Source organism: Methylosoma difficile, from assembly GCF_054657615.1.
In genome coordinates this window covers 115,343-230,685 of sequence record NZ_BAAHYJ010000003.1, presented here as the reverse complement: position 1 = coordinate 230,685, position 115,343 = coordinate 115,343, and the positions used below count along the sequence as shown (strand labels likewise).

93 protein-coding genes (2 of these 93 running past the window's edge) are annotated in these 115,343 nt (G+C 49.8%); 34 read left to right on the top strand and 59 right to left on the bottom strand.

Going from position 1 to position 115,343, the window contains the following annotated elements:
- Positions 1–184 carry the 5' end (the start) of an ATP-dependent chaperone ClpB gene (gene clpB / locus ACYQ1O_RS10580; protein ID WP_459991652.1) on the bottom strand. It extends 2,393 nt beyond the left edge of the window, so 184 of the gene's 2,577 nt are visible here — the first part of the coding sequence; its start codon is at positions 182–184; the stop codon falls past the left edge of the window.
- Between the two features lie 111 nt (positions 185–295).
- The gene (locus tag ACYQ1O_RS10575) at positions 296–1,633 is read right to left on the bottom strand and encodes a cyclic di-GMP phosphodiesterase (RefSeq protein ID WP_459991651.1); all 1,338 of its coding nucleotides are present in this window, start codon (positions 1,631–1,633) and stop codon (positions 296–298) included.
- Between the two features lie 201 nt (positions 1,634–1,834).
- Between ACYQ1O_RS10575 and ACYQ1O_RS10570 the strand changes: the two genes are divergently transcribed.
- Positions 1,835–3,472: an OFA family MFS transporter gene (locus ACYQ1O_RS10570; protein WP_459991650.1), complete on the top strand. Its 1,638-nt coding sequence runs from the start codon at positions 1,835–1,837 to the stop codon at positions 3,470–3,472.
- A 13-nt stretch (positions 3,473–3,485) separates the two neighbouring features.
- Here the strand turns inward: ACYQ1O_RS10570 and ACYQ1O_RS10565 are convergent, their stop codons facing one another.
- The 3 genes from ACYQ1O_RS10565 to ACYQ1O_RS10555 all read right to left on the bottom strand — a co-directional run bounded on the left by ACYQ1O_RS10565 (position 3,486) and on the right by ACYQ1O_RS10555 (position 7,475).
- Positions 3,486–4,175, bottom strand: coding sequence for a phosphatase PAP2 family protein (locus ACYQ1O_RS10565; protein WP_459991649.1), 690 nt, complete (start codon positions 4,173–4,175; stop codon positions 3,486–3,488).
- Between the two features lie 12 nt (positions 4,176–4,187).
- A complete protein-coding gene (locus ACYQ1O_RS10560) occupies positions 4,188–5,699 on the bottom strand; it encodes a glycosyltransferase family 39 protein (protein WP_459991648.1) in 1,512 nt (503 codons plus the stop codon).
- Between the two features lie 75 nt (positions 5,700–5,774).
- A complete protein-coding gene (locus tag ACYQ1O_RS10555) occupies positions 5,775–7,475 on the bottom strand; it encodes a glycoside hydrolase family 17 protein (protein WP_459991647.1) in 1,701 nt (566 codons plus the stop codon).
- A 320-nt stretch (positions 7,476–7,795) separates the two neighbouring features.
- Between ACYQ1O_RS10555 and ACYQ1O_RS10550 the strand changes: the two genes are divergently transcribed.
- Positions 7,796–8,812 carry an endonuclease/exonuclease/phosphatase family protein gene (locus tag ACYQ1O_RS10550; protein ID WP_459991646.1) on the top strand — a complete coding sequence of 339 codons (1,017 nt, stop codon included), beginning with the start codon at positions 7,796–7,798 and terminating at the stop codon, positions 8,810–8,812.
- Here the strand turns inward: ACYQ1O_RS10550 and ACYQ1O_RS10545 are convergent.
- Together ACYQ1O_RS10545 and pabB are read right to left on the bottom strand one after the other, a co-directional pair.
- Positions 8,790–9,344, bottom strand: coding sequence for an amino acid kinase family protein (locus tag ACYQ1O_RS10545; protein WP_459991645.1), 555 nt, complete (start codon positions 9,342–9,344; stop codon positions 8,790–8,792). The two genes, ACYQ1O_RS10550 and ACYQ1O_RS10545, sit on opposite strands and share 23 nt — an antisense overlap.
- A 2-nt stretch (positions 9,345–9,346) precedes the next feature.
- Complete coding sequence (gene pabB / locus ACYQ1O_RS10540; protein WP_459991644.1) at positions 9,347–10,735, bottom strand: aminodeoxychorismate synthase component I; 1,389 nt, start codon at positions 10,733–10,735, stop codon at positions 9,347–9,349.
- Between the two features lie 358 nt (positions 10,736–11,093).
- Between pabB and ACYQ1O_RS10535 the strand changes: the two genes are divergently transcribed.
- Positions 11,094–13,829, top strand: a complete 2,736-nt coding sequence (locus tag ACYQ1O_RS10535) for a beta strand repeat-containing protein (protein WP_459991643.1) — start codon at positions 11,094–11,096, stop codon at positions 13,827–13,829.
- 8 nt (positions 13,830–13,837) lie between these two features.
- Here ACYQ1O_RS10535 and ACYQ1O_RS10530 read toward each other — a convergent pair whose 3' ends face one another.
- Positions 13,838–14,359: an NUDIX hydrolase gene (locus tag ACYQ1O_RS10530; RefSeq protein ID WP_459991642.1), complete on the bottom strand. Its 522-nt coding sequence runs from the start codon at positions 14,357–14,359 to the stop codon at positions 13,838–13,840.
- Between the two features lie 105 nt (positions 14,360–14,464).
- Between ACYQ1O_RS10530 and ACYQ1O_RS10525 the strand changes: the two genes are divergently transcribed.
- Complete coding sequence (locus ACYQ1O_RS10525) at positions 14,465–15,031, top strand: c-type cytochrome (RefSeq protein WP_459991641.1); 567 nt, start codon at positions 14,465–14,467, stop codon at positions 15,029–15,031.
- 35 nt (positions 15,032–15,066) lie between these two features.
- Here the strand turns inward: ACYQ1O_RS10525 and ACYQ1O_RS10520 are convergent, their stop codons facing one another.
- Positions 15,067–16,422: a coiled-coil domain-containing protein gene (locus tag ACYQ1O_RS10520; protein WP_459991640.1), complete on the bottom strand. Its 1,356-nt coding sequence runs from the start codon at positions 16,420–16,422 to the stop codon at positions 15,067–15,069.
- Positions 16,423–16,432: 10 nt separating this feature from the next.
- Positions 16,433–17,677, bottom strand: a complete 1,245-nt coding sequence (locus ACYQ1O_RS10515) for a hypothetical protein (protein ID WP_459991852.1) — start codon at positions 17,675–17,677, stop codon at positions 16,433–16,435.
- Positions 17,678–17,941: 264 nt separating this feature from the next.
- On the opposite strand from ACYQ1O_RS10515, the gene ACYQ1O_RS10510 reads away from it, so the two are divergent.
- Positions 17,942–20,260 (top strand): DUF6600 domain-containing protein, encoded by a 2,319-nt coding sequence (locus ACYQ1O_RS10510; protein WP_459991639.1) that lies wholly within the window; start codon positions 17,942–17,944, stop codon positions 20,258–20,260.
- A gap of 105 nt (positions 20,261–20,365) precedes the next feature.
- Here the strand turns inward: ACYQ1O_RS10510 and ACYQ1O_RS10505 are convergent, their stop codons facing one another.
- The 4 genes from ACYQ1O_RS10505 to ygfZ form a co-directional block, all read right to left on the bottom strand.
- Entirely contained in the window at positions 20,366–20,677 is a 312-nt protein-coding gene (locus ACYQ1O_RS10505) for a hypothetical protein (protein ID WP_459991638.1), read from the bottom strand.
- A gap of 45 nt (positions 20,678–20,722) precedes the next feature.
- Entirely contained in the window at positions 20,723–26,962 is a 6,240-nt protein-coding gene (locus ACYQ1O_RS10500) for a cadherin-like domain-containing protein (RefSeq protein ID WP_459991637.1), read from the bottom strand.
- Positions 26,963–27,324: 362 nt separating this feature from the next.
- Positions 27,325–28,299, bottom strand: a complete 975-nt coding sequence (locus ACYQ1O_RS10495) for a COX15/CtaA family protein (RefSeq protein ID WP_459991636.1) — start codon at positions 28,297–28,299, stop codon at positions 27,325–27,327.
- A complete protein-coding gene (gene ygfZ, locus ACYQ1O_RS10490) occupies positions 28,292–29,251 on the bottom strand; it encodes a CAF17-like 4Fe-4S cluster assembly/insertion protein YgfZ (protein WP_459991635.1) in 960 nt (319 codons plus the stop codon). The genes ACYQ1O_RS10495 and ygfZ overlap by 8 nt, the downstream gene beginning before the upstream one ends.
- Positions 29,252–29,639: 388 nt before the next feature.
- Here ygfZ and ACYQ1O_RS10485 point away from each other — a divergent pair, with 388 nt between their 5' ends.
- From ACYQ1O_RS10485 to ACYQ1O_RS10470, 4 genes are read left to right on the top strand one after another with little or no spacing between them, the layout of a single operon-like run.
- Positions 29,640–30,101, top strand: a complete 462-nt coding sequence (locus ACYQ1O_RS10485; RefSeq protein ID WP_459991634.1) for a septal ring lytic transglycosylase RlpA family protein — start codon at positions 29,640–29,642, stop codon at positions 30,099–30,101.
- Positions 30,102–30,126: 25 nt separating this feature from the next.
- A complete protein-coding gene (acpA, locus tag ACYQ1O_RS10480) occupies positions 30,127–31,767 on the top strand; it encodes an acid phosphatase (protein WP_459991633.1) in 1,641 nt (546 codons plus the stop codon).
- Positions 31,768–31,792: 25 nt separating this feature from the next.
- Complete coding sequence (gene ggt / locus ACYQ1O_RS10475; protein ID WP_459991632.1) at positions 31,793–33,487, top strand: gamma-glutamyltransferase; 1,695 nt, start codon at positions 31,793–31,795, stop codon at positions 33,485–33,487.
- Entirely contained in the window at positions 33,474–34,163 is a 690-nt protein-coding gene (locus tag ACYQ1O_RS10470) for a 4'-phosphopantetheinyl transferase family protein (RefSeq protein ID WP_459991631.1), read from the top strand. The genes ggt and ACYQ1O_RS10470 overlap by 14 nt, the downstream gene beginning before the upstream one ends.
- Positions 34,164–34,225: 62 nt before the next feature.
- Here ACYQ1O_RS10470 and fbaA read toward each other — a convergent pair whose 3' ends face one another.
- The 7 genes from fbaA to hxlA form a co-directional block, all read right to left on the bottom strand.
- Positions 34,226–35,305, bottom strand: a complete 1,080-nt coding sequence (gene fbaA, locus ACYQ1O_RS10465; RefSeq protein WP_459991630.1) for a class II fructose-bisphosphate aldolase — start codon at positions 35,303–35,305, stop codon at positions 34,226–34,228.
- Positions 35,306–35,387: 82 nt separating this feature from the next.
- Positions 35,388–36,374: a transaldolase gene (locus ACYQ1O_RS10460; RefSeq protein WP_459991629.1), complete on the bottom strand. Its 987-nt coding sequence runs from the start codon at positions 36,372–36,374 to the stop codon at positions 35,388–35,390.
- A gap of 131 nt (positions 36,375–36,505) precedes the next feature.
- A complete protein-coding gene (locus ACYQ1O_RS10455) occupies positions 36,506–37,432 on the bottom strand; it encodes a hypothetical protein (protein WP_459991628.1) in 927 nt (308 codons plus the stop codon).
- A gap of 3 nt (positions 37,433–37,435) precedes the next feature.
- Positions 37,436–38,131, bottom strand: a complete 696-nt coding sequence (locus ACYQ1O_RS10450) for a hypothetical protein (protein ID WP_459991627.1) — start codon at positions 38,129–38,131, stop codon at positions 37,436–37,438.
- A gap of 101 nt (positions 38,132–38,232) precedes the next feature.
- Positions 38,233–40,227 carry a transketolase gene (gene tkt, locus ACYQ1O_RS10445; RefSeq protein ID WP_459991626.1) on the bottom strand — a complete coding sequence of 665 codons (1,995 nt, stop codon included), beginning with the start codon at positions 40,225–40,227 and terminating at the stop codon, positions 38,233–38,235.
- A gap of 148 nt (positions 40,228–40,375) precedes the next feature.
- Positions 40,376–40,909 (bottom strand): 6-phospho-3-hexuloisomerase, encoded by a 534-nt coding sequence (gene hxlB, locus ACYQ1O_RS10440; protein WP_459991625.1) that lies wholly within the window; start codon positions 40,907–40,909, stop codon positions 40,376–40,378.
- A 3-nt stretch (positions 40,910–40,912) separates the two neighbouring features.
- The gene (gene hxlA, locus ACYQ1O_RS10435; RefSeq protein WP_459991624.1) at positions 40,913–41,560 is read right to left on the bottom strand and encodes a 3-hexulose-6-phosphate synthase; all 648 of its coding nucleotides are present in this window, start codon (positions 41,558–41,560) and stop codon (positions 40,913–40,915) included.
- A gap of 361 nt (positions 41,561–41,921) precedes the next feature.
- On the opposite strand from hxlA, the gene ACYQ1O_RS10430 reads away from it, so the two are divergent.
- Both ACYQ1O_RS10430 and dhaK read left to right on the top strand, forming a co-directional pair.
- Positions 41,922–42,743 carry an HAD-IIA family hydrolase gene (locus ACYQ1O_RS10430; protein ID WP_459991623.1) on the top strand — a complete coding sequence of 274 codons (822 nt, stop codon included), beginning with the start codon at positions 41,922–41,924 and terminating at the stop codon, positions 42,741–42,743.
- A 16-nt stretch (positions 42,744–42,759) separates the two neighbouring features.
- Positions 42,760–43,749: a dihydroxyacetone kinase subunit DhaK gene (gene dhaK / locus ACYQ1O_RS10425; protein WP_459991622.1), complete on the top strand. Its 990-nt coding sequence runs from the start codon at positions 42,760–42,762 to the stop codon at positions 43,747–43,749.
- On the opposite strand, the gene dhaL is transcribed toward dhaK, so the two are convergent.
- Positions 43,732–44,379: a dihydroxyacetone kinase subunit DhaL gene (dhaL, locus tag ACYQ1O_RS10420; RefSeq protein ID WP_459991621.1), complete on the bottom strand. Its 648-nt coding sequence runs from the start codon at positions 44,377–44,379 to the stop codon at positions 43,732–43,734. The two genes, dhaK and dhaL, sit on opposite strands and share 18 nt — an antisense overlap.
- Before the next feature lie 164 nt (positions 44,380–44,543).
- On the opposite strand from dhaL, the gene rimO reads away from it, so the two are divergent.
- Positions 44,544–45,857, top strand: a complete 1,314-nt coding sequence (rimO, locus tag ACYQ1O_RS10415) for a 30S ribosomal protein S12 methylthiotransferase RimO (protein ID WP_459991620.1) — start codon at positions 44,544–44,546, stop codon at positions 45,855–45,857.
- Positions 45,858–46,152: 295 nt separating this feature from the next.
- Here rimO and ACYQ1O_RS10410 read toward each other — a convergent pair whose 3' ends face one another.
- Both ACYQ1O_RS10410 and ACYQ1O_RS10405 read right to left on the bottom strand, forming a co-directional pair.
- The gene (locus ACYQ1O_RS10410) at positions 46,153–48,060 is read right to left on the bottom strand and encodes a DCC1-like thiol-disulfide oxidoreductase family protein (protein WP_459991619.1); all 1,908 of its coding nucleotides are present in this window, start codon (positions 48,058–48,060) and stop codon (positions 46,153–46,155) included.
- 122 nt (positions 48,061–48,182) lie between these two features.
- Complete coding sequence (locus ACYQ1O_RS10405) at positions 48,183–48,314, bottom strand: hypothetical protein (RefSeq protein WP_459991618.1); 132 nt, start codon at positions 48,312–48,314, stop codon at positions 48,183–48,185.
- A 293-nt stretch (positions 48,315–48,607) separates the two neighbouring features.
- On the opposite strand from ACYQ1O_RS10405, the gene ACYQ1O_RS10400 reads away from it, so the two are divergent.
- Positions 48,608–48,994, top strand: a complete 387-nt coding sequence (locus ACYQ1O_RS10400) for a hypothetical protein (RefSeq protein ID WP_459991617.1) — start codon at positions 48,608–48,610, stop codon at positions 48,992–48,994.
- A 39-nt stretch (positions 48,995–49,033) separates the two neighbouring features.
- The gene (locus tag ACYQ1O_RS10395) at positions 49,034–49,459 is read left to right on the top strand and encodes a hypothetical protein (protein WP_459991616.1); all 426 of its coding nucleotides are present in this window, start codon (positions 49,034–49,036) and stop codon (positions 49,457–49,459) included.
- 81 nt (positions 49,460–49,540) lie between these two features.
- On the opposite strand, the gene ACYQ1O_RS10390 is transcribed toward ACYQ1O_RS10395, so the two are convergent.
- Positions 49,541–49,729, bottom strand: a complete 189-nt coding sequence (locus ACYQ1O_RS10390; RefSeq protein ID WP_459991615.1) for a DUF2970 domain-containing protein — start codon at positions 49,727–49,729, stop codon at positions 49,541–49,543.
- Positions 49,730–49,831: 102 nt separating this feature from the next.
- Here ACYQ1O_RS10390 and metH point away from each other — a divergent pair, with 102 nt between their 5' ends.
- Genes metH through ACYQ1O_RS10365 form a run of 5 tightly spaced genes read left to right on the top strand, consistent with a single transcriptional unit; the run spans position 49,832 to position 55,736 of the window.
- Positions 49,832–53,512, top strand: coding sequence for a methionine synthase (gene metH / locus ACYQ1O_RS10385; protein ID WP_459991614.1), 3,681 nt, complete (start codon positions 49,832–49,834; stop codon positions 53,510–53,512).
- A 24-nt stretch (positions 53,513–53,536) separates the two neighbouring features.
- Entirely contained in the window at positions 53,537–53,740 is a 204-nt protein-coding gene (locus tag ACYQ1O_RS10380; RefSeq protein ID WP_459991613.1) for a hypothetical protein, read from the top strand.
- Positions 53,727–54,137, top strand: coding sequence for a PIN domain-containing protein (locus ACYQ1O_RS10375; RefSeq protein ID WP_459991612.1), 411 nt, complete (start codon positions 53,727–53,729; stop codon positions 54,135–54,137). Before ACYQ1O_RS10380 ends, ACYQ1O_RS10375 begins: the two co-directional genes overlap by 14 nt.
- A gap of 47 nt (positions 54,138–54,184) precedes the next feature.
- Positions 54,185–55,426, top strand: coding sequence for a PD-(D/E)XK nuclease family protein (locus tag ACYQ1O_RS10370; protein ID WP_459991611.1), 1,242 nt, complete (start codon positions 54,185–54,187; stop codon positions 55,424–55,426).
- Entirely contained in the window at positions 55,386–55,736 is a 351-nt protein-coding gene (locus tag ACYQ1O_RS10365; protein WP_459991610.1) for a hypothetical protein, read from the top strand. Before ACYQ1O_RS10370 ends, ACYQ1O_RS10365 begins: the two co-directional genes overlap by 41 nt.
- A 155-nt stretch (positions 55,737–55,891) precedes the next feature.
- Here the strand turns inward: ACYQ1O_RS10365 and lolD are convergent, their stop codons facing one another.
- Genes lolD through fur form a run of 3 tightly spaced genes read right to left on the bottom strand, consistent with a single transcriptional unit; the run spans position 55,892 to position 58,252 of the window.
- Positions 55,892–56,572, bottom strand: a complete 681-nt coding sequence (gene lolD, locus ACYQ1O_RS10360) for a lipoprotein-releasing ABC transporter ATP-binding protein LolD (RefSeq protein WP_459991609.1) — start codon at positions 56,570–56,572, stop codon at positions 55,892–55,894.
- On the bottom strand, positions 56,565–57,812 hold the full coding sequence (locus ACYQ1O_RS10355; protein ID WP_459991608.1) for a lipoprotein-releasing ABC transporter permease subunit: 1,248 nt from the start codon (positions 57,810–57,812) through the stop codon (positions 56,565–56,567). The genes lolD and ACYQ1O_RS10355 overlap by 8 nt, the downstream gene beginning before the upstream one ends.
- Positions 57,813–57,835: 23 nt before the next feature.
- A complete protein-coding gene (gene fur / locus ACYQ1O_RS10350) occupies positions 57,836–58,252 on the bottom strand; it encodes a ferric iron uptake transcriptional regulator (protein WP_459991607.1) in 417 nt (138 codons plus the stop codon).
- A gap of 138 nt (positions 58,253–58,390) precedes the next feature.
- On the opposite strand from fur, the gene ACYQ1O_RS10345 reads away from it, so the two are divergent.
- On the top strand, positions 58,391–58,939 hold the full coding sequence (locus ACYQ1O_RS10345) for an outer membrane protein assembly factor BamE (RefSeq protein WP_459991606.1): 549 nt from the start codon (positions 58,391–58,393) through the stop codon (positions 58,937–58,939).
- Between the two features lie 79 nt (positions 58,940–59,018).
- Here the strand turns inward: ACYQ1O_RS10345 and ACYQ1O_RS10340 are convergent, their stop codons facing one another.
- The 3 genes from ACYQ1O_RS10340 to ACYQ1O_RS10330 are packed head-to-tail and all read right to left on the bottom strand — an operon-like array spanning position 59,019 to position 61,076.
- Complete coding sequence (locus ACYQ1O_RS10340) at positions 59,019–59,291, bottom strand: RnfH family protein (protein WP_459991605.1); 273 nt, start codon at positions 59,289–59,291, stop codon at positions 59,019–59,021.
- Positions 59,278–59,715, bottom strand: coding sequence for a type II toxin-antitoxin system RatA family toxin (locus ACYQ1O_RS10335; RefSeq protein ID WP_459991604.1), 438 nt, complete (start codon positions 59,713–59,715; stop codon positions 59,278–59,280). Before ACYQ1O_RS10335 ends, ACYQ1O_RS10340 begins: the two co-directional genes overlap by 14 nt.
- A 2-nt stretch (positions 59,716–59,717) precedes the next feature.
- Complete coding sequence (locus ACYQ1O_RS10330) at positions 59,718–61,076, bottom strand: sodium-dependent transporter (protein ID WP_459991603.1); 1,359 nt, start codon at positions 61,074–61,076, stop codon at positions 59,718–59,720.
- 170 nt (positions 61,077–61,246) lie between these two features.
- On the opposite strand from ACYQ1O_RS10330, the gene smpB reads away from it, so the two are divergent.
- Positions 61,247–61,732 (top strand): SsrA-binding protein SmpB, encoded by a 486-nt coding sequence (smpB, locus tag ACYQ1O_RS10325; RefSeq protein WP_459991602.1) that lies wholly within the window; start codon positions 61,247–61,249, stop codon positions 61,730–61,732.
- 54 nt (positions 61,733–61,786) lie between these two features.
- Positions 61,787–62,140, top strand: a complete 354-nt coding sequence (locus ACYQ1O_RS10320) for a HopJ type III effector protein (RefSeq protein ID WP_459991601.1) — start codon at positions 61,787–61,789, stop codon at positions 62,138–62,140.
- A 224-nt stretch (positions 62,141–62,364) separates the two neighbouring features.
- Here ACYQ1O_RS10320 and ACYQ1O_RS10315 read toward each other — a convergent pair whose 3' ends face one another.
- Both ACYQ1O_RS10315 and ACYQ1O_RS10310 read right to left on the bottom strand, forming a co-directional pair.
- Positions 62,365–63,069: a urate hydroxylase PuuD gene (locus ACYQ1O_RS10315; RefSeq protein WP_459991600.1), complete on the bottom strand. Its 705-nt coding sequence runs from the start codon at positions 63,067–63,069 to the stop codon at positions 62,365–62,367.
- A 255-nt stretch (positions 63,070–63,324) separates the two neighbouring features.
- The gene (locus tag ACYQ1O_RS10310; RefSeq protein ID WP_459991599.1) at positions 63,325–66,138 is read right to left on the bottom strand and encodes a hypothetical protein; all 2,814 of its coding nucleotides are present in this window, start codon (positions 66,136–66,138) and stop codon (positions 63,325–63,327) included.
- A gap of 207 nt (positions 66,139–66,345) precedes the next feature.
- Between ACYQ1O_RS10310 and ACYQ1O_RS10305 the strand changes: the two genes are divergently transcribed.
- A complete protein-coding gene (locus ACYQ1O_RS10305) occupies positions 66,346–67,758 on the top strand; it encodes a C13 family peptidase (RefSeq protein WP_459991598.1) in 1,413 nt (470 codons plus the stop codon).
- Between the two features lie 2 nt (positions 67,759–67,760).
- Here ACYQ1O_RS10305 and ACYQ1O_RS10300 read toward each other — a convergent pair whose 3' ends face one another.
- From ACYQ1O_RS10300 to ACYQ1O_RS10240, 13 genes are all read right to left on the bottom strand, one after another.
- Positions 67,761–68,726 (bottom strand): mitochondrial fission ELM1 family protein, encoded by a 966-nt coding sequence (locus ACYQ1O_RS10300; RefSeq protein ID WP_459991597.1) that lies wholly within the window; start codon positions 68,724–68,726, stop codon positions 67,761–67,763.
- 326 nt (positions 68,727–69,052) lie between these two features.
- The gene (locus tag ACYQ1O_RS10295) at positions 69,053–71,038 is read right to left on the bottom strand and encodes a hypothetical protein (protein WP_459991596.1); all 1,986 of its coding nucleotides are present in this window, start codon (positions 71,036–71,038) and stop codon (positions 69,053–69,055) included.
- Positions 71,039–71,179: 141 nt separating this feature from the next.
- Positions 71,180–71,698 carry a 2-amino-4-hydroxy-6-hydroxymethyldihydropteridine diphosphokinase gene (gene folK / locus ACYQ1O_RS10290; RefSeq protein ID WP_459991595.1) on the bottom strand — a complete coding sequence of 173 codons (519 nt, stop codon included), beginning with the start codon at positions 71,696–71,698 and terminating at the stop codon, positions 71,180–71,182.
- Positions 71,695–72,054 (bottom strand): dihydroneopterin aldolase, encoded by a 360-nt coding sequence (gene folB, locus ACYQ1O_RS10285; RefSeq protein ID WP_459991594.1) that lies wholly within the window; start codon positions 72,052–72,054, stop codon positions 71,695–71,697. The genes folK and folB overlap by 4 nt, the downstream gene beginning before the upstream one ends.
- A 152-nt stretch (positions 72,055–72,206) precedes the next feature.
- Positions 72,207–72,416, bottom strand: coding sequence for a cold-shock protein (locus ACYQ1O_RS10280; RefSeq protein WP_459991593.1), 210 nt, complete (start codon positions 72,414–72,416; stop codon positions 72,207–72,209).
- Between the two features lie 222 nt (positions 72,417–72,638).
- Entirely contained in the window at positions 72,639–73,421 is a 783-nt protein-coding gene (gene eutC / locus ACYQ1O_RS10275) for an ethanolamine ammonia-lyase subunit EutC (protein WP_459991592.1), read from the bottom strand.
- Between the two features lie 137 nt (positions 73,422–73,558).
- Positions 73,559–74,155, bottom strand: coding sequence for a VPLPA-CTERM sorting domain-containing protein (locus tag ACYQ1O_RS10270; RefSeq protein ID WP_459991591.1), 597 nt, complete (start codon positions 74,153–74,155; stop codon positions 73,559–73,561).
- A gap of 187 nt (positions 74,156–74,342) precedes the next feature.
- On the bottom strand, positions 74,343–75,731 hold the full coding sequence (locus ACYQ1O_RS10265; RefSeq protein WP_459991590.1) for an ethanolamine ammonia-lyase subunit EutB: 1,389 nt from the start codon (positions 75,729–75,731) through the stop codon (positions 74,343–74,345).
- A 103-nt stretch (positions 75,732–75,834) separates the two neighbouring features.
- The gene (locus ACYQ1O_RS10260; protein WP_459991589.1) at positions 75,835–79,071 is read right to left on the bottom strand and encodes a beta strand repeat-containing protein; all 3,237 of its coding nucleotides are present in this window, start codon (positions 79,069–79,071) and stop codon (positions 75,835–75,837) included.
- Positions 79,072–79,207: 136 nt separating this feature from the next.
- Positions 79,208–82,729 carry a beta strand repeat-containing protein gene (locus tag ACYQ1O_RS10255; protein ID WP_459991588.1) on the bottom strand — a complete coding sequence of 1,174 codons (3,522 nt, stop codon included), beginning with the start codon at positions 82,727–82,729 and terminating at the stop codon, positions 79,208–79,210.
- A gap of 98 nt (positions 82,730–82,827) precedes the next feature.
- The gene (locus ACYQ1O_RS10250; protein WP_459991587.1) at positions 82,828–83,889 is read right to left on the bottom strand and encodes a TIGR03032 family protein; all 1,062 of its coding nucleotides are present in this window, start codon (positions 83,887–83,889) and stop codon (positions 82,828–82,830) included.
- A gap of 342 nt (positions 83,890–84,231) precedes the next feature.
- Positions 84,232–86,406 carry an O-linked N-acetylglucosamine transferase, SPINDLY family protein gene (locus tag ACYQ1O_RS10245; RefSeq protein WP_459991586.1) on the bottom strand — a complete coding sequence of 725 codons (2,175 nt, stop codon included), beginning with the start codon at positions 86,404–86,406 and terminating at the stop codon, positions 84,232–84,234.
- A gap of 5 nt (positions 86,407–86,411) precedes the next feature.
- A complete protein-coding gene (locus ACYQ1O_RS10240) occupies positions 86,412–89,633 on the bottom strand; it encodes a beta strand repeat-containing protein (protein WP_459991585.1) in 3,222 nt (1,073 codons plus the stop codon).
- Positions 89,634–90,082: 449 nt separating this feature from the next.
- Between ACYQ1O_RS10240 and ACYQ1O_RS10235 the strand changes: the two genes are divergently transcribed.
- From ACYQ1O_RS10235 to queG, 5 genes are all read left to right on the top strand, one after another.
- Entirely contained in the window at positions 90,083–91,792 is a 1,710-nt protein-coding gene (locus ACYQ1O_RS10235; RefSeq protein ID WP_459991584.1) for a type I secretion system permease/ATPase, read from the top strand.
- A 2-nt stretch (positions 91,793–91,794) separates the two neighbouring features.
- Positions 91,795–93,135 (top strand): HlyD family type I secretion periplasmic adaptor subunit, encoded by a 1,341-nt coding sequence (locus ACYQ1O_RS10230; RefSeq protein ID WP_459991583.1) that lies wholly within the window; start codon positions 91,795–91,797, stop codon positions 93,133–93,135.
- Between the two features lie 2 nt (positions 93,136–93,137).
- Complete coding sequence (locus ACYQ1O_RS10225) at positions 93,138–94,481, top strand: TolC family outer membrane protein (protein WP_459991582.1); 1,344 nt, start codon at positions 93,138–93,140, stop codon at positions 94,479–94,481.
- A gap of 174 nt (positions 94,482–94,655) precedes the next feature.
- A complete protein-coding gene (locus tag ACYQ1O_RS10220) occupies positions 94,656–95,933 on the top strand; it encodes a DEAD/DEAH box helicase (protein WP_459991581.1) in 1,278 nt (425 codons plus the stop codon).
- Between the two features lie 43 nt (positions 95,934–95,976).
- A complete protein-coding gene (gene queG / locus ACYQ1O_RS10215) occupies positions 95,977–97,044 on the top strand; it encodes a tRNA epoxyqueuosine(34) reductase QueG (RefSeq protein ID WP_459991580.1) in 1,068 nt (355 codons plus the stop codon).
- A 13-nt stretch (positions 97,045–97,057) separates the two neighbouring features.
- Here the strand turns inward: queG and mtgA are convergent, their stop codons facing one another.
- From mtgA to ACYQ1O_RS10180, 7 genes are all read right to left on the bottom strand, one after another.
- Positions 97,058–97,780 (bottom strand): monofunctional biosynthetic peptidoglycan transglycosylase, encoded by a 723-nt coding sequence (mtgA, locus tag ACYQ1O_RS10210; RefSeq protein ID WP_459991579.1) that lies wholly within the window; start codon positions 97,778–97,780, stop codon positions 97,058–97,060.
- Positions 97,781–97,916: 136 nt separating this feature from the next.
- Entirely contained in the window at positions 97,917–98,744 is an 828-nt protein-coding gene (locus ACYQ1O_RS10205) for a DODA-type extradiol aromatic ring-opening family dioxygenase (RefSeq protein WP_459991578.1), read from the bottom strand.
- 28 nt (positions 98,745–98,772) lie between these two features.
- Complete coding sequence (locus tag ACYQ1O_RS10200; protein WP_459991577.1) at positions 98,773–100,200, bottom strand: efflux transporter outer membrane subunit; 1,428 nt, start codon at positions 100,198–100,200, stop codon at positions 98,773–98,775.
- The gene (locus tag ACYQ1O_RS10195) at positions 100,197–101,177 is read right to left on the bottom strand and encodes an efflux RND transporter periplasmic adaptor subunit (RefSeq protein WP_459991576.1); all 981 of its coding nucleotides are present in this window, start codon (positions 101,175–101,177) and stop codon (positions 100,197–100,199) included. Before ACYQ1O_RS10195 ends, ACYQ1O_RS10200 begins: the two co-directional genes overlap by 4 nt.
- Positions 101,178–101,195: 18 nt before the next feature.
- Entirely contained in the window at positions 101,196–101,570 is a 375-nt protein-coding gene (locus ACYQ1O_RS10190; protein WP_459991575.1) for a hypothetical protein, read from the bottom strand.
- Positions 101,571–101,599: 29 nt separating this feature from the next.
- Positions 101,600–102,292 (bottom strand): ABC transporter ATP-binding protein, encoded by a 693-nt coding sequence (locus ACYQ1O_RS10185; RefSeq protein WP_459991574.1) that lies wholly within the window; start codon positions 102,290–102,292, stop codon positions 101,600–101,602.
- Positions 102,292–103,452 (bottom strand): ABC transporter permease, encoded by a 1,161-nt coding sequence (locus ACYQ1O_RS10180; protein ID WP_459991573.1) that lies wholly within the window; start codon positions 103,450–103,452, stop codon positions 102,292–102,294. The genes ACYQ1O_RS10185 and ACYQ1O_RS10180 overlap by 1 nt, the downstream gene beginning before the upstream one ends.
- Positions 103,453–103,673: 221 nt before the next feature.
- Between ACYQ1O_RS10180 and ACYQ1O_RS10175 the strand changes: the two genes are divergently transcribed.
- On the top strand, positions 103,674–104,150 hold the full coding sequence (locus tag ACYQ1O_RS10175) for a hypothetical protein (RefSeq protein WP_459991572.1): 477 nt from the start codon (positions 103,674–103,676) through the stop codon (positions 104,148–104,150).
- Between the two features lie 39 nt (positions 104,151–104,189).
- On the opposite strand, the gene ACYQ1O_RS10170 is transcribed toward ACYQ1O_RS10175, so the two are convergent.
- Positions 104,190–104,636, bottom strand: coding sequence for a YchJ family protein (locus ACYQ1O_RS10170; protein WP_459991571.1), 447 nt, complete (start codon positions 104,634–104,636; stop codon positions 104,190–104,192).
- Between the two features lie 196 nt (positions 104,637–104,832).
- Between ACYQ1O_RS10170 and infA the strand changes: the two genes are divergently transcribed.
- Positions 104,833–105,051, top strand: coding sequence for a translation initiation factor IF-1 (infA, locus tag ACYQ1O_RS10165; protein WP_023494599.1), 219 nt, complete (start codon positions 104,833–104,835; stop codon positions 105,049–105,051).
- A 44-nt stretch (positions 105,052–105,095) separates the two neighbouring features.
- On the opposite strand, the gene clpA is transcribed toward infA, so the two are convergent.
- The 4 genes from clpA to ACYQ1O_RS10145 form a co-directional block, all read right to left on the bottom strand.
- Positions 105,096–107,366 carry an ATP-dependent Clp protease ATP-binding subunit ClpA gene (gene clpA / locus ACYQ1O_RS10160; protein WP_459991570.1) on the bottom strand — a complete coding sequence of 757 codons (2,271 nt, stop codon included), beginning with the start codon at positions 107,364–107,366 and terminating at the stop codon, positions 105,096–105,098.
- Between the two features lie 16 nt (positions 107,367–107,382).
- Entirely contained in the window at positions 107,383–107,706 is a 324-nt protein-coding gene (gene clpS / locus ACYQ1O_RS10155; protein WP_459991569.1) for an ATP-dependent Clp protease adapter ClpS, read from the bottom strand.
- 144 nt (positions 107,707–107,850) lie between these two features.
- Positions 107,851–108,870 (bottom strand): RNA 3'-terminal phosphate cyclase, encoded by a 1,020-nt coding sequence (gene rtcA / locus ACYQ1O_RS10150; RefSeq protein ID WP_459991568.1) that lies wholly within the window; start codon positions 108,868–108,870, stop codon positions 107,851–107,853.
- A 22-nt stretch (positions 108,871–108,892) separates the two neighbouring features.
- Positions 108,893–110,113 carry an RtcB family protein gene (locus tag ACYQ1O_RS10145; RefSeq protein WP_459991567.1) on the bottom strand — a complete coding sequence of 407 codons (1,221 nt, stop codon included), beginning with the start codon at positions 110,111–110,113 and terminating at the stop codon, positions 108,893–108,895.
- 208 nt (positions 110,114–110,321) lie between these two features.
- On the opposite strand from ACYQ1O_RS10145, the gene rtcR reads away from it, so the two are divergent.
- From rtcR to mnmA, 3 genes are all read left to right on the top strand, one after another.
- A complete protein-coding gene (gene rtcR / locus ACYQ1O_RS10140; protein ID WP_459991566.1) occupies positions 110,322–111,920 on the top strand; it encodes an RNA repair transcriptional activator RtcR in 1,599 nt (532 codons plus the stop codon).
- Positions 111,921–111,986: 66 nt separating this feature from the next.
- Positions 111,987–112,448 carry an NUDIX hydrolase gene (locus ACYQ1O_RS10135; protein WP_459991565.1) on the top strand — a complete coding sequence of 154 codons (462 nt, stop codon included), beginning with the start codon at positions 111,987–111,989 and terminating at the stop codon, positions 112,446–112,448.
- Positions 112,441–113,532: a tRNA 2-thiouridine(34) synthase MnmA gene (mnmA, locus tag ACYQ1O_RS10130; protein ID WP_459991564.1), complete on the top strand. Its 1,092-nt coding sequence runs from the start codon at positions 112,441–112,443 to the stop codon at positions 113,530–113,532. The genes ACYQ1O_RS10135 and mnmA overlap by 8 nt, the downstream gene beginning before the upstream one ends.
- 70 nt (positions 113,533–113,602) lie before the next feature.
- Here the strand turns inward: mnmA and ACYQ1O_RS10125 are convergent, their stop codons facing one another.
- Positions 113,603–114,955 (bottom strand): hypothetical protein, encoded by a 1,353-nt coding sequence (locus tag ACYQ1O_RS10125; RefSeq protein ID WP_459991563.1) that lies wholly within the window; start codon positions 114,953–114,955, stop codon positions 113,603–113,605.
- Positions 114,956–115,285: 330 nt separating this feature from the next.
- Here ACYQ1O_RS10125 and cas3 point away from each other — a divergent pair, with 330 nt between their 5' ends.
- Positions 115,286–115,343: the start of a CRISPR-associated helicase Cas3' gene (gene cas3 / locus ACYQ1O_RS10120; protein ID WP_459991562.1), read on the top strand. Its footprint extends 2,504 nt past the window's final position; the window shows 58 of its 2,562 coding nt (coding positions 1–58); its start codon is at positions 115,286–115,288; the stop codon falls past the right edge of the window.

Sequence of the window (115,343 nt, the reverse complement as noted above, 5' to 3'; positions counted from 1 at the left end):
AGCGCAGCACCGCGCTGTTGACATTTAACTGTGCCAATAAAGGTTTGATGCTACCGCCATCTTGGTCGAGCATCGCCACCAACAAGTGGACTGGCTCGATAAACTGGTGATCTTTGCCCAAGGCCAGGCTTTGTGCGTCTGCCAAAGCGGCTTGGAATTTACTGGTTAATTTATCCATACGCATAGTCGTTACCTTTAAAAAATTATTTTAGATAACGCTAATATTGGGAGCGGTTTGCCGATTTCAAGTGGACGGCAGAAAAAGCATGGGGGAGGTTAAGCAGGGGAGCTGGGATTATTTGTTCTTGCCAAGGTTAAAGCCTTTTTGTACCACACCGTCTTGATAGTATTTGCTGGTATCGACATTGCAATCTTCGCCACGGACAATTTTTTGGATCGTGTAGATTTTGCCTGCCCTATCGGTAACCATTTGCGACAAATCTAAGACCTTTTCTTCGACCGGATTTTTGTCTTCATCAAGAATGATGATGACTTTCGGCCTCAACCTTGCGCCTTCGTTGACTTCAACAACAATGCCAATCGCACTATTAGTCATTTCCACCAAACAACCGGGTGGATAAACGCCTAAGCTTTCGATAAATTTAACCACCAACACAGGATCAAGCACCAAGCCCGCCATATTCCATAAAATAGCGGTCGCCTCCAAATGAGTGCGGCCTTTTTGATAAACCCTATCGCTGGTAATTGCATCGTACATGTCGGCAATAGTGACGATTTTATTGAACAGCGACATATCGACCTTTTTTATGGCGCGCGGATAGCCCTTACCGTCTAAGCGTTCATGGTGGCTATAGGCGACATCAACCGCGCTAGGGTGCATACCATCACTGGATCTGAGCAAATCGCGCCCTAACAGGGTATGGGATTGCATAATCAACGCTTCATCGGGGGTTAGCGCACCTGGCTTGTTAAGCACATCCAAGGGCACCAACATTTTGCCCATATCATGCATCATGCCGCACAAACCCAATAAATTCAGATTAGGCTCTGAGAGGTTAATATGCCGACCCAGTACGATGGATAGAACGCAAACGTTAAGGCTGTGTTGCGCGGTATATTCATCTTTGTGCTTAAGTTGGGAAAGCCACAGAACGGCATCTGGGGAATGCAACACGCTATTGACACATTCGGCAACCGCTTTTTTTGCCATATTGGTATCAACACCGCCGCCGGAACTGATTTTTTCCATAAAACTGGCGACTAAGGCACCGGCACTGCTGTACACCTCTTCACTATTGGCAATTTCTTTTTCGAAAGTGCTAAGTTTTGGCGGCGGTTTGCCAAATTGCGCCATACCTGCCATGTAAGCCAAATTTTTATTGGGCTTGGCATTAACTGGCATTGGTGTGGGCTTGCTTTGCGGGCGGGTACGGACAAGATCAATATAGACAAAATCGCAGCAACGACGGACAGCGTTGACCATTGATTCATCTTTTAGCTCAAACCCCTGAAAAGGGAAATTGCTTTCTAACCAAGGTTTATCCAATTCTACGACGAACATGCCTACAGCCAATTCAGAAGCAGGGGTGTAAACCTTTTCCAAAGAAGCGTGTGTCTGGATCGCTGGTTGCTTTTTTTTCTTGCTTAAGGGCCACCAATCGAAAAAAGGCATTTTATGTTCCTAAATAAACCTAAAAAGTTGTTTGTTCACCAGAAAAGGATAATCTTTTTTTCAGTGATGTAAAGGTTTGGAATTCGTAACAATCTTTAATAAAACGCTTTAATTAGTACAACAAAAGCGCCACTATTGCCGAAAACCTTGTTAAGCAAGCAGTTATAATACTAGCTGCAATTTTATTTTTTGGAGTACACCATGCAAAATAGAGCCTCATTAGGCTTTTTAAGCAAAGAACAGACCATTGCCAAACAGGGCTTTAACCGCTGGCTAGTGCCGCCAGCGGCCTTGGCAGTCCATTTATGCATTGGTATGGCTTATGGCTTTTCGGTGTTTTGGCTGCCCTTGTCAAAAGCCATTGGTATTAAAGAAAGCTTGGCCTGCAGCCCTGATATTGGCTTCTGGCAAGAGCTGTTCATCACCCATTGCGACTGGAAAGTTTCCACCTTAGGTTGGATCTATATTCTATTTTTTGTCTTTCTGGGATCATCAGCCGCCATTTTTGGCGGCTGGCTGGAACATGCCGGCCCCCGGAAAGCGGGCGTGGTCAGCGCCTTATGCTGGTGCGGCGGCATGTTGCTATCGGCCTTAGGGATTTATCTGCACCAATTTTGGCTGATGTTGCTCGGCTCGGGCGTCATTGGCGGAATTGGTCTGGGGCTTGGCTATATTTCACCAGTATCAACGCTTATCAAATGGTTTCCGGACCGGCGCGGCATGGCAACCGGTATGGCGATTATGGGTTTTGGCGGCGGCGCAATGATCGGCTCGCCCTTGGCTGCACAACTGATGAAGCATTTTGCCACCGCCACGGATGTGGGTGTTATGCAAACGTTTATGGTGATGGCAGCAGGTTATTTCATTTTTATGATGTCCGGTGCTTTAGGCTACCGCATTCCAGCCAGCGACTGGCAACCCGAAGGCTGGACACCGCCCGCCCCTGGCACCCACAAAAAAATGATGACTTCCCACAACGTTCACGTTAAGAACGTCTTCAAAATCAAACAATTTTGGTTGTTGTGGTTGGTGTTATGCATGAACGTCAGCGCCGGTATTGGCGTGATCGGCATGTCATCACCGATGTTGCAGGAAGTGTTTGGCGGACAATTGTTAGGCATAGCCAAACCGTTTAACGAATTGGATAAAGGTGAACTGACAGCGATAGCAGCAGTCGCCGCTGGCTTTACCGCCATCCTCAGCCTTTTCAATATTGGCGGGCGCTTTTTTTGGGCCAGCTTGTCGGACAAGCTAGGCCGGAAGCTGACCTTTAGCGTGTTTTTTATCGTGGGCGGCCTGCTCTATTTCAGCATTCCGGCGATTGCCGCAACCGGCAACAAATTGGCTTTTGTCGCGGCGTTTTGCGCCATTTTAAGCATGTACGGCGGCGGCTTTGCAACCGTTCCGGCCTATTTGGCGGACTTGTTCGGCACACAAATGGTGGGCGCCATCCATGGACGCTTGCTGACGGCTTGGGCAACGGCAGGCATTTTGGGACCCGTTGTGGTCAATTATATGCGCGATTACCAACTCAGCCTGGGCACACCACGCGACCAAGTCTATAACCAAACGATGATGATTTTGGGCGGCTTATTGATGGTGGGCTTGCTCTGCAATTTGTTGATCCGTCCGGTAGCCGACAAATGGTTTATGAATGCCGAAGAAGCTGAGACAGAAAAACAACTGCTTGCCGACAAACCGCGTTCAGGCCAGCATGGCACCAATATTGGAAAAAGCAGCCCGATAGCGTGGGTTATCCTTGCGTGGACATGTGTACTCATCCCACTGGGCTGGGGCATTTACAACACGCTACTGACGGTCAGCAAACTGTTTGGCTAAACCTGCCAACAGGCTAGCTTGCGCTAGCCTGTTCCCCACGGGCATACCAGCCGTAATAGAGCAGCCAAGCCACTAAAAACACCAAATAACCCGACCACAATATATCCGAGACAAAATGCCCGCCAGCGGACATGCGCGTCAAACCCAACAGCAAACCCAATACCATCGTTAACGCTAAATACCAAACCTTACGTTTACGCGCCAAAAAATATAAGGCAAAAGCGATAAAACCAACCGAGCAATGCCCGCAAGTAAATGATTTATCTTTAGTATCACCTATTTTTAGCGGCGGCACATACTGATATTCTCCACCAAAATCCGTCATATGTACGGGTCTTGGCCGGCCCCAATGGTCTTTAAAGACCAAGTTGACCACCAAGCCAGGCCCTAAGGCCGTCACCAGCAAAATATACAGCGCGGGTTTGCGCCAAGGCTTAAAAATTGCCAAGCCATATCCCAAAGCCGCCACAAATAATGCACCTATCGCAACGGTATAAGCAAAACCATAGGCATAGCGGTAAAAAATCTGCCACAACCAAAATTGTTGGATAGGCCACGGCGATTCACCCGCTGCTGGGTAATAAAACCATCGGGCGGCACGCAAATCCAAATCGGTCAGCCAAAAAACCGGCGTGGTCAGCAAGGCCAAGACAAGCACAATCAACAATTCGCGCCAGCGGTGTTCTAATAGGTTTAGGGTCATTGGATTCCTGATTTAAGGTATTGGGGTCACAGACCAAGCCAACAAGTTTTCACCCCAATACAGATAATAGTGTTTGCTGTTATCGGGCAAAGCCACTTCGCCCACAAGCTTTACTTTTGCAAACGCGGACATGAGTACTGGCGACAATTGGCGGGTGTTTTGTTCGCTGACAATCAGCGCGTTTTTAGACAACTCCGCAATAGGCCCCGGCCAAACTTCGTACTGCGACACCACTTGCCCGCTGCCTTCAAAACGGTATACACGGGGCTGGTCTGGCAAATAAAACGCCAATTCACTGGCGAGATAACGATGCGCATCAACCAGCAAAAAAGACTTTCCCAGATCCGGACGCTGCCTGATAGCTTCCACACGGGTCGCCAATTCGCGCCAATTACGCATTCTGGCGGTTGGATCAAGTTGGGTGTTTTGCCAACCAAGGGCGGGTACAAGTTTTGGCATCAACACAGGCATCAGATACATCAACACCACCATCACCCCACCGACCAACAAACCCGCATCCAGTGTTTTACGCCAGCGGCCTGCCTGCCATTGCCCGCAGAGCAAAAGCAGTGTCGAAAAGTAAAACGGTATAGGCCAATTGCCCTGCACTTTCTGCAAGCCGTTCAATAACAGCACCGCCAACAGTAACACCGGCCCCATCAGCAATAAAAAGCGCGTTTCCGCAGATTGGCGGGAAAAACCCAACACTTTTTTTACACTGACAATACCCGCCAAAACAAAAATCACCGGTGTAGCCAGCAGGCATTGGTATAACAAAAATTCGAAGGCTTGTTTTATGCGTTGAATCAAGGTGATGGATTCCTTCACACCAAAATGGCCTTTGCTATGCCCCAACATCACCCAATCGTGTTGCTGGTTCCAAAGCCAAAGCGGTATCAGGCAAAGCACGACCGGCAATAGGTAAAGCCAAAACTCACGCGCCAAAAACCGCCGCCGCAACGGGTCTTGCACCAAAAAGACCAGCAACAGCAAAGGCAAGCACAAGGCGACCTGCTTGCTTAGCAAAGCCGCACCGGTTGCCAACCCAGCCCACAACCAAGCCTGCTGCTTGCCATCAAACAAAGCTTGGCGCAAATAGTACAACGCCATCATCCAAAAGGCATACAAGGGCGGGTCTATCGTCATCAGCAAGTTTGCCAACACATTAAACGGCATGACCAACATCAGCAGCAAGCCCACAGCAGCGGCTCTATCGCCATAAAAAGCGCGCGCGGTGGCGTAGAAATAGCCCAGAAAAACCGTGCTTAACAGCACGGCGGGCAGGCGCACCACTTCGGTAGTAGAACCGCCTATGCCGGTAAAAATGCCGATCAGCCAAGCCACCATCGGCGGTTTGCTGTAATAGCACCAATCCGGTCGTCGGCTCCAATCCCAGTAATAACTTTCATCGCCAATTAAGTCGAGGCCATTGGCAAACAAAAAGCCAATGCGCAAGCCACAAACCACCAGCAACACGGCTAACCAATGCCGATGGATGTGGCAGATGATTTTTTCCAAAATCATGGCAGGGAATGCTTAAGCCATTGTAAAGGGACGCAAAGTTTTATTTTTACGCCATGACAGGATAGGCTTTTAGCCTTAGGCGGCAACGTCGGGTTTAGCATTATTCACTAACGGCGACGCCAAAAAACCTAAACCCAACAACCACATCAGCAATTGCCCGTTGCCAAAAGTAAACGATAAGGACTTGCCCAATCTTTCGGCAAAATCGGGATATTCGACAATCAAATCATGTGCCACCACATAGCCGTAGGTTTCGCCAAAACATAAAGCCACGCCGGTAAACAGCAAAACCCAACCCAGCATACGGTCTTGCTTGCCGTTGCTTTCTTCATCGCTATTGCCGACCACATTATCCAACACCAAAACGGCTTTACCACGTAAGCCCTTGGCATAAGCGACGCCCACCAATGCCACACAAGCCGCTATCATGATCGACAGCTGCGGTGTAGGAAAGCTGATATAACGCCCATCAATTGACATCATAAAGGTTCTGAACACAGCAAATCCCACCAGCAACACATACAAGCTGTACAAATAACGGCCTCTATCACCCACTACCGAACGCCCCGCCAAAGCATCACCGGCTTGCTGCCAAGCCAACCAACCAAAGACAGCATTAGCCGCCAACACAACCAATGTCAGCAAATTTTGCCAAAAGGTATAACTCGTCACCCACAAAAACCAACCTTGTGTCACCAGCAAACCTGTCAAAACTTGCAGGAACAGCACCATCGCCAATGCTTTGGATGTCGCCAACCCTTCCAATTTAGACCTGCCAGCCAACAATCCTGCCACCAACAACAAACTGGCAGCCAGCCATTCGAAAGGCCAGCGTGCCTTTTCCTGCACAGGCCCGGTCAACGGGAACACCTCGGTGCGGTCTGCCGCAAACAAGCCCCAATTGGCACCCACCACGCCTTCCAAGGCGCTTTTCCAAGATTGGTTAATCGCTTCGACAATATTGACGTCAAAACCATTCTTATTCGCCACTTGTAGCAAGTTGCGGACAAATGTGGCTTCGTTAACCACACCCGGAACAGAACCACCCCGTTGGCGGCCTTGGCTAGGCCAGCCTGACTCGCCAATTAAAATAGGTTTGCCTGGGGCAATCGTATCCACGTATTCGCGGACTTGCTTATAAATACGCTCGATATGCGCAGGTGCTTGCTCGACGGAAATCGGCTCATCTTCCCAATACGGCAAAATGTGGATAGTGATGAAATCAACTTCGTTAATCAGTTCAGGATGCTGCAAATACATCGACCACACATCGGCATAAGACACCGGCTGCTTCACTTGCGCCTTCACCATGCGAATATATTTGACGACTTGGTCGGCTTTCAAATCCCGGCGCAACAACACCTCGTTACCCACCATGACACGTTTGACCACATCAGGATAAGCATTGGCAGCACGGATCAGCGCTTCAACCTCTTCTTTGTTTTTAGCGTCAAGCGGACCAAGCCAAGCGCCTTGCAACATCGCCACGCCGTATTTTTTCGCCAATTCAGGAATCGCCGGCATATTGCCTTCGGCACTGGCATAGGTGCGGATGGTATGGGTTTTCTCTGCCATCAACTGTATATCGGTGGCGATTTGTTCAACGCTAGGGTAAGTTTTGTCAAAAGGCGTCTGACCATCCCAATACGGCGCGAACGACAAACTGTTCAGCTTGCCATGTGGCACATCAGACCCCGCATCTTGCGGCCTGTTACCAAGCCACGCCAGCAAGCCACTGAGCAAAATAACCAATAGCGCAAAAGAGAAAATTCTCATAGCAAAGCCTTAATGAAATAAATTTTGAAGAAACGGGCAAACAGGGCGCCAACCCCTTAATACCCTAGCAAAAACAGAGACACCCGAATACCTGGCAAAGCTGCGGAAATTATCGGGCGCGGACACAAACCCGCTAGTATACAGACATTTAGCACATGCCTGTTAAGCAAGGACCGATCGACATTGAAGCAAGCAGGCGATTAACAAAGCCTGAATACCGGAAAAATAAGGTACAGCTTTTGCTTAGCAATGAATTCCCAAGACCCGCGCTTTAAGGCAATATAACCGGTAAAACATTGCCCCTATTTTGAGAAAACCCCATGCTCACTTGGTTAAAACGTATCGCCATCACCCTGCTCGCCTTATTGGCCTTGCTGTTTGTACTCTTGCGCCAACAGGGCTGGCAAACCGTTGCCGCTTATACAGGCGGTGGTTTTGCACGGCCTTTACCTGACGCCAGCAAAGTGCAGGCGCAAAATTGCCACGCCCAACCGTTGCGGGTGATGAGTTTTAACGTGATGTACGGATCGGCAGTGATTGAATCGTTGGCGGCGACATTTCGTGGCGGTTCGACCGGTAAAGATGAATTGCCTTGGTCGGTACGCTTGCCAGAAATCCGCGAACGTATCGCCAGTTACCAGCCCGACTTGTTGGGCTTGCAAGAAATGGGCGAAGACGATGCCATCCATGCCATTGTTGACGCGGGGCAATACAGCTTGGTCAGTTACCATTTAGGCGGATTCCAGTACGGCGATTCGGCCTTATTGTACAAAACCGCGCGTTTCGAACCATTGGATGCCGCACAACTGTGGTTGGGCAACTCGCCCGAATTGCCGATGTCGCTGGGTTTCCGCCGCCTGTCCATGATCCGCTACGCCAATTGGGCGTTACTGAGGGACAAAAGCAGCGGCTTTACGTTCCTTTTCGTCAACAGTCATTTCGATAACGCCAGCGTCAACAAAGAACCCAGCGCCACCTTGTTCCGCGAGCGCATCACGCAATTGGCAAAAGCCATGCCGGTTATTGTCACCGGCGATTTCAACACCACTGCCGACACTGAACGCTACCGCCGTTTTAGCGGCACCGATGTGCAACCGCCGTTATTGCAAAACGCCTACACGCTGGCGCATTCGCCCACGGTAGAACCCGCTTTGCATCCCGACAAACGCATCGACCATATTTTGGCAGGCGGTCCTTGCCCATTTTCTGCCGAACAATGGCTGTTGGACACCCGACCGCTGAAAAACGGCAAAATGATGTCCGACCATGATGCGCTGTTTACTATTTTGCAGGTTGGCGAACCCGCAACCCCGGCTACAAATCCGCCTCAGCCATAACGTTTATACGGTAAGCGGCCTGCCGGACAAACCCACAAAAGGCCGCATCGACCAAACCCAGCGCCGCCAATTGCCCGGCGCTTAAACTCGCATCGACCGGCGCGGCTTTTATCAGCAACAATTCTTGTGCCGACAATGCACCTGCCAGCCACGCCGCCAAACTATCGGACGTAATATCCCAACTGGCGGCAATGCCAGCCTGATCCAATTCAGCAATATCCGGCGACCAAACCAACCACTGCGTTGGCGAAACCAGCTGCCGGATTTCCTGTGCCGATTTGGCAATCGCCCAACACGGCTTCAAACCATGAATCAACAAAGCCATTTGCTGCATAGCCAACAAGGCCATCGCATGGGCGGTACGGTCATCAAACTGCCATTGCTGTTGAGCCAAGCGCACTTGCTCGGCAAACGCGCCGCCGCCAGGAACCAAAACCACCGCCCTGCCCTGATATTTTTCTTGCAAGCGTTCCAGACAATCCCGCAAACGTTTGGCATTGACCAAACTGCCGCCCAGCTTGACGACCAGCATGGTTACACGCTCAGCTGCCTTAACACCGCCAACATCGCAGCGGCCTTATCGAAACATTCCTGATATTCCTCATCCGCCACTGAATCGTTGACGATGCCGCCGCCTGCCCAAAAACGGACAGTACCCTCGGAATGCACTAAGGTGCGTATGGCAATATTAGTGTCCATATTGCCATTAAATCCCAGGTAACCAATCGCACCGCAATAAACGCCGCGCCGGTTAGGCTCCAGCTCCTCAATCACTTCCATGGCGCGGATTTTAGGCGCACCGGTAATGGAACCGCCTGGAAAACAACTTTTTAGCAAATCAACTGCATCTTGGTCGTCGGACAATTTGCCCGCTACCGTACTCACCAAATGGTGTACAGTGGCATAGCTTTCCACGGCAAACAGCTTGGGTACGCTGACCGAGCCTTTTTGGCAAGTTTTGCCCAAATCATTACGCAGCAGATCGACTATCATCAAATTTTCGGCGCGATCTTTAGGGCTGTTTTGCAGTTGTTCGATTTGTTGCTGATCTGCCGCCGCGTCGTTTTTACGCGGGCGCGTACCTTTGATGGGCTTAGTTTCAACCCAGCCTTGCGACAGCTTCAAAAACCGCTCCGGCGACGAACTTAACACCTGTACCCCGGGCAAATTAAGGTAGGCACTGAATGGCGCGGCATTCAGTTCGCGCAGCTTAAGATACGCCTGCCACGAGTCGCCTTGGCAACGGGCGGAAAAACGTTGGGCAAGGTTGACCTGATAACAATCGCCTTCTTTAAGGTAACGCTTGATGCGGGCAAAAGCATTTTTATAGGTTTCACGATCCATGTTGGCGGTAATATCGCCCAACACCTGGAAGTTTTCACCAGCGGCTTTTACCGGCAAAGCACTGAACAAGGCCAGCAGGCAGTCACGTTTAGTGGCTTCGCAAAAACCGGTCAGATAGCTTTTCTGTTGCTGATGGTCAACCACTACCGCCCAATCATAAATACCCACCGCCATATCAGGAATGTTCTCGGCATCCAACGCCAGTACCGGCAGCTTTTCAATACGGCGCGCCAAATCATAAGCAAAATAACCGATAGCACCGCCGCGAAACGGTAACTCATCGGCATCGGCAAGCAACCCGTGGACAGGCATGATCTGTTGAAGTTGTTGCTGCAAAAGCACAAAGGGATCGGCTGTTTCGGTACGGCTAACGCCTGCACAGGAAATTTCAGTGCTATCCCCGTGGCAGATTAAGGTGCAAACCGGTTCAGCGGCAAGAATATCGAAACGGCCTTGGCTGGATTTGGGATAACCGCTGTCTAAAAACACCGCCCACGTCTGTTGGGCAAGCCCTGAAAACAAGGAGGCACTGTCAGGAAAATAAGGCAGCGGTAAAGTAAATTGTGTGGCTAACGGCATTTAATCAATCAGGTGCGTGCAACTCCTGGCACGGCAAGTGTTCCGCCTAGTTATTGGAGTTGCAGGTTGAGAGGTTGTGCTGAGGCACATCAGCATCGCGGACAAATATCGATGCAGGTATTGTAACACTTCCGACAAGCTTGTTACTTGGCAGCCCGATTTTTCAGCACGGTAAAACCTAAACCCATCCCAAACAAGATTTACAAACATCGGCATTCGCTAGCTTAATTTATGCCTTAGCTTCATAACCAAAATCGGTATTGGTATTCTTTTGGTGCTATCATTAGCATATGCCGCATACATTTTTTGCATCCATGGAAAATCCTCACCCACCATAATTTTTAATTGGGAGACATTAATGGCAATTTACAATGGCACCAGTGGTAATGACACCGTCCGCGACGGCCCCGACAACGGCATCATCGTCGATGACGAATTATATGGTTTCGATGGTGATGACAACCTGTTCAGCCGCAACGGCAACGACAAACTTTATGGCGGCAATGGCTCCGATGTGATGGTGGCTGATGGCAACGGTGTTAGCTATTTTGAAGGCGGCGCAGGGCGTGACTCAATGGCTGCAGGCGGCGGCAATGATACCGTCTACGGTGGTGAAGATGGCGATACCCTAGACGGTGGCGATGGCGATGACATCCTGTATGGCGAGAACGGCATTGACTTTATTCAGGGCGGTAATAACAACGACAGCCTCTATGGCGGCAATGGCGATGACTATTCGGGGTTAGGCGGCGGATTGTACGGCGGCGAAGGCAATGACATGCTGGATGGTGGCGAAGGTATAGACTTACTGAACGGCGATAACGGCGACGACTTAATTGCTGGCGGCATCGGCAAAGATATTATGGACGGCGGCAACGGTAACGATACGGTCGACTACCGGTTTGCCTTAATAGGTGGCAGCATCAACCTACTTTTGCAAAAAGCATTGATAGACGGTGTTGAGGAGTTTTTTTTCTCATTCGAAAACGCCTATGGCTCTCAAGGCAATGACACCATCACAGGTTCGGACATCAACAACCTGTTATGGGGAGAAGGCGGCAATGACTTGCTGGACGGCGGCTTGGGTGCTGACAAAATGGCTGGAGGTACAGGTGACGACATTTATATCGTTGACAATACTGGCGATAGCGTTACCGAAGCCACCAACAGCGGTACGGACACTATCCAATCCAGTGTCAGCCTAACGCTCGGCGCCAACATTGAAAACCTTATATTAACAGGCGCGAGCAACCTTAACGGCACAGGCAACAGCTTAAACAACACCCTCACCGGTAACAGTGGCGCCAACGTCTTGTCTGGGGAAAATGGCAACGACACCCTAAATGGTGGTGACGGCGATGACCGCCTCAGCGGCGGACTGGGAAGCGACATAATGGACGGCGGCAGCGGCAATGACACCGCCGACTACCGTTACAGCCTTGTCGGCGGCACCATCAACCTAACCAACCAAAAAGCACAAATAGAGGGTGTGCAAGACACCTTAATCTCGATCGAAAACGTCTATGGCTCAGCAGGTGACGATATTATAACGGGGTCAGCCACAGCCAACCTGCTATGGGGGGAAGGCGGCAATGATTGGCTAAATGGCGGTCAAGATGCCGACCAAATGTCAGGTGGAACAGGTGACGACACTTATATTGTGGATAATACGGGCGATAACATTACAGAAGCAGCTAACAGTGGCACAGACACCATCCAATCGAATGTCAGCCTAACGCTCGGCGCAAACATTGAAAACCTCAGCTTAACGGGTACAAACAATCTTAACGGCACAGGCAACAGCCTAAACAATACCATTACTGGCAACAATGGAGCCAACATACTGTCAGGCGAAAACGGCAATGACACCCTGAATGGCGGTGACGGTGACGACCTTATATCAGGCGGACTGGGCAGTGACTCCATGGACGGCGGCAACGGCAATGATACCGTCGATTACCGATATGGCCTGATGGGCGGCAGCATCAATCTGACCGCTCAAGTCGCGCAAATCGATAACATACGGGAAACTTTTATATCTTTTGAAAATGCTTACGGATCAGCCGGCGATGATGCCATCACAGGATCGGCGGCGGCAAACCAGCTCTGGGGCGGTAACGGTAATGACACCATCAATAGCGGCGGCGATGACGATTGGGTATCAGGCGGCTCCGGCACTGATACCATGAATGGCGGCGAAGGCAATGACACCGTTGACTATCAGTTCAGCCTTGTGGGCGGTACGATTAACCTCACCAACCAAAAAGCCCTCATAGACGGTATCCAAGAAACCTTAACATCGTTCGAAAACGCCTATGGTTCAGCCGGTGACGACACCATCACTGGCACGGATGACAACAACAAGCTCTGGGGGCATAACGGCAACGACTCGCTAAACGGCGGGCTAGGCGCAGACACCCTGGAAGGCGGCCTGGGTGATGACACCTATCGCCTGGACAATCTGGGCGACATTGTCATTGAAGAGAGCGATAGCGGTATTGATTTGGTGACCTCTACCGTGACAACCACATTGGGCGATAACGTCGAAAACTTACGGCTACTCAATTACATTAGCATTGACAGCAATTACCCAAACGGCACGGGCAACAGCTTAAACAATACCTTGGAAGGCAATAACCACCGTAACGTTTTGTCTGGCTTAGGCGGCAACGATTACCTGTACGGCAATGTAGGGGCCGACACGCTGAATGGTGGCGGCGGAAACGACGCGCTTTTTGGCGGCACACATGCCGACATCCTTTCTGGCGGCACCGGTAACGACCAATTTGTTTTTAATAGCGCATTAGGTGCGGGCAATATCGATACGATCAAAGACTTTAGCATCAACACAGACACCATCCAATTGGATAACGCCATCTTTACAAAATTTGTCGTCATGGGTCCTGTTGCCGCCGGGCGGCTGGTATCCGGTGCTAGCGCAATGGCGCTCGATGCCAATGACAACCTAATCTACAACACAACAACGGGGAGCTTATCTTACGATGCCGATGGCAATGGTGCGGGGGCAGCCATCACATTCGTTATATTGACAGGCATTCCAACCCTAAGCGCAACAGATTTTTTAATTGTATAAACGGAAGCTTATCTGCCTGGACGGTCGCTTTCACTTGTAGGTAAGGGCAAAATATAATCACCAGCCAGAACATTGCTGGCCTGCAAACCCGCAACCCGACCCAGCGTATCCAGCTTACTGGCACGCAAGACAATGTCTTCAAGACCCGGCACCAATTGATAATTGGACAACAGGTTTGGGCTGACCCAAACCGATTCCGCCACATCCGTGGCGGCAATCAAAACAATATCACCTTTATCAACCGGATAGGCCAGATAATCAATAATCACATAATGAAAGCCTTCTGTACGACGTTCCACGACCGCAATAATGCTGGCCAAAGTGACCGCCACACCGGTTTCTTCCAAAACCTCGCGACAACAAGCCTCCGCCAACGATTCCCCCGCCTCCTGCTTGCCACCGGGTATTGACCAAAATCCGCAAGCAGGTGCTTGATTGCGCTTAATTAGCAATACTTGCCCATCGCGATTAAAAACCACCGCCCCTACGCCAATCGCAGGTACAGGCGGCAAAGCGTTCCCGTCATGCATTTTGATTCCTAGTAAATTAAAATAATGTTAACCAGATCACTTATTATTTTACGCAAAACAACTATAAGTCATAGGGAAAGCCATCAAATACGAGGAAGTACCACCATGAACAATCCAGCCATTTTTATAATAATAAGCATTTTTTCCGCCAGCTTACTGGTAAGCCATAACGCCAGTGCCGACAACAAAAGCATCGAGAAAAAAGCCACCACCTGCTCAGCCTGCCACGGTTTCCAAGGCATCAGCAATAATAGCCAACTCCCAAACTTAGCAGGCCAACAAGCCGCCTACTTGGGCGCACAGCTCAATGCCTTCCGCACCGGTCAGCGCGGCAACCCCATCATGAAAGCCATGGCGAACCAGCTCAACCCCGAAGAGATTGATGGCCTAGCCGCACACTTTGCCAAACTGGAACTCCAAAATACCGCAACCAAAACAGCTGTTGGTGAAGGCCAGGCCAAAGCAGGCATGTGTTTGGGCTGTCATGGCGCAGAAGGCAAAGGTAATGGGCAAATTCCAAGACTAGCCAGCCAAAACGCCGACTACCTGATTGCCCAGTTAAAAAACTTTAAATCTGGCTCCCGCAAAAACGGACAAATGCAAGGTGTGGCGGGCAGTTTATCCGAACAAGATATGAAAGAGATTTCCGCTTATTTTGCAACGCTGAAATAAACGCTGACCTTGCCTTTTTAAACTAAACGCGCCCTTTAAAGCATACGCTTGACATTGCCTTCATCCAGTTTTTGGATGTCTTGGTTAGCGGCTTTGATGGCGCGGGTCAACTCGGCGCGTTGCTTGTCCAACACCAGCCATTCGATTTCCCGTCGTAAAAACTTATCTTTGTTTTGCGTGGCTTCGGCGCGAATTTCCAAAGCTTGCATTTCCGCTGCCATTTGCATTTCCATAATTCGGGCTTGATGGTTGATTTTTTCGGCCTCCAAGCGTTCTTCCAGCTTTAGGCGTTCAATCTCTTGGATTTCTTCCTCTTTCAATTTGGCCTGAATTTCCAATTGTTTGATTTGCTCTTCCTGCTCCTTCGCTTGCAGCAATTGCAGGCGATTTTGCTCAAAGCATTGCAATTCGGCTTCGCGTTGCTTTTTCTTCAGTAACAAATCGTGTTCAAGCTGTTTGGCCTGCATATCCAACTCGGTTTGTTGCTGGATCAACTGCTGCCCTTTCAACAACTCGGCGGCTTTTTGCTGTTCGTAGGCTTTCAGTTCATTCTCATGGTCAACTTGGTCGCGGTGCAGCCCGTATTGGATGGCAAACTGTTCGATATTCAGGCTTTTTTGCTGCTCAAGCTCGCGTTGGCTGGCTTCGGCGGCGAGGATTTGTTTTTTGCGTTCCAGCTCAGCTTCCCAATTGATAACTTCCAATAAAGCTTGCTGATGTTCCACGCGGCGCTTTTCTGAGGCTTCTTGTTGCATAAACAGTTCAGCGTCTTTTTGCTGGCGGAACTCGAAGTTTTTTTTCATCACCTGCAGATAAACGGCTGAATGGCTGAACCGTTCATCAATGCCACTGGTTTCGGTCAATTCGGCAAACGTCGGTTTTAATAGGCAATGCGTCCGGCACTGGATGGCGCGGGTAATGAGGATTTCGTTGATGGCAGCGGCAATTTGTTTTTCGGTCGCCGCCAAGCCGTTTTCCAGCCATTGGCAGTCATTAATCTTAAGCAACTCGGCACGCACAATATCTTCAACCAAGCCCTGGAAATGCGCCTTGATGTGGGCGTTAAAATCGGGTGCCGCTTCAATGTTGCGCTTGGCGAAGGCAATCGTAGCTTGGAAGATGATATGCAGTTCGGCAGTCAAGGTGCAGAATCCACCATACAACGGCGTGTCGAAACTCAGTTGCCAGTTTTCGATTAGCAGCGGGTAAATGCGATGGAAAAACAAAGGCGTAAAATTTTGCGGCCTTGCAAACACGCGTTTGTAGACCCCAAGCGAACTGATCACAAGACGCCGTTCGCCATCAAAACCAGGATCCCAAATATCTTGGCTGTTTTCCGTGCTGCCAAACCCTGCCAGCCAATTATCTATTGAAGAGGTTGCGTGACTCATAATGTAACCTTTAGGAGTTGGCTTGTTCGGCAGCCGCTTGGGCTTTGAGTTCGCGGATTTTCGCGCTCATTTTTTCAGCAATCAGCGGGTAAAGATTAGGTGCAAACTCAACCGAACGTTGGTCAATTTTTCTAAGGAAACCACGGCTTAACAGAAAGCCGACGGCAAACATGCGCGACCAGTCGGAATAGCGGCGGGCGCGTTCCAGATCGGTTTTTTCGATGACAATTTCCAGTTCGTCGTTGTTGTTGATCCTAAAATCAGAAAACTGCCGCAAGCATTCAAAAGCCAATTCCTGCTCTTCTTCGCTTAACGGGCCAGGTGCGGTTGATTCCAACCGGTAAGACAGCAGAAAGGTGAAAAAATCGACCATTGCCGCACACACAAAAGCAAACAACGAGAAATTGTTCCACATGGCAAACGACGGTGTCACGCCTTGCGAGAATTGCCCATAAGTCATCAACACCAACGGTGGCGGCACACTGACACCGGCATTGGTCGCTAGCTGGTTAAATTTCATTTGCACGTCTTGCAAACCCGACAGTACTTTCCGGTAGTTATTTTCGGTGTCGAATTCCAATTGGTTTAGGCTGCCCTGCAAACCTTGGATGGCGGCATCCAGTTGTTTAAATTCTTTTTCCAGCTGGGTGAACTGGTCTTTTTTGCTTTGGTAGCGCTGGTTGTAATGCTTCCAAAACGGACCTTCGCCAACGATGTTTTTATACGCTTGCGGCACTTCGGCATGTGTGCCGAAATAGGCTTGGCTGACATCTTTCATGGCGGCATCCAAGTCGGCATTTTGGGCTTTTAAAATCTGGCTTTTGACCACCAACAGTTGCCCAAGATAGCCATTGACGCTGGTGCGGATGTCGTTAATCCGGCTAATCTGCAAGCTTTGGCTTTCGGACACTTCGTAAAACTTAAAATACGAAAAGGTAATCGACGCGGAAATGGCCACCAACAATGAAAGCAGCACGCTCAAATAGCGGAACGGATTGGCTTTCCAATGCATACCGGCAATTTCGAGCGAGCAGATGACGATAATGGATTGGATGGCAATGGTAATGACCAAAGCAATCCACGGGGTGATGAAATACGAGAGACCGTAATAAGTGGTAAAGCCCGATGCCACGCTAAGCATTAACACAATGGGGATGGACCACACCCGTAACGAGCCGACAAAAAGGGTTTGGATGCTATTTAAGAAGCCGCCTAATCCGCCGTTGCCGAATTTTAATTTGCCTAGTTTTTCCATAGCGGTGGGTATGAGGTATAAGCCGTGTTGTATTTGGGTGCACATTGCCGCTTTTGCACCGTTTCGTTAAATCCAGTCTATTGGAATCATTTTTAAATTGCAATCAATGGCAATATCTTAACATGACGTAAAATACTGTTTAATCAGAAAAAAGCAGTTATATTAAGTATTCAGGCTGCATTCAGTCGAATGTCTTTAGCATGGCTGCCAGGATAAAAAAGCAACGGATTGATCTCTCCCTTTACCTTTCTAGGAAGGTGCCCCATGAACTCACGCCCCCGAATACGTTTATTGCCGCTGTTAGTGCTAGCGGCCAGCTTAAGCTTACCTGTCGCACCCACCCAGCCCGTCCTCGCCGATGTACGCGTGGATGTCAACTTGGGTGTTTTTGTCGATGCGCTGTCACCTTACGGAAACTGGGTCAACCACCCCAGCTACGGACAAGTGTGGTATCCCAGCAATGTCGGCGCAAACTGGCGACCTTACACCGACGGACACTGGGCGCACACAGACGACTACGGCTGGCTATGGGTATCGGATTACAACTGGGGCTGGGCGCCTTTCCACTACGGACGTTGGGCGTGGGATGATTATTACGGCTGGGTTTGGGTACCCGGCACCACATGGGCACCGGCTTGGGTATTCTGGCGTTCGGGTGGCGGTTATGCCGCTTGGGCACCCATGCCGCCCAATGTGGTTTGGCAACCCCGCATCGGCCTCAACTTCAGCTATTTTAATTTCGACCGGGATTTGCACGACGATGCCTGGATTGCCGTGCGCGAACACGACTTTGACCGCCCGCACATCCACCACCATATCGTTGCGCAAACGTATAACCGCAACATTATTAACGTCACCCAGCACATCAACAACGTGACGGTAATTAACAACAACATCGTCAACCCCGGTATTCCTGTGCGTGACATTGAACACGTCACCGGCAGACCGGTCCGCCCTATTAAAGCCGTGATTACCGAACAATCGCCCGACCACCACGGTGGTGGACACCAGGAACATCACCACGAGCAAAGCGGCGGCGCTGGCGATACGGTGGAAATCGTCCGTCCGCACAACTTGGGTGGATTGGCAGCCCATGACACACAGCGTAATGAAGAAATCGCCCGAAATATCGACCGTGAACGCATTCAAGCAGGCCCTGAAGCGGGCAAGCCGCACCACAGCAACGTGCCAGGCCGAATGAACGGACAGCAATCGGCGGGCAATCTCCAGCCAGTCAACGCTGAAAACAACAAGCCTTCCGAACCACCTGCAAACGGTGCAACCCAACCGCTTGGCGGCGACCAAGGCAACAACCATCCACGTGCGGGAAGACAGCATGGTCAGGCGCACAATGTTGAACAGCCTACCACGATAGATGCAACTGCCAACCCAGCACCGCAAAATGTGCCTGGTATAGCCCCTGTTGCAGACAATGCCGACCCTCAAACGGTTGGGCAAAATGGTTTTCAGAACCCACAAGCCGGACATCAAGGCAGAAAACATCCGCGCCAAGGTAGCGGGCAAGCAAACCCAACCGTTGGCGGCACCATAACGCCGATTGAAAACCAACAGGGACAAAATGTACCGCAACCGCTAGAAGCCCAACCAGCACGCCAGCAGGAAATCCGGCAACAGCAGCTGGAAGCACAACGGGTGCGTCAGCAAGAACAGGAACTGCGTCGCCAACAGGCCATTGAACAGCGGCAAGTAGAAGCCCAGCAGGCGCGTCAGCCGGACATCCAGCAACGGCAAATGGAAGCCCAACAAGCGCGTCAACAAGAACAGGAATTGCGTCGCCAACAGGCTATTGAGCAGCGGCAATCGGAAGCCCAGCAGCCAAGTCAGCAAGCACGCCAGCAAGAAATACAACAACGGCAGATGGAAGCCCAACAGGCACGTCAGCAAGAACGGAAGCTGCGCCAACAACAGGCCATTGAACAACGGCAAGCGGAAGCACAACAACTCCGCCAGCCGGAAATCCAGCAACAGCAAATGGATGCCCAGCAAGCCCGTCAGCAGGAAATGCAACAACGGCAAATGGAAGCACAACAGGCGCGTCAGCAAGAACAAGAACTGCGCCGACAACAGACCATTGAGCAGCGGCAAGCAGAGACCCAGCAAGCCCGTCAGCAGGAAATGCAACAACGGCAACAGGAAGCCCAACAAGCGCGCCAACAAGAACAGGAATTGCGCCGCCAACAGGCCATTGAGCAGCGGCAAGCGGAAGCTCAGCAGGCTCGTCAGCAGGAAATACAGCAACGGCAAATGGAAACCCAACAAGCCCGCCAGCAAGAAATCCAGCAACGGCAAATGGAAGCCCAGCAAGCCCGCCAGCAGGAAATCCAGCAACGGCAAATGGAAGCCCAGCAAGCCCGCCAGCAGGAAATGCAGCAACGGCAAATGGAAGCCCAGCAAGCCCGCCAGCAGGAAATTCAGCAACGGCAAGCGGAAGCCCAACAAGCCCGCCAGCAAGAAATCCAGCAACGGCAAATGGAAGCCCAACAAGCACGCCAGCAGGAAATGCAAAACCAGCCAGCTGCGCCGCACCATGGCGGGCATCCTAGAAATGCTGACAATCCATAGGCAACCCTAACATTGGTTAAGCCCGCCCATTGGGCTTAACCACCCAACTTAATAAGTAGGTCAAAACCATGTACCGCTCAACACCGCTTTTTATTTTTGTTCTGGTCAGCAGTTTTTTAACAGGCTGCGCAACCTATGTTTCACCGCATCCGGTTTATACACGGGCTTATGGGCCGCCGGTGGTGATGACCCGCCCCATCGCCCCACCCAGCCTTTACATTTACCCAAACCGGCCTTCATGGGGATATGGGCATCATCACCATCACCACCACGGTCATGGCGGTTGGGATTAGTTAAGACTTCGTGGGTATCTAAACCACGATAAACATCAAAATGAGAAGACAAAAAAATGGCGGACGGTATCAAGCCAATCCGCCATTTTTGTTTGCTCAACTGTCTGGCATCGCCAAACAACATGGGTTTTCAGCATCCCAAATCTGTTTCGGATGCCACCGAAACCATTTAGACCACCCAAATATCCGCAGCAGACACGGTGGGTGCTGATGCCAAAACCTCAAGCACCACCGCCGCGCCGGCACCCGATCCATCGGCATCATAAGACAACTCGCCTGTGCCAATATTGTAAATAAGCCGTGCCGCCAAGCTTGAGGCCATACCGCTAGCATTGGCTTCAAAGCGGGCATCGCTGGCAGAAAAATGCCCAACAGCGCCAATATTGCTGAGTCCGGCAGCTGTTTTGCTAAATTTCAAGGTGTCATCTACGGCACTGAAGTTGATGACCGTATCTACGTTGCCAGCTCCCATCAGGCTATCAAACCAGAACACATCCACACCAGAGCCGCCGGTCAATTGGTCATTATCCAGGCCACCGATCAAAATATCATTGCCCGCACCGCCCGATAAGCTGTCGATACCCGCCAAGCCTTTTAAGGTGTTGTTGGCATTGTTGCCGGTCAAACTGTTAGCCAGCGCATTGCCCGTTACATTAATTAACGATGCGCCTGTACCGGCAATATCAAGGTTTTCGATGATACTGGCAGCAGTTAAGGCTTTTACGGTCAACCCCGTGTAAGCATTGCCGACCACTTGCAAAGTGTCGATGCCTGTACCGGCTGTGACCGTATCTTCCAAAGCCCCCAGCGCGGTGATGTTGACCACAAAAGTATCGTTACCACCATTGCCGACCAGCTTGTCGACACCCGCACCGCCGGTCAGGGTGTTATTGCCGGTGTTGCCGGTGACGGTATTGGCTAATTCGTTGCCGGTCGCGTTGATATTGCCAACACCGGTCAAGGTCATATTTTCGATGTTGGCTGACAAGGCAAAATCGACCGAAGCTTTAACCAAGTCCGTACCTTCGCCCACATTTTCAAATTGCACGCTCCTGCTATCACTGACGACATAAGTATCGTTACCCAAACAGCCTAGCAACATATCCACGCCTGCCACGCCATTCAAAGTGTCATTACCGGCACCACCCAATAAAATATCCATACCAGCCGTGCCGGTCATGGCATTCGCCAAATCAGTGCCTGTTTTTACGGTTACGGACAAATTTGTCGAAACAACGCCGCCTGCACCGTCATCGACCGTCATACTAAAGCTGTCAATTTTGCTTTGTACAGCCGCGCCGAAACTGGCTGGCACGGCGTGGCTATATGACCAACCGACATTACCAACTCCCGCCGCTTCGCTCACCAACGTTGCCAAGCTACCGCCCGCAACACCCGTTGCCGACACAGGGCTGCTGGTGTGAACATCGCTGCTGTCTGGATCGGTAAAGGCGATTGCGCCGCTAAAGTTGATAGTGGTTGCCGTGACCGATGGCGCATTGACGCTCGCCAAACCCAACACCGGAGCATCGTTCACCGCCGCCAAGCTGAATGTCTCGCAGGCTGCAGTCACGCCGCCAAGGCCATCGACCACGTTGTAACTAAGGGAGACTACGCCGTTATAATTGGCAGCAGGGGTGAAGCTCCAAGTGCCATCCAAGTTGTCGACCAAACTGCCGTGGTCGGCAGTCAAATTGGCAACCGACACCACATCGCCATTGATGTCCGTAAAGCCTTGCAACAAATCAGCCGCAGCAATCAGCAGGCTGGTATCTTCCGTGCCATTCACCAACACGGCAGGCGTGCCGGTTAATGCCGGTGGTGCATTGCTGAGTACCGCCATACCGGCAACATCGGCTTGCGTCCAAGTCACGCCATTGCTGAACTGGAATTGCGCAATGCTGCCGCTGGCGTTCACACCAAAGAAACCGTCCACTTTAATTTGGTCGCCTGTGCCGTAGACCAAAACCAAGTCGTCCGTGCCATACGTATGGATGATTGCCGTCACATCGGTGGAAGCCACATCAGTAAAGCTAACGGTGTCGGTGCTGGTGTTGCCCAAGCTGTCGTCGGTAATTTCATCGTGACCATCGCCTTTGCTGAAGACAAAACTGTCGCTGCCTGTGCCACCGGTCAAGGCATCATCGCCTGTGCCGCCGGTTAAGGTGTCGTCACCTGCCCCGCCATTGATATGATCGTTACCGACATGGCCTTTGAGTGCGTTGCCCAGCAAATTGCCTATTAAGGTGTCGTTGCCCGCACCGCCTTCGGCATCTTCAATTTGTGTGGTGGTGGCGGCGGTCAAACCGCCGGTAATGGCGGCAACCACGTTGGAGCTGTTGGCAGTCAGCGAGACCACTGCGCCACGACCCAAATCCGTCACCAAACCTTGGTAAGTGGATTCATAACCACCTGCAACCGCAAAGATGGGGATGATATTGGCGGCAGCCAAAGCCGCCTGCACTTGGGCAAGCAACGGATAGTCTTCGACAATGCCGCCGCCTTCCATAATATTGTTGCCATTATTCGCCACCAAACCAATCGCCGCGCCATCACCGGCAACATGGAAAGGCGCATCAGTAAACAACACCACAAAATGCGCCGAGTCGGCACGGAAACCGACATCGCTGCTGTGCAAAGCCAATTGCATCAACGCTTCGATTTGCGCTTCCGGACCGTCAGCGCCGTTGTTGGCAATCATGCTGGCATACGCAGTGGTTAACGCGCCAGCATCGGTGGTCAGTGTCAGCGGCATTTGGTAAACCCAATCGCCAGCCCCACCAAAGCTACCTATCGCTTTGTCGCGGAAGGTTGACACGCCAAACTCGCTATTGGCTTGTACCGCTTGTAAGGCGGTGATAATTTGCGGCACGACACCGCGCACGGTGGCAATATCGTCTGCAAACGAACCGGTCAAATCTTGCAGGAACTGCACATCCAAAGGCGAAGCAGTGGTGCCGCCCGTTCCGATGTGGCTGTCTTCGCCTTCGACATGGCAAAGGCCGCTGTCCAAATCAATGCTGCTGTCGCCGGTTGCAGTGCTGGCATCAATGGTATCGTGACCGAGGAAGTCTTCAATATAGGCTTGACCACCGGTCAAAACATACCGGTCATTGCCGCTGCCTCCCGCCAGTGTGTCAAGGTCTGCGGAGGAAACCAACACATCATCGCCGTCGCCGCCGGATTCCAAATCGTCGCCTTCGCCACCGTCCAATGTGTCGTTGCCGCTTGTACCTGCCAAGCTGTTGTCCATTGCGTTGCCGGTGACGGTATGCGCTGCGCCGGTCAGACGGATGTTTTCGATATTGGCACCCGCCACCCAGTTGTCAACACTGGTGTAAACGGTGTCTATGCCCTCACCTGCCGCTTCCAAGGTGCTGTCGCCCACGTTATCGACATAATAAGTATCATCGCCCGTGCCGCCTTGCAGCGTGTCTGCACCAGCGCCGCCGTCCAAGATGTCATTGCCACCACCGCCGTTTAGGCTGTCATTACCCAAACCGCCGGTGAGCGTGTTGTCCAGACCGTTACCGTTACCGGTATGTGCCGCACCTGCCAATTGCAGGTTTTCGCTATTGGCGGCTAAGGTGTAGTTGTCGATGCTGGCGATAACCGTATCCGTACCCGCACCTGCGGCTTCTTGTACATCGTCAGCCAGGTTATCGACCCGATAAGTGTCGTCGCCCAGACCACCGATTAAAGTATCTGCACCCAAGCCACCATCTAAAGTGTTATTGCCTGCGGTGCCCGTCAAAATGTTGGCGGCATCATTACCTGTGCCTATTAAAGCCGTGCCGCTTAATTGCAGGTTTTCAAGATGGGCAGCCAGCACATAGTTGTCCAAGCTAGCGACCACGGTATCAGTACCTTCACCGGCATTTTCTTGGATACTGTCGCCCAAATTGTCGACGATGTAAGTGTCGTCGCCCCATCCGCCGACCAGCGTATCCGCGCCAGCACCGCCATCCAGCGTATTGTTGCCGATTGTACCGGTCAGGGTGTTGTTTAAGCTGTTACCTGTGCCGGTTAAGGCGGTGCCGGTCAATTGCAGGTTTTCGACATTTGCCGACAAGCTGTAGTCAACGCTGGCGATCACGCTATCTGTGCCTGCCGAAACGGCTTCTTGAACACTGTCGCTGGCGTTATCGATGTAGTAAGTATCGTCTCCCAAGCCACCCATCAGCGTGTCAATGCCTGCGCCGCCGTCCAACGTGTCGTTACCGGCTGTGCCTGTCAGGCTGTTGGCAAGGCTGTTGCCTGTACCCAAGCGCGCTGCACCGGACAAAATCAAGTTTTCGATGTTGGCATCCAAAACCCAATTGATGCTGGCAGTGATGGTGTCCGTACCACCACCGGCGGCTTCCTGTACAACGTCGCCGGTATTGTCGACAACATAGCTGTCATTGCCCGCCAAGCCTATTAAGGTATCTGCGCCCAATCCGCCGTTGAGGGTGTTTGCACCCGCTGTACCGGTGATGATGTTGTTCAGTTCGTTACCGGTCGCCGAAGCGGCTGCGCCAGATAACTGCAAGTTTTCGATACTGGCACCTGCGGTGAGCGTATAGCTGTTGACACCGGCAATGACGGTATCCGTACCTTCACCGGCATTTTCTTGCACCACGTCGGACAAGCTGTCGACTTTAAAAGTGTCATCACCCAACCCGCCAATCAGGGTGTCATTGCCTAAACCGCCATCGAGCGTGTCATTGCCAGCATCGCCAGACAAGGTATCGCTGCCCGCACCGCCTTCAATGCTGTCGTTGCCGTCTCCGCCGTGAATGGTATCGTTGCCAGCCAAGCCTAAAATGGCATCGTTGCCATTGCTGATCTTATACAGACCACCATAGCCGACATCCATCACATCGTTGCCGCTGGTACCGTAAACGTTATTGTCTGGCTGCCAGCTGGCAGGTGCATAAACAATGCTGACCGACTCACCGGGACTGCCGGGGCTGCCAATGATTAAATCGGGGGTGCCATCGCCGTTCATATCGGCTTGCACGGCGACGCTGCTGCCAGTCAAGCTGCCCACTGCGCCAACAATTTTGGCGCCGCCAATGCCTTGGGCGACCAAGGCTAAATCTACCGGACGAGTATCGCCGCCCCAAACCACATAAACCGCACCGGCATTAGTGCCGCCTTCGCTGTTCGTTGGTGTGCCAATGACAATATCGGCGATACCGTCGCGGTTAAAATCGCCGCCTGAGGTAACGGATAATTTCGCCATATCGCTGCTGGCTTCAGGAGTGATGACAAAACCACCGATACCTGCGGCAACATTGCTGAGTAATACTTCCGACGTGCCGGTTTTGCCAAACACCACATAGGCTTTGCCTGAACCGGAAGCGCCAATCAGCATATCGCTGATGCCATCGCCATTGACATCGCCCAAGCCTGTCACCGCCGCACCGGCGTTTTCATTGGCGGCTGAGCCAGTAATTCGGAAACCGCCTGTACCTAATGCAACATTGTCCAAATCCACACCCGTTCCGGTCGATTTGCCAAACACCACGTAAGCGGCACCGGCATTGCTGCCGCCCGCATCATTGCCCATTGCACCGACGAGAATATCGGCCAAACCATCGCCATTGACATCACCCAATTTAGCCAAAGCTTGGCCTGCACCATCACCCGCGTTCTGACCCATAATGCGGAAACCGCCTGTGCCTGTGGCAACGTTGCTTAAGTTAACCGCGCCATCCGCCGCTTTGCCCCACACCACGTAAGCAGCACCGGCATCGACACCACCGGCATCGTTGCCTGCCGCGCCCACCAAAATATCGGCTTTGGCATCGCCGTTCAGGCTGTTTATTGAAGTGATGACTTGTCCGGCGTGATCGCCCGCCGCTTCACCCCTAATGACAAAACCTTTGCCGTTACCCGCCCCTGAAGCCGGATCACCAAGGTCTATACCACTGCCAGAGCCACCGGCTGATTCGCCCCAAACCACAAAGGCGGCGCCTGCATCAACCAACGCACCATTTTCTTTGGTGGGCGCGCCAATCAAAATTTCAGCCAAACCGTCGCCGTTCAAATCGGCAACGCTGCCTACCGATGCGCCTGACAAGTCATTGGCATTAATGCCGTCGATAATGATTTCGTTATTGCCCAGATCAACTGCCAATTGGCCTGTAGTTCCACCCGATGATTGCCCAAACACCACAAAAATCCGTCCGGCATTGCTCAGTTTGTCATCATCGCCGGGCGCGCCAATAATCAGATCGGGGATGAGGTCGCCGTTCAAATCGGCAATGCCCGACACCCATGCTGCTGCTGGCAAGCTGGAATAAGTCGGGTAAGCCGCCACAGTGGGGGCAAAATCGCCAGCCGCTTGTGGCAATAATTTGTAACCACCGGTGTTACTGGTGACAACGGATGACAAGATCAATTTGGTAAAGGGTGCGGGCATGGTTTGCTCCTAAGAAAAAATGAGTAGGTAACTCCGTGTTCGCCCTGTGAAATACCGCAGGGCGAACGACTATCACCACGCCTTACGGTTTAATACAGCACAACACAATCAACCTAGGCCTAACAGCAAAAACCAAGCCAATAGCAAAAAACCAAAAAACAACTTTTTATTAATTGTTTTTATTGAATTTTTTAATTTAAGAAACTGAATTGAAGCAAATGCGGACAGTAATGCTGCAAATTTGGTATGACCAAAATTGCAGGGTTACGATTTTTGCGGAGAAGGAAATAAACCGCTTTTTACGCCACTGATGGGCCAAAGCGGTCAGGATTATGGTGGTTTGCGTGAAGAGCCAAGAAGCCTTAGGCGTTGGCTTTTTTCTGCGCGTAAGCCAGGCAGATGAATAAGAAAAACTGCATGCCAAAAATTAAATTGGCCATCAGCAAATGGATGGGTTGCGCAACCGGCGGCATCCCCAAGCGGTCAAGGCTGACACCCGCCAAGATTGCCGACACCACCAAGCCTGCCAAGCCAAAACCGGCGCGCAGCAAGACGCTGGATTTGTCGACCGACTGGTAAAGTTTCCAAACCAGCCACAAGTTGGTGAATAAAATCAGCGACGAAAACGATCGGTGTACGTAAAAAATAACCGGAAAACTTTCGCGCCAATATTGGCGTTCAAGATCGGTGCTGTGGGCGATCACATCCACCGCTTCGCGCACTTGGGTTCCCATGGCGACTTGCAGCAAGGTCATGCCCATCGCCACAACCAACACGGTTTTAAATTTTGTCGGCAGTTGGCTGACATCCAGTTGCTGCAAAAAGTCGCGCTGCGAACGGGCGATGGTGTAAATCAATAACGCCACAATCAGCAAGGCCACTAGCATATGCGTGGTAATCATCAATGGCTTAAGATTGCTGGCCACCACGGTTGAGCCCAACCACCCTTGAAATCCCACCAGGAAAAAACAGGTCAGCGCCAAGTAAAAAATCGGCTTGTCGCCTTTTAAAAATATCCGCGACGACCAAGCCGTCAGAAAAATCAAAAAGCCAATGCTGACACCCACCAAGCGGTTGGTGTATTCGGTCCACGTTTTAACCGGATTGAATTGGGTGTTTTGGTAGCCACGCTGGGCGTAGATTTCGTGGTAATTTGGCGGTAATTGCGCTTCTTCGGTGGGAGGAACCCATTGCCCGAAACAAGTAGGCCAATCAGGGCAACCCATACCGGCTCCCGAAGCACGGACGATGCCGCCCACTAAAATGACAAAATACACGGCACAAATGGTCAGCATGCCTAAACGGCGAAAATTTATAACGGCTTGGTTATCAATCATAGTGAAGCGCCAAAAGGGTTAAGGGGGTTTGATCGGGCAACCGATATTGCCTGTCGCCAGCCTCGTCTTGCTGCAACACCAGCAACAATTTGCAAAGGCCTTGCTGATTTTGCGCCGCCAGTACCTGCCCGACCGCTTGACCGTTGCCATCCATAATCTCGCTATTGATTTCAGGGGCTTGTTGTCCGACACATTCAGCCAAAGCTAAACTGCGTTTTACTTTTCCCAAATAGTGGCTGCGGGCAATGATCTCTTGTCCGGTATAGCAGCCTTTGTTAAAACTGATGCCGCCTAAGCGGTCAAGATTGAACATTTGCGGCACATGCTCTTCCGCACTGGCAGGACATAACCAAGGTATGCCATCTTCAATATCGGCAATCTGCCAAGCAACCGATGCCTGGGCTTGAAAACCTTGCTCCCGTCGTGCCGACCACCAAGCGATGGCTTGGTCTGCGCGAACCAGCAACAGATTTCGATTGAAAAATGCAATGTTAATCGGATCGCGTTGGGTGACAAACAAAGTTTGCTTAAGCCCATGGCCCTTAAATTCGCCCATGACACAATAGTCTTGCGAAGCATCCACCAACTTTACATCGGCGCGCAGCACGTATTTTTGCAGATGGTTTTTAACCACTGCCAATTGCGTGGTAGGCAGCACCAGCAAAAATTGTCCACCGTCGCGCATCAGCAAAAACACGGCAATAGCGCGGCCTTTAGGGTTGCAGAGTGCGCCCAAGCTGCTCTGGCTTTCGCCAATATCGTTCACATTGCAGGTGATTTGCCCTTGCAACAGCTTGCCGGCATCGCTACCCATCACTTTTAAAACCGACAAATGCGCAATGGGGCAAATGGCGGCTTGTCCGGTAGATGGCAGTGTCGGGAATGTCACTCCATCTTCGCTAAAATCTGCTTGTTGTGTTGTTAAAAATTCTTGCCAGTCTGAGTTCATCATTAGTCTTGTATCAATGCCAAGTAACGTTTGATTATATCGCCCTTTAAGGCAATGCAAAATCAAGACAGCATCTGTAAGGTTATATTGATGGGCGAAAAAATGGTTTTTTAAGATAAAAAAAGCTTTATTAAAGCTAAGAAAAAACAGATTTTCTTATTTATCTTGGCCTTACAATTTTCCATTTAAGGTTGACTTAAGATTCAGCCAGCAAAATGAACCCGAAGTTGAAAATCTCAAACTATTAGCCTTTGTACGCCAAAGCAAAACATCTTGTTTTGGAACCTTAAGGTGAGGGTATGGCAAGGTCTTCCGATAATAATCCGGCGCGACTACCCATACATGGCTTTAGCAATTTAGCCAATTGAATTTAAACAGAATAGGTTTTTTTATGAATAAACTGACACTAGCACTCGCCGTAGTCGCCATAGGCAGTTACTTTACCAATCCCATTGGGGCTGCCGAAGCGTCTAAACGCCACCACAGCAAACATCACCATCATCGTTCTGCCCATAAAAGCAGCGACGATGCCTTAGAAACTACAGTTTCTTGGTATGGCAAAGAGTTTCACGGCAAACGCACCGCCAATGGTGAGCGCTTTGATATGTTTGCCATGACCGCCGCCAGCACTTCGTTGCCGTTATCTTCTTATGCCGAAGTGACCAACCTTAAAAACAACCGCAAGGTGATTGTACGCATTAATGACCGCGGCCCATTCCGTTGCCGACGTTCTATGGACTTGTCTTATTCCGCCGCAAAAGAACTGGGCATTAAAGGCACGGCTTCAGTCAAAATCACCCCGCTTGGCTTTAATTACAAACTATCGCAAGCCAATACCGACTTGCCAGGTTAACTGTCCGGCGTATTGGCAATAGCCGGTGCGCCCAGCAAGACCCCATTCGCCTTTAACTCATACCCATCGCGCCATTAGCTTGATATACTCAGGGCTTGAAGCCATTCAACCCTTACGGCAATTTTGCCTGTTTATCTTAGCGATGATTTTATTTGCCCGTATGAGCGACCGCCCAGCCCGTCCGATTGCCGCTATTAGTCTTGCCTTAAGCGCGCTCTGTCCGTTGTTATTATCTTGCAGCCATTTGACGGCCTCCCCGCCTGTCAGCGGCTTGGCGAAAATTGAGCATATTATTGTCATTTATGCTGAAAACCGCAGCTTTGATAACCTATACGGCTTATTTCCCAATGCCAATGGTGTAAATCAAGCTACGCCGGAGCAATACCTCCAGTTGGATCACGATGGCAAAGCCTTCACTTGGCTGCCGCCTATTGCGGGTAAAGGTGATATTCCAGCCATTACAGCACGACTACCCAATCGCCCTTTCCGTATCGACTTGCCGCCCGTCAATCTGCCTTTATCAGTAGAAACGCGTGATTTAGTGCATCGTTTTTACCAAAACCAAGAACAGATCAACGCGGGCAAAAACAATAAATTTGCCGCCCTATCCGACGCTGGCGGTCTAGTGATGGGTTATTACGACGGCTCGCAATTGCCGCTTTGGCAATTGGCTAAAGATTACGTTTTAGCGGACAATTTTTTTATGGGGGCATTCGGTGGCTCGTACCTTAACCATCAATGGCTAGTCTGCGCCTGTACGCCACGCGATACCAATGCCCCTGAAAGGGCGCGTGCGCAATTGGATGGCAGTGGCATGTTAAAACACAAAACCAGCTCTCCCCGCTCAGCCCTGCAAGGGCCGCCGCAATTGCTCGATGGCGCATTCACGCCAGATGGCTATTCGATCAACACCCGCCAACCACCCTTCCAGCCATCAGGTATCCCACCGGCAAGCAACGACGACCCACTGCTGGCTGATGTCAGCAAACATCCCTTGCCACCTCAACACCACAAAACCATTGGCGATTCCCTGAGCGAAAAAGGCATTAGCTGGGCTTGGTATGCCGACGGCTGGACAGCAGCCAATGCTGATGGGCAACAACCGCCAAGCGCCAAACGGCAAGTCATTTACAATGAAGCGGAAGGCGCCATTAACTTTCAGCCCCACCATCAGCCGTTTAACTATTACCAGCAATTTGCCCCCGGAACAGCGGCGCGCGCGCAACATCTGCTCGATGGGCAGGCTTTTATTGACGGCATCAGCAAAGGCCAGCTTCCGCAAGTAGCCTTCTACAAACCCGCCGGTAAACTAAACGAACACCCTGGCTACACCGATGTGTTATCAGGCGACCAGCATATTGAATCGCTCGTGCGGCAAATCCAACAAAGCTCGCTGTGGCCTAGCACCGCCATTATCATCACGTATGATGAAAACGGCGGCTTTTGGGATCATGTCGCACCGCCCAAAGGTGACCGTTGGGGGCCGGGTACGCGTATTCCAGCACTTATCGTATCGCCATTTGCCAAGCCCCATTTTGTTGATCACACCCCTTACGATACCACTTCGATCATCAAATTTATCAGCCGCCGTTTTGATCTGCAGCCCTTAGAAGGCGTCAGGCCGCAAGCCGGTGACTTAAGCAATGCCTTCAATCTTGCCGATTAAGCCCGCACAGATCCCAACAAGGAAAATGAACTTGTTACTTAAAAAAACCTTTGTTCTAATCATCTTCTGGTACGGATTCTCTTACGCGCATGCGGAAAGCCACTCCGTGGCGATTGCCACCGCCCACCCTTTAGCAACGGATGCGGGCTTGGAAATTATCAAACAGGGCGGAAATATCTTTGATGCGGCGGTGGCGGTAAGTGCCGCATTGGCAGTGGTTGAGCCCGCCGGATCGGGCTTGGGCGGAGGCGGATATTGGTTGCTGCGTGGAGCGGCTGACAATCAAAAACATACGCCCGCCTTTGAGGTGATGTTGGATGGACGTGAAACCGCCCCACTTGCCGCGCACGCAAAAATGTATCTTGATGGCAATGGCAAGGTCATCCCCAAGCTATCGACCGATGGCGCACTGGCTGCCGCCATACCGGGTATGCCCGCCGCTTTAGTGCATTTGTCAGAAAAATATGGGCGTCTAAGCTTGCAACAGAGCCTTGCCCCCGCAATTCGCTATGCCAAATTTGGCTTTGCCATTGGGCATCGCCACCATCGATTGCTAAAAGCCCGTTTCGATTTAATCAAGCAATATCCGAGCAGTTCACGCACCTTCCTTTTCAATGGTGAATTGCCCAATCCATTCAGTGTTTTAAAACAACCAGATTTGGCAGAAACCTTACAACGCTTGGCAGCAGCAGGACATAAAGGTTTTTACCAAGGTGAAACCGCACACAAATTGCTTCGAAACGTTAAGCAAGCGGGGGGCATTTGGTCGCAACAAGACTTGGATGCTTATAAAGTGATTGAACGCGAACCCATTCATGGCAACTATCGCGGCATTCGTATCACTAGCGCCGCACCGTCTTCATCCGGCGGAATCGTGTTGATGGAGGCACTCAACATCCTTTCAGGCTATGATTTATCGCAAACCGATCCAACCACCCGCAAACATTTTATCGTTGAAGCCATGCGCCGTGCCTATCACGACCGAGCCTTGTATTTGGGTGACCCCTCTTTTACCGATATTCCTGTTACCCGTCTATTATCTACCGATTACGCAGCGGGTTTGCGTGCCAGCATCAATACCGAAAAGGCGTTGCCCAGCCAGCTGTTGTCGGGTGAAAATCAGCCTCAAAGCGAAGGCACGAACACCACGCACTTTTCCATTATCGATAGCCAGGGCAATTGCGTTGCAGCAACATTGAGCATCAATTTTCCGTTTGGCTCCGGCATGGTTGCGGATGGCACAGGCGTTGTCCTCAACAACGAAATGGATGATTTTTCTGCCCAAGCCGGTGAGAAAAATGGCTACGGATTAGTCGGTGGCACAGCCAATGCCATTGCTCCGGGCAAGCGTATGCTATCAAGCATGACCCCGACATTTTTAGAAACCCCTGACCGCCTAGCCGCGTTAGGCACGCCGGGGGGTAGCCGCATTATTTCGATGGTGTTATTGGCAACCTTAGATTTTTCTGAAAATCATTTACCCGATTCATGGGTAAGCCTGCCACGCTTTCATCATCAATTCTTACCGGACACGATTGAATATGAAGCCAACGCCTTTAGCAGTACAGAACTATTAGCCTTGCAAAGCAAAGGACACCAAAGCAAAATGGTTAGCTCTTCTTATGGGGATATGCAAGCGGTGTTGTTTGATAAAAATCAGCATCAACTGTTTGCCGCCAGCGATCCACGTGGTGAAGGACGCGCTTTTGTTTACCATTAATTCTGAAACGCTTTATGTCGGCTATTGCAAACTCAGCGAAAATTACCAGCCCCACCCTACCAACCTCTTGGATCAACATGAACGGTCAAGAGCCAACAAACTTTTAGAGCCTTATAAAACCCGTTATGTAGAAGCACACGAACGCTTAAGATTATTGTTAGGTGATTATTTACAAGCCCAGCCAGACAGCATAAAAATCGTAGCCGACAATTTTGGCAAACCCTATTTGCCCGAATATCCGCACGTTTCATTTAACTTGTCGCATTCACACCATTATATGGTCATTGCCTTAAGCAAGGCCTGTCTTTTAGGCATTGATATTGAGTTCTGCCAACCGAGAAAGAACCTTGCTGCCTTAGCAAAAAAATGCTTTTCAGTGGAAGAGTTTAATTTTTGGAATGGATTAGACGCTGAAGCTAAGACGCGAAGTTTTTATCAATTGTGGACAAAAAAAGAAGCGTTTGTTAAAGCAACAGGTAGGGGAATTGCTCTAGGTTTAAAAAATTGCGTGATAAATTTTGAAAACCAACAATTAGCTAAAATCCCACCTGAATACGGTGAAGCCAGTGCATGGCATCTACAAGAGATTGAAATAGATGAGGAATATTGCTGTGCTGTTGCAAGCAATAGAAATTGGAGGAAGATTGAAATATTTGGCTTAACCGAAATGAAATAGCTAAGCCAAATAAAGTGCCAATTCGTTGGAAAAGGGTGGGCTCTTTTCCAACGCTAGAAAAATTAAAGCGAATTTACCGCGTTCAACTCTCTGAAAGCTTGCTCTAAACGTGTGACCATACCGACTTCGCCAGCACGTTGCCATACACGTGGGTCATAGAACTTTTTGTTTGGCTTGTCTTCACCATCTGGGTTACCGATTTGGCCTTGTAAATAACCTTCATTCGTTTTGTAGTAATTCATAATACCTTCCCAAGTTGCCCATTGGGTGTCAGTATCGATGTTCATTTTTACTACGCCGTAGCTAATTGATTCTTCAATTTCTTCGGCGCTTGAACCAGATCCACCGTGGAACACAAAGTTAAGGCTGTTCGCAGGTACACCGAATTTCTCAGAAACATATTTTTGAGAATTGTCCAAAATGGTCGGAGTCAACTTAACGTTACCTGGTTTGTATACACCATGAACGTTGCCGAAGGAAGCTGCAATCGTAAATCTTGGGCTGATCTTGATTAACTCTTCATATGCATAAGCAACATCTTCTGGTTGTGTATACAACATAGAGTGATCCAAATGACTGTTATCAACACCATCTTCTTCACCACCCGTTACACCTAACTCAATTTCCAAAGTCATGTCCATTTTTGACATGCGAGCTAAGTATTGACCACAAATTTCAATATTCTCTTTCAGACTTTCTTCTGAAAGGTCAAGCATATGCGAGCTGAATAATGGTTTACCCGTTTCTGCAAAGTGTTTTTCACCCGCATCCAACAAGCCATCTATCCAAGGCAACAAATTTTTTGCCGCATGGTCGGTATGCAAAATGACTGGCACGCCATAATATTCAGCCATAGTATGGACGTGATGTGCGCCGGAAATAGCACCTAGAATAGCTGTTTTTTGACCTTCTAACTTAAGGCCTTTACCTGCTACATATTGTGCGCCGCCATTTGAGAATTGAACAATGACAGGAGCTTTTACTTTAGCAGCAGCTTCCAAAACGGCATTGATTGATCCTGTGCTGATGACATTAACCGCAGGCAAAGCAAGTTTATTTTCTTTACAGATTGCAAATATTTTTTGTACATCTTCACCAGTAACAACACCGGGCTTGACTACATCTAAAATTTTTTGTGACATTGATGAACCTAATTAAATTGAATTGCTAAGTTTAAAGCTGGTTTACTCATCCTTGAGCAAAAAATCCCGATAGCCTTGACTATTATGCTTCTAAACTTGCCAATCTAGCTGCTAACAACTCTTCAAGAGACTCTAAAGCTTTAGCAAAACCAGTAATGCCTTCAGCCAGTTTATCTGTCGCCATACGGTTTTCAGCATGCATACGATCAAATGTATCTTTATCTATTGAGATTTTTTCGATGTCTGCAGAAGCAGCTTTTTCTGGATCTAATTTTCTTGGCAATTCACCCTCAGTAGCTTGTAACTCCGCCAATAAAGATGGTGCAATTGTCAATAGGTCAGAACCAGCCAACTCTGAAATTTCACCAACGTTACGGAAGCTTGCACCCATAACTTCAGTTTTATAGCCAAATTTTTTGTAGTAGTTATAAATCTCTGTAACAGAGACAACACCAGGATCTTCGGCTGGCTCATATGAATCACGGCCTGTATCTTTTTTGTACCAGTCCAAAATTCTACCAACAAACGGCGAAATCAAAGTAATGTCATTCTCAGCACATGCAATAGCTTGATGAATACCGAACAACAGCGTTAAGTTACAGTGGATGCCTTCTTTTTCAAGCACAGCCGCAGCTTGAATACCTTCCCAAGTCGCTGCAATTTTGATTAGCACTCGCTCACGGTTAACATTATTCGCTTCATACTGGGCAATCAGCTCACGGCCTTTTGCAACAGTTGCTTCAGTATCAAATGACAAACGCGCATCGACTTCTGTTGAAACACGACCAGGAATAATTTCGAGAATTTTAAGCCCAAATGAAACAGCCAATCTGTCAAACGCCAAAGAAACAACATCTGCAGCAGATGCTGACGCACCTAAGGTTGCTCTAGCTCCTTTCAAGGTGTCATCAACGATACCTTGGTATTGCGGCATTTGAGCAGCGGCAGTGATTAAAGATGGATTCGTTGTAGCATCTCTTGGTGTAAATTTTTCAATAGCTTCAATATCACCGGTATCAGCAACAACAATTGTGACCTCTTTAAGTTGTTCTAATAAATTTTTACCCATAAGTGTTACCTTCAAAATTATAGTAATTAATAAACCTTCATAAGCTGAAAAAATCTTTGACCTATACTTGCGGCATTTAAAAAGCAGCAAGCACAGACCTAAAGATTTTTATTCAGCTATAACTAATAAGCTTAACCAAACTGGCGGACATATTTGTCAACGCCTGTTTCAATTAAAATATTTTTCTTTTCTGCCAATGCTTGTCTTGTCAAATACTTGCTTACTCTGCTTGTTTTTGGCAAAGCATCTTGCTCTTGTAAATATTTAGCCACGCCAGTCAATTTCACTGCCGCTTTTTGTTCAGTTACAACACTAGCAGCTTGTTTTGCAATATACCTGGAAACCCTGCTTGGTTTTGGCAAGCTATCCTGAACTTCTAAATATTTTGCAACACCGGTTAATTTTTTTTCTGGTACAGCTTGCTTGCCTTGCAAGGCAGCCATAGCAGCTTGTTTTGCAACATATCGAGCAACACGAGAAGGTTTAGGCTGGCTTTCTTGATTGAGCAAGTATTTAGCTACGCCTGTAACCTGCAAACCCAGTGATGCTCTTTCAGATGTAGCAGGTGCATATTTTGATGCTAATGCCTGTTTAGCCAAATATCTTTCAACTTTACTTGGCTTTGGCAAGCTTTCCTGATGCTTAATGTATTTTGCAACACCTGTAACTTTAGGCAATGGCTTGACATTGCTCAAATATTTTTCAACACCAGTTTTTTGAACCACGATAATTTCATGTTTTTTCTGTTTTTCTGCAAGAGATAACTTAAGTAGGTACTTGCTTACGCCACTGACTTTATGTTGCTCTGCTTCTGCGAGATACTTAGCAACGCCTGTCAATATCGGCAACGACTCACTATCTGCACATTCAGAAGCAATTTGATCTTGCAATACAACGATTTTACTTTGCAAATATCTTTCAACTCCAGTCAATCCACTTGGATGTACTGTGTAAACGGGTTGTAAAGTCTCAATCACCTCAACTTTGGGTCGTTTCATGAAAAAGAACAATCCTGCTACTGCAGGCATAAAAAAAACACCTAAATTATCTTGACTCATTAACTACCCCCGATCGCGCATGTATTTTTCAACTCCAGTCTTTGCTTGCGCTGATGTTGTTTTTGCCGCTACAGCTTGCTTAGCCATATACTTGGCTACACCTGTTGCAGGAGTCGTTGTCTTTACTTTTTTATCAATGTAACGAGATACACCCGTTCCAGATACTTTATTTAAATATCTAGCTACTCCTGTACTTGCACTTTTAGCAATTGGAGCAGAGGTGGTTGAAGCAGAGGATATTTTTGATCCAGAACCAGCTGATTGTTTTTTCATCAAAAACGCACCAGCTGCAATTAAACCCACCAAACCAAAAATATAATTCATTGAAGAATCATCTTTTTTTACAGACGCAACACTTTCTGCAGCTACAACTTCTTCAGCATATTTTTCTGTCGAAGCAGCAGGAGAAGAAGATTTTACAGATTCGCTGTGTTTATAATTTTCGTCGCTATAAACTACTTGCGGCTGAAAGTTTGCAGCAGGATATTTTGAATCATCAACTGTTGATTCCACAACCTCTTTTACTTCTTTCTTCGCTGCTGGCGCTTCAGCTTTAGTACTTCCAGAAATATAGCTGTCATCTTGATAAACAACTTCTGGCTGAAAATCTGAGGCTGGATATTTTTGATCTGCATTAACCAATGGACTAGCTAACAAAACTGCTGCAAATAAACTGTTCGTCAATTGTTTGTTTTTCACGTTGATCACCTATGAGTCGCATGAAGTGGATTAGGGTTCCACAATAATTATTTTCTTTGTTATCTTTTTTATAGCAGAACCCTAACCGAATTGCTTTAGTATTAAAATAATGCTTCTACGTTCTTCACTACGTTTTCAACAGTGAAGCCGAACTCCTTGAATAACTCACCCGCTGGTGCAGATTCACCAAAGCGATCGAGACCCAAAATCCTACCGTTTGTACCTACGTATTTCCACCAACCATCCGTTACACCCGCTTCGACAGCCAAGCGTTTAGTTACTGCCTTTGGCAACACTAATTCTTTATATGCTTCATCTTGGGCATCAAACACATTAGTTGACGGCATAGATACTACTCGTACTTTTTTACCACTTTCATTTAATTGAGCCGCTGCTTTAACAGCTAACTCAACTTCGGAACCCGTTGCAATAATGATGGCATCAGCAACACCTTCACAATCGCTTAGTATATATCCGCCGCGAGAAACCAGTTCAATCTGATCTTTCGTGCGTGGCATATGCGGCAAGTTTTGACGCGAGAACACTAATACTGAAGGGCCATCTTTACGCTCAAAAGCCAATTTCCAAGAAATAGCCGTTTCAACCGCATCGCATGGACGCCAAACATTCATGCCAGGAATCATTCTAAGCGTAGCGGTCTGCTCAATAGGCTGATGGGTAGGACCATCTTCACCCAAGCCAATTGAGTCATGGGTATATACGAAAATTGAGCGTATTTTCATTAATGAAGCCATACGCACAGCATTCCGTGCGTACTCAGAGAACATTAAGAATGTTGCTCCGAATGGAATTAATCCACCATGCAAGGACACGCCGTTCATGATTGCAGACATACCGAACTCACGCACACCATAATTGATGTAATTGGCATCGGGCTTGTCATGGCGCATAGGTTTATAACCGGACCATTCGGTCATGTTAGAACATCCTAAGTCAGCAGAACCGCCAAAGATTTCTGGCAAAAACTTCGCAAAACCTTCAATTGAAGCCAAAGAAGATAATCTTGTCGCTGTTGTTTTTGCTTCGGCATCAACACTCGCTACAAAACCAGCCGCTTTTTCTGCCCAATCACTTGGTAAATCGCCTGCCATGCGTCTTTCATATTCCGCAGCCAATTCAGGGTATGCCGTCTTATATGAGGCAAAGCTTTCTAGCCAGTTGTTTTCTGCTTCGGCGCCTTTTGCTTTTGCATCCCATCCTGCATAAACTTCAGCTGGTATTTCAAATGCACCGTATTTCCAACCTAAAGCTTCTTTGGTCAAATCAATTTCTGGTTGTCCTAAAGCACTACCGTGGCACGCATGGCTGCCCGCTTTATTTGGAGAACCAAAACCAATGACTGTTTTGCAACAAATCATGGTCGGCTTGTCCGTTACCGCTTTTGCCTCAACAATTGCTTTTGCAATTGCGTCTGCGTCGTGTCCATCGACATCAGCAATGACATGCCAGCCATAAGCTTCGAAACGTTTCGGCGTATTATCGGTGAACCATCCATCAACATGACCATCAATCGAGATTCCATTATCGTCCCAGAAAGCAATCAGCTTACCTAATCCTAACGTACCCGCCAATGAGCAAGCCTCATGGGAAATGCCTTCCATTAAACAGCCATCACCTAAAAATACATAGGTATTGTGATTAACTATTTCATGGCCTTCTTTGTTAAACTGGGCTGCAAGTGCTTTTTCGGCAATCGCCATACCAACAGCGTTGGTAATACCTTGACCTAATGGACCTGTTGTTGTTTCAACGCCAGGAGCGTAGCCATACTCAGGGTGGCCTGGTGTTCTGGAATGGAGTTGACGGAACCTTTGTAATTCTTCGATAGGAAGATCGTACCCTGTCAAATGTAGAAGGGAGTAGATCAGCATTGACCCATGACCATTCGACAGCACGAAGCGATCACGATTTGACCATTGGGGATTGCAAGGATTATGGTGCATGTGGTCGTTCCATAACACTTCAGCAATATCTGCCATGCCCATTGGGGCACCTGGATGACCAGAATTTGCCTTTTGTACAGCATCCATGCTTAAAGCGCGTATGGCATTCGCTAATTCTCGGCGCGAAGTCATGTGATTCTCCTTTTTACCTGTCTTTTATAATTCAGTTAGTCGCGTTCATGATTTGCTCAATGCGCCACACGCTATAGCACCATGAAACATTCTTTAATCTATTCTATAAGATTAGAACGAGTGATAATGATCACTCGTTCATCTTTTTTTATTCTAAATTAGCGTGTCTTTCGCGCATTATTTCTTCTGGGATACCTTTCTCATGAATGATATGAGAAACCGTTGATTCCAAGAACAACAATGTTGACAACTCAAACACAGTACCCATTGGCATACCAAAGACTTTGGCATACTGGTCGGCACGACCAATTTGGAACACACCATCAGCCATGTCGCCAATGGTTGATTCCGCTTTGGCTGAAATCAGAACGATGTTTGCACCTACTTTTTTTGCGCTTTTAGTAAAGGCGATCAACTGTTCTGTTTCACCTGAGCCTGAGATGATAATAAGCAGGTCTCCGCTTTTAATGCTTGGCGTGACAATTTCGCCAACCACATTAACATCGTAGCCAGCGTGTACCAAGCGCATTGCGAAAAAATTACCTACTAATTTAGACCGGCCAGCACCCGCAATAAAAATACGCTTGGCACCGTCGAGCATACTAGTCAATTTTACATCGTAAGAATCGTCTGTTGCTTCAAGGATGCTTGAAATTTTTTCTACGACAAGCTGCTGATGCATTGCTTAGACCTCAGTTGCGTCAACCAACTCACGAATTTCACGGGCAGCTTCAGCTGGAGATGGAGCGCCGTAGATAGCCGCACCAACAACGATGATGCTTGCACCCGCTCTGATAACTTCTTGTACTGTAGATGCTTTAATGCCGCCAGCAACAGAAACGCGAACGTTCAAGCCCAATGAAGTGATTGCACTCAAGTCAGCGAATGGCGTGTGGCCTGCAGCTTGTGCGTCAAGACCGGTATGAACACCCATGATGTGCGCGCCAGCTTCAGCTGTTGCACGTGCACATGCAACTTTGTCGTCAACGTTGATCAAGTCGATTTGAGCTTCTGCGCCATGAGCGTTAGCAGCTTTGATAACGCCTGCGCAAGTTGCCAAGCCAGATACGCCCAATACTGTACAAATGTCAGCGCCTGCTGCGTAGAATGGAGTGGCTTCATATTCGCCAGCGTCCATAGTTTTTAAGTCAACCAAAATCAATTTATCAGGAAATCTTGCTCTCAGTTCTTTAACCAGATTGACGCCATTGTGTTTGATGCATGGAGTGCCAATCTCAAAGATATCAATATAAGGAGCTACTTGGGTAGCGAGTCCTACTGTTGCGTCAAAATCCAATGAGTCTAATGCCATTTGAATTAATGGTTTTGCCATGATATGTGCTCCGAAGGGTTATATATAATATTTATAGTTGGTACATAATTGTTTTGCGGACATAACTGTAAAGAGAAAGCCATCGGATGTCAATGCCAAAAAAATTACGGCCTGCATTGCTGCTTAATGCACACTGAATGTAGTTTTAAGCCAACAATTTAATTGATGGTTTTATATCAAACTTCCCCACAACTAAGCGTCCGCCCACCACTATGCCAATGTGCGAATTACTTTACAAGCACAACATGTGAATTCATGGGGTAATTTTTCAACTTAACCCTTTATCGTATCCGTCCAAGGCATCACATTTGATCTGTGCTAAATTTATACGCCACCTTAACCCCAACCCGGAATTTCCTCCATGCAAATGCTCGACAACACCAACGCCCTCATCATTGATATGGACGGGGTTTTATGGCACGGCTCAAAACCACTGCCCGGTCTACAAGAATTTTTTAAAACTATCAACACCTTAGATATTAGCTTTATATTAGCAACCAATAACGCCAGTCAAACAGCCGGACAATATCTGGCCAAACTCGCCAATATGGGCATCACCGTTGGTATTGACCAAATCCTGACCTCAGGGATGGCAACCGCACACTATTTAAGCGAACACTACACACCAGACAGCACACGTATTTTTGTAGTGGGAGAAGATGGCGCCACCGAACCATTACGCCAAAAAGGCTTTACGTTAACCGGACTCTACGAACCCAATGCCGACATTGTCGTCTGCGGCAAAGACTCAACCCTAACCTGGGACAAGCTTGCCACGGCATCCATCAATATCAGCACAGGCGCCCAATTTATAGGCACCAACGCTGATACCACCTTGCCGACGGAGCGCGGAGTTACTCTTGGCAACGGCGCTATCCTTAAGGCATTGGAAACCGCCACTGGCATTAGCCCAACTGTGATAGGCAAACCCGAACCCATTTTCTACCAGCAAGCGATGGCCTTATTGGGCAGCAAGCCAGAACATACCGTCGCGATAGGCGATCGCTTGGAAACCGACATTCTGGGCGCCGTCCGCACCGGTATACGCAGCCTTATGGTTTTAACCGGCATATCCAATACCAACGACCTAGCCAACAGCCCCTACCAACCCACGTGGGTATTGCCGGACTTGAACGCCATTACCCAAGCCTTAATAGCCGCCAAATCCCAACAACAACAATAACGACAATTACCGCGCCATGAAAAAATTCCTTAACGACACCGACAGTTTATTGGGCGACAGCTTAAACGGCTTTGCCAAAGCCCACGCCGACATCATCACACTCAACCAACAACCGCATTTCGTTCAAAGAGCAAACCGTAAAACCTCCGGAAAAGTTGCCATCCTATCAGGTGGCGGCTCAGGACATGAACCTTTGCACACCGGCTTGGTAGGCAAAGGCATGTTAGATGCCGCTTGCCCAGGACAAATATTCACCTCCCCTACCCCCGACCAAATGCTGGCGGCGGCTCAAGCAACCGATACCGGCGGTGGCGTCTTGTTCATCGTCAAAAACTATGCGGGCGACGTGATGAATTTTGAGATTGCCGCCGAAATGCTCGATTGCGCCAATGCAACCGTTCTGGTCGATGACGACGTTTCGCTGCCCAAAAATCACAGCATCGGCAGACGTGGCGTGGCTGGCACACTGGTTGTAGAGAAGATGGTGGGGGCCGCCGCAGAACAAGGTTCAGACCTCGCTTACTGCAAAGCGTTAGGTGACCGAGCCAACCAACTGACCGCATCAATGGGTGTTGCCCTCAGCAGTTGCACCGTACCGGCCTTAGGCAAACCGACGTTTGATCTGGGTGCAACACAAATGGAAATGGGCGTAGGCATTCATGGCGAACACGGACGGGAAACCTTAGAAATGGCTAGCGCCACCGAAATTGTCGGGCACTTGGCGGAAGCTATCCGCTTAGACCTCAATCCCCAAAAAGGACAAATGATTTTATTGCACATCAATGGCTTCGGTGCCACACCGCTCATTGAGCTTTATCTCATTTATGAACTCGCTGCGCAATATTGGCAAAAACATGACGTTACCATTGCCCGGTCATTAGTAGGCAACTACACCACCTCACTGGACATGGCAGGTTGCTCAATGACGGTTACCCTACTGGACGATGAATTACTAAAACTATGGGACGCACCCGTACACACCGCCCACTTAAGATGGGGGTGCTGATTGCTTAGCCAACAAATTGGCAATTGCGCTTATCATCAATTGGCTGGTTTTTGCACCGGCATCGATATGACCGACTGTGCGCTCCGCCATAAACGAAGCACGGCCTTTAGTGGCCACCATATCGCGGGTAGACGCCATACCCGCGACAGCAACCCGGTCAACTTCCAACAACACTGTAGGCAAGGCTTGAGATTGGGCTGCCGCCACCTGCAAGTATTCCGCTACGGGTTGCAGCACATCAACCATCGTTTTCTCGCCCGCTTCCGTCCTACCGCGCAGCTTAACCGATGCCACCCCTTGGGCAAAAACATCGGCAAAGCCTTGTAAATCAAGCGGCTTATCTTTTGCCGATTTGCCCATCGACACAAACAAAGTGCCAAACAGCGATCCGGAAGCACCTCCCACCGTCGACATCAAAACCATGCCTATCTTTTGCCAAGCCTCAGACCAAGGCAATTGCGCCAAAGCCTCACGCTGCTCCACCAACGCCTGCAAGCCGCGCTGCAAATTAACAACATGGTCACCGTCACCAATCGCCTGATCTAATGCTGTTACCGCTTCGGCATTTGCAGAAACCGCCTCAGCAGCAGCCACAATCAGCCCTGACAACAAAATAGGATTAAACTGCATAGAAACACTCCTAAAATTTTGGCAAAGATCATTTGCCCGATGTAAAGCCTTATCATATTAAATAGCCTACTAATATAATAGAATGATTTAACCATTGAACGCCGTCACCTAGCAGACAGCCTCCAAGCCCAACCCCACCACTTTATTTAACAAACTTCACCACTATGAACAAAACCCCCACTGTAGGCTTTATCAGCCTTGGCTGCCCCAAAGCCCTCGTTGACAGCGAAAGGATCCTCACACAGCTGCGTTCCGATGGTTACACCATCTCACCCGACTACCAAAATTCAGACCTCGTGGTCGTCAACACCTGCGGATTTATCGATGCCGCTGTCGAAGAATCGTTGGACAGCATTGGCGAAGCCTTGGCAGAAAACGGCAAAGTGATTGTCACTGGCTGCTTGGGCGCGCGTGAAGATGAAATTCGCGCCCGCCACCCTCAAGTACTGAAAGTGACAGGAGCACATGCCATTGACGAAGTGGTCGCCTCCGTACACGAACACTTGCCGCCACGTCATGACCCGTTCACCAGCTTGCTGCCACCGCAAGGCATCAAACTGACCCCGAACCATTATGCGTATCTAAAAATATCAGAAGGCTGCAACCACCGGTGCACATTCTGCATCATCCCCTCCATGCGCGGCGATTTGGTCAGCCGACCCGTTGATGACGTGCTACGCGAAGCTGAACGCTTGGCGGAAGCAGGTGTTAAAGAATTGCTCGTTGTATCGCAAGACACCAGTGCCTATGGCTTGGACATGAAATATCAATCACGGGATTGGCGAGGCCGCCCAGTACAGACTCGATTTTACGATCTCGCCGAAGCCCTAGGTGATTTGGGGATTTGGGTGCGCATGCACTATGTTTACCCCTATCCGCATGTGGATGACGTGATCCCGCTGATGGCAGCAGGAAAAATTTTGCCGTATTTGGACATCCCTTTCCAACACGCCAATAGCCGCATCCTAAAACTCATGAAACGCCCAGCCGCCAGCCAAAACAATTTGGAACGCATAAAAGCGTGGCGCTCCGTTTGCCCCGACATCACCTTACGCAGCACGTTTATTGTCGGCTTTCCTGGCGAAACAGAAGCAGAGTTTGAAGAATTGCTCGACTTCTTAAGCGAAGCGCAATTGGATCGTGTGGGTTGCTTTGCCTACTCCCCTGTCAAAGGCGCAGCGGCGAATGAATTGCCGGACTCAATCCCAGAAGAACTGAAACAAGAACGCCTGGCGCGCTTTATGGCACATCAGGCCGAGATCAGCGCAGAACGCCTACAGCAGCGGGTGGGCAGAATAGAAACGGTGCTGGTTGATGAAGTGGTAGAGGAAGGCGCGGTCGCCAGAAGCCGTGCAGACGCCCCAGAAATTGACGGACTGGTGTTTATTGATGGTGCAACACATTTGAAAGTCGGTGACTTTGTGCAAGTTGAGCTAGAAGAAGCGGATGAGCATGACATGTGGGGGCATCTGGTTTAACAAAACCCCTAAAACGAAAAAACCCAGCGCTAAGGCTGGGTTTTTTGCTTTTACAGAATTTTTACTTACAGTTCAATTGAGCTAGAAACTTTTTGTTTTGAACCATCTGGATCGTCCATACAGCCAGACAAACCAACAACCATTAACGCCATAGCCAAAAGTGCTAAGATTTTTTTCATAATGATATCCTCCAAACGGGTTTAAATTATTTTATTTATTGTGCGCCAATTTGTAAAAGCACGGGCAATTTATATCATGACTGCATTACTGATGCAATAACTAAAAACCCAGCGCCTTACAAAGCGTTTATATCATCCGGTAAGTTAAAGGAAATCACTTTGTTAGCCCAAGTAGCCGAACCTATCGTCACCCACTCGCCCGACAAGTTTTTATGCAACTGATCCTGCACCCAATAAGTCGGGGCATCAATCCTTTTCAATTTAATCTTAAATTCCGCATTATCAAGGTTTAACCCCGATTTCTGCCCCCAAAAAGCCGTTACCTTCATAATAAACTTCTGAAGCCTCACATTATTTATCGTAGGCGTCACAGCAATATTGGCCCACATTGACTGCACGCGCCCCCAATTCGGCGCAAGCAAGCGCCCCTGCTCATTAACAAACGGCAACCATTGCTCCTTGCCTTGCCCATCGACATACGTAATTGCAATAATCCTGTCATAACCTGCAAAATGGTCATGCAAGTAAAGGGCGTGCGGAGCAATCCCCCAAAAAGTTTGCGAAATGCCCAAAATAGCATTGCTGCCCTTTGCGAGGGCATCAGTGAATGCATTTTGCTTTGTATCGATATGCAAACGATAGGCAATGCCGTAATGCAGTGTGCTATTTAACTGCAACAACAAAAATACCATGCAGATTTTCGTCAATTTATTGGCAAAAGCTTTTGGGTGACGAACACCATAATCCTCAAAAAGCCTGCAGTACAAGGTATCATTTTTTAGCGGTGCGGCTTGTGGCAAGCATTCCGCCGTACACGATAAACGATTGCGGTTATCGGCAATCGACCGATACCGACGGGTCGCCAATTGATAGATGCCAGGCAAACTTAAAATACAGCCAAACACAGACATGTAACGCATGCCAAAAAGAATTTGGATATAAGTATCCAAACCGGAATAAACCTTACCTCCGCCATCCAAAGCATACAGATCCGTCAGCAAAGTTTCGGAAGCTATTCCACTTAGCTCCGGATAGTCTTGGGCATATTGCTGGGCAGCCCTAAAATCAACACACCTGAAGACATCGAAATGATTCATCACCAACACCGCCCGATTGCACAACGGACATAGCTGGTCATAAAAAACGGTAAGCCGAACTTCCTTGGCTCTCAAAAGCCCACCCAAAGCCTCCCACCAAGAAAATGGCACTAACAATATATAAAACGCCAACATCGCCATGCCGAAGGGATAGATATTCAAAGTTAAAGTAATACCTAAATGCAACCCCATCCCAACCAGCAAATAAATCGGCTGCAAATGCCGCTTGGCAAACCAAAAAATAAAGGTGAACTGGAAAACAAAAATGGTGTAACCAATACTTTTTACCAGCCACTCATTATTCAAAATCGCCGATAAATCCAGCGCCGACACATAGTAAGGCTGGGTGGCAGGCAACCAAGATCCCAAACCATTACGCCAATGCTCGGCAAACAACTTGTGTACGGCAGAATCAAAATACAAAAAACCTAAACAAATGATAAGCGGCAAATAATAGACAAGCACAGACACCTTCTCTGAAGGATACAAGCTGTAGTGCTTAAAGGGGGAACTCAGCTTGCGGCGCAAACTATCTAACGAAAAAGCCTTGTCGCCAGGCATGAACAGCAGGAAAAATCCCGCACCAATCATAAACAGGTCAAAGCCACCATCAAAATCGCGCTGCATGGAGGTGAAATTAACAAACACCAACCAAAAAATATAATTGCTAAAAACAGCGAACTGGTAACGGTAGCCGACAATGATGAAAGCAGCGACAATACCCCAAAGACTCAGAAATAAAGGGATGGTCGGAAATTCGACATCGACAAAAGGGATAGGGTCGAAAATTAAATGACTGAAGTAATTTAGAAAAATAATTTCTTGAAGGGTAACAATGCCATAGATAGCACGGAACAACCCAATACCAACAGGGGAAACCTTACAACCTAACAGCCGAGCGATTTTTTTTGAGAAGAACTTATACATTTAAAAACAAAATGCATAAATTATAAGATAAAAACTGATTTTTTGTAGGGATATTATTTCGATAAGGTCGCTACCAATTTAGGTAATTGGTAGCAGCCTTCAATATGACTTGTTTTTGCAGCTTACTCTTTATCGTCTGGATGCTCAGCAAATACCCATTTCGCTAAAGCATAAACAGCAGCAATAACAACAACCGCGCCGACCATGCCAGCTGGCTCTTTTAACATTGAAGTCAGATCTAAGATGAACCCCATGGATGTCCTACCTATATTTTTGTATTTTAAAAATCGCTAAATTTTTAGCAAATGGAATTTACATAATACTTTAGCGGCGACTAATGTCAATAGTTAATGCTAAAATCTTGGCAATAAACAACTGAAACAAAGACTTATACAAATGAAAAACAAGAAAAAAACACCGCAAACCTACGCAAGCAACACCACCAAAAGATCGCCCGTACTTACTATAAAAATTAAAACTCGATAGCCCGCATACTATGGTTTAAACTTTGCCATTCACTAATAATAAGGCAAGGGGCGAGAAGATAATGAAAAAATACGTTAAAATACTTTTGTTGGCTGCAGCTTTCCAATCATTTGCTGCAAATGCTGAAATTTTATTGAAAGACAACTCTGAACTATTAGGCAAATGGAACCTGCACGCCGAAGCAGCCAAAATTGACGGCGAAAAAAAAGCTGTTAAGGTTGAATGGGAGTTCGAAAAAGACGGCACACTGTTGACAACGGCAACAGACTCCGTAGGCAGGACAAAGGAAATGAAAATCGCCATTAAGTATTTCGTTGAAAACGGCGAAATCAAAAAGCAAACAACGCCAGGACGCGAAAAATACGAATCATGTAAAGTCGTCGAAAAAAACGGTTCCAACATGGTTTTAAAATGTATGTATCTTTACTTCTTCTTAACAAAAATATAACAAATTCATAAGGGTATAATTATGATTGGCGCAATGGTTATGATCTTTGTAGCGATCTGGATTTATCAGTCGGCTATAAAAAACAACACGGGCAAAGCAATAATGTGGGCATCCATTGCTGCTGGCGTGTTTATGGTTTCCCAATTTTTATTGGTGGAAATCCAAGTTTATCTTCTTGAAGCTTTCAGAGGCGGCGATGGCGATGCCAATTATGAAAGGGATTTGTCAAGCGTTGGTGACAGAAAAAATGAAGGCGGCTTCCAAACGGGCGGCGGCGCGTTTTTGTCAATCATTCTGGAGTTTTTGCCACCTGGCGTAGGTTTCATTTTAGCAGGTGTTATTCGTGCTGTGTTTATGCTAAAACAAGGTATTTCCTTGAACACCCTCTTCGGCGGTGTTACCGATGTCTTTACTGAAGCATTCCAAGCCATGTTAAGCTCGTTCAAAGAAGGCATCAAAAAATAACGCCTTTTTGCCAAGTTTAAGAAAACCCAAAAGCCCAAGCTATGCTTGGGCTTTTTTTATGGTTAAATAGTCGCCCTTAGTTCAGCCAAGCACAACTGATACCAATATAATTAACCCGCCTACAAAAGCGATGGTGAAAATAAGTCCGGCAACAATATATGTTTTCAGCGATCCTTCCTGGAAATCCCGCTCTCTGTTCTCGTCACTTTGCACCCCAGTAAACGCAGCAATCACGCTTTTGGCTACTTCAAAAATAGTTGGCTTTGCCATGATCCTCTCCCAATTGATAGCCAAAAAATAATAGGGCTTGCCTTAGCTTTAAGCAATCATTAAATTCAGCCAAACCACCTTCTTTATAAGCAAACATCCGCAATGAGCAAAACCGACCAATTAAAACAGCTACTTTCCCAACGCGTCCTCTTCCTCGACGGCGCAATGGGCACGATGATCCAAAGCTACAAACTCGAAGAAAAAGATTATCGTGGCAAACGCTTTGCCAACTGGGAAATTGACTTAAAAGGCAATAACGATTTGCTGACGCTGACCCAGCCGGACATCATCAAAGCCATCCACTGCGCGTATTTTGAAGCGGGAACGGATATTGTCGAAACCAATACCTTCAACTCGAACAGTATCGGCATGGGCGATTACGGCATGGAAGCCTTGGTTTATGAGCTGAATGTCGAAGGCGCGAAACTGGCAAAGCAAGCGGCGGAAGAATACACGCAAAAAACGCCTGACAAACCGCGCTTTGTCGCTGGCGTACTCGGCCCAACTAGTCGCACCGCCTCCATGTCGCCCGATGTGAACGACCCCGGTTTCCGTAACATTTCGTTTGATGAATTGGTCGTCACTTACACCGAAGCCACCCATGGCCTGATCGACGGCGGTGCTGACATTATTCTAATCGAAACCATTTTCGACACCCTTAACGCCAAGGCCGCCGCATTTGCCGTTGAGAATGTTTTTGATGCCATCGGCTATAAACTGCCCGTTATGATTTCCGGCACAATTACCGACGCTTCAGGCCGCACCTTGTCAGGTCAAACCGTCGCGGCGTTCTGGCACTCACTGAAACACATCAACCCGATTTCATTTGGCTTCAACTGCGCCTTAGGTGCGAAAGAATTACGCCAACATATCGAAGAGTTGTCCAACATCGCCGACACCAACGTCTCTGCACACCCGAACGCAGGTTTGCCAAATGCCTTCGGTGAATACGACGAATCGCCCGAAGCCATGGCGGCGGAAATTGAAGACTGGGCGGTCAGCGGCTATTTGAACATCATCGGCGGTTGTTGCGGCACGTCGCCTGCGCATATCAAAGCCATTGTCGAAGCGGTTCAAAAACACTCGCCGCGCTCAGTACCTGACCTACCGAAAAAATGCCTGTTGTCCGGCTTGGAAGCCATGTCCATCGCCCCAGACAGCCTGTTCGTCAACGTCGGTGAACGCACCAACGTCACTGGCTCAGCCGCCTTTAAAAAACTAATTATCGAAGGCGATTTTGAAAAAGCCCTCGACGTCGCAAGACAACAAGTCGAAAACGGCGCGCAAATCATCGACATCAACATGGACGAAGGGATGCTCGAATCCAAAGAAGCCATGGTGCGCTTCTTGATGCTGATCGCCTCCGAACCTGACATTGCCAAAGTGCCGATCATGCTCGACTCCTCGAAATGGGACATTCTCGAAGCAGGCCTCAAGTGCATACAAGGCAAAGGCATCGTCAACTCCATTTCCATGAAAGAAGGCGAAGAAGCCTTCATCCGCCAAGCCAAACTAGTCAAACGCTACGGCGCGGCGGTCATCGTCATGGCCTTTGACGAAGTCGGTCAAGCCGACACCAAAGAGCGCAAAGTCGAAATTTGTACCCGCGCGTATAAAATTTTGGTTGAGCAAATCGGCTTCCCGCCCGAAGACATTATTTTTGACCCCAACATTTTCGCGGTCGCCACAGGCATTGAAGAACACAACAATTACGGCGTAGATTTCATCGAAGCCACCCACACGATCAAACAAACCCTGCCACACGCACTGATTTCCGGTGGCGTATCCAACGTGTCGTTCTCGTTCCGTGGCAACAATCCGGTGCGCGAAGCCATCCACGCGGTATTTTTGTACCACGCCATCCAAGCGGGCATGTCGATGGGCATCGTCAACGCCGGACAATTGGCGATTTACGAAGACATTCCGTTGGATTTACGCGATGCGGTTGAAGACGTAATTTTGAATCGCCATGACGGCAGCGGCACCGAAAAACTGTTGGAACTTGCCGAAAAATACCGTGGCGACGGCAGCACTAACGACGCCAAACCCGAAGAATTGGAATGGCGCAGTTGGCCTGTCTCCAAGCGCCTCGAACACGCGCTAGTCAAAGGCATCACCGATTTCATCGACGAAGACACCGAAGCAGCGCGTCTGGAAGCCGAACGCCCGCTGCACGTCATCGAAGGCCCGTTGATGGACGGCATGAACGTGGTCGGCGATTTGTTCGGCGCGGGCAAAATGTTCCTGCCGCAAGTAGTCAAATCCGCACGCGTCATGAAAAAAGCCGTGGCTTATTTAATGCCGTTCATGGAAGCCGACAAAGTCGCAGGCGACCGCCAAACCAACGGCAAAATCCTCATGGCGACCGTCAAAGGCGACGTGCATGACATCGGCAAAAACATCGTCGGCGTGGTCTTGCAATGCAATAACTACGACGTGATTGACTTGGGCGTGATGGTGCCGACCGAAAAAATCCTGCAAACCGCACGTTTGGAAAATGTCGATATTATCGGCTTAAGCGGCCTGATTACGCCGTCGCTGGATGAAATGGTGCATGTCGCCAAAGAAATGCAGCGCCAAGGTTTCACCATTCCCTTGATGATTGGCGGCGCAACCACATCCCGCGCTCACACGGCGGTGAAAATCGAACCCAATTACACAGGCACAACCGTCTACGTCACCGACGCATCCCGTGCGGTCGGCGTTGCCAGCAACTTGTTAAGCACTGATTTAAAAGCAGAGTTTGTCGCAGGTTTACGCACCGAATACGCGGAAGTGCGCGAACGCCACAAAGGCAAAGAATCGAAAACCAAACAACACAGCATCGAAGCCGCCCGCGCCAATAAATTCAATTGGGGCAATTACCAGCCCGTTAAGCCGCGCTTTTTGGGCGTGAAAGTCATTGATGACGTGAGTTTGGCAACACTCGCCGAATTCATCGACTGGTCGCCATTCTTCCAAACCTGGGAAATGGCAGGTAGCTACCCAAAAATCCTGCAAGATGAAATCATCGGCACTGAAGCGCGGAAACTGTTCGCCGACGCACAAGCGATGATGAAACAAATCATCGCCGAAAACTGGTTAGGCGCAAAAGCCGTGGTCGGCTTCTTCCCCGCCTACAGCGACGAAGACGATGTTGTGTTATACACCGACGAAAGCCGAACCGAAGTCTTGGAAACCCTGCACCACCTGCGCCAACAAAACGTCAAAGCTCCAGGCCGCCCGAATTACTGCTTGTCTGACTTTATCGCGCCAAAAGAAAGTGGCGTAGCGGATTATCTCGGCGGTTTTGCGGTAACGACTGGCATCGGCATTGAAACCAAACTGGCAGAATTTGAAGCTGACCACGACGACTACAGCAGCATCATGCTCAAAGCCTTGGCGGATCGCTTAGCCGAAGCCTTCGCCGAATACCTGCACTTGCGCGTTCGTAAAGACTTCTGGGGTTATGTCGAAAACGAAAACCACGACAACGACCAACTCATCAACGAAGTCTACCAAGGCATCCGCCCCGCCCCCGGCTATCCGGCCTGCCCGGATCATACCGAAAAGGCGAAATTGTTTGAATTGCTCAACGTCACCGAACACACCACCATCGAACTGACCGAAAGCTTCGCCATGTATCCAGCGTCAGCCGTCAGCGGCTGGTATTTCTCACATCCTGAGTCGCAGTATTTTAATGTCGGGAAAATTGATAAGGATCAATTAAGTGACTATGCTAAACGGAAAGGGATAGCGGAAGAAGTCGCGGCACGGTGGTTGGCGGCGCATTTACATCATTAAAGAATTTATCTTGGGAGAACGACCATGCAAACCGTCCGACAAGTTATCCTCGACGCACCTGAGTTTGTGCCAATTCCCTTGGAATTTCAGCATCACGCCATTGAATTGACTATCAAGCCTTTGGCAGATGCAGTATTAGCATCGGTAAGCGAAGAACCCGTTTTTCTAATTGCCGATGTTGACCATATCGAAATGCCTTCGAGAGAAGAACGGAATGCCCGCCGTTGAGTTCATCGACACCAATATTTGGATTTACGCGCACCTAAGAACGCCAAACGAGCCGAGGCATCCACTTGCCTTGGCGTTGGTCAAACACCTAAAAAACGCCGTTGTCAGCCCTCAAGTTATCGCTGAGTATTACAACGTTATTCTCAAAAACCGCAAAGATGACGCTTGGATTCAAGCCAACATCCAAGCCATTTTGAGCTACACCCAACTACAAGCACTTGATGCCAGCGTTATCCAACGGGCATTATGGATTCGTCAGCGTTATGGGTTTTCGTATTGGGATTGCCAAATTGTCGCCGCTGCACTAGAAGCAGGCTGCGTCACCTTGTATTCAGAAGATATGCAATCGGGACAAGTGATTAATGGGGCGTTGACGGTATTAAACCCGTTCAGTTAAAAATTACTTGATGCGACATTAAACGTCCTAAATCAACAGCAAACAGTATGACATTTGAAAACTACTCTTCTGTTCTAAAAATTTATCAAGACTTAGAAAGTGTTAATAAACTAAATAAAGATGCTGGACTTCACGACTACAGCTTAATCAATGCTTTATTGAAGGCGAATGACGAAGTTCGCCTTCATTCAAAATTTATTTTTTCGATGATTAACCCGAAAGGCTCGCATTATTGCGACTCGGTTTTTTTAGAAAAATTTTTAGCAGAAGTAGAAATTGAACTTGCCGAATTCATCGATTGTAAAAATGCCCATGTATACAGAGAAAAAGGTAATATTGATTTACTGATAACAGATGGAAACCACTTTGTTATTATCGAAAATAAACTTGATGCAGCAGACCAAAAATATCAAATAACCCGCTATATTCAATGGGTCATAAAGAAATTTGGACTTGACCCAGACGAAGATTTATCAAAAAAAATCGTGATAGTTTATCTTTCAAAAACTAAAAGTAAGCCATCTGAGGAAAGCAAAAGCATTATCGGATTTAGATTTGAGCCACGAAGCAATTCTGAATTTTTAGTTTGGCTTAATAACCAGGTTCACCTGAATCCAGACCAGCACTTTTATTTAAAGGAGAACACTCAATTTCGGTATTATCACATGAACTACTTTAGGCATGTGCGGAGTTGGATCAAATTATCGATAAATTGGTTAGAATCTAATCATAAAAACAGCAACAGCTTAATTCACTGCTTTAAAGAATATGAAATGATTTTAAACCGCCTGGACAAAAGCAAACGTTGGAAAAATAAAATGTCACTTGATGAATATACGCTGTTAATTGAAGAAGAAAATCAGCAGCAAATGTATGAATTAATGGTTGATGCACAGCTAGCATTGCCTAAATATGTAGGCAGAAAACTTTATGAGGTAATTTCTGAAAAGTTTAACCCCAATATTTATATAAAGGATGAGCCAATCAAATATAAAGAATTTAACGACCTAAACTGTATCAAATGGTTTGAAGCACAAGGTAATAAAGAAAAATGGAACAATGTCGGCTTCATTTTTAAGGATAAAAATAATGAAAAATGGGGCTTATGCTTAGCCGAACAATATATCTATCTAGCAAAAATTGATCTATTTAACTCTACTGGTAGCATCAAAGATACCAATACAAATGGAAAAATACAAATTTCAAAAAAAGATTTATTGGAAAATAAAAAACTACCTGACTTCATTGATGAATTTGAAAATCGAACAAAAGATATTAGGTTGCAATAATTTACAGTTTCCAACATATCAACAGTTGAATTTCCTAGATCAGCCTAATTCCTTCATCAAAATTAATCAGCCAATCCCAAAATCAATAGCAATCATCTCGCTAAATGATGACAAGACAAAAGAATTGCTCACTGAGGTAATGGTTGAGCTTATCAAATCCAATCGGGATGTTTTGCGGGAAATTATGGTGGATGCTTTGGAAGAAGTCGGCTTGACGAATGCCATTGCCGAGGGCAGGAACAATGATTTTGTTTCAGAAGCTGAAATTTTCTCTATTCTCAGCGGTGAAGCTAGTGCAGATAAAATTTGAGGCAAAATTCGCCAAAGATTTACGAACTGTTCGGTGGGTGACCCAAAACTATCATCCAGTACCAAACCGCCACCCAATCCCGAAAATCTTTGGCGTAAAACCAAAGCTACCCAGCTTTTACCCCTCAATAGTCAATCCGCAATCACAGCCACTTCTTAAGGCTTAATCACGCCATCTTCCATATGCAGCACTTTGCCTAGCTTAGAGGCCAAGTCGTGGTCGTGGGTGACGACTAGGAAGCTGACGTTCAGTTCTTGGTTTAGCTCCAGCATCAGCTCATAGACTTGGTTGGCGGTTTTGCTGTCCAGATTGCCGGTCGGTTCGTCGGCTAAGACAACACTGGGTTTGTTGATTAACGCCCGCGCGACAGCGGCACGTTGCCTTTCGCCGCCGGACAGTTCGCCAGGTTTGTGTTCGACGCGATGCCCCAAACCCACCCTGGTCAATAAGGCCGATGCCCGTTGGCGCGCTTCGGGTACGCTGAAGCCGCCAATCAGCAAGGGCATGGCGACATTTTCCAGTACGGTAAATTCGCCCAGCAAGTGGTGCGATTGGTAGATAAAACCGAGCGATCGGTTGCGTAATTTCGCCAGTTTGCTGCCGCTGACTTCGTTGAGGTTGACACCATCCAACACCACAGAGCCGCTGCTGGCCTTGTCCAAGCCGCCCAACAAATGCAACAAGGTGCTTTTACCGGAACCGGATGCGCCCATGATGGCAACGCGTTCACCGGCATGGATTTGCAAATCGACGCCTTTCAGCACTTCGACATGCAGGCCGCCTTGGTCGTAGCGTTTGCTTAAGTTTTGGCATTGCAAAATGATAGGGTTATTCATAACGCAAAACCTCCGCCGGATTGACTTTGCTGGCCTGCCAAGCGGGGTACAAGGTGGCGAGCAGCGATAATAAAAAGGCCATGCCGGCAATGGCGTACACGTCGCCCCAGACCAGTTTGGAGGGCACTTGGTTGATGTAATAAACATCCGCCGCCATGAATTGCACGTTGAACATTTTTTCGATAGCCGGAACAATGGTTTCGATATTTAAGGCCAAAGCCACACCGCCCACCGTGCCTAAAGCCGTGCCGAACAAGCCGATCACCGTACCTAGCACAATAAAGATGCCCATCACCGAGCCAGACGTTAAGCCTTGGGTTTTAAGGATGGCAATGTCGCCGCGCTTGTCGGTCACCACCATGACCAAAGTGGAAACAATGTTGAATGCCGCCACGGCAACAATCAGCAGCAATATGATGAACATCACGCGTTTTTCGGTTTGTACGGCGCGGAAGAAGTTGCTGTGGGCTTGTGTCCAATCGCTGACGATATAGTCTTGGTACAACTTTTTCCCCATGCTGCGGGTGATTTGCGGGGCGTCGAACAAATCGTCCAATTTGATCCGCAGTGCCGACACGGCAGTGTCCAAACGGAACAACTTAGCGGCATCGTCCATATGGATTAAGGCCATGTTGCGGTCGTATTCGTACATACCGACTTGAAACGTGCCGACGACGGTAAAGCGGCGCATTCTGGGAACGATTCCGGCAGGCGTGGAGTTGACCTGCGGGCTGATGACGGTGATTTTATCGCCCACGATCACGCCTAAGTAGTTAGCCAATTCTTGGCCCAAAACAATGCCGTATTCGCCAGCCACCAAGTTTGACAACTTGCCTTCGCGCATCTTTTGCCCGACATCGGAGACCTTGCCTTCCGCTTCCGGCAAAATGCCGTTCAGCATGGTGCCGCTGACGCGCCGGTCGGCGTTAATCATGACTTGTCCGCTGATGAACGGGGCTGAACCTTCAACGTGCGGGTAATCTTTAATCTGTTGTTCCAATGCTTGCCAATCATCAAGCTGCCCTGCCCTACCGGTGACAGTGGCGTGGGCGGTCATGCCCAAAATGCGTTCGCGCAATTCCGCCTCGAAGCCGTTCATAACCGACAACACGGCGATCAGGGCGGTCACGCCCAAGGCAATGCCCAATACGGACGTTAAGGTGATAAAGGAAATAAATTGCGTACGGCGTTTGGCCCGCGTGTAGCGCAAGCCGATATAAAGGATGAGTGGTTTAAACATGAAGTCCTAAAGGGTGTGGGGAATCAAGATTTACGGCAGTTGGGGCAGTAGCCATAGAGATACAAACCGTGGTCGGTTAGTTCATAACCCAGTCCATCGGCAATTTGTTTTTGCCGTGCTTCGATGATTTCATCGGTAAATTCGTCGACCTTACCGCATTTCATGCACAGAATGTGGTCGTGGTGGTCGCCTTTGGACAATTCGAACACCGAGTTGCCGCCTTCAAAGTGGTGGCGTGTCACCAAGCCCGCCGCTTCAAACTGGGTCAGTACGCGGTAAACGGTTGCCAAACCAATTTCTTCGTCTTCGCTCAGTAAAATCTTATAGACTTTTTCAGCAGTTAAATGCCGTTCATTGACCTGTTTTTCTAAAATCTCTAAGATTTTGACCCTTGGCAAAGTCACCTTAAGGCCCGCATTTCTTAAATCATGGGATTCCATTATCTCTCTCCGGTAGCACGCACTCTAGGCGCGGTATCAGCCACATTGTAGCCTTTTTAGCCAGCAAGGGCATGACTTTATAGGATTATCAAGCGACATCCTGTATGATTTTCCATTTTGAATTCCACCTCGGCCTCAATGAGAACACCGCTTTTGTCCATACCATTCCTACATCGGCACACAACAACTTGTTTATTAGCCAGCCTGACCTTATGCACCACCGTTGGTTGTTCAACCATTCTTGACAACTTGCCGGGCATTTACCGGATCGACATACAACAAGGCAATATCGTTGACCAAGCGATGGTAGACCAACTACGCCCGCACATGAGCAAACGCCAAGTGCTGTTTATTATGGGTTCGCCCATGCTGAAAGAGCCTTTCAGTGAAAAACGTTGGGATTACCTTTACTACAACAAAGCCAGCGGCAAAGATTTGGAACAGAAAAAACTTTATTTGTTTTTTGAAAATGACCAAGTCGTTGGAATACAAGGCGATTTTAAACCGGGATCAGGTGCTGCCAGCAAACCGGCACCGGAGCTGACTGTCAATGTACCGAAGCGAGATTTGGAACGGACCTTGTGGGAAAAACTGACCGGCATCTTTGATTATGATGACGAAGAGTTGGATAAAAAAGCCGCAGCAGCACGGACGTCGACGGATAATATCTTTAAGAAATCGAAATAAAGCCGTTGCTTGTGTTTGTGGCGGCACCCCCTCCACAAACACAAATGACAGAAGCGGCGACAAACATCGCCTGAAAGGCTTATTTCTTCGCTGCCCTTTGCCGCCTGGCTTCTTTGGGGTCGTTGTGCAAAGGCCGGTAAATCTCCACCCTATCCCCTGCTTTTAAAGCCTGCTGCAAAGGGCAAGCTTGGGCAAAAATCCCTACCGTCAATTCACTGCCAGCCAGCTCAGGAAATTGCGCCAACACGCCCGATGCGGCAATGGCATCGGCAACCGTCGCGCCTTCTGGCACGGAAAGGGCCAACAAAAACTGTTGCTCCGGTTTGGCGTAGGCGACTTCAACTGCCAGCATAAACTTCTTTGGCGCGGCTAGTGAATGAGCTGACCATGGTGTTGCAAATCTGGTTAAACACCGCGCCAAATGCCAAGCTAGCCAGCTTGCTGGACATTTCAAACTCCAAATCTAAAGTGATTTTGCTGGCATCTTCGCGTAGCGGCATAAAATTCCACACACCTTCCAGATGCGAAAACGGCCCATCCAGTAGCGATACGGTAATTTTGCCGCCCCAATCAATGCGGTTGCGGGTGGAAAACGATTTTTTGAAGCCGCCTTTGTTGATCTGCAATTCCGCTTCAACAAAATCATCACCACGGGCAATGATGCGGCTACCGCTGCACCACGGCAGAAACTGTGGATACGCTTCAATATCATTTACCAATTCAAACATTTGCAGCGCGGAAAACTTAACCAGAGCGCTTTTCTGGACGAGGGTCATAATTACAGCACTCCAACAACGTGCAAAAACACAAAAAAGATAGCCGCCGGCGCAATGTAGCGGATCAAAACGCGCCAAGCCTGATAATGCAAAGGATTGCCCATTGCCAGCTCTTGTTCGCTGTGTTTTTGCAACATCATCCAACCGGCAAAAATGGCGATACAGAAACCACCAATTGGCAGCATTAAATTAGCGGTCAGATAATCCAGCAAATCGTAAAACGTTTTGCCAAACAAGGTGACATCGGAACCGATGTTAAACGAGAACACCGAGCCAAAACCCAGCACCCAAGTGGCGGCACCCGCATAAAAACAGGCTTGGTTGCGTGCCATGTTTTTGTTTTCAACCAGCCACGAAACCGCCGGTTCAATCAAGGCAATCGATGAGGATAACGCGGCAAACACCAGCATGATAAAAAACAAGGTTCCGAACAACCAACCGCCGGGCATATTGCCAAAGGCGATCGGTAAACTTTCAAAAATCAAGCCTGGACCCGAATCCAGTGGCAAGCCGCTACTGAACACAATCGGAAAAATGGCAATGCCCGCCAATAAGGCCACCACTGTATCGGCGACGGCAATAATGGCGGTGGTTTCTAAAATGGAGACATTTTTCGGCAAATACGCGCCATAAACCATGACCGCGCCCATGCCGATACCCAAGGAGAAAAACGCTTGCCCTAAGGCGATCAGCACGGAATTGCCGGTCAGCTTGCTAAAGTCAAAATTGAATAAAAAGTGCAGGCCTTTAAAGTAGCTGTCCGTTGACATGGCGTAACCCACCAACAAAATCAACATGACAAACAGGCTGGGAATCAAAAAACGGATGGATTGTTCAAAACCCTTGCTAATGCCACGGGCAACGATCAGCAAGGTGGCAAACATAAAAAAGGTATGCCAGAACATCAACTCGCCTGGGCTGGCAATAAAGTTGACGAACAGGCTTTTTGCACCCGTCGCATTAATGTCAAAAAAACTGCCGGTGAAAGATTTGACCACGTAAGCACAAGCCCAACCGGCGATGACACTGTAATACGACAAAATCAGCATACCGGCAATCACACCCATCCAGCCCAGATAATGCCAATGTTCATCGGCGGCGGCTTCTTTAGTGAGGATTTGCATGGTGTTGATGGGATTCTCGCGGCTCCGTCTGCCAAACATTGTTTCCGCCATCATCACCGGAATGCCCACCAAGGCCACGCACAGCAGATAGACAATCACAAAGGCACCACCACCGTTTTCGCCAGTGATGTAAGGGAATTTCCAAATATTACCAAGACCGACCGCCGAACCTGTGGCGGCAAGGATAAACGCGGTGCGCGATGACCATTCGCCGTGAACTGATTTTTTTGTATCCATGAATTAAGGTGCCTTTATAAACTCAACGGTTATAAATTGCCCTTAACCTGCTTGATTGTTGTGGTGTTCAGCGACGGTTAAGGGGTGCTTTTCTGACTGCTTGGGGTAAATATCGAGTAAAATAACAAAATTATTACGTTCCGTCAGTTTAAAGTTGCAAGCAGTCCATCATGGCCGAGAAAAAAAACCAAAAGCACAAAAATAGTCAAAACAGCACCATAGCTGTCAACCGCCAGGCAAAGCACGAATATTTTATTGAAGAGCGTTTCGAGGCGGGCTTGGTGTTGGAAGGCTGGGAAGTCAAAAGCCTAAGGGCAGGACGGGTACAGCTGAAAGAAAGCTATGTGGTCATCAAACGTGGCGAAGCGTGGCTGTCGGGCGCGCATATTTCCGCCTTGTTGTCGGCATCCACACACATCAAACCCGAAGCCGTGCGCCAAAAGAAGTTACTGCTTAACCGCCACGAGCTGAACAAATTGATCGGTGCGGTCGAACGTAAGGGCTACACCATCATGCCTTTATCCATGTATTGGAAGGCAGGCCGCGCCAAATTGGAAATCGGCTTGGCAAAAGGCAAGCAATTGCACGACAAGCGCGCCGCATCAAAAGACAAAGATTGGGAGCGTGAACGCGCCCGCATTATGAAAAAAGGCTAATCGCCTGTTGTTAAACCTTTCCGCACTTGAGCGGTTATTTTTGGAAACCCACGCATGTCGTTAAACGAATTTTTAGAACAAGCAAAATCACTGCAACCTATCAGCTTTAATGAAACCATTGCCGTCATTATGGACAATTACAGCTACACGCCCAGCGAATTCAGCAATGGCCTGGGCGACAGCCCGTTAATCAATGCCGCCGGAACCAACGAAGGGTCTTGTAAGATTTTTGCCTTTGCAAAACTGCAGGGTTTAGACGCGCAACAAACGCTAAACCTGTTTGGCGATTTCTATCGGCTGGATGTCTTTAATGACCCTGACGGCTCAGGCCACCAAAACATCAGGAATTTCATGCGCTTTGGTTGGGAAGGGATTCATTTTGCCAGCCCTGCATTGCAAGCAAAATAATTTTTATAGAAGCGTAGATAACTCCAACTACAGTCAGGTTAGCGTAGGTGCGAATTTATTCGCACAGAAGCCTTTCATGCGAATAAATTCGCACCTACATAAAGATGCGCCGATTGCCCTGAACCTATCAGCCCATCCGACAAAATGACTGGTTTAGCTTATACCCAGACTGAAGCGTAGCAACTGGAGTACAAAATTAGTTTGCACTCCAGCCAAAGCAAAGCTTACGCGTTCAGCAAATCCAAAATCAAAAACAACACCACGGTCAACCCTAAGCCGCAATGGATAACCCCCTTAATGCTGGTGTAAGGGCCCATTTTTCCGGCAGGCGGCAGTTTTTTGACTTGCTCGATATGTTTGATGGCAGGATACGCACCGTTATATTCCAACACCAAAACCACCAAAACCGCCAAGATAAAAGCAAACGGATGGAAAGGATGCGGATAATGCGCTGAAGCGCCCATAAAAAACAGCATGGGGATCGAAAACAAAGCATTGGTGCGCGATGCCAAACCCGCTGTTGCCAAAGCCGCCGCCGCTTCGGGCAGCGCATCGCCGCCATTCGCCACTTGTGTTGCGGAAGCGATGACGATTTGTTGGTTGGGCCAGATAATCAGCCAAACATTGGTAAACATGATGATGGCAATCAGCGCACCCAAGTAAATATCCATCGACATGCCCGCACCGCGCAGCGCGAAAATACCAAGACCTGTCACCAATGTAACCACAGCCCCCCAGCGGAACCACCACAACGCACGGGGTGCCAATTTTTGCAGCGCATCGGTTTTGGCGAATGCATCCGCTTCTTTGAAGTATTCGGTTTGCACAAAATTGAAATAGTACAGCATGCCAATCCAAACGATGCCACCCATGAAATGCCCCCACCTCAACAGCATTTCCAAACCGATACTGGTTGTTAAAATACCCATATTCACCTCTATTTTTTTATTTGTAATGTGAAAGTTGACGCTTAAGGCAGGCTCGCAAAGCAAACCGGACAAGCACCATAACAGATTGTCTTTTAAGCACTTATTGAACACCTAGCCAAACTGCCCAAGCCGCTTTAGGATGCGCGAAATGTCTGCTAACGTCCAGCTTTTCCTTATGTTTTTTATAAAAAAGCCGCGCAGGTTTGGCAACCTGCGCGGCTGGATCAACAAGGCCTGCAGCCGTAGCTGCGTGCTTTAAACAACAACAAAATCGTCGGATGTCAGCTTAAGGCCTGCCCCCAAAACCGCAATTTTTACCGCGCTACCCGCACCATTGCCATCGGCATCATAAAGCAACACACCCGAATGGCTGTCATAGATGATAAAGTCGTTGCCATCCGTTGCCGCGCCCACCTTAAAATAACCCGCCGACAAAACGCCGGTGCTGGTTAGCCGGGTAAATACACTGCTTGCCAGTTGGATGGTGTCATCCGCCACAGAGAAATCCGTCAGGATGTCGACGTTGTCCGTTAAGGCCATATTAAACCGGAAAATATCTTCTCCCGCTCCGCCGGTCAATAGGTCGTTGCCAACGCCGCCCAAAATAGTGTCATTACCGGCAGCACCATCAATGACATCATCGCCCCGACCGCCTAATAAGACATTGCCTTTGTCATTACCTGTTATGGCGTTATTTAAACGATTGCCGGTGCCGCTTATTTTTGCAGCCCCCGTTAAGGTTAGATTTTCAACATTAGCGCCCAAAGTGTAGGCAATTGTACTGTTTACGGTATCAATTTCGGTGGCAAGTAAAGACGTTTCAAGCACCACATCGCCCGTATTATCGACCACATAACGGTCATTACCTAAACCACCCTCCATCATGTCCGCGCCTGTGCCGCCGTTGATGTCATCATCGCCTGCCAACCCTTGAATGACATCGTTACCTGCCAATCCCGCAAAGCTATCATTACCCGTCGTACCGATCAGCGTGTCGTTGCCACTTGACTCGGTAACGCCGCCCTGTTTGATGACGATGTCCAACGTTTTGCTATCGCTGCGGGTAGCATCGGACACCCACACGGTAAAACTTTCAGAAACATCCGCCGATAAGGCTTCGATAGCTTTGTCTTTGGCAACAAACTGGTAAGCGCCGGTGGCTTTGTCGACGATCAGCGTGCCATACAACCCCACCAAGCTGACCAATCCGTTACCGTTATCGACGCCATTGGCAATACCGTATGTCAGCACCGTGCTATCCAAATCGCTGGCTTGCAAAAAACCCGTTACAGTTGCAAAGTTGTCGTCAAAAGGTGTGTCGGTCAAGACCACATCGTCAGGTGTTTGTAAGACGGGCGCATAGCCAAGCTTTATGGTGACCAAAGTTGATCCGAAGGCCGAACCCTCCCCACCGTCGCCTTGCCCGCCCGTATTGCCATCACTGAATTTCCAATCAATTTGGATACTATCCGCCACACCGCCCGCATTGCTGTATGCAATAGCTGACAAGGCATTATTTACCAAAGCTTGGGTGGCATTGCTATTGAACGTAAGCGTCAAGGCACCGTTGTTTTGTCTGACCATACCAATGTCAATGCCTGACCAGAGCAGATGCCCATCACTAAAACTTAATGCGCCATTGGCAGAAAAAACGTCCAAAGGATTAGCGCCGCCGTGACGGGCCATCGTAACCGATGCCCCCTCATAATGGCCTTGCTTGGACAGCTCGAAATCATAAACCTTTACAGATGAATCCAGCACCACCGGCACATCTTGCGTAAAGCATTCCACAGCCGAATCAAGCGTGCTGTTGCCGCCAAAAGTGAGGTCAAGACTGCCATCATTATTGTAACGAGCCAGGGCAAACTGACTGGCGGGATAAGCACCACTTCCGCCCGCCACCACAATTTTGCCATCCGCTTGGACGCTTACGGAATATCCCACATCGGATGACCCCAAATCTGTCCTGACAATCCCGTCACCGCCAAAACTGGCATCTAATGAACCATCCGTGTTGTAGCGGACAATGACAAAATCAACTTCCCCGCCGACTCCTTCATTTTTGATAAACCCCGTAGCCAAGACTTTGCCGTCGTTTTGTAATGTGACAGAAAAAGGTTCGCCATTTTTGTCGGAAAAACCGGTGACCACTTTGCCATCACCACCAAAACTATTGTCCAAAGAACCGTCGCTGTTATAGCGCAACAAGCCAAAAGCAAGATAATCAATGCTATTGGGGTTTTGTACGCGCCCAATCACGATAAACTTGCCGTCTGCTTGAAAAACGACATCTTGTTCCAACGTAGTCAAACCTACCCCCGCCGAAGTGACAACAATGCCATTCTTGCCAAAACTGCTGTCCGCAGAACCGTTGGCGTTATAACGGGCTAGCAAAAACTTCTTTACACCTTCCGTTTGCGTATAACCAAAAACCAGAATTTTGTCATCGGCTACTTCAGTAATAGAGAGCGCAACAGCAAGATCACCGATTGCAGTTGTCACCTTGCCATCGCCGCCAAAACTGGCATCCAAAGAACCGTCCGTGTTGTAGCGGGCAATTTCAAGCTGCCCGAAGCTATAAAGACCAAAGTCATAACCAGCAACTAAGATCTTGCCATCGGTCTGCACGGCAAGACTACTGACCAGCTCCCTCGAGCCTGAAAAGTCGGTTGTCACGATGCCATCACCCCCAAAACCGGCGTCCAATGCACCGTTGCTTAAATAGCGGATGAGGCAAAAATCGCTGCTGCCATCATTATATTTGGCATAACCCGCCACAAGAATTTTGCCATTGGCTTGTAACGCAGCATCGGAGACATAAATGCCCACCCCTTCGCCAAGGCTTGTAACCACTTTTCCTTCTAAACCAAAGTTGGCATCCAAAACGCCATTCGCATTGTAGCGGGTCAAAGCGACGCTATTCTCGCCGCCACTTTCCAAACTTTTGCCAATAGCGAGAATTTTGCCATTGGCCAGTACAAACGAATCTGTTGCGTAACTGTATGACGCCAATGAAGTGGTGACAAAACCGTTGCCACGGCTAAAACTAGGGGTGGTGTTAATGGACATCGTAATCTCCAAATAAAAAAATAATCGCGTGCAGATAAAGTGCGCCGTTTGTAGCACGCGCCTTATCCAAAACCTAGGTCGTTTTTCACATTTCTAAAAATAAAATTCCCCTACACTATCTACTCAACCTATAGCGTGGCTGGCAACACCCACATTTTCACTATACTAAAGACCATTCCAATCCCCACTAGCAACACGGCAACCATCATGGGCAATTTTTTCTACCCGTTTAAAAACAATCTGGGCGCAGGTTTGCGGCTTTGTTTTTTTCTACCGTGCGAACTCAACCGCTTTGTCATCACAAGTGAACAATGGCTGGCTTTGTTGCTGCTCGACTTTTTACTAAACCTTGGCTTTGGGTATTGGCTGGTTTTACCTGATCCCACATTTGACAAATATGCCTTGCCGAATTTTTGCCTAAACCATGTTCTGTATTTATTGGTGATCTTTCTGCTTTGCAAACTTTGGCGCAGGCCGCAGCTATTTTTGCCGCTGATGGTGGTTTCCATCAGCCTAACGCCGGTAACTACTTTATTGGTTTACCTAGAACGCTACTTTCAGCTGAGCGACGAAAACGCATCATCATTCCAGCAGGCCAGCGCACTGGTCATCGTCGGCTACAACTTAGTGCTGCTCTGGCGGTTGTATTATTTGGCATCGGGACGGCTAAAAGGCTTTGCCAGCCTATTGCTGGTGACGGTGTTTGGTGCGAGCAGTTTGCAATACGCCTATTATGGCGATCCGCAAAACTTTTGGATTAATGATGCCTTAGAAAAACAAGAAGATGCGGAAAATGAAGCGTTTTGGAAACCCTATCGGGACATGGATGCCGAACAGCTGATGTATGCGCAACCCGCTCTGCTGAACGATGCCTTACAAAACTTAAAATCCGGCAGCCAGCAACAGACGGATCTCTTTTTTATCGGCTTTGCACCTTATGCCACCGAAAATGTGTTTTCCAAAGAAATTGTCTTTGCCAAACACCTGTTCGACCAACGCTTTGGTAGCCAAAACCATTCGCTCAATTTGGTTAACCACCTCGACACCCGCAACCAACAGCCGCTGGCGAACAGCACCAATCTAAAAACGGCACTTAAGCAGGTGGGCAGTTTGATGTCGGAAGAAGATGTGCTGGTTTTGTATCTGACCAGCCACGGCTCGCACGACCATAAACTGACCGTGGACTTTTGGCCTCTCGCGCTGAATGACCTGACACCTGAACAGCTTCGGGCCATGCTGGATGATGCCAAGATCAAATGGCGGGTGATTATTGTCTCGGCCTGCTATTCCGGCGGTTTTATCAAAGCCTTGGAAAACGAACAGACGCTGGTTGCCACTGCCGCTTCCGCCGACAGGACTTCGTTCGGCTGCGGTAGCCAATCGGAATTTACTTACTTTGGCGAAGCCATCTTTAAAGACCAGCTTGATAAGGAAACCGATTTTGTCAAAGCCATCGAACAAGCCAGAACAGCAATCGCCGCGCGTGAAAAACGCGAAAAGATAGACGCGTCGTTGCCGCAATTATCGGTAGGCAATGCCATAAAAATCAAACTGGCGGACTTATCTGCACAATTGCAGGAAAGCGAATGTAGGGCTAAAGCGGAGGATAAAAACTGTTAGGTTTAGCAGATGCTGGTTGCCGCTAAGCGTTGGCGGATGGCATCAGCCAACGCGCCAGTCGGATCGGGTGGCGTATAACGCCAAGGTGTAAATGGCTCTGACAACAGTTTTGCCGCGCCGTACTCCAGCAACCGCCCGACAATTTCACGGTGGAAACATTCGGTCGCCGACTCGCTTAAATCAACCAACAACGGCTTACCGGTAAACGCCGCTTCCGAACACATCGACAAGGAATCGCCGGTCACAATAAAGACATCCGCGTTGGCAAGCAGGGCATGATAAAAGTCGCCAGGGGCTTGTTGCCAATCAAAAAACTGGTGCGGCACATCCGCCAAGCCTACCAACAAGGCGTCCAAGGCTTCGGGGGGCGTGCGGCGGCTATTGGTGACCATCACATACGCCGACAATTGGGTGCTAATGCCAACAACGCGTTGCGCCAATTGCTGCGCGTGTTCAACGGTAAAGCCTTGGCAATAGCGGGTATTGCCGCCCACCAACAAAGCAATCATCGGTTTGGGCAAATGCTTAAAATAGCTAGCGTGTTGTTGAGCGGCGTTTTCCAAGCTTTGGTGCGTCAACAAATGCGGCACACCGGTCAGGGTGATGATGTTATCGCCAGACAATTGTGGTGAAGCGACCAGATCATAATCGGCAAGACGCGGGTGGCGTTGTTCGGGCAAGATGGAAGCCAGATAGACATTGAACAGACGCCCATCAAATACGGCGCGTAGATCGGCAATTTCTGCGGTGGTTTCTTCGCCGGTACCGCTGATAACCAACAACGGTGGCGAGCCATCGGTTTGTGCGTAACGGTTTTGCAGATTTTGTTGGTAGCGGGTGTTGTCGCCATTAGGCAGTGGAATACATTCGTAGCCGTAACCTAGGCGCTCAGCCAAACCAATGCGGGCATGCAGCTCGCCGGTATAAGTGCTGTCCACCACCCATACCAGTGGTTTTTTTGGGTTCATCTGGACATCCCAGCTAAGCCACCAATAATCGCAAGGAAAATTGCGTGGGCAATGAGCTTATTCATAAAGGTTTGAGGGCTTAATAGTAGAAAACTCGAAGTGGTTAACGCCATAGAGTTAGCCACTACTAGCAATATTAAAGCCACTTTACCTGAAAATTACCACGAGGCAAACGAAACCCTCTGGGAACGTCTATTTTGCAAGCACCAAGGCCAAGCAATGGCTGCTTGGCCTTGGTACGTCACATCTCTCTTATAGTTATTATAATGCCGCCTTCTCAGGCTGCTCGCTAGAGCGAGCCTGAATTGTCAAACTAAGCGGTTAAATTACTGGCGGTTTTGGTTAAAAATGTCATCGATATAGCCTTGATGGCCTGCCGATGCGGCATTTTTATAAACGTTACGGTAGTAACGCATATCGCGGGCATCGCCAGAATTGACCACGCTATCGTTAAGGAACAGCGAGATGACCGCACCTTTATAGTTGAACCACAAGACATCGTCGCCATCGGCACGGGTATCATGCAGATCCCAGAAAGTACGGGCAACCCAGGTTTCATTTTCCCAACCGTTTGTACAGCTAGGCGGAGCAGTGCGTTGCTCGGCGTCAAAGCTTAGCGCCCATTGTCCGACGTTGAAACTGCCATCCGCTTGGTTACGGTCAGGATAACCCACCCAAGCCGCCATAAAGTTGGCGAAGCCTTCACCCAACGCCAAACCCAAACGTGTAGGGTAACAGCCACTTAATGTATGAGATCCGCCAGAACCGGCAGCACGTTTGCCGCCCCAGAACTTAGCCTGCAAAGCATGGCCCATTTCGTGGTTGACCACGTCACCTTGCACACCGTGCGCAGCAATCAGCCAAATTTGGTCGCCTTCAAAGGTTGCACAACTCCAAGGGTTGTTGCTGCCGTCGCCGCAATCATACCAAGTGTTGGGGAAGAAAAACTTAATGGGGGCAGCAGCAACCGGATCAATACCGGCGTCCCAATATAAACGCGACCACATGGTCATGGCGCTGTTGACCAATTCACCCACGCCATTATAGGTACCGCCGTCGGTATCGACATAACGGTGTCCGGTGTTAAAGCTGGTCGTGGTGACATTCCATGTATCAGACCACCAGTAACGGTTGCCATCTTTGTCTTGAGGTGCGTAATAAGAGTTGTAAGATATGTAGTTGATCCGAGTTGACCCGCCAGTGTAGCCAAGTGTGGCAGGCACACCAATTGTCCAATTTCCATCCGCTTCTACCCAAGCAGAACCCAATCTGACTGCAGGGCTGACGCGCCAAACCTCAACCCGGAAACCAAACGCAGAGTGCAAACTATGGTCAGAAGTCCATTTGGTAGAAAAACGACCGCTGATAGTATGGCTAATTGGAGCCGCAGCAGCGGCCAATAAAGAGAAGGGGGATGTGGTGACGGGGTTTTCAGGATAGCAGATTTGCTGACCATCTTTAGCCGAACCGCGATCAATCGTCGCCCTTAAAGCCGCTTGTAAATCGGCAGTTTTGTCGTAGGCGGTACTGCCTGGAATTGCCAATTTACGTCTGAAAGATTCTAAATTGACAGGCACTGAAGCGGAATCACGGGTATAGCCTAGTGAGCCTTTAATACCAGCTGGCATTGCCAATTTAGGGTTATATGCTTTCTGTGCGCTACCATAAGCTTCCGCATAACTGCTTAGCTTAAAGTTATCTTTGGAAATGGAATAATCGACCGACACCGGCACTCTGGCATTAGGCGGCAAATTGCGGTACTTACGCGCTAACTCGTCCACGCCTAGCTCGGACTTAACATCCTCTTCAGAAAGCTGGTAGACATCCAAATCAATACGCGGGCTATAACCGCCCGTTTCCGCCCTTAAAAAATCCACCTCCAAGGCCAGCAAAGCGCTGGATGTTTCATCTTGTATTAACAGGGCATCGGACTGCGGGCAAACGCGCCAACGTGGGCCTGGGTTTACCCATTTGGTGTCATAGATAGGTGAACTGTCACGGCCTGTCAACAATCTTTCCAAGTTTGTCAAAGGCTTGCCGCTAATTTCAGGATCTTCACCGCAACCTCTCGCCAACACCAACAAGGGTAATTTGTTAGGGTTTTCCCGATCCAGATAAATGCTCAAATTAATATAAACTTGCGAATCCCCACCGCGCGTAAAGCCAGGCTGAATGACGCCCTCTCTGTTAGCGGTATCAGAAAGCCTCCAAGAAATACCTTCAGGTTGGAAAGCATACGTCAACTGGGTCATCGACAACAACGCCGTCGCCAAGGTGACAACGCCCAAACGTTTTGGTTGTTTAGTCTTCATAACAATCTCCACAAAATTAAATAAAGCCCGTACCCACACAAAACATGCCTTGGATACAGAAACACTTTATATCATGAAAACATCACAATCACTAAAAGGCCAAGCCATTTTTGGAGCTAATTAGATACCAAAAAGTACCAACTAGGCAAGCCCATCCTTTGCTGCGCTTGGGGTGGGTAAAAAATCCACCCGCGCTTGCCGCAAGCCATTTTTCGGCATCGCCTGCCACATTTGTGCGTAGCTTTTTTGCAAAACGGGATGGACCAAAAGCGGGGCAATTTCTGCCAGCGGTTCCAACACAAAGGCGTAACGCTCAATATCGGCACGGGGAATTTTCAACCCCTCTTCATTAATGACGGCATCGCCAAACAACAGTAAATCTAAATCTAAAGTACGCGCCGAAAATTTTTGGCTATCTTGGCGGCGCCCGTGGGCGAACTCCAACTGCCGCAATTGCGCGGCAACGATTTTGGCATCGTCGCAAGAATGGAAACCCACCACTAAATTGTAAAAAGCGTCACCAATGAAACCCACCGGATCGGATTCGTAAATACTGGAAATGCTCAGTTCGCCAAATAATGCCTGCAAAGCTTTCAATGCTTGGCGGATATGATGCTCACGGTCGATATTGCTGCCGATGCTGATAAAACCTTGGGTCATTCGGTTTTGTCGCCGCGTTCAATGGTGATGCCAACATCAATCCCTGGACCTATCGCACCTTTTTTGTTGAGCGTGATTTTTACCCATGGCACATTAAATTCATGGCGGATCAGTTCGGCAATTTCGCTGATAAGGCGTTCGACCAGCAAGCATTCGCTGGCTTGGACAAAACTGATGATACGGTCAGAAACTGTTTTGTAATCCAGAGCATATTGGATGTCGTCAGTGCCGGCAGCCTTTTCAATATCAAAAGCCATTTCAATATCCAAAATAATGGTTTGCCGCTGTTGTCGCTCCCATTCGTAAATGCCGATCAGGGTATCGACCTGAAGGCCGCCTAAAAAAATAATATCCATGTTATCCACCACTCGAGGTTAAAGTGCGCTAAGTATCGGGGAAATGCCAAAAGCTGACAAGCTTTGCCGCCCCTTTACAAAATTTTAGGCAATAAAAAACCCTCCGTCAGTGTCTGGCTAGCCAGCACCAACGGAGGGTTTTAGAAGGTCAATTAGATAACAGTTACGTTTTCTGCTTGAGGGCCTTTTTGGCCTTGAGTAACAGTAAACTGTACATTTTGGCCTTCATCTAAAGATTTGTAGCCGCCTGAATTGTTGATGTTTCTGAAATGAACAAAAACGTCTGGGCCAGATTTTTGTTCGATAAAACCAAAACCTTTTTCAGAGTTAAACCATTTAACGACGCCGGTAGTTGTAGACATGATAAGTCCTAATAAATTGTAAAGATAAATAAAGCCCTAAGGCTGGTGGAGCTGGTAAAAATGGGAGATTACTTTGAAAAACCGGACGAGAAACAACACAGATACATCGAAATGGTAAACAGAGGGTAAATCTAAATTTTTAAAGCTGGCCTGCAGTATGGGCTTGATACTTTTCGAAGTCAAGGATATTTACAGGAAAAACTTAAATAAAACAATTTTTTATCACTTTAACAAAAAATTGCCTTGGGAAGCTGGAGCGCCCAAGCCTTGCTCGGTCGTTTCATCTTTCAAGCTGACGCCGGACAGTTTTAACTGCTCTGCCCCATCAATTAAATAGAGCAATTTCTGCAAAGCTTGCTGATAACCTAAGCCATTGGCGTGGATATTGGAAATGCAATTGCGGTCGGCATCAGTGCTTATGCCTGACCGGGCTTGGTAAGTAAAATAAATGCCCATACTATCCGGCGAACTTAGGCCAGGGCGTTCGCCAACCAACACAATGCACAAGCGCGCGGCAAACGTTTCGGCGACCGCATCGCCCACCGCCACCCGCCCTTGCTTTACCAAACAAACCGGTGGCAAGCGCAAGTTTTTGGCTTGTAAAGCCGGAATCAATTGGTTCAAAAATGGCTCGGCATGATGGTCAATGGCGGTCGAAGACAAACCATCGGCGACAACAATAACGGCATCAACAGGCACAGCAGGCTGTTTTTGCAACAACGCGAGAGAGGAAGCATTTAATAACCGCCCCAGATCAGGCCGCTGCAAGTACAAACGCTGGTTTTCCGCTTGGCTTTGCAAAACCAATGCAGCCAAACGTCCGCTAAGTCCCGCAAAATCTAAAGGCATATTGACCGCATCGCGCGCCAATGCATGGGCCAGCTGAAAATCCAAACAGGCACGGGTCGGCAAACTGATCCCCGCACGCCCCAAAGCGATTCGTGCGGCGGTAAATGACTTTAAAGACTGCCAATGATCTGGCGTGACGGGTAGATGTTCGCTCATGGTTACTGATTTCCGATAGTTTGTCAGGTTTGTTGTCTGTGCAAATACTAACCATCAAACATTTTCAATTGATGAAAACAAAAACGGCTGCCGCCATTAATAGGTCGGGCAGCCGCCACACTTTAAAAAGCGTGTAATTAAGCGCGACGACGCTTGCCGCCCAAAGCCTTTAAAGTGGCAAAACCGGACAACAGCAACCAAATGCCAGCGGGAATCGGTGTCGCTGTCGGCACAATCTGCCAATTGGCGGCATCACTCATTGCTGACACGTTAGCAAGATCAACGTGTTCGCCACTGCCTTGATAGTAAACAGAATTATTGCCGTACAAGAACCACGAATCAGGACTTGATCCATTACCGCTGTAATCTGTACCCGGATTGTAGTCGATCCAAGTGGTTAACACTGATGACAATATGCCGCTAGCATCAGTCGTGAAATCACCATCGATTGCATCCACGCCATCGCCGCCAAAGGGGGCCAAATAGGTCGTTGATAAGAAGCCATTATTAAAATCAAACTTTACCGACAACAAATCCGCCGCCGTCCATGTTTGGTTCAACAAGCTGGTGCCGCCATTATCGAGCGTCACGGTGATCTTGGCATTATCGCCCGTATTCAAGCCGGCAATGTTAACCAATGCAATGGTATCTTTGTATTGGAAACTAACCGGTGCAGCGTGGGCGGTAGCCGTAAGCATCATGAGTGTTAATGCAGCAAGAGAAGGTTTTAACATGGATAATCCTATTAAAGTAGCGGGAAGATACGGCTAGATTTTTGAAGATGTTGATACTGAATTAAGGCGTAAAACGCGCCTTGGTGAACAAGGTTAGAAGAAATATATAAAAATACTACTAGGAAAAGTCAGGTAATCCGTTTGACAGTCCTCCTACCCCACCCCAAAAACCGCATCGATTTATCCATCAATCGCTTGCCAAGCCTTGCAAAGTCGCCTTAAATAAAGCAGGCATTTCTTTCCGTATCAGTTGGTTATCGCCATCAAACAACTGATGCTGTTGTAGCCATTGTTCAAATTCCGGCGCAGGCCGCAAACCCAGCACTTGCCGCACATATAAGGCATCATGGAAAGAGGTCGATTGGTAATTCAGCATCACATCATCCGCGCCTGGCACACCCATAATAAACGTGCCGCCAGCGACCGCAAATTGCGTCAGCAACATATCCATATCATCTTGATCGGCTTCGGCGTGGTTGGTGTAACAGACATCGCAACCCATCGGCAGGCCGAGTAATTTGCCGCAAAAATGGTCTTCTAGTCCCGCGCGGATGATTTGTTTGCCGTCGTACAAATATTCCGGGCCAATAAAACCCACAACGGTGTTGACCAGCAAGGGTTTAAATTGCCGCGCAACCGCATACGCCCGTGCTTCGCAAGTTTGCTGATCCATGCCTTCGTGGGCGTTGGCGGATAAGGCACTGCCTTGCCCGGTTTCGAAATACATGCAGTTGTCGCCGACTGTGCCGCGTTTCAATGCTAAGGCCATTTCGTGGGCTTCCTGCAACATCGCCAAATTGATGCCGAAACTATCGTTGGCTTTTTGCGTACCAGCTATGGATTGGAACACCAAATCCACAGGTGCACCTTGTTCAATGGCTTTCATGGTGGTGGTGACATGCGCCAACACGCAGGCTTGGGTAGGGATTTGGTAACGCTCGATGACATCGTTGAGTAGATGCAACAAGCGCGTCGTAGCTTCCAGATTGTCGGTAGCGGGATTGATGCCAATGACAGCATCGCCGCAACCATACAGCAAACCATCCAAAATACTGGCGGCGATACCCGCAGGATTATCGGTGGGATGATTGGGTTGTAGGCGGGTTGACAGGCGGTTTGCCAAGCCTATCGTGCCACGGAAGCGAGTGACGACACGGCATTTTTTCGCCACCAAAATCAAATCTTGAATCCGCATGATTTTCGACACCGCCGCGACCATTTCCGGTGTCAAGCCAGCGGCGATAGCAGCCAAGGTCGCGGTATCGGCTTGTTCTGACAATAGCCAATTGCGGAAATCGCCAACGGTCAGATGACTGACGGGCGCAAACGCTTGCGGGTTATGGCTGTCGATAATCAGCCGCGTCACTTCGTCACTTTCGTAAGGTACTAAGGCTTCGGTGAGGAATTGTTTCAGCGGCACATCCGCCAACCGCCATTGCGCCGCCACCCGCTCCAAATTGTTGACCGCCGCCACGCCCGCCAGATAATCGCCGGAACGCGCTGGGGTCGCCTTCGCCATTAGGTTTCGTAGGGTTTTGAAATCGTAGGATTGTTGGGCAAGATGGATTTTGTACATGACAAATAGCGGACGCGTTGAGGAACGCTCAAGATAGCATTTGCTTTTTAGAATCGCCAGCCGATAGGCCGGACATCCGTCCGGCCTATCGGTCTGCTTGGTTTTAAATCACCACAAAATCGGCATTGGTCAAGGCCAAACCAACACCTAAAGTGGCAATTCTTATGGCAACACCGGCACCGTTGCCATCGGCGTCGTAGAACAGGCCGCCGTTGCTGCTGTTATAGCGGACAAAATCGTCACCATCCAAAGCCACTGCGCCTATCACAAAATTGCCAGCCGCCAACGTGCCTGTATTGACCAAAGCCGTAAAAATGGCGTTTTCCAGCTGGATGCTGTCGTCCGCCACATTAAAGTCGCTGATATTATCGATGTTGTCGGTCAAATCGGTGTTAAAGCGGAAAATATCCAACCCTGTGCCACCGCTTAGGCTGTCATTACCCTTACCACCGTTGAGGATGTCATTGCCGCCCGCGCCATTCAGCGTGTCATTACCGCCGCCACCCAGCAAGCTGTTGTCATTGGCATTGCCCAGCAGCGAGTTGTTTAAGGCGTTGCCCGTGCCGTTTATGGCAGATAAGCCCACTAAATTCAGGTTTTCCAGGTTTGCACCCAAGGTATAGCCCACCGTGCTATTCACGGTGTCGATTTCGCTAGCCAATGTGGAGGTTTCCAGCACCAAGTCACCAGCATTATCGACTTGATAGCTATCATTACCCAATCCTCCCACCATTGTATCGGCACCCAAACCGCCATCAATGGCATCATTGCCCGCCAAAGCGTCAAACGTATCGTTACCTGCCGTTCCCAACAGATTGTCATCACCATTGGATTCCGTGACACCACTTTGGTTAACCACAACCGACAAAGTCTGGGTAACGCTGATAGCGCCATCGGAAACGACAACGCTAAAGTTTTCGGTCACATTGCCGGTTAACGCTTCAATGGCGGCATCATTAGCTACAAAGCTATACGCGCCGGTTTGTTTGTTGACGGTCAACACGCCAAAAGTACCCGTTAGGCTGACCAGACCACCACCGATGTCGGTGCCGCCATTGATGCTGTAAGCTAGCGTATCGATAGGATCAATGCCGTTCAAACTAGCCAAAACGCTGGCAAAGCTGTCATTAAATGCCGTATCGGTGTAATTGATGACCGCAGGTGCGCTGAGCACCGGTGTGATGTTAACCGCCGAATCCAACAAAATTTGGGCTTTGGCGGTGTTATGGTTCAGGACAAAATAAACAACGCCCGCTTTATTGACCGTACCGGCAAAAGTCCAGCCGCCCAAGCCTGTAACTGAAAGCCTGTCATCGCTATTGCCATCGACCACCAATTGATGCCTGCGCTCGGGTGAAGCGCCGCCTGCCGCCAAGTTATATGTGCCATCCACCCAACCATTGGCATTGTTGAAACTGTTTAAGCCCGCCATATCCAACACATCTTTGACATTAAGGCTGAGGATATTATTGCCCGTGCCGGTCAAGTCGATACGCTCCACGGCAGCAATCCGTGATCCGCTGCTTGCGCCATTGCCGCCTGAGTTGGCAATGGTGGTCAAATTCAAGTGCATACCGCTATTTGCCAAGACAATGCTGTCAATGCCGCTGCCGCCGTCAATACGCGCCAATTGGGCATTGCTAAGCCCTGTTGATAATTTGGCGATATTGTTGGCAGTCAAGACAAAAGCATCGTCACCCGCGCCGCCGTAAAGCACATCGGTGCCGCCGTTGCCAATCAGCGTATCATTGCCCGCACCGCCCACCAAGGTTTCCGAAGCCGCCGAACCGGTTAAGGTATCGTTGCCACTGCCGCCAAGCTGGTCCACCACAGAACTTGAAAATGCCCCTGCCGTACTGCCAAAAATCACATAACTGCGCCCCGCACCTAAACCCGCCGAGGGGTCTGCACCGAACGCGCCCACCAAAATATCCGCCAAGCCATCGCCGTTAATATCTCCCGCAGCAGACACGCTGCGTCCGCTGGCATCATCGGCACATTCCCCGCTGATGACAAAGCCGCCATTACCCGCCACAACCGCCGATAATTCGACCGCCGCCGTTCCAGTTTTGCCAAACACAACATAACTGCGTCCGGCATTGGTGACGCCAGCGGGATCACTGAACAGCGCGCCGACAATCACATCTGCCAAGCCATCCCCATTGACATCGCCCGCAGCCGACACGCTCGAGCCGCTACGGTCGTCCTGCGCCTGACCATTAATGACAAACCCGCCAACGCCCGCAACAATGGCGGAAAGATTGACCGTCATACCGCTGGTTTTGCCAAACACCACATAGCTGCGACCCGCATCATTGCCGCTTGCCAAATCGCCGCCTATTGCGCCGACCAGCAAATCCGCCAAGCCGTCGCCATTGACATCGCCCGCCGCCGACACGCTAAAGCCACTGTAGTCATAAGGCGCTTGACCATCGATGGCAAAACCGCCCGACCCGTTAGCCACATCAAACAGATTGCTGGGCGAACCGCTGCTTTTGCCAAAGACAATATAAGTGCGACCAGCATTACTAATGCCAATCGTGTCGGAATTTTTGGCACTGACCATCACATCCGACAAGCCATCGCCATTGACATCACCCGCCGCCGCAACGCTAAAGCCTGTCAAATTGCCTAAGCTTTCGCCGTTGATGACAAAACCACCGTTACCCGCTGCGACTGCCGTTAAATTAATAGCCGTGCCGCCGGCTTTGCCAAATACCACATAAGCGCCGCCAACGTCACTGCCTGCTGCGGCATCCCTTAACGGCGCACCGACCAGCAAATCCGCCAAGCCATCGCCGTTAACATCACCCACGCCCGACACGCTAAAAGCGCTTAAATCATTGGCACACTGCCCGACAATGACAAAGCCTCCAGTTCCGCCAGCAATTGCCGACAAGTTGACGGCTGTTGATTGGCTTTTACCAAACACCACATAACTTAACCCCGTATCGGTAGCGCCCGCAGTATCCGCGTAGCAAGCGCCGACAATCAAATCCGCCAAACCATCGCCATTCACATCGCCTGCCGCCGCCACGCTCAGGCCGCTGCGGTCACGGGCGCATTGACCATTGATGACAAAACCGCCCACACCATTGGCAACTGCCGACAAATCAACAGCAATGCCATCGGTTTTACCAAAAACCACATAACTTCTTCCGGCATCAATTCCTGACGCCGGATCGCCATAATCAGCCCCGACAATCAGGTCAGACAAACCATCGCCATTGACATCACCGGCAATGGCGACGTTTAAACCGCTGCGGTCGCCTGCGCTTTGTCCGTTAATAACAAAACCACCGGTACCGGCGGCAATCGTGGAAAGATTGATTTCAGACATGGTCTTTCTCCTTAGGTTGTTTTAGACGTTGCTATTATATTTTTAGGTCATGGATTTGATCGGTATGGCATTATTGATTAGCTGCACATTCAACTTGAAACAACCCACCTGCGCAGGTTGTTTCAAGGTTTAATTTTTAAATCACCACAAAATCGGCATTGGTCAAGGCCAAACCAACACCCAGAGTGGCTATTTGCACCGCCACGCCTGCGCCGTTGCCGTCGGCATCGTAGAACAGGCCACCGTTGTTGCTGTTGTAGCGGACAAAGTCATTGCCATCCAATGCCAGCGCGCCCATCACAAAATTGCCTGCCGCCAATGTGCCGGTACTGGTCAGTTGCGTAAAAATGGCATTTTCCAGTTGAATGGTGTCATCTGCCACCACAAAATCGTTGATTTTGTCGATATTGGCGGTCAGCGTGGTATTGAAGCGGAAGATGTCCAGACCGGCATTGCCCGATAAAATATCGTTGCCCAAACCGCCGTTGATAATGTCATCGCCCGCCCCGCCTTTTAAGGTATCAACCCCCAAACCACCGACCAACAGGTTGTTGCCGCTGTTGCCGGTAACAACGTTGTTGAGCGCATTGCCGGTACCGTTAATGTTGCCAGTTCCTGTTAAGGTGAGGTTTTCTACATTATTGCCAAGGCTGTAGCTAATTTCGCTGTTGACCGTATCAATCTCGGTTGCCAACGTTGAGGTCTCAATCACCTTGTCGCCAATGTCATCGACACTGTAAGTGTCGTTGCCAAGACCGCCCGTCATGGTGTCCGCACCCGCCAGGCCGTTGATTTTGTTCGCACCTGCCGTACCATTCAGGCTATCGTTGCCCAAAGTTTCGGTAATGCCACTTTGCGAAAGAGTGATGCTGATGTTTTGGTTGACGGTTACCAAGCCATCGCTGACTGTAAAGATTGCCCCTTGCACAGCAAGGCTGCTTAAGGCTTCAATGGCGGCATCGTTGGCAGTGAAACTGTAAGCACCCGTGCTGGCGTTAACCGCCAACGTACCGAAAGTCCCCACCAAACTGATAATGCCGCTACCGTTGTCCGTTCCGCCGACAATACCGTAAGTCAGCGTGTTGCCGTCCGCGTCGCTGGCGGACAACTTGCCGGTCACTTTGGCAAAGGTATCGTCGAAAGCCGTGTCGGTGTAGCTGATGTTGGCGGGCGCAACCAAGACAGGCGCGTCATTTTGGTTGTTGATATTGATGGTCAGCACTTTGTCAAAGAACAAACCACCTTGGTCGGTGGTGCGGACTTTAATGCTGTAGCTGGCTTTGCTTTCAAAGTCCGGTGAATTTTTGATATGCAACGCGTTGCCGATAATGGTGAAAGCATTGTTATTAGCCCCGCCCGCCGCAAAACTGTAAGTGAAGGTATCGCTGGCATTGGCATCGGTGCTGCTGAAAGTGCCCACCAAACTATTGGGCGCAACATTTTCGTTGATGTTATCGGTACTGATCGCCAAATCGGATGGCGCAAAATTGCCCAGGTTAACCGTACTGGCAACCAGCACTTGGGCGGCGGCAAAGTGATTGAAAACATTGTAGGTAATGCCGCTGTTGCTGACTGTACCCACGAATTGCCAATTGGCGCTGTCGGTAAAGTTCAGTACATCAGTGGCATTGCCGTCCACAACCAATTGGTGGCGCTGTTCGGGGTTAACGCCACCCGCACCGCCTGCGGCAAGGTTGTAAGTACCGTCAGCCCAACCGTTGCTGTTGTTGAAAATATTGAAGCCCGCCATGTCCTGCACGTCTTTGACAGATAAAGCCAGTTGGTTTCCGGAGGCCAAATCAATACGTTCGATGGATTCAATGCGCGAACTGCTGCCGGGTGTGTTGCCGCCTTGGTTGGCGATCGTCGTCAAATCAAAATTGAGGCCGCTGCCATCGAGGGTAATCTTGTCGATACCGCTGCCGCCATCGACCCGTGCCAGCTGGCCTGAGGTGACACCCAGCGACAGCTTGGCAAGATTGTCGGCATTCAGGACAAAATTGTCATCGCCAGAACCGCCGTACAGCACATCCGCGCCGCCGTTGCCAATCAGCGTGTCGTTGCCCGCACCCGCCACCATGGTTTCGCCAGCACTGGTGCTGGTCATGGTGTTGTTGCCGCTGCCGCCCAACTTGTCAACCGCCGTGGCGGCAAACGCGCCGGAGGTTTTGCCAAAGATAATATAGCTGCGCCCGGCATCGATGCCGTCTGCCGTGTCAACACGGCGCGCGCCTACAATCAGGTCCGCCAAGCCGTCACCGTTGACATCACCCGCCGCCGCGACGCTATAGCCACTAAAATCATCGGCAGATTGACCATTAATGGCAAATCCGCCCGTACCCGCCGCAATGGCTGAAAGCTCGACCGTCGCCGTTCCGGTTTTGCCAAACACCACATAGCTGCGGCCCGCTGAACTGACGCCAGCCGGATCGGCATAATAAGCCCCAACAATGACATCCGAAAGGCCATCGCCGTTAATATCACCGGCGGCGGACACACTCAGGCCGCTAAAATCACGCAAAGACTCGCCCCGAATGGCAAAACCGCCTGTGCCTGCGGAAATTGCCGAAAGGTCGACTGCCGCCGTTCCGGTTTTGCCAAACACCACATAACTGCGCCCTAAAAAATAAGCACCCAGCAAAAAACCATTAGTGCGTGGGGCACCAATAATCAGATCCGCCAGACCATCACCATTGATGTCACCGGCAGAAGAAACGCTGCGGCCAGTTAAGGCACGCGAGCATTCGCCGCTGATGACGAAGCCGCCCGTACCCGCCGCCACGGCGGACAAGTCGACGGCGGTCGTTCCGGTTTTGCCAAACACCACATAACTGCTGCCCGCATTGTAACCGCCTGCTGTATCGTTAAAGGGAGCCCCAACAAGCAAATCTGCCAAACCGTCGCCATTCACATCACCCGCCGAAGACACACTTAAGCCGCTGTAATCTCTCACAGTCTGACCGTTAATGGCAAAACCGCCGACACCGTTGACAATCGCCGACATATCGACAGCCGTGCCGGTCGATTTGCCAAACACCACATAGCTGCGACCAGCGTTGGTGCCTGCGGCGGTATCGCTGCCCCTAGCGCCAACAATCAGATCGCCTAAGCCATCGCCATTGACATCGCCGGCATCGGAAATCGAATAGCCGCTGGCATCATAAGCACTCTCGCCTCTGATAATGAAGCCGCCTGTGCCTGCCGCCACCGCCGAAAGGTCTATGGCTGAAGTTGAAGTCTTGCCGAATACCACAAAACCGCGGCCCACACGGTCAGGGCCAAACGGTGCGCCTACGATCAAATCATCCAAGCCGTCGCCATTGACATCACCCGCCGAAGAAACGCTTTGACCAACAAAATCTTGCGTACCCTGAGCATTAATGACAAAACCGCCCGTACCATTAACCACCGCCGAAAGGTCAACTGCCGTCGTGCCGGTTTTGCCAAACACCACAAACGCCCGCCCGCCGATATTGAGACTGGCAGCAGGTGTCGCGTATTTAGCCCCGATAATCAAGTCGTCAAGACCGTCGCCGTTGACATCGCCCGCCGACGCCACACTAAAGCCGCTTTGGTCGCCTGATGAACTGGTAGTTTGTCCGTTGACAATAAAACCACCAATGCCAGCGGCAATAGTGGAAAGGTTAATTTCAGCCATGGTCTTGCTCCTCAGATTGTTTAGGTATTAGTTGTTGTGTTTTTTAAGTCCTACATCTATCGGTATAGCATTTATTCTTAGCGGTCTTTCGTCTTTAATCATTCCTCAATACTCAGCACCCTCCGAATCTCATCCGTCTTAAAGCCCAAAGCCATCGGCCTTCTGATGCCTGGCAGGGCGACAACGTCGTAAAGTTCGTCCACCATGCCTTCAATGCGCAGCCAATGGACGATGTCGCCCGAACGTAAATCCACCACTTGAATGCCGCAGCGCGGTTCGGCTTGGCGTTTTTTCAAGTTGTCGTCCAGCGCCAAACCCGTAAACGTTTTGTTGTCGCGGGGTTTACTGATGCCGATGAGGGCGAAGTCACCGTGGAAGCTTAAGCCGCGCATGTAGCCTGGGCAGAAGGCGACGGTTTGGAAATGCCCGGTGTCAGGGTCGATATAGCCAAAATCGCCCGTGCCAGAATTGAGCAACCAAAGTTTGCCTTGATACCAACGCGGCGAGTGCGGCATGGATAGGCCATTGGCGATGATGTCGTTGCTGTTGACATCGATGACGATGCCACCGTGCTGGCGGTGGTCGCGCCAACCGTCGGCGACGTCGGATTGGCTGACGGCAGTAACGTAGGCAGGCCGACCGTCTTTCATGGCAAGGCCGTTGAGGTGGCAGCGGTCTTCGGCGGCGAGTTTGCTCAGAAACGGCGGTTGCCAGAGGGGTTTAAAGCTGTGGGTATCGCTTAATGTGGCAAGGCAGCCAAACAAGGTGTTGACGAACACCAATTTGCCATCGGCATCAACGGCAATGTCGTGGATGTCCAAATCGCCCGTGGTGTAGCCGACTTGCGGCAAGTACAAGCGGTCGAAACTGTCTTGCGTTTGGCCTTCTGAAAACAGGTTTTCAAACCGCCAGACTTGGTAGAGGCTGCTCATCCACAAACCGTTGTCGGTTGTACATAAGCCCATGCAGCGGTTAAAGCTGCGTTCGAATACCGACAATTCGCCTTTGGACGACAACCCTAAAAAAAACAATTTGCCGATTTGGTAGGTGGTGAAAGCGAGGGAGAGTTTTTGTTCTGCCAACCAAGCCAGCAATTGCCGTGAGGTGGTGATTTCCAGTGGCGGCGCGGACGGAGTAGGGTTGGGGCTGGCATTATCCATTGTTTTCCTTAGTGAATCAGTCAGTTAATTATTTCGATTGTAAACTGCTATTTTCACTGAGGCAATGCAAAATCCATCCTATCAATGCTGAATAAAGCCCATACCATTAAACCAATAGCCTACCTATACCGATCCTGACTGGCTTGGCTAACAAACGACACCCTTAGTCCATAATAAAAAATAGGCAAGTTTTGATTTCATGACCCATAGATATTACGTAGGGTACGCATTGCGTACCTTTTTAATAACAAGTGCAACGGAAAGGATTTAAAAGGTATGCGATGCCTACCCTACGAATTGGCGTCCAAAACAGGTTTTGGACGCCGAAAAAATTAATCGTGGCTAGTGGGTTGCTGGCAGCAAGCGTGTGGTGTCGCCTGTTACAAACGCCATCCACATGCGCTGATACAAAACCTGCATGTTTTCGGTGTAAGTACCGATGTCGGATAACGGCGACGCCATCATTTGCGCCCGCAGTGCGCCGCGTTGTTGTCGCCAATGGTTAAGGTTTTGCGCCAACTGGGCGGCTTTGGCGATGTAATCGGCTTCATCAGCCGCCAACCAGTCGGTTTGGCCTAGGTTGAGCAGGAAGCTCGCGCCCATGCGGCTGACAAAATTGCCGCCCATAAGGCTGATGACCGGAACGCCCATCCATAAGGCTTGCAAGGTGGTGGTGCCGCCGTTGTAGGGCGTGGGATCGAGGGCGATGTCCATGTCGCCGTATTCTTGCATCATGTCCGCCAAACCGCAGGGGCCACGGAAGTACAGCCGCTCGCGGGCAATGCCGTGTTCGGCGAACAAGTTGGCGAAGCGTTGTTGGACTTCCGGGTCTTTTAACGAGGGCGCTTTTAGCAATAACTGGGCATACGGCACGGCAAGCAAGACTTGCGCCCACAGCCGGATAGTTTTGGGGGTCAGCTTCATGGCGTTGTTGAACGAGCCGAACACCACGGGCGCATCGGCGGGGCGGGCGGGCGGCAAGGGGTAATGGTCGACCGATGCCCAACAGAACACGCTGCCTGGCAGCTGGGCAATGCCTTCGCTGAACAAATGGGCGTGTTCGGCTGGGCTGACGGTGGCATCGCCGATCAGCCAGTCGATGCTGGGCAAGCCGGTGGAATGCGGGTAGCCCAAAAAGCTGGCTTGTACCGGCGCGGCGCGCAAGGCCAAAACGCCCAAACGGTGGGTGGCGGTGTGGCCTGCCAAATCCACCAGAATATCCACGCCATCGTTGCTGATAGCTTGTTGCAGGGCTTGGTCGTCCATGCCTGCCGCTTCCAGCCAGCGGTCACTGGCGGTTTTGGCTTGGCGGGTGTAGTCGTCGTGCATCGTGCCGGTGTGGTAGATGCCGATGTCAAAACGCTGATGGTCGTGGCGCAACAATACCGGCAACATGAATAAGTTGACCGGATGCTGGCGGTGCAAGTCGCCGGTCAGGTAGCCGATACGCAAGCGGCGGTTTGGGCTGCGGTCGTTGCTGAACGCGTTTTTTTGCCGGGCATTGCTTTGCATGGCGGCGACAATCGGTGCGCACAGTTGGCGGTGCAATTCGGCAACTTCGGCGGGCGGGAGTTGGTCGTGGTAAAGCGCGGTCATCGCCACGCTGGAGGCAAGGCGCGATAAGGGGTCGCCACCATTTTGGTAAGCCGTCTGTAAGGTTTGCAGATGTCCACGGGCATCGCCCATACGGCCTTGTAAGCCCGCATCCAGCAAGGCCAATTCCATATTATTGGGTTGCAAGGCTCTTACGCGGTTTAAGCTGGCGCGGCAATCAGCCAAATCGTAGACTTCGGATTGGATTTTCGCCAAAGCCAGCCAAGTCGGCACATGCTCGGGGCGGATGCTGGCGGCTTTTTGCAAAACGCCAATGGCTTCTTGCCAGTAATTGTAGGCGTAGACTTTGTTGGCTAAGGTGAGCAGGAAATTGGGATTGTTGGACAAGGAGGCGCGGGTGAAGGCTTTTTCGGCGGCGGCAATATTGCCGATACGCAGCAAAGCTTCGCCTAAAAAAAGCATGGAGCCGTGGCGTTGTGGCTGCAAATCGAGCAATCCGGCAAACGCTTGCACCGCGCCTTGGGCATCGCCCGCATTAAGCCGCCACACGCCCAGCCAGTGCAAGGTTTCGCCGGGGATGATTTCTAGGCTACGTGCTTCAGCAATACTGCTTTGGTTGTTTTGCCCTTGCAGCTCTTGCAGACGCGCCAAGTACAAACGGGTCAGCCAGTCGCCCGGATGCGCTTCCAATAAGGCTTTGAAACGTTCAGCCAAGGCCGGTGCATCCGGTACTGCCGACCAACCTAAAACCGCATCACCGTGCTTGTCCGTTGGGCTGCGTAATACCGGCAAGTTTTCCAGCGCAGCCTGTAGCGATGGATCGCAACGCGCCGCTTGCCTTGCGGCATAAGCGGCTTGCCACGGCAAGTCCATTTGGTCGTAACACTTTGCCAGCTCTAACCAGATGGCGGCATTGGTAACGGTTTGCCGCAGGGCTTGCCAGTGTGCGCCGATGGTTTGCATAAAACTTATGCAGCGACGATGAAGTCGGTATAAGTCATTGCCAATCCCGTGGATAACAAGGCGATTTGCACCATAGCGTTTGCACCATTGCCGTCGGCATCATAAGACAATGCACCTGTGCTGCTGTTGTAGATGAGGTAATCATTACTATCAAGCGCAGCCGGCCCGACAACGAAATGGCTGGCAGACAAGGTACCCAAGCTTGTGAGTTGCGTAAAAATAGTATTTTTTAATTCAATAACATCATCAACCGCATTGAAATCAGTAATCGTATCTATGTTATTGGTTAAGCTGGTGTTAAAGCGGAACAGATCGGCACCAGAACCGCCGGTAAGCGTGTCATTGCCTGCGCTTCCAATAAGGACATCATTACCCGCGCCGCCAGAAAGTATATCGGCGCCCCCGCCGGCAAGCAGGGTGTTGTTGCCGCTGTTGCCCACCATGACATTCGCAAGCGCATTGCCGGTCGCATTGATACTAGCGACCCCCAATAAATTAATGTTTTCTGCGTTAGTCGATAATGTATAAGTTACAGAACTATTGACGGTGTCAATTTCAGTACTGAGCGTTGAGGTTTCGATGACAATATCGCCGGTATTATCGACGATATACGTGTCATTGCCCGTGCCACCTGCCATGGTATCCGCGCCAGCCAAACCATCAATCACATCGTCACCTGCCAAGCCATTAAAGACATCTGCCGCCGATGTACCGGTCAGCGTATCATCGTCTAGCGATTCCGTTACCCCGCTTTGGGTAAAGTTGACCGTGAACGGTCGGTTATAGACAAACTGACCATCACTTGCCGTTACCGTAAGAGCCGAGCTCGTTGTGCCGGTTAAAGCCTCAACAGCGCTATCATCAACAACAAGGGTATAAGCACCCGAAGACTTGTTGACCGTCAGCTCGCCATAAGCAAAAGCTAAACTTACCGTGCCATCGCCATTATCTGTTCCACCGGCGATTCCATATGTTAGGGCTTGAATGTCTACATCGTAACCCAGCAATGTGCCATTGAAATCGGCAAATGTGTCATCAAAAGCTGTGTCCGTATAATTGATGGGGGCAACGGCCTGCATCATCGGAGCGGTATTGACATTAAGGTTGACAATCAGCTGCGCAGCCGAAACCTGATTATTAAAAACCTTGTAGGTAACGCCATTTTTTGACACCGTACCGACACGAATCCAATTACTATTGTCGGAAAGCGCAAGGGTATCGCCGCTGTTACCTTCAATAATCAGCTGATGCCGACGTTCTGGCGAGGTGCCGCCCGCCGCCAAGTTAAAAGCGCCATCGACCCAGCCATTGGCATTATTGAAAGAATTCATGCCTGCCATATCCACAACATCTTTGGCGCTCAGGGAAAGGCCGTTTTTACCCGTACCGGTTATATCAATGATTTCAATCGACTCAATCCGCGAAGTTGACCCGGGCGCGCCGCCGCCTTGATTGGCAACATAAGTCAAATCAAAGTTATTGCCTGTGCCGGAAAAAGTGATTTTATCAATGCCCGTCCCGCCATCGATGCGGGCATATTGGCCTGATGTGATACCCGCACTTAAGCGGTTGAGGTTGTTGGGCGTAAGAACAAACACATCATCACCCGCCCCGCCATACAACACATCCGCGCCACCATTGCCAATAAGGGTATCGTTGCCCATACCACCCACTAAGGTTTCGGCGGCGGATGTGCCGGTTAACGTGTCGTTGCCACTGCCGCCCATTTGATCGACGAAGGAAGACGCAAACGCACCAGTTGTACTACCAAAAATGACATAGACATTGCCAGTACCATCATAACGGTTAGTACCATTAGCTGATGGCGCCCCTATCAACAAGTCGCCCAAGCCATCGCCATTGATGTCGCCTGCGCCACTGACAGAAATCCCAAGCGCAGTAAACGACGAAGATTTGATAACAAAGCCACCGATACCGGCATCGACTGCCGACAATTCGACAGCGGTGCTACTGGTTTTGCCATACACCAAATAAGCCCGTCCGAACGAATTATTGGCGACCTGTGAAAATATTTGATACGTACCCACCAAAATATCCGCCAAACCATCGCCATTGACATCGCCCGCCGAAGAAACGCTAAAACCGCTTTGGTCGTTTGTGGTTTGCCCGTTAATGGAAAACCCGCCGCCGCTGCCATTCGAAATGGAGGTCAAATTGACGGTATCGCCATTCGTTTTACCGAACACCACATAAGTACGTCCGACGTTAGTGGTCGTTGCGCTGTCCTTCAAATGGGCACTAAGCAGCAAATCCGCCAGGCCGTCACCGTTGACATCACCGGCAGCTGCCACCCGATGGCCTGCATGGGAACCCCTCTCTTCACTGTTGATGGCAAAGCCGCCGACACCATTAACGACGTTGTTCAAATCCACGGTTGTTGTATTGGTTTTACCAAAAACGACATAAATCTGGCCTGCGAAACTATTGTATTTGTAAGCACTAACAATCAAATCCGCCAAACCATCACCATTGACATCACCGGCACCGGCAAGGGAATCGCCCAAACGATCCTTGTTGCCGGTGCCTGTAATACGGAATCCACCAATGCCATTTGCTGCGTTAGCCAAGCTTGTATTGGTATTGACGCTCTTACCAAAGACAACATAGGCGCTGATGCGGTCATACCGGTACGGTGCGCCAATGATCAGATCACTAAAGCCATCGCCATTCACATCGCCTGCCGATGACACACAAAAACCACTGAGACCAACTTCGCCAAAGCCATCAACGATAAAACCAGCACTGCTTCCGCTTGAGATGGTGGTCAGATCAATCGCTGCCGTCGATGTTTTGCCGTAGATCACATAACTGCGCCCGGCATAGGGAGACACCGAATCATTAAACGGGCAACCAACAATCAAATCCGCAAGGCCATCAGAATTCATATCCCCCGCAGCAGAAACGCAAACACCGCTGTAGTCATAGGCGTATTCGCCATTAATGACAAAACCACCGACACCGTTGATGACATCCGATAGGTCGACCGACGTTGTGCCCGTTTGACCAAAAACCACATAAGAGCGTCCTGAAAAAATCTTGCCGGGAACGTTGTCAAACCTTGCGCCAATAACAACGTCCATCAATCCATCGCCATTAATGTCACCAACGATGGACACACTGCAACCTGCATCATCACGGGAATCAGCGCCAAAAATAACAAAGCCACCGACTCCGTTTTCTATGTCACTGGTATAAATATTGGTCATCTTGGTATTCCTTATTTGCGGTAGCGGGGATAGTTCAGAGAGAAACGGGCTTTATTTGACGCCATTAACTAAATTATCGAAATAAATAGCCGATGCTTTTAGTCAACAAATGATAAAAGTGCTTTTTATACACCAAGGCATCAATAAAAATAAACAAGCATTTACATTACCTTCCAAAAGATTTGTTTAAAAAATAAACATGCCTAATCGCCCTAATGGCGGTAACCGCCAGCCGACAAGGCACACAACCATCATAAATTGCCTGCCAAGTGAACTATGACCTTTATCTTCCTAACCACTTAAGCTATCCTCTAGCGATTTGCCAGCAATCCCAAGCTTTATAATGAAAGCCGCCCACTGCCTATGCAGTAACCCATAGGCGGCAGCCGTTCAATCATCTCAATCATCGACCACTGAATTGAACCTTATTAACCCAGGATCCTCTTCTCATGCGCTTACCCGATTCAGAACTCGCCCAAGCCATCCGCCTGTGCCGCCACTCGTTCCAATCTGCGGCTATCTTTAGTTTGTTCATCAACTTGCTGATGCTGTTGCCATCCATCTACATGATGCAAGTCTACGATCGGGTATTGGGCAGCAACAGCACGTCCACCTTGCTCATGTTGACGATTTTGGCGGTTGTCTTGTTTGCCATGCTCGGCGCGTTGGAATGGGTACGCTCGCAGATTTTGATACGCGTCAGCACCCGCTTCGATTTATTGCTGAACGAACGCTTATATAAAGTGCTGTTCCGGCAATCACTCATGAGTGGCGGCAGAAGCAGCACCCAACCGCTCAGCGACTTGCTGATGCTGCGGCAATTTCTAACCGGCAACGGCCTGTTCGCCTTTTTTGATGCGCCGTGGCTGCCGGTTTATGTCGGCCTGCTGTTCCTGTTCCATCCGGCGTTTGGGGCAATGGCGATTTTCTCTGCCGTCTTGTTGATTTTGCTGGCTATTTGGAACGAACGCGCCACCCATGACGACTTGGAACAAGCCAACAAGGTCTCGGTTGAAAACGCCAACATCACCGCCCGCAACCTCCGCAACGCCGAAGTGGTCCACGCCTTGGGCATGTTGCCGGATCTGATGTCCCGCTGGCAGGAAAAACAACAAAAACTCATCATGCTGCAAGCGGTTGCCAGCGAAAAAGCCGGTTTGATCGCCGCCTTATCAAAAACTTACCGCGTCACCATGCAATCGCTTATTTTAGGCTTAGGCGCTTGGCTGGCAATCGACAAACAAATCAGCCCCGGCCTGATGATCGGCGGCTCCATCCTGCTGGGCCGTGCGCTGGCCCCTATCGACCTGATGATCGGCAGCTGGAAGCAATTTTTATCCGCACGCACCGCCTTTGACCGCTTAAATACCTTGCTGGGCCAATTTCCCGCAGAAACAGAACGCATGCCGCTACCGATGCCGAAAGGCAACTTAAGTGCCGAACAAGCCGTCATCGTACCGCCAGGATCGAGGACAGCGGTGATAAAAGGCGTTAACTTCAACATTCCGGCAGGCACTTTTATCGCCTTAATTGGCGCGAGCGCCTCAGGCAAGTCAACCCTAGCGCGGGCATTACTGGGCATCTGGCCGACCGCCAACGGCGTGATCCGCTTCGACGGCGCGGATGTCTCGCAACTTGACCGCAGCTTGGTTGGCCCAGGCATTGGCTACTTACCGCAAGATATTGAGTTGTTCGACGGCACAGTTGCCGACAACATCGCCCGCTTTGGCGAACTGGACAGCAACAAAGTCGTAGCCGCCGCCCAAGCCGCCGGTGTCCATGAAATGATTTTGCAATTGCCGCAAGGTTACGACACCGAAATTGGCGGAACAGGCGGTTTGTTGTCAGCTGGGCAACGCCAGCGCGTCGGCCTTGCCCGCGCCTTATACGGCGATCCGGTACTGGTGGTGCTAGACGAACCCAACTCCAACCTCGACGACTTGGGCGAACAAGCTTTGGCGCGCGCCTTGGTCGCGCTTAAAGTCCGTGGCTGCACCATCATTGTCATCACCCACCGGCTCGGTATTTTGGGCATGGTAGACCGCATCATGCTGCTCAGTGAAGGCACCCTGCTGCTCGACGGGCCGCGCGATGAAGTGCTGGCAAAACTGAACCAACGTCCGCAACAACCAGGCCTAGCCGCCAAACAAGGAGGTTAACAATGAGCTTATTTTCGCCCAAATCCGACAGCGAACCCATGGACATCAACCTCTATGCCGACGACCGCCCAGTGCGCCGATTCGGCTATCTGTTAATTATTGTTGTCTTCGGCTTTTTTGGTGCCTGGTCGGTATTGGCCCCGCTAGGCAGCGCCGCACTGGCCCCCGGCACGATTACCGTGGAAGGCTACCGCAAAACCGTCCAGCATTTAGAAGGCGGCATCGTCAAAGCTATCAATGTCCGCGATGGTGACACCGTCAGCAAAGGCCAAATCTTGCTGGAATTGGAAGACACCTCCTCACGCGCGCAACTGGAAACCTTACGCGGGCAATTATTTTCCGCCCTCGCCCGTGAAGCGCGCTTGACCGCCGAACGCGACGGTAAAAAACGCGTCGATTACCCCGATTTATTGACACAAGCCACGGAAGACCTGCGCGCCCAAGAGGCCATGCGCCTGCAAGACCAATCGTTCATGGTACGGCAACACTCACGCAACGGTGAAATCGGCATTTTGCAAGAACAACGCCACCAACTGGCTGCCAAAATTGAAGGCATTCGCGCGCAAAAAAATAGCCGCAATAACTTAGCCGCCTCCTTAAATAAAGAGCTGGTCGATTTCCGCGCCATGCTTAAAGAAGGCTATGTGGAAAAGCAAAAAGTTACCGAATTGGAACGCCGACTAGCCGAAGCCCAAGGTGACGAAGGCGATTTCACCGCCAACATTGCCACCGCGCAAACCCAAATCAGCGAAATCGCCTTGAAAATCCTGCAAATCGAAAAAGAATTCCAACGCGAAGTGGTCGATGAACTCAGCAAGGTGCAGGCGGAATTGTCGGAATTGCGCGAAAAAACCCAGTGGCTGTCCGACACAGTAACCCGCACCACCATCAAAGCACCCGAAGCGGGTATGGTGCTGGGCTTGACAGTCCACACTCTGGGCGCAGTCATCCCGCCGGGCGGACATTTGCTGGACATCGTGCCGCAGCAGGAAAAACTGATTGTTGAAGCGCAAGTCTCGCCGCTGGATATTGACCGCGTGCATATCGGGCAAAGCACTGAAATCCGCTTTAGTGCCTTTAAAAGCGCGAAAACCCCCAAAATTAACGGTCATCTAGTGGCCTTGTCGGCGGACCGCCTCACCGATGAAAAAAACCAGATCAGCTATTATCTGGCGCGGGTTGAAGTCGAAAGCCAAGGCTTAAAAGAACTGTCCGACAACGGCTTGATCTTATTGCCAGGCATGCCAGCCGAAGTGCTTATCAACACCGGCGACCGCACCTTTTTTGAATACCTGATGCAGCCGCTCAGCAATATTTTTGCCCGCTCTTTAATTGAGGACTGAACATGCGCCGACTTTGTTTACTCATCGTGGGCATGGGCTTAACCCTTAGCGCCCATGCCGGTGAAGACCTGCTCAGCTTGTATGAACGTGCGGTCTTATCGTCACCGGAATTACTCAGCAGCCAATACACCGTTGACGTCCTGCGCGCGCAAGAAGACCGCAGTTACGCGGCGCTTTTGCCGCAAGTCAGTATCAGCGGCAATTATTCTTACAACTATTTTCACAGCAAAGGCACGTCCATCTTTAACCCCGAAGTCAGCACCACCTACCCAGGTGTACGCGCCAGCATCAACTTGCAACAACCGATATTCGATTTGCAAGCCTATTTGCTGATGAAAAGCCAAGAGGCAAAAACCACCCAAAGCGAAGAAGACCTGTTGTCCGCACACCAAAAGCTGATTAGCGATTTGATCGACCGTTACATCGACGCCTTGGAAGCCGCCGACAAAAGCGAAATTACTGCCGCCGAGCTGCGTTCCACCGAACAACAGCTTGCCCGCACCCAAGCCATGCAGGCACGGCAAATGGCAATGGTCACCGACTTGTACGAATTGCAGGCGCGTACCGAAACCCTGCGCACACAACTGATCGACAACGACAATAATGCCCGTATCGCCTTGGAAAAATTGCGCGAACTGACGGGCGATGCCGTCACCAGTCTGCAACCGGTCCGTCTGGACATTGCCCAACCACCGCCGGATGGCAGCATTGACAACTGGTCGCAACAGGCCGGGCAACTCAACCCCGAACTGCGCGCCTTAAAAATGGCGGTCGAATCGGCACGGCAAACCATTAATGCCTACCGGGCCGGTTATTTGCCGCGCATTGAATTGCAACTGAGTGAAACCTATAGCGACACGGCTTACAACAACCGCCAATCGCCGCCGTTCGACATTGCCACCGCCGGTGTGCAGGCCACCGTGCCGATTTATGACGGCGGCGGCACGGGCGCGAAAATTGATGAAGCCACCGCCCGCAAAAAAATCGCCGAAAGCCAACTGGAACAAAAGTTACGCGAATTTGAAAAACTGACCCGCGCCGCCTATTTGGATATGCAAACCTCGCCTTCGCGCAGTTTGGCTACCGACCGCCAGCTTGCCGCCAGCGAAAAATCACGCGACGCCATGAAAAAAGGCCACGAGCTGGGCGTTGTCACCATTGTTGATTTGCTCGGTGCCGAAAAACAGCTCTCCGAAGCCAAGCTGCAACAACGCCAAGCCCGTTACCGATACTTTAAAGCCCGCAGCAGCTTGTATTTCCAAACCGGCAAGCTTATCGCCCCCGAATTGACCAAATTCAACGAATGGTTAGTTCTGCGCGATAAAAAAATCGCCAATAAAAAATAAATCCCAATTCCGCCGCCATTGACGTTTTTACCTGACGTGACCACAAAAACCACGTATCATTGGCGGCTAACATCTGTTACAGACAATATATCCCTGATTTATTTTCTTTTTTAGCTCAATCCGTTAGCTTTTTCCGCAAGACACCACCGTCTGCCATCACCAAGAAACCAATACATGCCATTTTCCTCCTTAGGGTTATCCGACCCGTTATTACGCGCCATTGCCGACGCAGGCTACACCAGCCCATCGCCTATCCAACAACAAGCCATTCCGGCAGTGCTGCAAGGCCATGACCTGCTAGCTGCCGCCCAAACCGGCACCGGCAAAACCGCTGGTTTCACCTTGCCACTTTTGCACCGTTTATCGCAACACAACCATAGCCACAACCGCCCTGTACGTGTGCTCATCTTAACGCCAACCCGCGAACTGGCGGCGCAAGTGGGCGAGTCGGTCAACAAATACGGCGTGCATTTGCACCCGCGCCTGAAAACCGAAGTGGTTTTTGGCGGCGTTAAAATCAACCCACAAATGATGCGCCTGCGTGGCGGTGTCGATGTACTGGTGGCTACACCGGGCCGTTTGCTGGATTTGGTCAACCAAAACGCCGTTAAGCTGGATAAGGTCGAAACCTTGGTGCTGGACGAAGCAGACCGCATGTTGGACATGGGCTTTATCCGTGACATCCGCAAAATCATCGGTTTTCTGCCGAAAAAACGCCAAAACTTGTTGTTTTCGGCAACCTTTTCCGAAGACATCCGCAAACTGACTACGGGCTTGTTGGTCAATCCGGTCAAAATTGAAGTCGCCCCCCGCAATACCGCCGCCGAAACCGTCGAGCAAACCGCCTATTTGTGCAACAAAGCCAATAAAACCGAATTGCTGACTCACTTGATAAAATCCGGCGACTGGCAACAAATTTTAATTTTTACCAGCACCAAACACGGTGCCAACCGTCTGACCGAAAAGCTTAACAAGGTTGATATTAAAGCCGCCGCCATCCACGGCAACAAAAGCCAAGGCGCACGCACCAGCGCTCTGGCAGGCTTTAAAGCCGGAGAAATCCGCGCGTTGGTGGCGACCGATGTTGCCGCACGCGGCATTGACATTGCCTTGCTGCCGCACGTCGTCAACTTTGAATTGCCGCGTTCGCCCGCCGATTATGTCCACCGCATAGGCCGCACCGGACGCGCAGGCGAACAAGGCGAAGCGGTGTCGCTAGTCTCGCACGACGAAGTGGGTGCTTTGAAATTGGTGGAAAAACTGATGGGATCGGCGATAAAACGCGACCAAGTCGCCGGTTTTGAAGCCGACCTGGTCGCACCGCCCATGCCGGCCGAACCGCCTAGACCTCCGCGCCAACCGCGTAACCGCCCAGCTCCTGCCAATAAATCAGCGGCAAAACCGGCAACTAGCGCCGCCAAGCCCAGACGCAGACCCGCCCCCAACAAATAGCCCTAGGATGGGCTGACCCGCGTCAGCCCATCGCTTCTAACCCATGACCGAAGCCGACTCCGACCCAGCCCTTAGCGAACTCGCCCAGCGCATCAAGCACTGGGGCAGCGAGCTTGGCTTTCAGCAAGTCGGCATCACCGGCATTGATCTTGCCGATGCCGAAGCGCATCTGCAAACTTGGCTGGCGAAAGGCTTCCACGGCGACATGGACTACATGCAACGCCACGGCCTCAAACGCAGCCGTCCCGATCTATTGCAACCCGGCACGCTCAGCATTATTTCAGTCCGTATGGACTATCTGCCCGAAGCGGCAGCAACCAGCCAACAAGCGTTGGACGACCCAGCCGCCGCTTACATCTCGCGCTATGCCCTAGGCCGCGACTACCACAAACTGATCCGCAACCGCCTGCAAAAACTCGCCGACAAAATCCAAGCGGAAATTGACCCCTTCGGCTACCGCGCCTTTGTAGACAGCGCGCCGGTGTTGGAAAAAGCCATCGCGGAAAAAGCCGGACTCGGCTGGATAGGCAAGCATTCCAACCTCATCAACCGCAAAGCTGGTTCCTGGTTTTTTCTGGGCGAAATCTACACCGATTTGCCGCTGCCCGCCGACCCGCCCAACAACCACAACCACTGCGGCGCCTGTACGGCGTGTTTGGACATTTGCCCCACCCAAGCTATCGTCGCACCTTATCAGGTGGATGCCCGGCGTTGCGTGTCGTACCTGACCATCGAACTGCACGGCGCAATACCCGTGGAACTGCGGCCTTTGCTGGGCAACCGCATCTACGGCTGCGACGACTGCCAACTGGTCTGCCCGTGGAACCGTTTCGCACATTTGACGGGTGAAGGCGATTTTAAACCACGGCATCAACTCAACAGCCAAGAACTCATCGCCGTGTTTGCATGGACAGAAACCGAATTTTTGGCAAAAACCGAAGGTTCGGCGATACGGAGGATTGGTTATCAACGCTGGCTGCGCAATATCGCCGTGGCCTTGGGCAACGCCAAAACCTCGCCGCCAGTGATCGAAGCGTTAACCGCAAGAAGGGAAGATGACTCAGAATTGGTCAGGGAACATGTACTTTGGGCGTTGGCGCAGCATCACTGATGCGCAGGTCAATCTAATTGGGCAATCCGCCTAAATTTCGCATCTGCCGCAAAATCCACGCTTGCCGACGCAACACATAACTGGACGGTTTAGCCGCCCGCAATAATTTTGGATTCGGCAAGGTTGCCGCCAATAATGCAGCCTGTTGACGGCTTAAGGCTTTGGCTGGCACGCCAAAATAGCGCTGGCTAGCCGCCTCGACGCCAAACAAATGGTCGCCAAATTCGGCGATATTCAAGTACACCGTCAAAATCCGCTGCTTGCTCCAGAAAATCTCCAGCAACAAAGTAAACCAAGCTTCCACGCCTTTGCGCAGAAAACTTTTCGACGGCGTTAAAAACAGGTTTTTCGCCACTTGTTGCGAAATCGTACTCGCCCCGCGCAAACGTCCGCCGTCTTGGTAATTTTCCAGCGAACTTTGGATGGACTTGACATCAAAACCAAAATGGTCAAAAAACTGCTGGTCTTCCGCCGCCACCACGGCAGCGTAAGCGTTCGGCGAAATGCTGCGGGCATCCGTCCAGCGGTAATCAATGGTATGGAATTTACCGCTACCGAACAAATCTTCGCCGTGCCGATAAGCCATGAACATGGAAGTCGGTGGCGGCAACCACCTAAACACCAACACCGGCAACAAGGACAAAATGACGCCCGCCAAAACAAGGCTTCTCAGCCATTTAAGCAAGCGCATCGGCGGGCTGAGGACAGCCGACATCAATCGGGATTTGAGTGTCAAGGGGATAAGACCAGAAGCTAAGGGCGTCTTCGTTACAGAAGTGCCGCTATTGTCGCTTAAAACACTGCGGATATGCCAGCCCTGCCCTGCTGGCTTACGGAAGCAACGTCAATCGACAACAATCTGTCGTTAATATTTATTCCCATAAATATCCCGAAATACGCGTATTGAATAACTTGCCACTAAACACCTTCGATACCTCTGTGGAAATGTCCGACCCAGCACCAAAACAAACCAGCAAGGGCAACAGATGTTCCTCGCGTGGGTGGCAAAAACGCGCTTCAGGCGCTGAAGCCCATTGGCTTAAGCGGATGGCTTGTTCGTCCAATCCCATCGTTTTGTTCATCAGAGTTTCGCTTAACCAAGCATCGAACATTTCACTTTTGCCCAATTTCGTAGGGTCTGCCGAAAAAAACGCCGACATGTTATGGAACGACATGCCAGAACCCAGTATCAAGACACCCTTTTTCCGTAACGATGCCAAAGCTTTGCCTATCGCGATATGCGCGTTAGGGTTTAGGCTGCTGACCAAAGACAACTGCACAACAGGAATATCCGCCAACGGATACATCAGCATTAATGGAACAAATGTGCCGTGATCGAAACCACGTTGGCTGTCAAGTTTTGAAGCGATGCCGTGTCCATTCAATAATTCCGCAACAGCGTCCGCTAATTCCGGACTACCCGCAGCAGGGTACTTAAATTGGTAAGCGGCGGGAGGAAATCCATGGTAGTCATAAATCATCCCAGGCATTTCGCTACGGGAAACAGTAGCAGTCTCTTCTTCCCAATGGGCCGTAATGACCAAAATGGCCTTGGGACGAGGAATATCTAAAGGAATGGCCTTGAGAAACAAGGCCAAGTCACGATGGTTCGGTTCATCTAACAGCGGCATGGGGCCGCCGCCGTGAGGTACAAACAAAACCGGCATTGTCTCAGCCAATCTATTTTTAGGGCTGTTCATCCGTCAATTCCTTTGTTAAAAAACTTTTTCATTGCTTTCCCGCCAAATCTCCCAACCCTTGCCAGCCGCCGCCCAACGCCTTATACAAAGCCACCAGGTCAACCGCCATTTGCGCTTGGCTGCTCACAGCATCAGCTTGGCTTTGGTAGAGGTTTTGCTGGTTTTGCAAGACCTCTAAAAAATTGCTTAAGCCGGTTTGATAACGTTGTTGCGCCAGTTGCAGCGCGGTTTGTTGGGCGGTAACAGCTTGCTGTAGGGCTTGTAGGCGCTGTTGCTCTTGCTGATAGGCAACCAACGCGTCTTGAACATCCTTAAACGCCGCCAAGACGGTCGATTGATAAGTCAAATAGGCTTGTTCCGTTTGGATTTTTTTGCTGGCGATATTAGTGTTGATACGCCCCCAATTAAAAATGGGCAAGGTGACGGAGGCGGCCGTTGACCACGATTTGCCGATGGGGGTCATGTCGGAGATACGCATGTTTTGCAAGCCTAAGAACGCTGACAAATTCACTTTCGGATACAGTTCGGCAGTGGCGATGCCAATATTGGCGGTGGCGGCGGCTAGGTTGCGTTCGGCGCGGCGGATGTCGGGGCGGCGTTTTAGCAATTCCGACGGCAAATCAGGAATGACATTTTGACCCACAAACGGCGACTTACCGGTCGGCATTAAGCGGCTGTCCAATTGCCCCGGTGTTACGCCCAGCAACAGACAAAGGCCATCATTGGCTTGGCGGACGGCGGTTTCGGAAACCGGGATTTGTGCTTGCAAGGCAGCGATTTGCGCTTGACTTTGCGTGACCGCGACCTGATCGGCAAGCCCCGATTGCTGGCGCACTTGATTTAAAGCCAAGGCCGTTTGTTGGCTTGCCAATTGTTGCCGGAGAACCGCCAGCAATTGTTGATGGCGGCGCAGTTCAAAATAATGCCGCGCCACTTCGCCCAAAACCGTCACCTGTGCGGCGCGGCGGCTGTCTTGTTCGGCCTCGATGGTGGCATCAGCCACTTCCACCGCACGCCTGACGCCGCCAAAAAAATCCAACTCCCATTGCGCGTCAAAACCGCTCTGAAAAATATTGATGATCTGGCTGCCCACGCCAAAACCACCGCCGACTGCGCTACCGCTGCCGCCGGAAGTGTTGTTGAGCCGTCGGCTGGCGTTACTGTGGGCATCCAGGCTAGGCAGCGTCGAAGCAAAAACCGCTTGCCGTTGTGCGCGTAAATCTTGCACTTTCAACAAGGCTTGTTTTAAGTCGAGATTGGCAGCGATAGCATCGCGGATTAAGGCGTTGAGGATGGGGTCGTTAAAGCTCCGCCACCACGCTTCGGGCAATTTTCCGGCGGCTGGTGGGCTGCCTTGCCAGCTTGCCGGAACGGTCAAGTTGGGCTTTTGGTAATCAGGTCCGACCATGCAGGCACTTAACAGCAAAGCCATGCTGACAATGCCGCGGCGTTTCATTGTGGTTTACCGGTTTGCACAGGAATGGCTTGCTGGGCGGGCGATTCGGCTTTGGCTTCTATGAAGACGTCCATTTGCTGCCCTACGTACACCGGCAATTGCTGGCGGTCAAAGCGGTATAAGGCTTGCAAAACACGGGTGTCGACACGTTCGCTGCTATCGCCCGTCAACGATTGTTTCGGCACTACAAACGGTTCGACATACGCCAGTTGCAAATTGGCTTGGTAATTGCGGTTGCCACGCAAATAGGCAACAGCTTTGCTGTTTTTGTCGAACCGCCAAGCATCGTTTTCGTCAATATCGACGCGCACATGCAATTGCGCCAAATTGCCGAGCAACAGCAGCGGCGTGTTTAACGCGCCCGCTTGGGCAAATTCGCCGACACGGACATTAACCTGCAACACTTCGCCATCGACCGGGGCTTTTATTTGCAGGCGTTCCAGCGTGGTTTGCACATTCAGCCAATTGGCTTGGGCTTGGGCAACTTGAGCCGTTGCACTGTCCAACCTCGCCTTGGCAATCTGCGCGGCATTGCGACGTTTCAGCAGCTCTTCGCCGCTGATGGCACGGCGGTCGCTAACGGCTTCCGCCATACGGCTGAGCGATTCGCTATCGTTCAATGTCGCTTTGGCAACGCTAACTTCGGCCTGTGCTTTCGCCAAGTCCGCCGCTTTAACCGCCAATTGCGCACGGCTGTCGCGGTCATCTAAGGCAAACAAAAGCCCGCCCGCCTTAACTTGGTCGCCCACCTTAACCGCCACTTGGCTGACCACCCCCGATAAGGGCGTACCAACAGCAATGTTTTGGCTTTGTGCCTCAACGATACCGGAACCAGCAATAAACGCCTGATAAGGCGCAGACGCCGGTTCGGCTACCGCTTGGGCAATCGGCATCGGCTGGTTGCTGGTCATCACCGTATAGGCGGCGAAGGCAAAACCAGCGGCGGACAGTAGCGGTAAGATGTGTTTAATTTTCATGGCATTGGATTTATTGGATCAGGCAACTTTAATTTCAACTGTTTTGCCATCGCCGTAAATAAATTGATAACACTTGTTTTTTCCGCATAAACGCTCCGGTTGCAAGGTTCTGGCAGAGGCTTGAAGCTTTTTTGGCGTAAAAGCAGGCAAAGATAAATCCGTATCATCAACATCAAAGATCACACTACAACGCTCACCGATTTGATTGACAAAGGAATAGCTCACGACTGGCTGTAACATCGTTAGCGTGTCGGAAACGTTTTCTATCAAAAAACTTAGGCCGCCACGCAAATTGACAGGATCGTCATCAATATTATCAACACTTAAACTCGGCTTTGGCTTATAGCCAATAAAAGCCGAAATTATTTCAAAAATAATTAAAAAAATATCCACTCGCTTTTACTCCATTTAACCTTTTTCAACTACGTAACTTTAACTATTTGCCCATCATCCATTTCGGCAATCCGGTCTGCAAAGCTGAAAACCCGTGCATCATGGGTAACGATAACCAGCGCCCTATCGTGCTGCAAAGCCACGTTTTTCAGCAAGGCCATCACTTGGTTGCCGGTTTCGTGGTCGAGTGCGCTGGTCGGCTCGTCGCAGACAATCAGGCGCGGGTTATGGATCAGGGCGCGGGCAATGGCGACACGCTGTTGTTGCCCGCCCGACAATTGCGCGGGCATGGATTGGCTGCGCTTGCCAAGGCCAACTTGTTCGAGCATCTGCACCGCTTGGCGTTCCGCTTCGGCACGTTTAACGCCATTGATTAGCAGCGGAATCGAGACATTTTCTGCTGCAGTGAGTGCGGGCAGCAAATTAAAGGCTTGAAAAACAAAGCCGATGTTTTTGGCGCGAAAGCGCAGCTTGTCTTGGCTTTTCAGGTTTTTTAAATTTTCGCCAAACAGCTCGCAACTGCCTTCGTCTTGGTCAAGGATGCCAGCAATCACCGAGATCAACGTTGTTTTACCGCAACCGGAAGGGCCGACCAGCATCAGCAATTCGCCCATGGCAACATCCAAATTGATACCGTTGAGGGCGATGACTTTTTGGTCGCCGGTATCGTAGGTTTTGACCAAGTTTTTGCAGCTGACGGCAAGTGTGGATGGATTCATCATCAACCTTTAAAAACAATGGCGGGTTCAAGGCGGATGACTTTGACAATGCTAATCAAGGCGGCAAAGATGCAAATCAAACTGACACCAGCGCCGCTGAACACCAGCAATTGCCAAGGGAATTTAAACGCCAAAATGGTGTGGCGCATGGCGAAGCCAAACAATGCGGTCAGGCCGACACCCATGCCGTAACCCGTACAACCAACGACAACGGCTTGCAATAAAATCATCCGCAACAGCGTCCCGTTAGGGGTTCCCATGGCTTTTAACACGCCGAATTGGCGCAAGTTTTCGAGCGTGAAGTTGTAAAAGGTTTGTCCGGCAATGGCAGCACCGACAATAAAGCCCAACAATACCGAAATGCCGAAATTGATCGGGATGCCGGTGTTTTTCATGAAATATTGGTAGGTCAATTCCATAAATCCAGCTTGGGTGTAAGCCGCCATGCCGGTACTGTCTTGGATGCGTTTTGCCAACGCTTGCGGGTCTTGGCCTGTTTTGGCTTTGACTAAAATGAACGACAACAATTTGCGTTCGCGGGGCGCGTAGCTTTTGGCGCGGGAATAGGTGGTGTAAACAACGGGCTGGGATTGGAAGGTGCGGGTGACTTTGGCAACGCCGACGATGATAGCGCGGCGGTCGTTAAGCTCCAGGCTTTCGCCGACTTTTAAAGGGATGGGTTTGCCGCCGGGTGTCGCGGCAGGTTTGCCGAGTTTGTCGGTCAGGCCGTCGATGTCGATAATCACGCCATCGCTGCGACGTAAATCATCCAATTTGCCTTGCAGCATGATGGGCGGGCCGCCGATTAAGGTGGCGTCATCCAAGCCTATCACGTTGCAGGTCTGGAACGTGCCATCGGGCAGACGCGCCTTCAGCAAGCCTTTGTACAGCGGCATGGCCCATTGCACGCCGGCAATGCCGCGCACCCGATACAGTTCGGTTTCTTGCAGGGGCTTGATGTCATCAACAAACTGTACTTTTGAATCCATCACCCAAATATCCGCCAGCCCCACATCGGAAATAAAGCTGTAGGAACGCGCCATCAAGCCTAAAAAAATAGCCGGTTGCTGGGTCATGATGAGCGAGGCAAAGGTCAAGCCCATCACAATGCCGATATATTTGCCTTTGTCACCCATCAGCATTTTTAAGGCGATGTGGTTCATGGTGGTTTATCTCTGAAGTGGGCGGGTAAAACCCATGCGGCATTCAAACTGGCAAAATCTCCCCAATGCCTGCGCCGAATTTTTGCCGTTAATTTTTTTGGCTGTTTTTGTGTGCTTTATTGTTTGCATCTAGCCTTCTCGCTGGCACACTGTTCGATTACAATGGCCTGACAACTCAACACGATTTGACTTATCAATAATAACAACAGGGTAAAACAACCATGCGCAACATCTTAATTAATTTGACTGCGGCTGTGTTAGCCGCCAGTTCGCTGTCGGTTTTCGCACAGCCCATCGATAAAGCCAGCATTCCTGAAAACGTCATGGAAGCCTTTTATAAGCGTCACCCCAATGCGGTTGATTTGGTTGCAGAACCCAAAAACCACTACAAACAAGATTTGTATCTTTTGGAGTTTAAGGATGGCGAAGACCGTCTGATGGAATATTTCCGCACCAACGGCCGCTTTTTTGTTGCCGGTGTGGTGGTCGGCTCGCCAAAAACTTCAGACATTTTGCCGCTGAACAGTGCCGCCAGCCTGAACGCCGCCTTTGGCAAATATGAATTCAAGAAAGCCATTATGATGATTAACCCTAATGGTGTCGGTGAAGAGTTTGATTTCGTCATCACCAATGCCAGCGGCGATTGGGATGTCACCATGGACAGAAAAGGCAACATCACTTCTAAGCAACAACGCTAAATGCTTATTGGGCAGATGCGGCGAGCATCTGCCCAAACTCTAGGCCACCCCGCAACACCGTTTATATTTTTTACCGCTGCCGCAAGGACATGCGCCGTTTTTGCTTTGCAATCCAATATCCGCAACTTTGCTGATAGCGCCGCTACCGTCCACATAAAGCCATCTGCCCTTTTCCTTAACAAAGCGACTGGTTTCGCGCATGACAAAATCTTCGCCTTCTTGCTGGAAAAATGCTTTAAAACTGACGACGCCTTTGCCGTCGTTGGCGCCGCCTTTTTTCGTTTCAACAATTTCTAAGCGCAGCCATTGGGCATTTTCTTTTGAAAAATCGATGGTTTTCGGACTTTTTGTCTCATGCCAGGTATTTTGTAAATAGTCAGCATCCTGCAAGGCATAAGCACAATACCGTGAACGCATTAACGCTTCGGCGGTAACAGGCACGCCGTCGCCATGATGAAAAACGCCGCAACAGGCCAAATATGCCAAGCCCGAGCCACATAAACAGAAATTATCTTGCAAAATTACCTCGCCATAAATATTCAAACTTATCTTTAACCTAAGCCATTGTTTAACAGATTTGTGGTTAGCAACAAGACCCATTCGCTAAAAAGCCCCATACTTTTTTTGTTACCAAAAGCCTTAGTGGTATAATGGGAGTTTTTAAAACTTAAGGGTAATTGTAATGGCTAAAGAAGATCAAATTGAAATGGAAGGTAAAGTAATTGACACGCTTCCAAACACCATGTTCCGCGTACAACTGGAAAACGGTCATATTGTGACTGCCCATATTTCAGGCAAAATGCGCAAACACTATATCCGTATCCTAACCGGCGATAGCGTTAAAGTTGAAATGACTCCGTACGATTTAACCAAAGGCCGTATTTCTTTCCGTATGCGTTAAACCGATTGCTGCTTGCAATTGGCAAACGCACACGGCCTTATGGGCTAACTGTTTTCAGAAACGACCAATTCCTTGCCTTCAATGGCAAAAGCCAGCTCCTTGTCTTGCACGTAAATCCTGACATGACCACCATTAGCCAATTTGCCGAACAGCAAATCATTGGCTAGCGGTTTCTTAATTTTCTCTTGTATCAATCTTGCCATTGGCCTTGCGCCCATTTTGGGGTCGCAACCGTTTTCCGCAAGCCACAAGCGGGCATCGGTGTCCAAGGTAAGCGTGACTTGCTTGTCGGACAGCAACGCTTCCAATTCGAAAATAAACTTGTCAACCACATGCCCAACAATGGTGATGTCCAAAGGTTTGAACTGGATAATCGCATCCAAGCGGTTGCGGAATTCAGGAGAAAAGCCTTTCTCGATGACTTTCATGCTGTCACTGGCATGATCTTGCTGGGTAAAACCTATCGACGCACGACTGCCCTCTTCCGCACCGGCATTGGTGGTCATCACTAAAATGATATTGCGGAAATCGGCTTTACGACCGTTGTTGTCGGTCAGCGTGCCATGATCCATCACCTGCAACAGCAAATTGAAGACATCAGGATGGGCTTTTTCCAGCTCGTCCAACAACAGGACTGCATGGGGATGCTTATTGACCTGTTCGGTCAACAACCCGCCTTGGTCGAAACCCACATAACCAGGAGGAGCGCCTATCAAGCGCGAAACCGTATGCCGCTCCATGTATTCGGACATATCAAAGCGGATCAGCTCCACACCCAAAACCTTGGCAAGCTGGCGTGTCACTTCGGTTTTGCCCACACCTGTCGGCCCTGCAAACAAAAACGAACCAATGGTTTTTTGCGAATCGCGCAACCCGGCGCGTGACAATTTAATGGCAGAAGACAAGGCGGAGATCGCTTCGTCTTGACCAAACACCAGCATCTTGAGATTTTTTTCCAAATTAGCCAGCCTGTCGATGTCGTTTGAAGATACCGATTTTGCCGGTACACGGGCAATTTTAGAGACGATTTCTTCAATTTCCGCCACATCAATCAACTGTTTGCGTTCAGCTTCGGCAGTCATGCGCTGTTTTGCACCTGCTTCGTCAATTACATCAATGGCTTTGTCGGGCAAATGGCGGTCGGTGATGTAGCGGTCAGACAATTCAGCCGCCAATCGTAAAGCATCGGCAGAATATTTAACATCGTGATGCTCTTCAAAGCGGCTTTTTAGGCCTTTTAAAATCAAAATAGTGTCTTCAACCGATGGTTCTGGTACGTCGATTTTTTGGAAGCGGCGCGCTAAGGCATGGTCTTTTTCGAACACTCCGCGATACTCTTGGTAAGTGGTCGAACCAATGCAGCGCAATTGTCCAGAAGCTAACGCTGGTTTAATCAGGTTGGAGGCATCCATCACCCCGCCCGACGCCGAACCGGCACCAATGATGGTGTGGATTTCGTCAATAAACAAAATGGCATTGGGTTCTTTTTTAAGCTGGTTGACCAAAGCTTTCAGACGTTTTTCAAAATCGCCACGGTATTTGGTGCCCGCGACCAAAGCGCCTAAATCGAGCGAATAAATCACGCTTTTTAGCAAGACTTCAGGCACATCTTCTTCAACGATTTTTTTCGCCAAGCCTTCGGCAATCGCGGTTTTGCCGACACCTGCTTCGCCCACCAGAAGCGGGTTGTTTTTGCGGCGGCGGCAGAGGGTTTGGATAGTGCGCTCAACTTCTGCCGATCTGCCAATTAACGGGTCGATGCGACCTTGTAGGGCTTCTTCGTTCAAATTGGTGGCATATTTGTCGAGCGGGCTGCCGCCGTTTTCGGCATCGGCATTACCGGATTCGGAAGAGCGCTCGTTACCGCGTTCATTCTCTTGATCGAGCTTGGAAATGCCATGCGCCAAATAATTGACGACATCGAGGCGGGAAATGTCTTGTTTGTTCAGCAGGTAGACGGCATGGGAATCCTGCTCGCTAAACAAGGCAACGAACAAATTGGCACCGGAAACTTCTTTTTTATCAGAAGCTTGCACATGGAAAACAGCGCGTTGCAGCACCCGTTGAAAACCCAGCGTCGGTTGCGTTTCGCGCTGCACGCCGGGCGGGATGAGGGACATGGTCTCGTCGATAAACTGGGTCAGCTGACCGCGCAGCAGCTTGGTATTGCAACCACAGGCAACCATAACCGCTTCAGCAGACGCATTGTCCAACAAAGCCAGCAGCAAATGCTCCACCGTAATAAACTCATGACGCTTGTCATGGGCGTTTTTAAAGGCGGTGTTTAGCGTAACTTCAAGCTCTTTACTTAACATAGACAAACACTCCAATCTAGACTTCTTCCATCGCGCACATCAAAGGATGTTGATGTTCCCGTGAATATTCGTTGACAATAACTACTTTGGTTTCAGCAACATCTTTGGTGTAGGTACCACATACGCCGATGCCTTGGGTGTGAATTTGCAGCATAACCCGCGTCGCCAACTCTTCTGACATGCCGAAGAATTCCATCAAGATCTCAATGACAAAATCCATCGGCGTAAAGTCGTCATTCAATAATACCACCTTATACATGGGCGGCTTCTTAAGCTTAGGCTTGGCTTCTTGCACTGCCAAGCCGTCATCATGGTCGTTAAAGCGCTCTGAGTCGGACATAATCAATGAGGTAACAAACTTTTTTCTTAGCTGTAAAGATATAGGCTATAGCAGGGCAATTCAAGCCTGCCCGTTAAAAATAACTGTTGCCCGCCATAAGTAGGGATTGGAAAGAAAGCCAGAACGACTTAACAGCGGCGACCATTAACTCGGCAACAGTGTAACCAACACACCTTCATCAAGATGCCGCCTGCAAATGGTAATGGGTAAAAACCGCTCAATCACCTCGGCATTGGTGGCGGCATGTTGGCTCCATTCGGTACACGTGAACGAGCCACCACCCGCCAACGCCATTGGCAACAACAATTGGTCAGCCAGATAAACACCCACCACCGCCGAACTGGCAAGATAACGGCGGACGGCTTTGGCAAGCGTATCCGCAACCTTTTCAGCCGCCACGCCTTTTTCGCCAAATGCGCTGAACACCTCGGTGACATGTTCATAAACCAATGTCACCAGCAAAGCATTGCCCGGACCTTGCTGGCGTTCCAGCGCTTTTGGCAATAATTGCCCATCCGACCAGCCCAGCCGTTTTTTCAGCACCGCCAACTCGCGCCCGGCAATATGGAAAGGTATACCCGCAAACAAGGCTTCTGCATAATTTTCGATACGCTCGCCACGCGCTTGCAGATGCAAAGGCTGTAATACCTGCCCCGCTTTTATCTGGACACGCAACTGACCACCGCCCGCCGGATAAAATCCATAGCGCAACAAAGACAAGTCCACATTGACCCCCATGCGCTGCAACAACGGCAAAAAAGCCCGTTCCAAAAAATGGAACGGCGGCGACATCGGATTATGTGTTCCGCCCGTCAACTCCACCACACTGTCCTGATCGGCAGACAACAACGCCGGCAACAGCGTTTGCAGAACCAGCGTACAACTACCCGCCGTGCCGATGTTGAATTGGTAGCTACCGCCACGGACAACGCCCGGTGCAAACCACAACTCCAGCGAACCTATTGCATCACCCGACACCTCCGCACCACAAACTTGCGCCGCCGCTTGTACAGCCGTCAAATGCTGGCGCATTAGCCCCGGTTTTTGGCGTTTGGCGCGGATGTTGACGATATGCACGGCTTGCCCGGTACACATCGACAAACTCAAGGCGGTACGCAAAATTTGCCCACCGCCTTCACCCTGAGAACCATCTAGCTCTATCATTGTGGAACTCCCATTTAACCGGCTACCCCTTCACACACACGACTTGCTTCAAGGTGTGAACAATCTCCACCAAATCCGCCTGCGCCCGCATCACCGCATCAATGTCTTTGTAAGCCATCGGGATTTCGTCGATAACATCGGCATCTTTCCGGCATTCCACCCCTTCAGTGGCGGCAATCTGGTCGGCGATAGTAAATTGGCGCTTGGCAGCCGTGCGCGACATAGTCCGCCCAGCGCCGTGGCTGCACGAACAAAACGCTTCCGGCTCGCCTTTACCGCGCACAATGAACGAATGCGCACCCATCGACCCCGGAATAATCCCCATTTGCCCAGGCCAAGCCGCCACCGCACCTTTGCGCGTCACCAGCACATTTTTGCCAAAATGGTTTTCCTTTTGCACATAGTTGTGGTGACAATTGACCGCCTCGACATCGGCACTAAAGGGTTTCGGGCAGATTGCCTGAATGGCCTTGACGACATTCACCATCATCAGCTCACGGTTTAAACGGGCAAAATCCTGCGCCCAAGCCACTGCCGAGACATAATCGCCGAAATGTTCCGTACCTTCCGGAAAATACGCCAAATCCTTATCGGGCAGACGAATGTAAAACCGCTCCATATCCTTTTTTGCCAGCTCGATAAAGTACGAACCAATAGCATTACCCACCCCGCGCGAACCGGAATGCAGCATAAACCACACGGCATTGCTTTCGTCCAAACACACCTCGACAAAATGGTTGCCTGTGCCTAAGGTTCCTAAGTGTTTATGGTTGTTGGTGTTTTTAAAACGCGGGTGCTTGTCGGTCAAGACTTGGAAACGCGGATACAATTCTGCCCACGCCTTATCAACCAGCTCCGGCGGGTTTTCCCACGAACCTTTGTCACGACCCCGAAAAGTCAAGCCATGCGGCACCGCCTTTTCAATCGCCGACCGCCAAGCGAACAGATTATCGGGCAAATCAGCCGCCGTCAGCGTGGTCTTCGCGGCAATCATGCCGCAACCAATATCCACACCCACCGCAGCTGGAATAATCGCGCCCAGTGTCGGGATGACGCTACCAATCGTCGAGCCTTTACCTAAATGCACATCCGGCATCACGGCAATGTGCTTGTAGATAAACGGCAGCTGCGCAATGTTCTGCAATTGTTTTTTGGCGTCATCTTCGACCGGTACGCCGTGTGTCCACATCTTGATGGGTTTGCCGTTATCGGCCTGCATCACTTGGTAATTTTCGGGTTGCATGTTGTCCTCCATTAAATTGATTGGCGATGCAAGCATCGCCTACCCTACCGTTGCTATAACCATGCCAGTTTTTTAAAGCGCCAAAATAAAAGATTATCTTATTGAATTAAAGTGACTTATTACTTTTTAAAAATCCAATTTAACGCAGCATGACGATAACGCGCTAAAATAATCTAGCTATATTTATCAGCTTTTATCTATTTTTATAATGAAAAAATCGGTCATTATCGGCTTCTTAGGCACGCAACTGGATTCCGGCTGGCATGATTCGCGCTGGGATCGCTGGCGGCCTACCGTGGACATCACCCGTCACGACGACCTCTTGGTGTCGCGCTTGGTGCTGCTTTACGACAGCCGCAACCAACGCTTGCTGGCACAAGTTTTGGCGGACATTGCCGCCGTTTCGCCGGAAACCCGCGTGGAACCGGTCTTGCTGGATCTGCAAGACCCGTGGGATTTTGGCGAAATGTACGCCGCCCTGTTCGATTTTGCCCAAGGCTTTCCTTTCGATACCGAACACGAAGACTACTGGGTACACATCACCACCGGCACGCATGTCGCGCAAATTTGCTGGTTTTTGATGGTAGAGGCACGCTACATACCCGGCGTATTGCTGCAAACTTCGCCACCACGCCGGCAAAAATCTGGAGACCCCGGCAGTTACACGCTGATTGATTTGGATTTGGGCCGTTACGATGCCATCGCGCAACGTTTTGCCCGCGCCCACGACGATGCCATCGCCCTGCTTAAGTCGGGCATTGCCACGCGCAATTTGGCCTTTAACCAACTCATCAATGAAGTTGAACGCGTTGCCGTGCGCTCGAAAGCGCCGATGCTGTTCATGGGGCCGACCGGTGCGGGCAAATCGTTTTTAGCCCGACGCGTCTATGCGCTAAAAAAAGCCCGCCATCAAATCAGCGGCGCATTTGTGGAAATCAACTGCGCGACCTTACGTGGCGATGGTGCGGCCTCAAGCCTGTTTGGTCATGTCAAAGGCGCATTTACCGGCGCCTTGCAAGATCGGGCAGGCTTGTTGAAAAGCGCGCATCAAGGCTTGCTGTTCCTCGATGAAATCGGCGAATTAGGTTTGGACGAACAAGCCATGCTATTGAAAGCCATTGAAGAGAAAACCTTCTATCCCGTGGGCAGCGATAAGGAAAGCGGCAGCGACTTCCAGCTGATTGCCGGCACTAACCGCGATTTACGCGGCGAAGTGCGCAACGGGCGTTTCCGCGAAGACTTGTTTGCGCGCATCAACCTATGGACTTATCAACTGCCCGGCCTGGCGGATCGGCAAGAAGACATCGAGCCGAACCTTGACTACCTGCTCGCCCAACAAGCCGCCGAGCTCGGTCACCACTTGCGCTTCAGCAAAGAAGCACGACAACTTTACCTTAATTTTGCCACTTCGCCTGCCGCACGCTGGCAAGGCAATTTCCGCGACTTAAGCGCGTCAATCATGCGCATGGCAACCTTAGCCGAAGGCGGGCGGATTGCCAGTGTGCAGGTGTACGAGGAAATCCGTCGTTTAGAACAACTTTGGCAATCCGACAGCACCCCACCGACCACAGCACTAAACGCCTTGTTAAGCACAGAACAATGGGAAGGGCTTGATTTGTTCGACTGCCTGCAATTGGAAGCTGTCATCGCTATCTGCCAATCGAGCAATAGCCTTTCGGAAGCGGGGCGGACATTATTTTCCGTCTCGCGCCAGCAACGCAGCAGCGCCAACGACGCCGACCGGCTGCGCAAATACCTGGCTAAGTTCGGTTTGGCGTGGCCAGCAATAAAAGCCGGCAACGGCTGAATCTTTGCCAGCATAAAGCGGCTAAATCCAGTAAAATAATAGCTTTTTTACAGCGGAAAATTACTGATGGTTTGGAAACCCCATGTCACTGTTGCAGCGGTTATCGAACACGAGCAACGTTTTTTAATGGTTGAAGAACACACGCCACGCGGCTTGCAATTTAACCAACCGGCGGGGCACTTGGAAGAAAATGAAGATTTGCTGACTGCCGCCAAGCGTGAAGTGCTTGAAGAAACGGCTTGGCAGTTCGAGCCTGAACATATCGTCGCCATTCAGCTTTGGCGTAGAAGCCCGCAAGAAACCACTTTTATGCGCGTGTGCTTTTCCGGTACTTGCCATAGCCATAATCCGCTGCAAAACTTGGACGAAGGCATTGTCGGCACCCACTGGCTAAGCCGTGACGAAATTGCCGCCCAACCCCAACGGTTGCGCAGCCCGCTGGTGTTGTTCTGCGTCGACGAATACCTGCGCGGACAACGTTTTCCACTGTCTTTATTACACGCTTATCTCGATCTGGATCATGAGTAAAAACATCATCGTCGGCATGTCCGGTGGAGTCGATTCTTCCGTCACCGCCCTGCTGCTATTGGAACAAGGCCATAACGTCAGCGGCTTGTTCATGAAAAACTGGGAAGAAGACGACGGCACCGAATACTGCACCGCCATGCAAGACTTGGCGGACGCGCAACAAGTCTGCGACCAACTGGACATCCCACTAAAAACCGTCAACTTCGCCGCCGAATATTGGGACGAAGTCTTTGAAGTCTTCCTCTCAGAATTCGCCGCCGGACGCACGCCCAACCCCGACATTCTTTGCAACAAACACGTTAAATTTAAAGCGTTTTTGAATTACGCCATAGAAGATTTGGGCGCAGACCATATCGCCACCGGACATTACGCCCGTGTCGCCGAGCGCGATGGCACGTTTGAATTGCTCAAAGGCTTAGACCCGAACAAAGAACAAAGCTATTTCCTTTACGCCATGGGACAAAAAGCTTTATCTAAAACCTTGTTTCCCATTGGGCATTTGCACAAACCAGAAATTCGCGCACTTGCCAAAAAAGCGGGCTTCGATAACCACAAGAAAAAAGACAGCACCGGCATCTGCTTCATCGGCGAACGCAAATTTAAAGAATTCCTACAACGCTACCTGCCCACCCAACCGGGCGAAATGCGTACCCCCGAAGACCAATACATCGGCAAACATCACGGACTGATGTACTACACCTTTGGACAACGCCAAGGCTTAGGTATCGGCGGTGTTAAAGACGCACCGGATGAGCCGTGGTATGTCTTAGAAAAAGACTTAGAAAACAACGTACTCATCGTCGGACAAGGCCACGACCATCCGCTGATGCTGCACAACAGCCTAGAAGCAGGGCAACTGGATTGGTGCAACGGCAAAACATTGCTAGAACCCCTACGCTGCGCCGCCAAAACCCGCTACCGCCAACCCGACCAAGCCTGTTATCTTGAACCGTTACCAGACGGACGCTGTAAAGTGACATTTGAAGAACCGCAACGCGCAATTACGCCAGGGCAATCGGTGGTGTTTTATGACGGCGAGGTTTGTTTGGGCGGGGGGATTATTGAATCTAAAGCGAATGGATAAAACCACTTCCTTAAAAAGCAAAGGCGGGCAAAAATGCCCGCCAAGTTCAAGGATGTACAAACATCAAAGCTTAGAAACTGTAGCCAAGGCCAATTTCATAACCTTGAAATCTGTTTGTATCCTCAAGGCTAAACACATATTTCGCACTGAGCGAAAACGAATCCGCCATCCCAAACGTTGCCCGATCCAACCAATGGATGGAATCAATCGAACTAAACTCGACACCGACCTCGTTGTATTGGCGTACGAACACTTTTGACCCTAAGAACTCGGTATCGGTCAGAATGGCTGTGGCTTTGACGCTATGGTCAAACACTTTAAACGGCAATACTTTGCTAGGAAAAATACCGTTCTTGAACACATAGTTATTAATATTAGGATCAGAACTGGCTACGCCTTGGATGCTCAATGGCAAAGTTTTGAAATAGCCGAACATATTCACCAATCCCGTGGTGACTTCGCCCGTTTTCAATTGGTAGTTGCTGGCGATGGACGATGAAAAAATCTGCCCCAAGGTTGCCAAATCTTGCGAACCTATTGCGCCATAGCTGACAGTTGGGATCAAACTCCAATTATCGGTGACAGGATGTTGATAACCCAAACCCAAACTACCTTGGAAGGAAGCCGATTGGTTAACAGTGATGTAGTTGAACTGGGCATTAACCAACAATTTTTTACGTGGATCCTCTGAATCAATATTAAACGCCTTGCTGATCGGCACATTGAATACCGACACATCCAAAGCCGCGTTATTGCCCGATTTTTGGGTATAGTTACCGCCTCCCAAGCCAAAGACAACCGGATTGCCCGATGAAGAACCCGCTGCCGCCGAACTACCGCTGGCACTACTGGAAGATGAACTGCCCGATGAACTGCCTGATGTGCTTCCCGATGAAGTTGACGTACCTGTTGAACCAGAGCCTACATTAACCGCATTATTGAACGTGGACGTCACGAGCTGGCCTTGCAAACTGGTCGGGTTACCTGCGATTTGTGAGTTGGGTGTACTAGCCACTTGGTATTCCAAAATTTTGGAATAAACCCCGTCGGTATCGTTACGCAAATAGTTTTCCAAAGCCTTGGTGCTTTCGCCTCGGCTTGCGCCGTCAAAGGGCTGGGAAACACCAATACTAGGAATGTCTAGCAAAAGCTTGTTGCTGCCTGCGTCTAAAGTGACGTTAACCGGCACGCCTTGATAAGTCGTCACCGCTTGGACTTTCCAAGTCGAATCATAGCCAGGAAACGCTTGGGTAAAGCCTTTGTTGGTCAACTGGTCAAAAAAGTTTTCGGCCTGATCGAACTCAAAAGCCTTCGTTTGCGCGACGCCAGCAGGATCTGTTGCAGTGATATTAGCAGTGAAGACACCTGCTGATGCCGCACAAGGCAGCAATAAAGCAAAAATCGTTGCAGTAAGTTTTTTCATATTGATAACACTTTATGTAAGTTAAAAATGACAAAGGGGCATGACAAAAAACCACCCAAATCTCCAACAGAGTCTTGTTATTCGCCAATAACTGAGCAATTTACAACCCTTATTTATTCTGGTTTCAGGACTAAAAGTAGTTGAGTTTTTACCAACAAACAAAATGTACCCACAAAAAACGTGAGCAATCTCTCATTTTTAAATTAAATAACCAGAAATATCGGAACTAATAAACAGTAGCTAAAAAGCACAAATAAACTATCCACTGATTGTGCGCTACCCTTTAAGCACAAGAAATTGCCAAACTTATTACATAGCCAATAAGCAATCATGTTCAAACCTAAAAACCCGCAGCAAGCACCTCAACGCCCCACATCCGCCCTGCCCC

What these genes read in the sequence shown, in the direction of transcription:
- eutC (WP_459991592.1), bottom strand. Translation starts at nt 73,421, where the DNA reads ATGAGCGAACATCTACCCGTCACGCCAGATCATTGGCAGTCTTTAAAG.
- clpS (WP_459991569.1), bottom strand. Translation starts at nt 107,706, where the DNA reads ATGTCCGACTCAGAGCGCTTTAACGACCATGATGACGGCTTGGCAGTG.
- ACYQ1O_RS10390 (WP_459991615.1), bottom strand. Translation starts at nt 49,729, where the DNA reads ATGGCAAAGCCAACTATTTTTGAAGTAGCCAAAAGCGTGATTGCTGCG.
- hxlB (WP_459991625.1), bottom strand. Translation starts at nt 40,909, where the DNA reads ATGCATCAGCAGCTTGTCGTAGAAAAAATTTCAAGCATCCTTGAAGCA.
- ACYQ1O_RS10430 (WP_459991623.1), top strand. Translation starts at nt 41,922, where the DNA reads ATGCAAATGCTCGACAACACCAACGCCCTCATCATTGATATGGACGGG.
- smpB (WP_459991602.1), top strand. Translation starts at nt 61,247, where the DNA reads ATGGCCGAGAAAAAAAACCAAAAGCACAAAAATAGTCAAAACAGCACC.
- ACYQ1O_RS10395 (WP_459991616.1), top strand. Translation starts at nt 49,034, where the DNA reads ATGATCTTTGTAGCGATCTGGATTTATCAGTCGGCTATAAAAAACAAC.
- folK (WP_459991595.1), bottom strand. Translation starts at nt 71,698, where the DNA reads ATGACCCAAGGTTTTATCAGCATCGGCAGCAATATCGACCGTGAGCAT.
- folB (WP_459991594.1), bottom strand. Translation starts at nt 72,054, where the DNA reads ATGGATATTATTTTTTTAGGCGGCCTTCAGGTCGATACCCTGATCGGC.
- queG (WP_459991580.1), top strand. Translation starts at nt 95,977, where the DNA reads ATGACCGAAGCCGACTCCGACCCAGCCCTTAGCGAACTCGCCCAGCGC.
- ACYQ1O_RS10300 (WP_459991597.1), bottom strand. Translation starts at nt 68,726, where the DNA reads ATGAACCCAAAAAAACCACTGGTATGGGTGGTGGACAGCACTTATACC.
- ACYQ1O_RS10520 (WP_459991640.1), bottom strand. Translation starts at nt 16,422, where the DNA reads ATGAGTCACGCAACCTCTTCAATAGATAATTGGCTGGCAGGGTTTGGC.
- ACYQ1O_RS10485 (WP_459991634.1), top strand. Translation starts at nt 29,640, where the DNA reads ATGAATAAACTGACACTAGCACTCGCCGTAGTCGCCATAGGCAGTTAC.
- ACYQ1O_RS10555 (WP_459991647.1), bottom strand. Translation starts at nt 7,475, where the DNA reads ATGAGAATTTTCTCTTTTGCGCTATTGGTTATTTTGCTCAGTGGCTTG.
- ACYQ1O_RS10505 (WP_459991638.1), bottom strand. Translation starts at nt 20,677, where the DNA reads ATGTTGTTTGGCGATGCCAGACAGTTGAGCAAACAAAAATGGCGGATT.
- ACYQ1O_RS10500 (WP_459991637.1), bottom strand. Translation starts at nt 26,962, where the DNA reads ATGCCCGCACCCTTTACCAAATTGATCTTGTCATCCGTTGTCACCAGT.
- ACYQ1O_RS10340 (WP_459991605.1), bottom strand. Translation starts at nt 59,291, where the DNA reads ATGCTGGCAGTTGAAGTCGCCTACGCCAAACCGGAGCAACAGTTTTTG.
- dhaL (WP_459991621.1), bottom strand. Translation starts at nt 44,379, where the DNA reads ATGCAGTTTAATCCTATTTTGTTGTCAGGGCTGATTGTGGCTGCTGCT.
- ACYQ1O_RS10495 (WP_459991636.1), bottom strand. Translation starts at nt 28,299, where the DNA reads ATGATTGATAACCAAGCCGTTATAAATTTTCGCCGTTTAGGCATGCTG.
- ACYQ1O_RS10335 (WP_459991604.1), bottom strand. Translation starts at nt 59,715, where the DNA reads ATGACCCTCGTCCAGAAAAGCGCTCTGGTTAAGTTTTCCGCGCTGCAA.
- ACYQ1O_RS10145 (WP_459991567.1), bottom strand. Translation starts at nt 110,113, where the DNA reads ATGCAACCCGAAAATTACCAAGTGATGCAGGCCGATAACGGCAAACCC.
- ACYQ1O_RS10515 (WP_459991852.1), bottom strand. Translation starts at nt 17,677, where the DNA reads ATGGAAAAACTAGGCAAATTAAAATTCGGCAACGGCGGATTAGGCGGC.
- ACYQ1O_RS10305 (WP_459991598.1), top strand. Translation starts at nt 66,346, where the DNA reads ATGGGCAATTTTTTCTACCCGTTTAAAAACAATCTGGGCGCAGGTTTG.
- ACYQ1O_RS10220 (WP_459991581.1), top strand. Translation starts at nt 94,656, where the DNA reads ATGCCATTTTCCTCCTTAGGGTTATCCGACCCGTTATTACGCGCCATT.
- ACYQ1O_RS10310 (WP_459991599.1), bottom strand. Translation starts at nt 66,138, where the DNA reads ATGTCCATTAACACCACCCCTAGTTTTAGCCGTGGCAACGGTTTTGTC.
- ACYQ1O_RS10230 (WP_459991583.1), top strand. Translation starts at nt 91,795, where the DNA reads ATGAGCTTATTTTCGCCCAAATCCGACAGCGAACCCATGGACATCAAC.
- ACYQ1O_RS10400 (WP_459991617.1), top strand. Translation starts at nt 48,608, where the DNA reads ATGAAAAAATACGTTAAAATACTTTTGTTGGCTGCAGCTTTCCAATCA.
- ACYQ1O_RS10315 (WP_459991600.1), bottom strand. Translation starts at nt 63,069, where the DNA reads ATGGGTATTTTAACAACCAGTATCGGTTTGGAAATGCTGTTGAGGTGG.
- ACYQ1O_RS10185 (WP_459991574.1), bottom strand. Translation starts at nt 102,292, where the DNA reads ATGATGAATCCATCCACACTTGCCGTCAGCTGCAAAAACTTGGTCAAA.
- ACYQ1O_RS10355 (WP_459991608.1), bottom strand. Translation starts at nt 57,812, where the DNA reads ATGTTTAAACCACTCATCCTTTATATCGGCTTGCGCTACACGCGGGCC.
- ACYQ1O_RS10135 (WP_459991565.1), top strand. Translation starts at nt 111,987, where the DNA reads ATGGTTTGGAAACCCCATGTCACTGTTGCAGCGGTTATCGAACACGAG.
- infA (WP_023494599.1), top strand. Translation starts at nt 104,833, where the DNA reads ATGGCTAAAGAAGATCAAATTGAAATGGAAGGTAAAGTAATTGACACG.
- ACYQ1O_RS10565 (WP_459991649.1), bottom strand. Translation starts at nt 4,175, where the DNA reads ATGACCCTAAACCTATTAGAACACCGCTGGCGCGAATTGTTGATTGTG.
- ACYQ1O_RS10560 (WP_459991648.1), bottom strand. Translation starts at nt 5,699, where the DNA reads ATGATTTTGGAAAAAATCATCTGCCACATCCATCGGCATTGGTTAGCC.
- hxlA (WP_459991624.1), bottom strand. Translation starts at nt 41,560, where the DNA reads ATGGCAAAACCATTAATTCAAATGGCATTAGACTCATTGGATTTTGAC.
- ACYQ1O_RS10380 (WP_459991613.1), top strand. Translation starts at nt 53,537, where the DNA reads ATGCAAACCGTCCGACAAGTTATCCTCGACGCACCTGAGTTTGTGCCA.
- ACYQ1O_RS10550 (WP_459991646.1), top strand. Translation starts at nt 7,796, where the DNA reads ATGCTCACTTGGTTAAAACGTATCGCCATCACCCTGCTCGCCTTATTG.
- ACYQ1O_RS10265 (WP_459991590.1), bottom strand. Translation starts at nt 75,731, where the DNA reads ATGTACAAAATCCATCTTGCCCAACAATCCTACGATTTCAAAACCCTA.
- ACYQ1O_RS10225 (WP_459991582.1), top strand. Translation starts at nt 93,138, where the DNA reads ATGCGCCGACTTTGTTTACTCATCGTGGGCATGGGCTTAACCCTTAGC.
- ACYQ1O_RS10330 (WP_459991603.1), bottom strand. Translation starts at nt 61,076, where the DNA reads ATGGATACAAAAAAATCAGTTCACGGCGAATGGTCATCGCGCACCGCG.
- ggt (WP_459991632.1), top strand. Translation starts at nt 31,793, where the DNA reads ATGAACTTGTTACTTAAAAAAACCTTTGTTCTAATCATCTTCTGGTAC.
- ACYQ1O_RS10175 (WP_459991572.1), top strand. Translation starts at nt 103,674, where the DNA reads ATGCGCAACATCTTAATTAATTTGACTGCGGCTGTGTTAGCCGCCAGT.
- ACYQ1O_RS10240 (WP_459991585.1), bottom strand. Translation starts at nt 89,633, where the DNA reads ATGACCAATATTTATACCAGTGACATAGAAAACGGAGTCGGTGGCTTT.
- ACYQ1O_RS10375 (WP_459991612.1), top strand. Translation starts at nt 53,727, where the DNA reads ATGCCCGCCGTTGAGTTCATCGACACCAATATTTGGATTTACGCGCAC.
- fur (WP_459991607.1), bottom strand. Translation starts at nt 58,252, where the DNA reads ATGGAATCCCATGATTTAAGAAATGCGGGCCTTAAGGTGACTTTGCCA.
- ACYQ1O_RS10370 (WP_459991611.1), top strand. Translation starts at nt 54,185, where the DNA reads ATGACATTTGAAAACTACTCTTCTGTTCTAAAAATTTATCAAGACTTA.
- ACYQ1O_RS10405 (WP_459991618.1), bottom strand. Translation starts at nt 48,314, where the DNA reads ATGGGGTTCATCTTAGATCTGACTTCAATGTTAAAAGAGCCAGCTGGC.
- ACYQ1O_RS10250 (WP_459991587.1), bottom strand. Translation starts at nt 83,889, where the DNA reads ATGGATAATGCCAGCCCCAACCCTACTCCGTCCGCGCCGCCACTGGAA.
- fbaA (WP_459991630.1), bottom strand. Translation starts at nt 35,305, where the DNA reads ATGTCACAAAAAATTTTAGATGTAGTCAAGCCCGGTGTTGTTACTGGT.
- mnmA (WP_459991564.1), top strand. Translation starts at nt 112,441, where the DNA reads ATGAGTAAAAACATCATCGTCGGCATGTCCGGTGGAGTCGATTCTTCC.
- ACYQ1O_RS10205 (WP_459991578.1), bottom strand. Translation starts at nt 98,744, where the DNA reads ATGAACAGCCCTAAAAATAGATTGGCTGAGACAATGCCGGTTTTGTTT.
- ACYQ1O_RS10575 (WP_459991651.1), bottom strand. Translation starts at nt 1,633, where the DNA reads ATGCCTTTTTTCGATTGGTGGCCCTTAAGCAAGAAAAAAAAGCAACCA.
- ACYQ1O_RS10235 (WP_459991584.1), top strand. Translation starts at nt 90,083, where the DNA reads ATGCGCTTACCCGATTCAGAACTCGCCCAAGCCATCCGCCTGTGCCGC.
- ACYQ1O_RS10195 (WP_459991576.1), bottom strand. Translation starts at nt 101,177, where the DNA reads ATGAAAATTAAACACATCTTACCGCTACTGTCCGCCGCTGGTTTTGCC.
- ACYQ1O_RS10345 (WP_459991606.1), top strand. Translation starts at nt 58,391, where the DNA reads ATGAGAACACCGCTTTTGTCCATACCATTCCTACATCGGCACACAACA.
- lolD (WP_459991609.1), bottom strand. Translation starts at nt 56,572, where the DNA reads ATGAATAACCCTATCATTTTGCAATGCCAAAACTTAAGCAAACGCTAC.
- ACYQ1O_RS10280 (WP_459991593.1), bottom strand. Translation starts at nt 72,416, where the DNA reads ATGTCTACAACTACCGGCGTCGTTAAATGGTTTAACTCTGAAAAAGGT.
- ACYQ1O_RS10535 (WP_459991643.1), top strand. Translation starts at nt 11,094, where the DNA reads ATGGCAATTTACAATGGCACCAGTGGTAATGACACCGTCCGCGACGGC.
- pabB (WP_459991644.1), bottom strand. Translation starts at nt 10,735, where the DNA reads ATGCCGTTAGCCACACAATTTACTTTACCGCTGCCTTATTTTCCTGAC.
- dhaK (WP_459991622.1), top strand. Translation starts at nt 42,760, where the DNA reads ATGAAAAAATTCCTTAACGACACCGACAGTTTATTGGGCGACAGCTTA.
- ACYQ1O_RS10410 (WP_459991619.1), bottom strand. Translation starts at nt 48,060, where the DNA reads ATGTATAAGTTCTTCTCAAAAAAAATCGCTCGGCTGTTAGGTTGTAAG.
- rtcR (WP_459991566.1), top strand. Translation starts at nt 110,322, where the DNA reads ATGAAAAAATCGGTCATTATCGGCTTCTTAGGCACGCAACTGGATTCC.
- ACYQ1O_RS10530 (WP_459991642.1), bottom strand. Translation starts at nt 14,359, where the DNA reads ATGCATGACGGGAACGCTTTGCCGCCTGTACCTGCGATTGGCGTAGGG.
- rimO (WP_459991620.1), top strand. Translation starts at nt 44,544, where the DNA reads ATGAACAAAACCCCCACTGTAGGCTTTATCAGCCTTGGCTGCCCCAAA.
- ACYQ1O_RS10570 (WP_459991650.1), top strand. Translation starts at nt 1,835, where the DNA reads ATGCAAAATAGAGCCTCATTAGGCTTTTTAAGCAAAGAACAGACCATT.
- tkt (WP_459991626.1), bottom strand. Translation starts at nt 40,227, where the DNA reads ATGACTTCGCGCCGAGAATTAGCGAATGCCATACGCGCTTTAAGCATG.
- ACYQ1O_RS10510 (WP_459991639.1), top strand. Translation starts at nt 17,942, where the DNA reads ATGAACTCACGCCCCCGAATACGTTTATTGCCGCTGTTAGTGCTAGCG.
- ACYQ1O_RS10255 (WP_459991588.1), bottom strand. Translation starts at nt 82,729, where the DNA reads ATGGCTGAAATTAACCTTTCCACTATTGCCGCTGGCATTGGTGGTTTT.
- clpA (WP_459991570.1), bottom strand. Translation starts at nt 107,366, where the DNA reads ATGTTAAGTAAAGAGCTTGAAGTTACGCTAAACACCGCCTTTAAAAAC.
- ACYQ1O_RS10320 (WP_459991601.1), top strand. Translation starts at nt 61,787, where the DNA reads ATGTCGTTAAACGAATTTTTAGAACAAGCAAAATCACTGCAACCTATC.
- ygfZ (WP_459991635.1), bottom strand. Translation starts at nt 29,251, where the DNA reads ATGATGAACTCAGACTGGCAAGAATTTTTAACAACACAACAAGCAGAT.
- ACYQ1O_RS10460 (WP_459991629.1), bottom strand. Translation starts at nt 36,374, where the DNA reads ATGGGTAAAAATTTATTAGAACAACTTAAAGAGGTCACAATTGTTGTT.
- ACYQ1O_RS10295 (WP_459991596.1), bottom strand. Translation starts at nt 71,038, where the DNA reads ATGAAGACTAAACAACCAAAACGTTTGGGCGTTGTCACCTTGGCGACG.
- metH (WP_459991614.1), top strand. Translation starts at nt 49,832, where the DNA reads ATGAGCAAAACCGACCAATTAAAACAGCTACTTTCCCAACGCGTCCTC.
- ACYQ1O_RS10245 (WP_459991586.1), bottom strand. Translation starts at nt 86,406, where the DNA reads ATGCAAACCATCGGCGCACACTGGCAAGCCCTGCGGCAAACCGTTACC.
- ACYQ1O_RS10200 (WP_459991577.1), bottom strand. Translation starts at nt 100,200, where the DNA reads ATGAAACGCCGCGGCATTGTCAGCATGGCTTTGCTGTTAAGTGCCTGC.
- ACYQ1O_RS10125 (WP_459991563.1), bottom strand. Translation starts at nt 114,955, where the DNA reads ATGAAAAAACTTACTGCAACGATTTTTGCTTTATTGCTGCCTTGTGCG.
- ACYQ1O_RS10180 (WP_459991573.1), bottom strand. Translation starts at nt 103,452, where the DNA reads ATGAACCACATCGCCTTAAAAATGCTGATGGGTGACAAAGGCAAATAT.
- ACYQ1O_RS10270 (WP_459991591.1), bottom strand. Translation starts at nt 74,155, where the DNA reads ATGTTAAAACCTTCTCTTGCTGCATTAACACTCATGATGCTTACGGCT.
- ACYQ1O_RS10525 (WP_459991641.1), top strand. Translation starts at nt 14,465, where the DNA reads ATGAACAATCCAGCCATTTTTATAATAATAAGCATTTTTTCCGCCAGC.
- ACYQ1O_RS10455 (WP_459991628.1), bottom strand. Translation starts at nt 37,432, where the DNA reads ATGAGTCAAGATAATTTAGGTGTTTTTTTTATGCCTGCAGTAGCAGGA.
- ACYQ1O_RS10260 (WP_459991589.1), bottom strand. Translation starts at nt 79,071, where the DNA reads ATGTCTGAAATCAATCTTTCCACGATTGCCGCCGGTACCGGTGGTTTT.
- rtcA (WP_459991568.1), bottom strand. Translation starts at nt 108,870, where the DNA reads ATGATAGAGCTAGATGGTTCTCAGGGTGAAGGCGGTGGGCAAATTTTG.
- ACYQ1O_RS10365 (WP_459991610.1), top strand. Translation starts at nt 55,386, where the DNA reads ATGAATTTGAAAATCGAACAAAAGATATTAGGTTGCAATAATTTACAG.
- ACYQ1O_RS10545 (WP_459991645.1), bottom strand. Translation starts at nt 9,344, where the DNA reads ATGCTGGTCGTCAAGCTGGGCGGCAGTTTGGTCAATGCCAAACGTTTG.